The following is a 95016-nucleotide window of genomic DNA, read 5'->3' as shown; positions in this document are numbered from 1 at the left end:
GCGACCTCACTTTGCCTTAAAATACAAAACGCCCAATGAGGTTCATCAGGCGTTTTATAGTTGAAATCAGTGTCAACTTATTTCAGGACTAGACAACCCATTTTAATGGCAAGACCTTCATGGCTAGACCCACTGGCAACCATGGCCATTGCGGCACATAAGCCTTAACCGGCTGTTTTTCAATCGCCTTAACCAGCGCCTGACAACCCGTTTTTTCGTCAACTTCAAAAGGTAGCTTTTTTGCCCCTTCATTGAGCTCGGTCCGAATATAACCCGGAAAAATCGTGGATACCTTGATCGGTGTATTGATCAACTCTGCCCGAATGCCCTCTGCCAGATGGGCAACCGCTGCTTTACTTGCAGCATAGGTCGACAAATGTTTGGGTAAGCCACGTACAGCACTCATGGAGGAAATCACCACCAGATGCCCTGAATTTTGCGCACGAAAAATTTCGACTGCCGCTTCACACTGCGCTAATGCAGAAATAAAATTGGTTTCAGCCGTGGCACGGTTAATCTCAAAATTTCCTTTACCAATGCGTCGTCCATCGCCCACACCGGCATTCACAATAATCCGATCAATCATCCCAAAATCCTGCTGGAATGCCTTAAATACGGTAAACACATCGTCATAATGGGTCACGTCTAGCGTTTTCACTTCGACCCTGACCGTATACTGCTGCTGAATTTCCTGTTGTAATGCCTGTAATTTCTCTAAACGACGGGCACACAGCGCCAGATTATAGCCTTTGGCTGCAAATTCCCGTGCCATCCCTGCACCGAGTCCGGAGCTTGCACCTGTAATTAAAATCGTTTTGCTCATGCGATACTTCCTTTTATATCCATGTCAGTAAATCGGAACCTGCTGCCTTGATAAAATGATGTTCATTTAAACTCAGTAATTGTGGTTCACTGCCGACCAGACGCAAGGTGGTCAAACTACTATTGGCGATGGCCCAATTGAGTGCAAAGGTATGCTTGGCGTCTAGGCCCAGAATTTTACCTGCCACCACCGAAATCACCCCACCTGAGGTAAACACAATGGCATAGCGTGGTTGACTTTGTGCCAGCTGGACACATAAATTTTGCAGTGCCTGCTCAACCCGATCTTTAAAATGTTGCCAAGTTTCCTCATATTCATGATCGAACTCGGCACTAATCCAGCGATCAATTGCGCCATCAAAAATCTTTGCCAGATAAGCTCGGGGATTACTTTCCTGTGCCACGTCCTGCTTCAATAATTCCGGCTGCAAAAAGCGTGGTTCATATTGGGCAAAGACTTGTTGATGATTAAATTCATTCCAGACGCTGTCTGTCAGTATTTCTGTTTCTGGAAAACACTGTGCCAATGCAAGCGTTGCTGTTTCCTGATGGCGTACCATACTGCCTGCAACCACCACAGGCTGCTGTTTTAAAATCTGTTTGAAAAACTGACCCAGTAGCACGGCTTGCTGTTCACCGGTACTAGACAATTTGTCATAACTTTCTGCACCAAAAGAGGCTTGTCCATGACGAACAAAATAAATCGTGGTCATTGTTTTAATATGTCCTGCAATTTTGCCGAAAATTCCTGAATCAGTGTATTGGCTTCACTATCCTGTTGAGCAATCAATTGTAAAGCTCGAATATGCAAGGCATGAATCACGATCCAGAAATCTTTAAAGGCGGGATTATCGGTTTGTTGATGATAATAGCGATAATAAATTTGCTGGGCGATGCCTGCCAGACGAAATAATCCAAATACCTCATAAAAAGACCAGTTTTCAGGCTGTAATCCTGTTTTACCCAGATAGTAGTCCACCACTTGCTGACGAGTAAGCATGCCTTTTAAATTGGTGGGCTGGCGACGTGTAGACTTCATCAAGGCATCATCATCTTGCTGTACCCAATAGGCCAAGGCACTCCCCAGATCCATTAAAGGATCGCCGAGTGTTGCCATTTCCCAGTCCAGTACACCAATCACTTTGGTTGGCTGTGCCGGATCAAGTACGATATTGTCAAAACGCCAGTCATTGTGAATTACACAGGTGCTAGAATCAGCCGGAATATTATCCAGCAGCCATTGCCGCACAAAAGCAAAGTCGGGCACATTCGATGTATGCGCTTTGGCATAGCGATTGTCCCAGCCTTCAACCTGACGACGACAATAGCCCTCACCCTTGCCAAGTTTTTCCAGCGCAGTGCCCTGATATGGCACCTGATGTAATTCAATTAGTTTATCCAACAGATTGATACACAATTCATGCACCTGCGCTTCGTCAAATTGTAACGCCTTAGGTAGATTGGCACGAGGAATAATCCCCTCTATACGTTTCATCACATAGAAATCGCAACCAATCACACTCTCATCCTGACACAATGCTACCATCTCCGGCAGCACTGGATAAAATGGGGTGAGTTCTTTTTGCACGGTATATTCCCTTACCATATCATGTGCCGATTTGGCTTTGGTACCTTTGGGAGGGCGACGTAAAATTAAATCGACATTGTCATATTGCAGCCGATAAGTCCAGTTTGATGCACCACCGGAATATTGTGTGACCTGTGCCGTTCCCTGTAATTGTACACCTTGTTGTGTTAACCATGCTTCAACAGCCTGAATATCCAGTTCTTCGCCTTTGCGGACTTGACCGCCAATATCAATCACTGACATATGAATTCCCTTCTTATTGTCCAGATGGCTTTTTGCGGCCATAGCCACGTTTTTTCAATTCCAGTTTGGCAATCATGCTCTTATGTACTTCATCAGGACCATCCGCCAGACGTAAGCTACGTGCCTGATTAAAAAAAGCAGTTAAAGGTGTATCACGGGATACACCTGCACCGCCATGAATCTGGATTGCCATATCCACCACCTGTTGCAATACATTCGGTGCCACCACTTTAATCGCAGAAATTTCTGTCAAGGCCGCCATATTGCCGACAGTATCCATTTTGTAGGCGGCATACAAGGTCAATAATCTGGCCTGATCAATCGCTACTCTCGCATCCGCCACTCGTTCCAAGTTACCACCTAATTTCAGAATTTCTTTGCCAAATGCATGACGCGACATACCACGGTCAATCATCAATTCCAGTGCTTTTTCTGCCGCACCGATACAGCGCATACAATGATGAATCCGTCCCGGTCCCAAACGTCCCTGTGCAATTTCAAAGCCCTGACCTGCACCACCAATAAAATTACTGATAGGCACACGTACATTGTCAAAATTCATCTGTCCATGCCCATGCGGGGCATCATAGTCGCCAAATACAGGCAACATACGTTCAATCGTTACCCCTATGCTCTCCACAGGTACCAACACCATCGAATGCTGATGATGACGATCTTTACTTGGATCAGGTGTATGTGCCATAAAAATAATGATTTTGGCATTCGGATCACCTAAACCTGACGACCACCATTTGCGGCCATTCAAAACAATTTCATCCCCTTCTACCACTGCGGTGGCCTGCATATTGGTCGCATCACTAGAAGCAACTTCAGGTTCAGTCATGCCAAACACGGAACGGATGTTACCTTCCAGCAAAGGCACCAGCCATTGCTGTTTTTGAGCGTCTGTACCATAGCGCCATAGGACTTCCATATTGCCACTATCAGGCGCATTACAGTTAAATACAGTCGGTGCAATCAAGCTACGACCTGTTAATTCAGCAATATGTGCATATTCCTGTACCGACAATCCGGCACCCAATACCAGATCAGGCAAAAACATATTCCATAATCCGGCAGCTTTGGCTTTGGCTTTTAATTGTTCAAGTTGTGTCGGCCATGACCATTTGGTCCAGTCGCCATCAACATTTAATTGATGAACGTCCTGCCAGAATTGAGTTTCAACCGGTTCGATTTCCTGCTGTATAAATGCTTTGGTACGTACAATAAAATCCTGTGCACGTTCGGATAAGCTAAACATAAAATATCCTTTTTATCTGATTTTTACTTTACAACAGCATAGTGCAAAAATTAATATGAATGAAATGATTTTAATCTATAGCCAATCATGAACAATATTCATAATTCTATGTCTAAAAACAGCAATCTTGACCTACCCCAGTTTTATCGTATAGATGCCAATCTATATCCTTTATTTATTGCAATTTTTGAACAACAAAGCATTTCCAAAGCGGCCCATCTGTTATGTATCAGCCAGTCAGCCGTAAGTCATGCCTTACAGCGTTTAAGGCTACAGTTGCACGATGATCTATTTATTCGTACAGGCAATAAAATGTTGCCCACAGCTTTTGCACAGCAGATCTATCTCCCCATTAAACAGGCACTGATCAGTCTGCAAAATATTAGCCTGCAACAACAGTCATTTGATCCAAAAACCTTACAACAATTAAAAATTGCTGTACATGATGAAATCGAACCCTTGATCTTCCCCAAACTGATTGCACATTTCCAGAAATTCAATCCAGAAATTCAGTTCTTGAGCTCAAAACTGGATCGTAAAAATATGCGCGCCGATCTTGCCTCACAACAAATTGATTTTGTCATTGATCTGGCGCAGCATAACGATGAAAAATTGCAATTTCAGTGTCTGGTTGAAGATTTTTTTGTGGTGTGTACCGCACAACAACAGATGAATAAAGAGATTTATTTGTCGGCGCCGCATATTGGTGTATCTTCACGCCGCACCGGACAACTGATTGAAGATATTTATCTCCATCGCCAACAACAGATTCAACAAAAACAGTCAAGACAGATTTTTTTACGTTGCCAGCACTATGCCACCGCCTTACAAGTGCTCACCCAACATCCGACTGCGATTTTGACCATACCACAAAGCATTTTAAAACATCTTCATTATGATCAGGACTTACATATTTTTGAATTGCCCATTGAACTGCCGCATATTCGTATGGGCATGTTCTGGCATCAGGATTTACAGGATAATCCCCGCCACAATTTTTTAAGACAGGAGATTTTAAAAATCTTCTGTCAATCTTTGAAAGAAATGATTTAAAGCCCCATGACAATAAATCATCTCATATATTTAACCACCATACTGCTGTTTCAGATACAGCGTAATTGCTTCTGATTCAAACATTTTTACGCCAGTATTGGGATCTTCCAGATAAGGTAACTGGATTTTGCCGCCCAAACGTTGCATGGCCTTTTCCCTTTTTCCACCTTTTAACGGCACATATTTGCCCGGTTTTAAGCGTAAACTGGCAAGTCCCTGATCTTGCCAGCGTTCTTTGGGCAGATTATGCAGAATATAAGGGAGTTCCAGTTCGGTTAGTTTTGCTCGTACCACACGGCAATAAGGACTGGCTTCAAAACCCCATAATTCCAGTAATTTTTCCGGCACTGCATGCTTCTTATTATGGCCATTGGCGACAATGCCATATAAGCCGCTAATCAATACACCAACACCAGCCACCACAGGAAGTTTGGAATAGTTCAGGTAAGCCAGCGGGACTTTGCCATCTGCACTATAGTATTTGAATAAATACGCAATAATTGCTTCTGACTGGTACAGCCGATCTCCGGTATTTTCATCAATCAGAAATGGAAATTGCAACTTACCACCGAGTTCTTTTACCAAAGGACGAAAACGGGTGCCGTTTTTGGGACAGGGATAAATTTCCACATCCAGATTTAAAAAGGTCAATACTTCCCTGACTCGACGGCAATATGGGCATCCTTCAAACTCATAGAGTTTTAAGGCTTTTTCCGGTTGCTTGGGAAATGGCGTTCCCATAATGCCCCGCCCCATTTCTGTCACGCTTGATGCCAGTGCCTGTATAATCTGTACCTGATGTGCAATTTTTCGCATAATGATTCCTACAGCTTAATCAAAGTTATAATTGCACCAGAGCTTCTTTTGCAACCACAATACCATTATTATCTGCATAAATATAATCGTCCTGTGCAATTTCCACACCACCAAAATATAAAGTAACGCCGGTTTCACCAATCCCTTTACGCGTACTTTTTTGTGGAATAGCTGCCAGTGCATGAACCCCTAGATCCAGTTCGGCAATGGCATCAACATCACGCACACAACCATAAATAATCACACCATTCCAGTGATTTTTGACCGCAGATTCGGCAATTAAATCACCCATTAATGCACAGCGAATGGATGCACCGCCATCTACCACCAGAACGTTACCTGTGCCATCAGTCGCCAATAATTCCTTAACCCGGGAATTATCCTCAAAACACTTTACCGTAATCACCTGACCGCCAAAAGTTTTACGTGCGCCATAGCTTTTAAAGCTTTTCCCATCAATTGAAGGTGATACTACCTGTAAATCCTTAGCTTCATTATCATCCAACAGATCACACGTAACGAATGCCACACTCATTTTGATTACTCCATGATTGCTCAATTATTTTATGTCAATGTTTTAACCTTTCTTTGCTCGCTTGTACAGTTTTTTACATCGCCTTTCGACCAATGATGCGATTTTCATTAGGGCTTATTGATAAAAAAATAAGTTAAAAAGCATATAAATATGGCTTAAATTATTTTCAGGCTTTCTTTTTTAATAAATTTAAATGATAATTACTTTTATTTATTTTGCTACTTGATATGAAATCTTTTGGTATTTTCATGAGTTTTCTGGGATGCATCAGCCTGTATCTTTGCCATTCCAATCAAACCTTATTAAAGCAGCATCTGGCTACATGGATGCGATATATCGGCGCATTTATTCTTATTTTTGCTTTGCTGATTCTACTCTATGCTTTACCAAAACACGTTGCAGTTTTCGTTTGGATGGCAATCATCACAGTCATGTGGTGTTTACTACCTTTTATTGCACTTTTTAAACGGTACACTCCACATGAAATCAAAAAATAATCAAAAGATACAACCTGATTGGTGGAGTAAAACATTTGCCGGATTATTCCTTGGACTGGCTTTCGGTATTGCCATGGGGAGTCTGGTTTCATTATTAACCTTGGGACACTTCGAGCGTTCACTGGTACCACAATTTGGTATGTGGACCATTCCGTGGGTGTGGATGGCATTATTTTTTCTGGCTTATTTATTTCCCAAAGGCTGGCAGGCAGTTGTCACCTATAGCATCGCCAATCTAATTGCCTATGCCTGCGTCTTCTGGCTACGAGGTTAAATCATGAAAATACGTGCCGATTTAATCAAAATTGCCAAGAATCTTCATACATGGGTTGGTATTAGCGCAGGCATTTTTCTATTTATTTGCTTCTTTGCTGCCGGTTTGACCATGTTTCAACACGATCTAAGCAAATGGGCCGCACCACCACAACAACAACTGCCAGCAATTGAAACTAACCAATACAATCAGCTGGTGGAAAAAGTCCAGCAGCAATATCCGGAAACCCTCAAGGGCTTTACATTAAGTTTTCACGCTAAAGAAGGCTTTAATGCACCGATGTTTTGGGATGCACCGCATGAAGAGGCAGAACAAGATCATCATTTTGACAGCGCCCAAACCACTATACTGGCATCACTAGATAAGCAAGGTAATTTAATCGTTCAACAGGAAAATATTTCCAAAATTGGCTGGTTAATTGAGCAACTCCATGAAACCGCCGGGATTCCGGGCATGCTCGGACACCATACACTGGGTGTTTATGTCATGGGTGTTGTGGCTGTTTTATATTTTCTGGCGATGATGTCGGGTCTGATTGTACTGTTACCAACACTAGTAAAAGACTATTTTGCGATCCGTCCCGGTAAAAACAAAAAACGCTTCTGGCTGGATACCCATAATGTAATCGGGATTACCAGTCTACCTTTTCATATTATTATTGCCATTTCGGTGATTGTTTTTGCATTTCATGATTTATTTTATGGTGCATTGGGACAACTGGCTTTTAAAGACAAACCATTGTTTGAACGTCCTGCCCCCATGGTGCTTGCCGAAACACAGCCTAAACTTAATGTCGAAAATATTTATCATCGGTTACAGCAGTCCGCACCTGATTATCGGGTTGATGGCATACGTGTGAATAATCTGGATACGCCGGAAAAAGCCAGTGGATTTGCAGCCTTATATAGCCCGAACCAAATGTTACGGGGTGATAATTTCGATTATATGAGCTTTAATCCTTATCAGACCGAAGCCTTTAAAACCAATACACTGGATACACAAAGCTCAGTGGCTGAAAAAGTGATTAAATCCATGTTTAGCCTACATTTTGGCAACTTTGGCGGAGATATCACGCGCTGGATTTATCTACTTTTTGGCATTGGTGGTGCCTATTTATTCTATTCCGGCAATATTTTATGGGTGGAAACCCGTCTGAAAAAACAAAAAACCGCAAGTATGCCCATTCCGCAACAACGTAACGACGTTAAATTCATGGCCAATCTTACCATTGGCGCATGTCTGGGTTGTGTTCTGGGTATCTTTGGCAGTTTGTCTGCCATCCGCTGGTTTTATGTGATCAGCCCAAACCCTGATAATATCAACCTGTTGATGATGTATAGTTATTACGCAATTTTCATCATCAGTATTGTCTATGCCTTTGTGACTGGTGCGGCCAAAGCGCTACCACATTTATTACTGGCAATCGCCATCATTTTGTTCACGATCCCAGTCACCAGCTTGATTGCATGGGTATGGCCGGATTTAGGGTTATGGTATGCAAAAGGCTCTCTGCTGTGGATTGATCTTTTTGCGCTCATCTTTGCCGTGTGTTTCCTGCGCTTTTATCAACAAGCCAATGCCAGAAGAAAAATTGCGCCTGTGGGCTCAATCTGGGCAATCAAGCACCCGGTTAATCCAGAAGCATGATCCAGCATTAAAGTATCAAGCATTAAAACATCAAGTCTGAATCATTCAGGCTTGATGCGCTCATACATTCATCCACTCATCTTAAAATACGATATTGATTCGCCAATCTTATTGATCGTTACTTGAATCGCAAAACATAACATCAAAGTCGTCTATTAATTAAAGCAGCAAATGATGGATTAAAATCAGGCGGATCAATAAAATTGCAATGGAAGTATGAATAAATTGCAAGTATAATACTGCGCTATTAGTCGAGGGATGCTGCGACAATATGATCGATACATGCCTGTATCAGAATCAATTTGCCAGGCTCGACTTTTCGGTTATCTATTCAAATAACCAACAACGGCATCCGCGAACAGAACGATCATCAATATTTTCAGGAGATCCTAATGAACGCGGTTAATGCTTCATTCACAGATTATAAAGTTGCCGACATTTCCCTTGCCGATTACGGTCGTAAAGAAATCAAACTTGCCGAAGCAGAAATGCCGGCCTTAATCGGTTTGCGTAAGCGCTATGCTGCTGCAAAACCACTAGCAGGCGCAAAAATTCTTGGCTGTATCCACATGACCATTCAAACTGCGGTGTTAATTGAGACACTGGTTGAATTGGGTGCAGAAGTACGCTGGACATCATGTAATATTTTTTCGACTCAGGATCATGCAGCCGCAGCGATTGCAGCAAGCGGTATTCCAGTATTTGCATGGAAAGGCGAAACCGAAGAAGAATACAACTGGTGTCTGGAACAACAAATCAATGTGAATGGTACCCCTTGGGATGCCAATATGATTCTGGATGATGGCGGTGACTTAACTGCTCTCGTTCACGACAAATATCCAGAACTATTAAACCATATTCACGGGATTACCGAAGAAACTACGACTGGTGTTGCCCGTTTACATGACATGTGGAAAGACGGTTCGCTTAAAGTCCCTGCCATCAATGTCAATGACTCCGTGACCAAATCCAAAAATGACAATAAATATGGTTGCCGTCACTCCCTGAACGATGCCATTAAACGTGGTACAGACATGTTGTTGTCTGGTCGTCGTGCGCTGGTGATTGGCTATGGTGATGTGGGTAAAGGTTCTGCACAATCTTTACGTCAGGAAGGCATGATTGTACGTGTTACCGAAGTCGATCCAATCTGTGCTATGCAAGCCTGCATGGATGGTTACGAAGTAGTTTCACCATACAAAAATGGTGTACAAACGGGTAAAAAAGAAGACATTAATTTAGAACTTTTACACAATACCGATTTGATTGTCACTACCACAGGTAACTATCACGTTTGCGATTCAGTGATGCTAGATAGCTTAAAATCTGGTGCAGTAGTATGTAACATTGGTCACTTTGATACAGAAATTGATACCAATTACTTACGTGGTTACAAATGGGTTGAAGTTAAACCTCAAGTGCATCAGGTCTATCGTTCAGAAAACGAAAATGACTATTTAATTCTGCTTTCCGAAGGTCGTCTGGTTAATCTGGGTAATGCCACCGGTCACCCTTCACGTGTAATGGACGGTTCTTTTGCCAATCAGGTGCTAGGCCAAATGCATCTGTTTGCAGAAAAATTTGCTGACCTGCCTGCTGAAGAAAAGACCAAACATATTCGTGTCGAGCTTTTACCGAAAAAACTGGATGAAGAAGTTGCCGCAGCCATGGTTGTAGGTTTTGGTGGAGTACTGACCCAATTAACACAGGTTCAGGCAGATTATCTAGGTGTACCGGTTGAAGGTCCATATAAATCTGACGCTTATAAATACTAATTTTTGATTGAAATCTCCCCTAACCCCTCTTTATAAAAGAGGGGAATTTTGCGAAATCAATACCTTATATGAGACGCAATACTCCTCCCTTCTTAAAGGGAGGTTGGGAGGGATTTATAAAGGCTTTAACATGAGCAAACACATTCCGATTTCATTCGAGTTTTTTCCACCGAAAACTGATGTAGGTGCCGAAAAACTTAAAGTTGTACACCAACAATTACAATTACTGCAACCAGAATTTTTTTCGATTACCTATGGTGCAGGTGGTTCAACACGTGAACGCACGTTGGCAGCGATTGAAGAATTTAATGGCAAAGGTGCGCCCGTAGCACCACACCTATCCTGTATTGGTGATGACAAGGCCCGTATTGCCGAACTGCTGGATTTATATAAATCTCAAGGGATCAATCGTATCGTTGCCTTACGTGGTGACTTACCTTCCGGTCAAGTGGGCTTAGGTGAATTGCCTTATGCGCAGGATCTGGTGCGTTTTATCCGTGAACATGCTGGTGATCACTTTCAGATTGAAGTTGCAGCCTATCCGGAAATGCATCCACAGGCAGACAGTTTTGATCAGGATATTCAGCGCTTTATTGAAAAAGTACAAGCAGGTGCCAATGCAGCGATCACACAGTTCTTTTTTAATCCAGATGCTTACTTCTACTTTATTGATCGTCTGCAAAAAGCAGGCATCACGATTCCGGTAGCACCGGGTATCATGCCAATTACCAATGCCAGCAATTTGATCCGTTTTGCAGATGGTACAGGTGCAGAAATTCCACGCTGGATTCGCAAACAACTGGCTACCTACGGGGACGATAGTAAAAGTATTCAGGCCTTTGGCCATGAGGTTGTGCTTAAACTGTGTGAGCGTTTAATTGCCGGTGGCGCACCAAGTTTGCATTTTTATTCCATGAATCATACCGAACCAACCCGACAACTCGTGGTTGATTTAGGTCTGGCTTAAATTCTCGGGAACTAGTCCATGAACCGCTTCTATATCGATACTGAACTGCAAACAGGCACAACCGCCGCCTTGTCAGAAGCGGTTTTTCATCACTGGTGCCGGGTATTACGAGCACAAATTGATGATCAAGCCACCTTATTTAATGGAAAAGGCGGCGAATATCAAGTTCATCTTGTCGAAATTAATAAGAAAAATGCCTTTGTATCAGTTGATGTATTTCATCCGCAGGATCATACACCAGCTTTTCAGGTCACCCTTGGACAGGTGATGAGTAAAGGCGACCGCATGGATTACGCCATTCAAAAAGCCACCGAACTTGGCGTTCATGCAATCCAGCTTCTCACCAGTGAACGCTGCGAAATGCGCCTTAAATACGAGCGTGACCAAAAGAAAATCGAACACTGGCAAGGTATTGCCATTGCTGCGTGTGAGCAATGTGGTATGAATCGTATTCCAAAAATTCTTGCACCTCTCTCTGTACAGGACTGGGTTAACCAGAATCAGGCTGATCTAAAACTGGTCATGGCATTGAGTCAGGAAAAAATCCAGTTACCCCAACCCTTACCTGCACAAATTGCCGTATTGGTTGGACCGGAAGGTGGCTTGAGTCAAAGTGAAATTGATTTTGCCCATCAACAGGGTTTTGCCTCGTGGACCATTGGTGATCGCGTATTACGTACCGAAACTGCACCAGTGGTTGCTTTGAGTATTTTTAATTCAATTTAAATATACAATAATACAAATAGTATAAGAAACACGCATAATGCGCTTGCTTTTCCAACTTCTGCAATGTATTTTAAATATAATAAAAGTAGCATGATCTAAACAAAATAAATGGATTAGGTCAATGATTTTTAGTTGGGTAGCGCTTAATATTAAACACAAATAAATTGTGTACTTTCCTACAAAGGAAAAACTATGTTGAATATGGATACTCAAAATAGTCGTTACCTGAAAAGACTTAAGGGTTTACAACTTGATGAGTCAATTAAAAATTTTAGGACACAATTATTTTTTCTCAGTTTCTTCTTAATTATTATCTTCACACTCTATTCATTTAACATATATTATTTTAAATATTTCTTTATCATTTGGGTTATTATCGCAACAATATTGCTAATTATTGGCCTCATTATCAACCAAATCATTATTTTAGAACGAAGTATATCCAATAAAACCAAAACATCATTTTTATACTTTGCCACACTATTAAGTGGTATATTTATCGCATTAGGCATGCAGCTTTTAAATATTCATCTAAGTGATCAAATTAATGCAGAAAAAATGCTATTTATTGGATTGATTATCTTATGTCATATTACAATACAAATTACTGCCCTATTTTTTCTAACCTATCATTATAAATTATTTTTAGTATTTATTATTCCCACCCTATTACCAATATTACAAATTCACTTTATTGATATTGCATCGGAAAACAAAATTTTATATCTCATTTGTATATATGCCTATGCTATTGTCATTCTCTATCTGGGTTATGTTATTTCACGATCACGTATCATCTTGATGAAAAGCAAAATTTCAAATGAAGCCTTAGAACAGGAGAGTTTAAGGAAACAACAACTCATCAATCACCTCTCACTTGAACTTGAAGAAGAAAAAAACCGTTCGGAACTCATTAAACAGGAACTTCAACGGAATAACAGCCTACTCGAGGAAAAAGTACAGGAACGAACATTTGATATTGAAAGAATGAATGCGCGACTGGAACGATCTCATCAAAACCTGGAAATGGTTCACGAAACCGCAGGGATTGCATCATGGGACTGGGATATTCGTAATCGGCTCATTGATACCAGTAACTTCTTAAAAATATTTGGATACAGCATTAAAAATATGGATTATTATATCCATCATTTAAGTAATTTTATTCATTGTGATGATATTGAACATGTTAAACATGAAATGCGTCATCATTTACGTGGTTTTACATCGCGTTATGAAGCCGTTTATCGCCTGTATCATAAAACTGAACAGTGGATCTGGGTGCATGATATGGGCCGGGTTGTTCAGCGCGATCCCAAAACCAATAAACCCATTCGTATGGTGGGTATTCGGCGCAATATTAATAATGAAAAAAAAGCAGAAGAACGATTAAAACTTTCTGCAAGTGTATTTAAAAAAGCGGCACAGGGGATTTTTATATTAGATGAAAAATTAAATTATGTTGATGTTAACCCTTATTATCTTACATTAATCAACCTTAAAGAAAAACAGTTGCTTGGTCGTCATGTTTTTGATATCACTCAGAGTAATAAACCAGAACTTCAGAAAACCCATTTATCAATCTTAAGGCAATTAATGAGCAAAGGTGAATTTGAAGGTGAGATTATTGAAGAATTAAGTGATGGTAAAGAATTACCTTTATGGATACATATTAATGCAATCTATAATACACAAAATAAGATTCGTCAATATATTGGCATTGTGACTGATTTAACCGAACGCAAAAACTCAGAAAAACGCCTATCCTATTTACAAACTTACGATACCCTGACCGATTTACCCAACCGTTATTATTTTAATAATCAATTGCATAGTTATTTAACCAATAGTTTAAAACAATTAACCCAATGTGCCATTATTCGCATCAATCTGGATCGTTTTCGTTATTATAATGAGTTATTGAATCATCATGGTGGAGATGAATTATTACGTCAGGTTGCCAATCGTCTACGTCAAGCCAATGCCGAAGCCGTGGTGGTTGCCAGACTGAATGCCGATGATTTTTCGGTGATTCTGGAGTGTGGACAAAATACAAATCAGATCACCTTGCATTGTGAGAAACTGATTGCTGCGTTTGAAGAACCGTTTAAAATTAATCATCAGGAATTGATCATGACCATTTCAATCGGGGTGGCAATTTTCCCCGAACATGGTCGTCAGATGGATAGTTTAAACAACCATGCCGAACTTGCCCTACTTGAAGCAAAACGCATTGGCGGAAATACCATCCGGATTTATCATAATGAAAAACGCTTGTCTTCGGCCTCTAGGGTCAATCTGGAAAATGAATTACGCCGTGCCATTCAGCAAAATGAATTAACTGTTTATTACCAGCCAAAATTCAACGCAAAAACCAAAACGATTGATAGTTTTGAAGCACTGGTACGTTGGAATCATCCCGAACATGGCATTATTCCCCCTGCCCAATTTATTCCGCTGGCCGAAGAAACCAGCCTAATCTCCACTATTGGTAAAATTGTGCTGGATATGTCCTGTGCCCAGATTAAAAAATGGTCAGATTTGGGCTTTAAAAATATCAGTGTATCGGTCAATATCGTCGCGCAGCAAATTCAACGTGGAAACTTTATTGAAGAAATTGATTGTACACTTAAAAAATATGGCATTTCTTCACGCCAATTAGAGTTGGAAATTACCGAAACGTCTATTATGGAAAATACGGATGATGTGAAACACTTTATGCATCAGCTTAGACAGCGAGAAATCAAAGTATCATTAGACGATTTTGGCACAGGTTATTCTTCTTTGGCCTATTTGGCTCAATTTTCATTTGATATCATCAAGATTGACCGCAGTTTTGTCTCAAAAATTGGTACGGCTAATCAAGATGCCATTGTCCGGGCCATCATTGCCATGACCAAAACCATGGATAAAAAAGCGGTTGCTGAAGGTGTTGAAACACAAGCACAATATGACTTTTTAATGCGAGAAAGCTGTGATTTTCTACAAGGTTATTTAATCGGTAAGCCCTTGCCCCCACAGCAGGCAACTGATTTTTTAACCAATTACAAAAACTGCCCGTTTCTCATCACAGATGTCATGTAATTTCGCCCCTTAAAATAAACACTTGGTACTATTGTATATGCCTATAAAATGCTATAGTAGCTCACCAAAAATTTTATTGATCTTGCTTAATTTATAGTATTTAAGTGCTTAACGTAATAGAGAGTAAAATGGACGATCAATCTTTAAAGCAACAGGCTTTGTATTACCACGAATTTCCGCGCCCAGGTAAAATCAGCGTCACTCCTAGTAAACAACTCGTTAACCAACATGATTTAGCACTTGCCTATTCTCCTGGTGTTGCTGTTCCTTGTCTTGAAATAGAACGTGATCCTACTTTGGCAGCAAAATATACTGCCCGTGGAAATCTTGTTGCTGTTGTGAGTAACGGTACTGCGGTACTGGGTCTGGGTAATATTGGACCACTTGCTTCAAAACCTGTCATGGAAGGTAAAGGCGTATTATTTAAAAAATTCGCTGGTGTTGATGTTTTCGATATTGAAATTGCAGAAAACGATCCAGATAAAATTGTGGATATTGTGGCTGCACTTGAACCTACATTTGGCGGCATCAACTTAGAAGATATCAAAGCGCCAGAATGTTTTTATATTGAGAAAAAACTGCGTGAACGCATGAATATTCCGGTATTCCATGATGATCAACATGGTACCAGTATTATTGTTGGTTCTGCATTGCTCAATGCCCTGCAAATCGTAAATAAAAAAATTGATGAAATTAAAATTGTCGCATCTGGTGCAGGTGCCGCAGCATTATCCTGTTTAGATTTGTTATGTGCTCTGGGTGCAAAAAAAGAAAATATTATCGTTGCCGATTCACGTGGTCTGATCACCACATCGCGTGAAGGTCTGGACGAATCCAAAAAACGCTATATGCAGGATATTCCGGAATCCAAACTGCATGAAGTCATTCCAGGTGCAGATATGTTCCTCGGCCTATCTGCTGCTGGTATTCTGACCAAAGAAATGGTCAAGGATATGGCAAAAGATCCGATTATTTTTGCGCTCGCCAATCCGGATCCGGAAATTTTACCAGAACATGCACATGAAGTTCGTCCGGATGCCATCATGGCGACAGGTCGTTCTGACTATCCAAATCAGGTTAATAACGCACTGTGCTTCCCTTATATCTTCCGTGGTGCGCTGGACGTTGGTGCAACCACCATTAATGAAGACATGAAAATTGCCTGTGTACATGCCATTGCGCGTATGGCGCATGTAGAAGCAGATGCTGCAACCTATGGCGAAAAATCTGCATCGTTTGGTCGTGATTATTTAATCCCTCGTCCACTTGATCAACGCCTGATTCTGGAAATTGCCCCTGCTGTTGCACAAGCCGCAATGGATTCTGGTGTCGCAACCCGTCCAATTGAAGACTTTTCTGTCTATCGTCAACGCTTATCCGAATTTGTCTACAATTCTGCATTTATCATGAAACCGATTTTTGCACAGGCCAAAAGCGATCCAAAACGAATCGCCTATGCCGAAGGTGAAGATCAGCGTGTCCTACGTGCGGCACAAATTGCAGTTGATGACGGTGTTGCCAAACCGATTCTGGTCGGCCGTACCGCAATCATTGAAAATAATATCAAAAAACTGGGCTTACGTTTACAAGATGGCGTAAACATCGAGATTATCGATCAGGAAAAAAATCCGTTCTATGAAGAATTCTGGAAGGATTATTATCAAGCCAATCAACGTAACGGTATTACGGTAGAATACGCGCAACGTGAAACACGTCGCCGTTCAACTTTAATTGCTGCTATGCTGGTTAAGTTTGGTAAAGCTGATGGGATGCTGTGTGGCACATATTCTAGCTATGATATTCATCTAGATTTTGTACGTAATGTGATTGGACTTAAGCAAGGTCGTAGCAACTTCTTTACCTTAAATGCGTTGATGCTTGAAGACCGCAATGTCTTTATTGCAGATACCTATGTCAATACCAACCCAACTGCGGAACAACTGGCAGAAATGACCATTCTAGCGGCCGAAGAAGTGCGTCGTTTTGGTATTACACCACGTATTGCACTCTTGTCTCACTCCAGTTTTGGTAGTGATGCACATGATCCAAGTGCACAAAAAATGCGTGAAGTGTATCGTATCTTGTCTGAGATTGCGCCTGAGCTTGAAGTGGAAGGTGAAATGCATGCTGATGCAGCACTTGATGAAAATATTCGTCATTTTGCATTCCCGAATTCACGCTTTAAAGGTTCTGCCAACTTATTGATCATGCCGAATCTGGATGCTGCCAATATTTCATTTAACTTATTGAAATCAACTTCTGGTAATAATGTTACCATTGGGCCAATTCTATTAGGTGCAGCAAAACCTGTACATATTCTGACGCCAACTGCGACGACACGTCGTGTCATCAACATGACCGCATTGACCGTTGCAGAAATTCAACAAGCAGAACAGCAATAACTTGTATTGCTCATTTATAGGTTTGAACAACAGTTTTAACTTGTAAATTTTTAAAAAGCCTCTATCGTATTCATAACGATAGAGGTTTTTTTCATGCAAATTTACTTGGTAGGTGGCGCAGTACGTGACCATTTATTACAGCGTCCGATCATCGAAAGAGATTATGTGGTGGTAGGTGCAACGCCACAACAATTAATACAGCAAGGTTTTCAACCTGTGGGTAAGGATTTTCCGGTCTTTTTACATCCGGAAAGTAAAGATGAATATGCACTTGCCCGTACCGAACGAAAAAATGGTCATGGTTATGGTGGCTTTGATTTTTACACTTCTCCAGAAATTACACTAGAACAAGACCTTTATCGTCGGGATCTCACCATCAATGCCATGGCAATGAATGAAGCTGGTGATATTTTTGACCCCTATCATGGGCAACAGGATCTGGATCAGCGTATCTTGCGCCATGTCTCCGATGCATTTATTGAAGATCCATTACGCGTATTGCGCGTGGCACGTTTTACCGCACGTTACCATACCTACGGATTTAAAATTGCCGATGAAACCTTGGCATTAATGCAGCATATCGCCCAATCGGGTGAACTGGAACATTTAACTGCCGAGCGGGTCTGGAAAGAAACCGTACGAGCCTTGGCAGAAGAGCATGCTGATGTTTATTTTCAGGTATTAAAAGATTGTGGTGCCCTAAAAATTCTTTTCCCTGAAATTGATGCCCTGTTTGGTGTACCGCAACGTCCCGAGTATCATCCCGAAATCGATTGTGGTATTCATACCTTAATGTCGTTACAGCAAGCTTGCCAAAATCAATTTAGCACCATTGTGTGTTTTGCAGTGCTATGCCACGACCTCGGCAAGGCACTCACCCCTGCTGATGTTTTACCTCGGCATATCATGCACGAAAAACGAGGTATTGAACCGGTCAAGGCACTCTGCCAACGCCTTAAAGTACCCACCGAATATCAACAATTGGCCTTAAAAGTCTGCGAGTTTCATTTACTATGCCATCAACTGTTTACATTAAAGGCCAGCACCATCTGGAAATTACTAAAAAATCTTGATGTCTTACGCAAACCGGAATTTGTGGTCTGGTTTAGTCAGGCTTGTTTATGTGATGCCCGTGGCCGCTTAAATTTTGAAGATAAAGCCTATCCACAGGCAGATGTATTGCAAGAATTAGCCAAGCAGATTCGTGAATTAAAAATCGACATTCCCGCCGATTTAAAAGGTGCAGACATTGGCGAGCATCTTACCGAACAGCGCATGATCTTTATTCGCAGTTTTATGGAAAATCATTCCTAATCTAGGAGTATGAACTGGATATTATTCATAATGGAGATATGAGAATTATAGTATATCGCAAGGTTATCTAAAGAATATAAAGCATGAATAATTAAATTTTATTATTTATCTTTATTTTCTTAAATATTTGACTAAATTAATTAATATTGGGGTCAGTACCAAGGCAATTAATATTGCAGAAATTATATTAACGACCAAATGCCCATACTGATATAACTCTAACCCAAAAATTAACCTTACACCTACTACAAAAAACACAATAAAAATCATGATCAACCAGTAATCAAAATTTATTTTTAAATTTATAATTTCATGTTTTGGCATTCTAAAAATACATAGAATGATAAAAATAAAACCAACCATTGTACTCATATGCTGCACAATTTTAAAAATAAAAATATGATGATTAAATAAACTTATTTTTTCATTTAAGATAGGAAATATATTTAAAAAATATCCTGTATTATGACTAAAATTATCCCATAGGATATGAGAAATTATACCGATTAATAATGAATAAATTACAATTATCCAATTATTTTTAAAATAACTATTCCAGTCATATCCTTCATAATTAATAAATCTTGACTTTAAAAATAAAGGAAGATTATGAATTAAGCTATCCCGAACAAGATAATGAAAAATAAAAACAACAAGCAATCCAAGTGGTAAATCAAAATTAAAAATACCAATTAAATTATGACTATAGTCACTTCTAATTCTCATCCTTAAAAAATATTCGAAATCAGGAATTAAGCTGCCTATAATGAGTCCTGTTAATGAAAATTTTCTGGAAAATTTTGCAAGTGGTAAAACAATTGCAGGATGAGCAAAAGTAAATGGCATAATTTATATCCATACGTCAATCTCAACTTTAATTCATTATTAACTGATTAATAAATAATTTAAAATTGTTAATTTTACACAAATATTGCTCGCCTCACCGCCTTTGGCGGCTCGGCGAGGGAGGGACTTTGGGGGCGTACGCCCCCAAAGTCCCTTGCAATTTTGATTGCCGTAGGCAACCAAAATTGCAAAAACATAAGATTATTAGCGTTTTAGTGAAAAATGATATTCTTAGATAAGTTGAGATTGGCGTATCGATGTATAAATATAAAAAACTTAATCTAAACAATAAACAACAATGCCAATCTCACCTGTTCATAACTTAAACGGGTGGCTTCCACCAATGGTCTCAATTTGATGCTGCCATCATCATTCATGTCTTCGGCATTATTGCGCTTTTGCAATTTTTTATAGGCTGTGCGAATCGGCTCTAAATCTTCTTCATCAGGTTTAATCCGCTCTATATTTAAATTTTGTTCCCGCGATAAACGTGCCAAATGATTAATAATTGTGGATTTTGTCAATTTTCGTTCGGCAGCAATATCTTCAATCTCATAATCCGCTTCAAATAACGCTTTGGTTTCCTCAAGCGTATTGGTGCTATAACTTTCTTTTATTTTTTTACCGATTTTTTTCTCATTCCGTTCGATCTCAAGCAAATTCAGCGTTCCACCACAACGACGAATAAAGGCATCATGCTGCTTACTCAAATCCATCTCGGCAAAATGCTGTTCTGCTTCAGAGGACAATTCCTGAAAACGGCTATCGGCTTTCATGGCAAGCCGATCCAGTTCCAGTGCCTGAGGATTAAAATCAACCAGTTTTAAACCTTCCAGAGATTTTAACCGCGACAATGCCACATAGCCCTGACCCTTTTCAAAAGTATTGGCCAGATTAATTTCCGCACTTTCAAGCGTCATGCCCTGACTTTTGTGAATGGTAATCGCCCATGCTAGACGAAGCGGAATCTGGGTCAAACTCGCCAATACCTGTCCCTGTTCATTTTCAATTGACCAGGTTTCAGGTTCAACCACAATGGTCGAACCATCTTTCATCAGCACCTGCGGCAAAATACCTTGTTCTTCGTCCTCTACAAATCCCTTAATTTCTCCAATACTACCATTCACATAACCCATGTCAAAATTATTTTTGACAAACATGACTTTGGCGCCTTTTTTTAACTCAAGCTGCTGCGGCGCACGCACCGAAGACTTAAGGGTTTCAATCAGTTTTTCATTACCATCAACAATCGCATCAAAACGTTTTAATTTGCCTTCAATCTGTCCCAAATGTTGGTAGTTCAAGTTATCTACATCCATATTATGGGTATAAAGACGGGTGACAATTTCATTTTGATGTGGTTGATGCTTGGTTTGAAGCAACTGCTGGATATGTTGCTCGGAAATATCCTGCCGACGAATCGCATTGAGAATTTGATCCAAGACGCTGTCTGATTGACGGTGCTGTTCTGTCAGGTAACAGACTCGAAATTTGGCGTCAACCCAAGCTTCCGACATAAAAGCAAATTTATCCCGGTTTAATTCACCATTTCGTCCAACAGGTGGCAACTGGAAAAAATCACCCGACGCAATAACCTGAATTCCACCAAATGGCTGATCTGAATCCTTAAAAAATTTTAACACCTGATTGACCAGATTCAACTGCTTGGCATGTAACATCGAGATTTCATCAATCACCAGTACCTGCGTTTTTTCGATATGTTCACGTAAATATTTACGTTCGTACATACGCTTTAATTCAGATTCGGTTAAAGTGTCTTTAATGCCAATCCCGGCCCAGGTATGGATGGTCATGCCATTCATATGTGTCGCAGCAATCCCGGTCGATGCTGTCACGGCAACAGTGACTTTTCTGGCCTTTAAATATTGAATATATTGATTTAAGGTATACGTCTTCCCCGCACCTGCCGATCCGGTTAAAAATATATTTTCACCAGCTTTTAATAATTTCAGGGCAGTTTCTTGTTTCATAAATACAATCGTATGGCTTAAATTCAGGCCTAAGTTTAGCGGAAAAACCTGATGCAATAAAATATTCTTTTATTTCGCCTCGATTTGCGGACTGAACCTAAGTCTTTTAGATCGAATACAATGATGTAAAGCCGTTTCACAATAAATCATTACAAATGGTAGGTGTTTTGTAGGTGGCGAAAAATTATAGATTTTCTCATACTTCGGTTAGATCGATAGGCAAAGTATACAGAAGGTCGAACTCATATTTTTAATATTATTTAACCAAATGTTTGAAATTATAAAAGTTATATCAAACCTGATGATTTAAAAACTTAATTCCCGCTCCCAACTTTGGGGATATTGTTCACTAGCAATATCCCTTTTTTTTATTTGTGCTATTTTCAACAGCTTTATAAAATTCTTCCTTGCTTAAAAAACACGATGCTATTGTTGTTGAAATTCTTCATCTTTACACATACTTATCAATCCAGTTACTGATAGCGTTTAAATAAGCGATGAACAGGATGATCCTGTGGCATGAGTTCAATTAACCGCTCAACCGCATCCAGCGCATCCGGGAAATAAGCAATATGCTTAAGTAACAAATCTTTTTCTTCAATTTTAAAAATTGCTTCGCTTAATCGCGATTCAATACAATCCCGCCAAGCTGTTAAAAAAGGACTTTCCGTTTTGGATAAAAAAACACCTTTATAGAACTGCAAGGCTGATTGTACATAATCGGCATCCAGTGCTGTTTCCAATTCTAGAAAATCGGCATGAACATCAAGCAGTAAACGATAGGGACGCGATCCCAGCATGCCACCCAAAAGCTCACGTAACTGCGACATTTCCGCTTTTAAAGTCCCTAGACTAACCTTTCTTTCGCCATATAACGCATGATGCAATTGATCCAGCGTCATGCCCTGTTTGCATAAGGTCAAAATGGTCACGATTTCGATTTGTCTTGGTGTTAGTGCGATGGCACGTCCCTGATATTGTACTTGTGGGGCACCAAAACATTTGAGTTTAAGTTGAGCCTGCTGCACTAGTTCCAAGGCGCTCTGAATAATCCCTGCACATCGTTCTGCGGCCAGCACACCCAAGCTATTATGATTTTTCCATTTGGTAGATAAGTCGACCACACCGACAATCTGTTTCGTATTGTCATAAATCGGTGCGGCATAACATACCCAGTCATGGATGGAGCTCATGTAATGCTCATTAGAAAAAACACAACTCGATTGACGCGTTCTTAACGAAAGGGCCAATGCATTGGTCCCAACAAAATCTTCACGCCACTGCCCCCCTTTGACAAAGTGGACTCTTTCGGCGGCATGTCGCATGTGACAGCTTGCACCTACCCAGCGGATTAACGAGGTGGTATCGGCAACCGCAATTACCATTGAAGAACTATCTGCGACATGCCTTAAATCATCAGCACAAAAATTCATGGCACGATCAAGTACAGATTCAAATTGTGTATTTTTTGTAATCGGAGCAGCCATCCGGTCTTCAGGAATTTTAGCTTCTTTGGAGCGCTGCCAAGAGCTGGCAATCGATTGTCCCAAACAGGCACTTTCAGCAGCATTAATAACAGCCTTGTTTTTTAACCGATCAACTTCTCTACGCTGTTGATTTACTTCGTTATTTAGTAGCATTGTAACATCCTTATTCAAAGTAAAGGAATTCCAACCTTTTGCCAACCTTATATTGCTATGCTATTTCAACAATACTACATTGTATCTGCGCCATCAGCGATATGTTAAGTATATATGTATCATGTCGTGGATACATTTAACAATGTTACTTAGACAAAAGGATGTCAATATGCGCTATGCAGACCCAAATACTGAAGGATCAAAAATTCAGTTTAAAGTACAGTATGAAAACTTTATTGGCGGTAAATGGATTGCGCCAGTTAAAGGACAATACTTTGATAATGTTTCTCCGGTCAATGGCGAGATATTTACAAAAGCACCTCGTTCAACTGTAGAAGACATCGAACTTGCCTTGGATGCTGCACATGCAGCAAAAGAAAAATGGGGCAATGCTTCTCCAACCGAACGCTCCAATGTTTTATTAAAAATTGCTGATCGTTTGGAAGAAAATTTAGAAACACTGGCAGTTGCAGAAACCTGGGATAATGGTAAACCTGTTCGTGAAACACTGGCAGCAGACATTCCTCTTGCCATTGACCATTTCCGTTATTTTGCCGGTTGTATTCGTGCACAGGAAGGCGGAATCTCTGAAATTGATCACGATACCATTGCTTACCATTTTCACGAGCCCTTAGGTGTCGTTGGACAAATTATTCCATGGAATTTCCCGATCCTGATGGCAGCATGGAAAATTGCACCAGCACTGGCGGCAGGTAACTGTATCGTCCTTAAACCAGCAGAACAAACGCCTGTCAGTATTCTGGTATTGGCTGAACTTATTCAAGATATTTTACCAGCCGGTATTCTGAACATCGTCAACGGTTTTGGTGCAGAAGTGGGTCGTCCACTGGCAACCAGCCCACGTATTTCCAAAATTGCATTTACCGGTTCAACTCAGGTTGGTCAGTTGATCATGCAATATGCAACTGAAAACATTATCCCTGTAACCCTTGAGCTGGGTGGTAAATCACCAAATATCTTCTTTGAAGATATTCTTGATCGTGAAGATGATTATTTGGAAAAAGCACTTGAAGGCTTCTCCATGTTTGCCTTGAATCAGGGTGAAATTTGTACCTGTCCTTCCCGTGCACTGGTACAAGAAAGCATTGCAGATCAATTCCTAGAAAAAGCGGTTGAACGTGTAAAACGCATTAAAACCGGTCATCCACTTGATACAACAACCATGATTGGTGCACAGGCATCACAAGAACAGCAAAATAAAATCCTTGGCTGTATTGCAACAGGTCGTGAAGAAGGCGCACAGGTATTAACCGGTGGTGAGGCACGTCATGATGTAGGTCAAGGTTTCTATATTGAGCCAACGATCTTTAAAGGCGACAACAGCATGAAGATTTTCCAGGAAGAGATTTTTGGACCCGTGCTATCAGTTACGACCTTTAAAGATTTTGATGAAGCCATCAAAATTGCCAATGATACGATTTATGGTCTAGGTGCAGGTGTATGGTCGCGTTCTGCCCATACTACTTATCGTGCCGGTCGTGCAATTCAGGCTGGTCGTGTCTGGACCAACTGTTATCACCTCTACCCTGCCCATGCTGCATTTGGTGGCTATAAAAAATCAGGTATTGGCCGTGAAAACCACAAGGATATGTTGAACCATTATCAACAAACCAAAAACTTATTGGTGAGCTATTCTGAAAAACCAATGGGCTTTTTCTAAGCACCTCCTATTTATCCCTTCTCTCCCACCCAGATCTTCGGATCTGGGTTTTTTATGCATCTACTTTTTTTTACTCTTCAAATCAGATACGATTTAATTCTTAGCACGCTCTAACATTCGTTATTAAATTTAGGGTCTGTTGACATTTCGTCTATGATTGCGAAAGCAAGTATCCAGAGCAAAGTTCAAAAGTTGTTAAGGCTTTAGCTTTATAGCGTTTGATTTGGGATACGTTAACTCTGGATGCCGGATCAAGTCCAGCATGACACAAATGTAGCTTACATTTTGAATTTTGCTATAATTATCATTAAATCAGCTATCGGCATTTTCCTACTGGCCTTATTCTATAGATCACTTCCAATCCATCAGGTGTATTATGAATTTTCTTGATTTAGCACAATCCCGTTATACCAGCAAAGCTTACGATGCAAATAAAAAAATTCCAGAAGAAACATTAACACAACTGCTTGAGATTCTACGTTTAACGCCGTCATCGATTAATATTCAGCCATGGCAATTTATTGTGGCACAAAGTCAGGGGGCTAAAGAAAAAATTGCCGAAGCCATGCCCGATACCTTTGCTTATAATATTCCGAAAGTTCTAAATGCTTCCGAAGTCATTATTTTTACTGTTCGATCTGATATTGATCAGAACCATCTGGATAAAATTCTGAATGCCGAAGACGAGGCCGGACGCTTTAGAACGCCTGAATCAAAAGAAACTCAAAGAACAACGCGTCAGGGTTATATTAATCTTTATAAACAGCAGAATAAGATCAATGGCTGGGTTGAAAACCAGACGCATATTGCATTGGGTAATGCCCTGTTTGCGGCCAAGGCAGCAAATATTGATGCGACCCCAATTGGCGGTTTCAATCATGAAATTCTGGATCGGGTATTTGACTTTCAGGCACAGGGTTTACGCAGCGTGGTTCTACTTGCACTGGGCTATCATAGTGACACCGATTTCAACGCCGATTTGCCCAAAGGACGTTTAAAAACAGAAGATGTGATTAAAATTATTTAAGTCATCCCCATGGAAAAATATCCATTCGCATAAACATTAGTCACTTTTTTAAACAGTTAACAGCAATGCGAGACTGTTTGAATCCGCATCTCTCTGTTATGCTTAGATTCAAACGCTTTGTTGCATATTTCAGGATTTCGATTACATGACTGTTCGCATTGGTACGCCACTACAATCATCTGCTACACGAGTATTATTTCTAGGCGCTGGAGAACTGGGCAAGGAAGTTGTGATTTCTTTACAACGTCTGGGTGTCGAAGTCATTGCCGCAGACCGTTATGATCATGCGCCTGCCATGCAGGTTGCGCATCATAGTTATACGCTAGATATGAGTAATGCTGAAGCATTAAAAAAACTCATCGATGACGTTCAACCGCATTTAATCGTTCCTGAAATTGAAGCCATTGCAACAGAAGTATTACTGGAAATTGAGGCGAAAAATATCGCTACAGTAATTCCTTCGGCCAAAGCGGTTAACCTCACCATGAATCGTGAGGGCATTCGCCGTCTTGCCGCCGAAGAACTTGGTTTACCTACATCAACCTACCGTTTTGCCGATAGTCTGGAAAGTTTCCGCGCTGCCTGTGATGACATTGCTTACCCGAACTTTGTCAAACCAGTCATGTCATCTTCTGGTAAAGGGCAATCCCGTGTCACCAGTTTTGAGGAAGTGGATGCAGCATGGAATTATGCCATGCAAGGCGGACGGGTGAATCAGGGTAAAGTCATTGTCGAATCACAAATTGATTTTGATTTTGAAATCACCCTACTGACAGTAAGAGCAAAAAATCCTGAAACGGGCGCCATCGAAACCCACTTTTGTGATCCAATCGGACACCGTCAGGACTCTGGCGATTATGTTGAAAGCTGGCAACCACAATTAATGACAGATGCAGCACTGGCAGAATCGAAACGTATTGCCGATAAAGTCACTACAGCATTGGGCGGTTGTGGTATTTTTGGTGTGGAATTATTTATCAATGGTGATCAGGTCTGGTTTAGTGAAGTTTCACCACGCCCACATGATACGGGTCTGGTAACCTTAGCCAGTCAATTCCAGAGCGAGTTTGAATTACATGCCCGTGCCATTCTTGGCTTACCAGTCAACACCACCCGACATAGTGTAGCAGCAAGTGCGGTAATCTATGCCGGTCAGGATGCGACCAATCTAACCTATACCAATCTGGACAAAGCACTGGCTTATGCTGAGAGTGATTTACGCCTGTTTGGCAAACCGGAAGGCTTTCGCCGTCGTCGTATGGGGGTTGCCACTGCACGGGCTGAAACCACAGATCAGGCCCGTGAACATGCAGTGACTACGGCCCAGCTCGTGCTTGTAGAGAAATTCACAGACTAATCACCAAATCAGCCCAAATTGTCTTGGGCTTTTTTATGTAGAGAAATGATGCGTATGCCCAAGCTTGCCCCGCTTTCCAATTTCGTCACTTTAGGACAGGATCTTAAAGGCATTAATGACTGGCGTAGCCTGATTGAAGAGCAACTCGATGCAGCCTTTAATTCGGGCACCTCCATTCGTGACATTGTCACCGAACGTTCCAATCAGATTGATCTGGTCTTACGTTTTTTATGGAAAAATGCCGGACTGGAACAGACAGATCTTGGTCTTTTTGCCGTAGGCGGCTATGGCCGTCGCGAAATGTTGCCTTATTCTGATGTCGATGTCCTGATTCTTTCAGAAGATGAGATTGATCCGGAAGCAGAAGAAAAAATCAAAACCTTTGTTTCTTCCCTATGGGATGTTGGCAATTTTAAACCGGGCATCAGTGTGCGCACCTTAAAATCGTGTTTTGAGCAAGCCAAAGCAGATCTCACCATTGCGACCTCACTGATTGAATCACGATTGCTGATTGGCAAAGAATGCCTAAGCAAATGGCCGCGACGTATCGTATCCGAAGGCTGGTCAGACAAAACTTTTTTTGATGCAAAGATGCAGGAACAACGGCATCGTCATGAACAACATAATAATACCGAAAGCAATCTGGAACCCGATATCAAAAATGCACCCGGTGGCTTACGGGATATGAATCAGATTGGCTGGATTGCCAAACGACATTTTCGCGTGCAACGAATTTATGATCTGGTACATCTGGGTTTTATCAGTGAATTTGAACTGGGTTTATTAGAAGAAGCTGAAATCTTCCTATGGGAAATTCGTCATTATTTGCATCGTATTAGAAAACGTGATGAAAATCGTCTGTTATTTGATTATCAACGTGAAATCGCAGCAAAAATGGGCTATGTACGTCAGGAAGGTCAACATCCGAATCACGCCATTGAACAATTTATGAAGCGTTATTATCGTACTGCCCAAACGGTTTCCACGCTGAATGAATTATTGCTCAATTATTTTAATGAAGCGGTGATTACCCCACGTTTGCCGGATTATGAACGTAAAATTATCGATCTGAACCAGAATTTTAAACTGGTTGATGACAAGCTTGCCGTCACCCATCACAAAGTATTTTCAGAAAGTCCAAGTGCCATTCTGGAAGTCTTTTATTTGATGGCAAACCGTACTGATATTCAAGGCATTCGTGCCAGAACCTTACGTCTATTGATTCTGGCTGCCAAAAAAATTGATCAGAACTTTCGGGATAATCCGATTCATCAAGCCTTATTTATGGCCATTATCCGCTCGCCATATCGTCTATACGAAACTTTAGTCGCAATGAAACGCTATGGTGTACTGGGACATTATATTCCTGCCTTTGGTCAAATCATGGGCCTGATGCAATACGATCTTTTCCATATTTACACCGTAGATGCCCATACCTTATTGCTGATTCGCAATTTAAACCGCTTTGCCGAACCCGAGTTTAGCAAGCAATATCCTATGGTCAGCAGCGTGTTCCAACGTTTGAACCGTAAAGATATTATTTATCTGGCAGCATTATTTCACGATATTGCCAAAGGTCGTGGTGGCGATCATAGTGAACTGGGTGCAGAAGATGCCATCGAGTTTTGCCGTCAGCATGGTTTAACCGAACGTGAAGGAAAAATGGTGGCTTGGCTCACCCGTAACCATCTGATCATGTCACTCACTGCCCAGAAGAAAGATATTTCCGATCCGGATGTGGTACAGGGTTTTGCCGAACAGATGGGCGATATGGAGCATTTGGATTATTTATACTGCCTTACTGTTGCCGATATCAACGCCACCAACCCAACCTTGTGGACCAACTGGAAAGCCTCACTGTTACGCCAGCTCTATTCACAGGCACGGGAAATTATTCGTGCTGGTATTGACCGCCCTGTCGATCATCAAATGTTGATCGAAGATACCAAATTTGCGGCGATTGATATTCTGGCTGATGAGTTCCCGACCACGGAAATTGAAGAAGTCTGGCAGGAATTGGGCGATGACTATTTCCTCAAAGAAAGTGCCGATGAAATCGTCTGGCATACCAGTGCAATTCTGCGACATGGTGACAATCCTGATCCACTGGTATTGATCCGTGAACATCGTAAAGCGGTACAATTGTTTATCTACACCCGTGACACACCAAACCTGTTTGCCACCACGGTTGCTGTACTCGATCGCATGAATCTGGATGTGCAGGACGCCCGTATTATCACAGCGGCCACCAACTTTTCACTGGATACCTATGTAATTCATGATCGCCTTGGCAGCATTATGTCTGATCCGGAACGGTTACATCAAGTTACCAGTGCGCTGGTAAAAGCATTGTGCCATGCCGATCAATATCCAGGAGTGATGCAACGTATTATTCCACGGCAACTTCGCCATTTTGAAGTCGAAAATACCGTGGATATCCGACTGAATCATGCCCTAAACCAGAATATGGTGGAAATTTCCACACTTGACCAACCCGGTTTACTGGCGCGTGTCGGCGGCTTATTTATGATGCAGGGACTGGATATTCATTCTGCCAGAATTGCTACGCTGGGTGAAAAAGCAGAAGATATTTTCTTTGTCACCAAACAGGACGGTATACCGCTAGATGAAGAAGAATCCAAAGATTTTGCCGAGAAATTAAAACTGGCATTAGATGAAGCATCGAATCGGGTCACGATTCAACACTGATGATGACCCTATACTGATGAATGTATTTTTAACCAACATATTTTTTGACTAGAGTGTTTGCAATGAATCCAGATTTGGCGTTACTCCATCCTTATCCTTTTGAAAAACTCAATGCATTGTTTGCCGATGTCGTGCCAGCAAACTTGCCATTGATTCCCCTTTCAATCGGGGAGCCAAAGCACCCTGCACCTGAATTTGTAAAAACAGTCATCAGTGAAAATTTTAACCATCTTTCCACCTATCCCAATAGTAAAGGCCTGCCGGAATTGCGCCAAAGCATTGCCAACTGGTTAAAACAGCGTTTTCAGCTCAACAGCATTGATGCAGAAACTCAGATTTTACCGGTCAGTGGTACCCGTGAAGCTATTTTTTCCTTTGTACAGGCATCGATTGATCGCAGTCAAACCCCTTATGTAGTGATGCCCAATCCTTTTTATCAGATTTATGAAGGTGCTGCACTACTTGTAGGTGCCAAACCCTATTTCGTCAACTGTACGATTGCCAATGATTACAAAGGCGATTTTGATCAAGTGCCTAGTGAAGTCTGGCAAAATACCGCCATTTTGTTTGTCTGCACGCCGGGTAATCCAACCGGCGCGGTGTTATCCAAAGACGATTTTAAAAAGCTGATTCAATTGTCAGATCAATATGGTTTTATTATTGCATCTGATGAATGCTATTCCGAACTGTGGTTTGATCAGGCACCCGTGGGCTTGCTTGAAGTCTGTGCAGAAATTGGCCGTGATGATTATAAAAACTGTATCGTTTTTCACTCTCTGTCCAAGCGTTCCAATTTACCTGGCATGCGTTCCGGCTTTGTCGCAGGTGATGCCGCTTTACTGGTACCCTATCTTAAATATCGTACTTATCACGGTGCCGCTATGCCGGTACAGCATCAACTTGCCTCCATTGCAGCTTGGAATGATGAAACGCATGTTGAAGAAAACCGTAAAGCCTATCGGAAAAAATTTGATTTATTCCAGCAGGAATTAGGCAATTTACTGCTGCTTAAAAAACCCGATGCCGGTTTTTATTACTGGTTACAAGTCGATGATGATGAAGCCTTTGCCAGAAAATTATTAAGTGAAGCCAATATCAAAGTGTTACCAGGTCGCTATCTTTCCCGCACTACAGACCAAGGGAATCCGGGTGAGAATCATGTGCGTATGGCATTGGTCGCAAGCATTGAACAATGCGAAGAAGTCATCAAGCGCTTAAAACAGATTCTTTGATGTTTTTTGTGTATAAGAAAATATTTAAACGCATTGCTTGTTAGGAAGTAATGCTTTTTTAAATCATTATTATCGTGCATTTGCTCAGTCGTTCAAATATACATCTTGGACATACAATTGGAGCAAAAATATATTCTAATGACACCGCAATTTGCAGGCATTTCAAAAAAAGAACTTGGTTCCTTCGTAACTGTACTTGATCAACATCGGCAAATCATTATCAATGCATTAGATTTTTTAATTAGCAGCATATAATTATAAAAAAAAACCGCATCACGAATGATACGGCGCGCTAAACTGGATATTATTATTTTTGAGCTTATGCAGTGGCTTTTTTAGCTTCTAATTCCGCACGTACTGTTTTTGCCATTTTCACCATCTCGGTCAATGCTGCACAAGTTTCATCCCAGTTACGGGTTTTTAAACCACAGTCTGGATTCACCCAAAGACGTTCGGCAGGAATGGTTTTTAAGGCGCCATCAATCACTACACGCATATTATCTGCACTTGGCGTACGTGGACTATGAATATCATATACACCCGGTCCAATCGCATTTGGATAACCCTGTTGATGGAACACTTCAAGTAACTGTAAACCAGAACGTGATGTTTCAATGGTGATCACATCGGCATCCATCGCAGTGATTTGCGGCAAACAATCTTTAAAATCTGAATAGCACATATGGGTATGAATCTGTGTATCCACCTTGGCACTGCTTGAGCAATGTTTAAATGATTTCACCGTCCAGTCCCAATAATCGGCACGATCTGCGGTACGCAGCGGCAAAGCTTCACGGAATGCGGCTTCATCAATTTGGATAATTTCCACACCTGCATCCTGCAAATCGGATACTTCCTGACGAATCGCTTCTGCCAACTGCAAGCACACTTCACGACGGCTACGATGTGCTGGTGGAAATGACCAGTTCAGAATGGTCACAGGACCTGTCAACATGCCTTTTACGATTTTGTCGGTTAAGGAATTGGCATAAGTAATCCATTTTACCGTCATTGCATGTGGACGCGTGATGTCAGCAACTATGATCGGTGGACGGACACAACGTGAACCATAGGATTGTACCCAGCCAAATTTAGACAACCAGAAACCATCTAATAAACCTGCAAAGTATTCCACCATGTCGGTACGTTCTGCTTCGCCATGCACAAACACATCGATACCAAGCTGTTCTTGTTGCTCAATGGCATAGGCGATTTCTTTTTTCATTGCTGCTTCATAGTCAGCATCAGATAAATTGCCTTTATTCCACGCCGCACGCGCTGCACGAATTTCCGCAGTTTGTGGGAATGAACCGATGGTTGTGGTTGGCAATAATGGCAAATTAAATTTTGCCTGTTGTGCTGCATAACGCTCGGTAAATGGTTCCTGACGTGCCTGCCCTTGTAAGTCAAATGCTGCCTGTAAAGCAAAGTTTAATGCTGGATTTTCGCTAATATTGCCATTAGCCAATGCCACTAATTCATCCAGCTTTTGACGGGCAAATGCCAACTTACCCTCAATTTCCGCAGGCACTTGTTCAGAACGTAAATCCACAGGTACATGAAGTAATGAGCTACCTGTAGACAACCATAAACGATCACCTAAAGATTTTTCCGCTGTGACAACGATGTCATTCAGTTGTACCAAATCACTTGCCCAGACACTACGACCATTGATTAAACCTAATGACAGGATTTTATGCGCAGGTAACTGGTCAATGACTTTTTTCCAGAAAAATTCGCCTGCTTTTTCACGAGTAATGTCAATGTGTAAGCCTGCAACGGGTAAATTCACTGCAAGATTTAAATTTTCACCCAACGTTTCAAAATAGGTACTGATGATCAACTTTAAACCATCACGACGTTGTAATAAATTATAGGTACGTTCAAATGCAGCTTGCCATTCTGGCGCAAGATCAAGCACCAAAATGGGTTCATCGACCTGTACATACTCCACACCACGGGCTTTTAAATCATCAAATAATTTGGCATAAATAGGGACCAAAGCATCTATAAATTTTAATGTGGCATGATTTGCAATATAGCCTGCTGCCGCTTCTGTATGCTCAGAACCACAACCACAGGCTGTTGCTGCTGCTTTTTCTGCTTTGCCATCGACAATACGGGATAAATACAGGAATGTCAGTAAACCAGGAACAACTACTTTTAAAGGCTGATTAAATGCTTTGGCACGATCAACCTGTGCCAATAGATCAGAAAAGTCAGCATGAAATTCCTGATTTAAAGTGAATTCCGGCACTAAATAATGATAGTTGGTGTCAAACCATTTGGTCATTTCCAATGCAGCCACATCGCTACAATCTGGCGCACGACCACGAGCCAAATAGAACTGTTGATCGACCTGATTCAATTTTGCACTTTCTGCAAAACGTGCTGGAATCACGCCCAAACGTACAGCTTGCGTCAGAATCGCATCATAAAAAACAAAATCACCGACAGTCAGTAATGCAAGCCCTGCATCCACTTGTGCTTGCCAATTTGCAGCTTCGACTGCTTGTGCTTGTTCCAGAAACTCCGCTTGTGTACTTTCACCTTTCCAATATGCTTCTTCAGCAAACTTCAGTTCACGTTTCACACCGATACGGGGATAACCCAAAATATGTGTTTGAATACCCATCAGATCTGCCTCAATATTAAAATTAATAAAATTCATTTGATGGGACAATAATCAAATAAAATTCATTTTGAAGCAAACTCATTATTTTCATGTTATATTGAATTATATTCACAAAATTATTGATTTCTATGCTGGAACTCCGCCATCTCAGAACCTTGCAAGCTTTACGTGAACATGGTTCACTGGTTTCTGCCGCAGCAGATTTAAACCTGACGCCTTCTGCCATCTCTCATCAACTCAAAGAACTAGAACACTGGTATGATGTGGAAATTGTCAATCGGCGGAGTCGTCCCTTACAGTTTTCCAATGTCGGTCTGCGTTTACTCAAGCTGGCTGATGATATTCTGCCGCAAGTTCAATTGGCCCAATCCGATATTGTGAGATTGGTACATGGTCAAACTGGACGAATTATTTTTTCTTCGGAATGTCATAGCTGTTTTGACTGGCTGATGCCGCTGCTCAATCAATATCGCCAGCAATATCCTGATGTCGATTTGGATTTCGCTTCTGGTTTTGAAATGAACCCGCATGAATTATTACAAAATTCCGAGTTTGACCTCCTGATCACTGCCGATCCAATCGCACTCAAAGGCATTGAATACTTTCCTATTTTTCAATATGAATCCCGTCTGGTCTTATCCAACACACATGCACTGGTACGAGATGAACAGCTCACCATTGAAAAACTGGCAGCAGAAACGCTAATTACCTATCCCGTGGATAAACATCGTCTGGACATCATGGCGCATGTGTTTATTCCTGCAAATATCCAACCAAAACAGATTCGCACCACAGAATTGACACAAATGCTGATTCAATTGGTCGCTAGTGGTCGGGGAATTTCGGCTTTACCGGATTGGGTGGTGTATGAATATGAACAAAAGGGCTGGGTCACCAGTCGTCGTTTAGACTGTATCTCTCCTGAAGGTTTACGCAGAACTTTATATGCGGGTTTTAGAACAGAAGATAAAGACAAAGATTATTTTCACGGTTTCTTGAAACAATTACAGAAATTTTCCAATAAGAGACAAAGTTATTATGCGGATTAAATAGATAGATCAAAAGCAGGGAATTTTCCTGCTAGTCTTCTGATTATACGATGGTTTCTTATCTTTAAAAGAATAAATTAATTCGAGTTTCTCATTTGTGTTTATTTCAGGTTTTAAGAGAGATATTTTCTTATCTCTCCAACCATCAAAAAAACACAAATATTTTTTCATTACTCATCCCGAGTAAGCACTTCAAATAATTCTATTTCAAAGCTTAAATCCGAGTTGGCTGGAATCATTTGACCAATTTGGCGTTCGCCATAGGCAAGATGTGCAGGTACAATAAGTTTTCGTTTACCTCCGACTTTCATGCCGATAATCCCCTGATCCCAGCCTTTGATTACCCGACCTGTACCAATGACGCACTGGAATAATTGACCACGGTCATGGGAGGAATCAAATTTTGTTCCATCATTTAACCAGCCGGTATAATGGGTTTTAATCAAGGCACCTTTGACTGCGGTTTTCCCCTCACCTACGATTAAGTCTATGATTTCCAATTGTTCTGGCATGATGGTACACCCTTAATTTTGATGCGCACATGATAAACTGTTTCTGGCTGACAAGAAAAGTAAAGATTGCGCCTTGATTTTGCTTTTTTAATCACCATATTAATAATCAAGGATTAGTCGACAAAAATCATGCCCAATGATCAATTTTGAGGTAATCTGTTCTCCAGGCAGATTATCGTATTTGCAGTCCATGTTCCCCTTTTGGACTGCATTTTTTTATTTTTGGGAAAGTCATTGATGAATCTTAATCAGGAACTTTTACTGGTATTCAAAACCGCGATAGAAACCGGATCATTTTCTGCCACCGCGCGAAAACTGGGTAAGGCCCCCTCAGCTGTGAGTATGGCGATTTCCCAACTCGAAGATGAATTGGCATTAAGTCTGTTTGATCGCTCCAAACGCGAACCACAACCAACACCGGCTGCTTTAAGTCTTTATCAATCCACCTTACAAACGCTCGCCGTGATGCAACAATGGCAGAACCACGCCCTGCAACTTGCCGATCATGTTGAACCAGTCTTGAGTATTGCCTTTGCCACGGAACTAGAAAGCCTAATCTGGACCAATATATTTCGGCAACTTAGTGAATATTACCCTTTATTAAAATTAGAGATTTTAACCTTACCGCAACAGGAAGCACTGGAATCGGTATTGTCGGGTCGAGTCAATTTTGCCATTTTACTGGAACGTCAAAGCCTAAATGGGATTGAACAATTTATTGAAATTGGTAAAGAAAATATGGTGGCTGTGGTTGCGCCTAATCACCCCTTATACCATCAAAAAGCCAGTTATGATGATTTATTACAGCATCGCCAGATCGTGTTTAATAGCCGTGAAAATCAATCCACCTCAGTTTTGCAATTGTCTTATCATAGTTGGCAAACAGATAATCAATATTTTGCTGTGGATATTATTCATGCTGGTCTTGCCTGGGGCTTTTTACCGCAATCCTATATTGAAGATCATTTAAAAAATCAAACGCTGGCACTCATTGACGTAGAAGATTTCTGTCCAAGTATTACCTTATGTATCGATCTGGTCTGGAGTCGGGAAAGACCCTTGGGTAAAGCTGCACAGCACTTTATCGAGCTGGTCAAACAATCAAGACATAAAGCATAAAAAAGACCTCAAATTTGAAGTCTTTTTTAGATACGCTGAATAAAATAACCGTGACTTATTTAGGTGCTTTAAAGCTGTCTCTTAAATCTAGAATACGGTTAAATACTGGTTTTTCATATAAATGATCATAACGATCTGCAACAAAATAACCTTCCCGTTCAAACTGGAAACGCTGCTCTTTTTCTGCCAGAGCCAATGCTGGTTCAACCACAGCCTGCACCACTTTAAGAGAATCTGGATTTAAATTTTCCAGAAAATCTTCACCCTGTTCCGGATCAGCTGCACTAAATAAACGCTCATAAATACGCACTTCGGCAGGAATACCTTTGGAAGCAGAGACCCAGTGAATTACACCTTTGACTTTACGGCCTTCCGGATTTTTACCTAGTGTGTCCGGATCAATTGAGCATTTCAATTCGATCACTTCGCCATTGGCATCTTTAATCACTTCATCACATTTAATCACATAGGCATGACGTAAACGTACTTCCCCCTGTGGAATCAACCGTTTAAAGCCTTTTGGTGGAACTTCTTCAAAATCCTTACGATCAATATAGATTTCCTTGGTCAAAGGAATAATTCGTTCTCCCATATCCACATTTGGATGACGAGCATGGCTTAAGTCCAGTTCTTCAGGCAAGTTGGTTAAGGTGACTTTTAATGGATTTAACACGGCCATACCACGGGCAGCAGTATTTTCCAGTGATTGACGAATACAAAATTCCAGCATCGCCACATCGACAATACCATCCGTTTTGGATACGCCAACACGTTTACAGAAATCTTTTAAGCCTTCTGCGGTAAAACCACGACGGCGCATACCGACCACAGTTGGCATACGCGGATCATCCCAGCCATTAACAAAACCACCTTCAACCAGACGACGTAATTTCCGTTTTGAAGTAATGGTGTAGTCAATATTTAAACGGGAAGACTCATACTGACGTGGCACAGCCTGTGAGTGAACTTTTTCAATCACCCAGTCATAGAATGGACGATGATCCTGAAACTCCAATGTACACAAGGAATGTGTCACCCCTTCAATGGCATCGGATAACGGATGAGCATAATCATACATCGGATAAATTTTCCAAGTATCCCCTGTTTGATGATGATCGGAATGCAACACACGATATAAAATCGGATCACGCATATGGACATTTGCGCTGGCCATATCAATTTTGGCACGCAATACCGCTTCGCCTTCGCCCAATTCACCATTACGCATTTGCTCGAATCGTGCCAGATTCTCATCTACACTGGCATCACGATACGGTGAATTTTTACCTGCCTCATTGAAATTACCACGGTTGATACGAATTTCTTCCGGTGTTTGTAAATCGACATAGGCATCGCCCTGTTGTATCAATTGCAATGCCCATTGATACAACTGTTCAAAATAGCTAGATGCATAACGCGGCTGATCCTGCCACTGAAATCCCAACCATTTGACATCATTGGCAATACCATCAACATATTCCTGCTCTTCGGCATCCGGATTGGTATCATCAAAACGTAAATTACAATAACCGTTATATTCTTCTGCAATTCCAAAATTCAGACAAATGGCTTTGACATGGCCAATATGTAAATAACCATTTGGCTCAGGTGGAAAACGTGTTACCACATGTTGTGTACGACCACTGTCCAGATCATCGGTAATCACCTGACGGATGAAATCTAAACCCGGCTGTTGCTGTACTTGCTGTTCGCTTGCAACATCAGAATTTGTTGAAGGAATATTCGGCACATGAGTTACAGCATCTTTTGAGTTCATAGTCATACATCACTAAAATAGGTTAAAGTTAAACAACAAAGTACAAATTTTCGGGAATCTTGCTCAAAATAGCAATTTTCTATATGGAAAATTTGTTTTTTTACTTGCCATGCAGTTTACAGTTTGCTTATCCTTCTCTCAACTAAAAACACATGGCTTTTTACAGTCCATGATCAGGAGATGTATCAATGAGTTTTCCTCAAGTTGAATTAAACACCAATAAAGGTCGTATTGTACTAGAGTTAAACAGTGAAAAAGCACCTAAAACTGTAGAGAACTTTTTACAATATGTTCGTGACGGTTTCTATGATGGTGTAATCTTTCACCGTGTGATTGATGGTTTTATGATCCAAGGCGGTGGCATGGACGAAAACTTCAAGGAAAAAGCAACCCGCGATTCAATTGAAAATGAAGCAGATAACGGTTTAACTAATGACGAAGGCACCGTGGCAATGGCGCGTACGCAAGCGCCACATTCTGCATCTACACAATTTTTTATCAATGTGAAAAGTAATAGCTTTTTAAATCATACCGGTAAAACCGCACAAGGTTGGGGCTATGCTGTATTTGGTAAAGTGGTTGAAGGCTTGGATGTGGTGAATACCATCAAAAACGTACGCACTGGCAGCCGTGGCTATCATCAGGACGTTCCGTTGGAAAATGTTGTGATTGAATCTGCAAAAATTATTGCCGAATAATCAATCTTCATTCCCTCCTTCTTCAACATAAGGAGGGAAGCTGATGCTTATGCAACAATTATTTATCTCGGATTTACACCTCTCAGAAGATCACCCCCGACTGGTTCACGGGTTTTTATCATTACTGCAACATTACCAACAGCAACCCACTGCACTCTATATTCTAGGTGACTGGTTTAATGCTTGGTTATCTGATGGCAATCCGGGAGAATGGTTATTGCCGATTGTCAAACAACTCAGAGCCTTTACCGCAACCGGAAACAAGGTTTATTTTCTGTGTGGCAATCGTGATTTTGTTCTGGGACAGCGATTTCTGGACCGTTTTGGCGGGCAACTGTTAACTGAACCTTATGTTTATCAATGGCAAGGTTTAAACATCCGTCTGGAACATGGGGATGCCTTATGTACTGATGATGTGGCCTACCAACGCTTTAAAAAAATTATTCGTAATCCATTGTTACTTGGTAGCTTAAAATTATTACCGTTTTATTTAAAAAAACGCTTAGGCGATTTTTTCCGTAAAAAAAGTCAGGCTCGACAAACAACTCAGCATTATCAACCCATTGATGTCAATGAGGCAGAAGTATTACAACAAATTCAAGGAATCAATCTACTGATTCATGGACATACCCACCGCCCTGCAATTCATGAGATTTCACCGACACAACAGCGTATCGTATTGGGTGACTGGCGTGAAAATGATGGGCAAACACAGCATGGTTGTGCTAAAGTTTTGTTATTGCGCTCCGCAACCGATATAGAATTTTTTGACTGGCAATTTTAAATGTCCCAACTTCACGTTAACCAGCTTGTCGATGCCCGGCAACAGCCCTGTCCGATGCCAATTTTAATGCTAAAACGCGCATTAAAAACACTACCATCAGGTCAAATTATTCTGGTTAAAAGTACCGACCCTCATAGTCAGCAGGATCTGGTACATTTTTGTCAGGTACAGCAACTTAAATTACTGAAAACTGAAATTAAAACTGATGAATTTCATTATTATATTGAAAATTAACCAAAGCATCTTCTGTGATGGATAAAGCGATTGCCAAGCGCCTAAACTCACTTTAAAATTATTTAATTACATATTTAAACGCATTCTCACTTACATATTATTGGGCTTCTCTTTAAGATAAAGCTTTGGGAATTCCATACCCTATCAAGGAGTTTACATGACTACTGACAGTAGCAACCAATTGATGCCCCTGTCGTTGTCTGCGCCAGGTGTAAATCTCGGTGCCTATATCAGTACGGTGAATCAAATTCCGATTCTAACCGCAGAGCAAGAAAAAGAACTTGCCGAACGCTATTATTATGATCAGGATCTTGATGCTGCCAAAATGCTGGTAATGTCACATTTACGTTTTGTGGTTCATATCGCACGCAGTTACGCAGGTTATGGCTTACCACAGGGGGATCTGATTCAGGAAGGCAATTTAGGCCTGATGAAAGCAGTAAAACGCTTTGACCCGACCATGGGTGTACGTCTGGTTTCCTTTGCAGTCCATTGGATTAAAGCCGAAATTCACGAATATGTGATTCGTAACTGGCGTATTGTTAAAGTTGCCACCACCAAAGCACAACGCAAACTGTTTTTTAATCTACGCAGTCTAAAAAAATCCAGTAAAAAACTGACACTGGAAGAAGCACAGGCAATTGCCAATGATCTAAACGTGACCCCGGAACAAGTTCTGGAAATGGAAGGTCGCCTTACTGCCTATGATGCTGCCTTTGAAGCACAAAATGATGATGACGATGACAGTCATTACACTGCTCCCGCATTATATCTGGAAGATAACCGCTACGATCCTGCCCGCCTAATTGAAGAGGAAGACTGGGAAGATCAAAATACCCATGCTTTACATGAAGCCATGGAACAACTGGACGACCGTTCACGTAATATTCTGCAACGTCGCTGGTTGGATGATAATAAATCCACTTTACATGAACTTGCAGCAGAATATAATGTATCCGCAGAGCGTATCCGTCAGCTCGAAAAAAATGCGATGGAAAAAATCAAAGTTGCCATGTCTGCCGGTTAAAAATCAGGTTACACTTATAGGCATCTTTTTAGGTGCCTTTTTATTTATATAGGAGCAAGCACGAGATGTGGCTAGGTATCGCTGCAATTAATTTAGCACTTGCTGTTATGCTTGGCGCATTCGGAGCACATGGTTTAAAAAAAATTGCCTCTCCTGAGCAATTGGTCTGGTGGCAAACGGCCACAGACTATTTCTTTTATCATGCGCTGGGACTGCTTGCTTTAGGCATTATCGCCAGAACACTGCCCCAGCTGGCCATTAAAGCCCCTTTCTGGCTAATTCAAATTGGCATTGTCTTGTTTTGTGGTTCACTCTACATCATGGCGCTCGGTTTACCACGAGGCTTAGGCGCAATCACGCCAATTGGCGGCTTATTCATGATTCTGGGCTGGATAACTTTAGCCTGGCAAGCATTTAAAACTGCACACTAGATACGATATGACCATCTCCATTATTTTAAATGGCGAAAGCCAACAAACAACCCACCTTGACCTGTTAGCATTAGTGCAGGACCTTCACTTGGAAGGTAAACGGTTTGCGGTTGAATTGAATGAACAAATCATTCCCAAAAGTCGTTTGGCCGAAACACCGATTGCGCCAAATGACCATATAGAAATCATCCATGCAGTGGGTGGCGGTTAAATATGGAGGTTATAGCTAAAAATATTATGCAAGATTCAAGCTTTAAAATAGGACAACGTGAATTTACCTCACGCCTATTGGTTGGAACAGGTAAATATAAGGACTTGCAAGAAACTGGTGCTGCTATACAGACCAGCGGTGCGGAAATTGTCACCGTTGCCATTCGACGAGTAAATATTGGACAAGATCCAAATCAGCCCAATCTGCTTTCGGTTATTCCACCAGAAAAATATACCATTTTACCCAATACTGCCGGCTGTTTTGATGCCAAAAGTGCAATTCGTACCTGTCAACTGGCACGTGAATTACTTGATGGGCACAATCTGGTGAAACTTGAAGTGCTGGGTAATCAGGAATCACTCTATCCAAATGTGGTGGAAACCTTAAAAGCTGCACAGGTTCTGATTGATGACGGTTTTGATGTCATGGTCTATACCTCTGATGATCCTATTGTGGCACAGGAACTTGAATCGATGGGCTGCGTAGCCATCATGCCTTTAGGCAGCCTAATTGGTTCCGGTCTGGGTATTTTAAATCCGCACACACTATCCCTGATTATCGAAAATGCCAAAGTCCCTGTTTTAGTCGATGCCGGTGTGGGTACAGCAAGTGATGCCGCCATTGCCATGGAACTGGGCTGTGATGGTGTGTTAATGAATACCGCGATTGCACAGGCACAACATCCCGTGCTAATGGCCAGTGCCATGAAAAAAGCCATTGAGGCGGGTCGTGAAGCTTATCTTGCTGGTCGTATGCCACGCAAACATCTGGCACATGCCAGCTCGCCAGAAACAGGATATTTCTTTAAGTAATATTCTTTCTTGCTTTGTTCTGCCCTATTGATGATATATGTCATGGATAGGGTTTTCACTTTTCTGATCTAACTTTTTCTATAAAATCTACAAAGATTATCGCAAGCTGTATATTGTTATATTTATTTGATGCGTCAGGCTTATTGCGTAAAATTTGCCTGACGACTTTCAAAACCGATATAAATTTAGCTAATCAAACCTTCATCACGCATCGCAATTTGTACAGATTGGCGTTGTGACACAACATCTCGCAGGTCATTAATTTCTTTAAACTTGGACAGATCATGCCCAATACCTTGGGACCAGTTTGTCAGTACAAAAAGATATGCATCTGCTGGACCAAAATTGTCATCGACCAAATAATCCGTATCAACTTCTGCCAAATAATCTTCTATATATTGCAACAAGCGGTCAATTTCCGCATAGGCACGTTTTTTACCTTCTTCATCGAGTGGCTGACTAAAAAAGACTGCATAAGCATCATGTAATTCTGAATTTAAATAGCCTAGCCATTCCAGTACCTTGGCACGTCCCAAGCCTGATGGTGGGATAAGATCCTGTTTTGGATCGTGCTGTGCCAAAAATGGTAATATCGCAACATTTTCGGTAAGCATCAACCCAGGATTAATTTCTAGTGCAGGGACATAACCTTTGGGATTAATCGTATAATAATCCTGCCCTTTTTCTGTCGTATGTGTTTTAAGATCAACACGTTCCAGATCAAAATCAACATTGATTTCATTTAAAATAATATGTGATGCAAGTGAACATGCACCCGGCGCATAATACAGCTTCATTGTGTTTCCCTGTTATGAACTCTTAATAGTTTTAATATGTTATTGAGAAACTTGCAAGTATTAAAAGGTTTTATCTTGCGACAACTTATGTATCAAATCATATTATCAATAACAAAAAAGCGAGCCGAAGCTCGCTTTTATCAATGGATCAATTAACTAAAGATTAGAAGCGGAAGCTTACACCAACTTTAGCAACTGGAGCCCATTTGTATTTGTCATCATTACGGATTTTATCTTCTTCAGCTCGTACAGCTGAATCTAAATCATTTGTACTTGTATAGTTACCAGTGGCAGCCAATTCTACATCAGGGTTACCTGTGTAATAAGCGCCTACTTCACCAAATACGCCCCAACGGTTAGTAATCGCTGGAGAAAAACCTAAACCTAGATATGGTGCAAATCCGTCGTAATGTAAATTACCTGCAATTTTAACATCGCCATTAGCAACGAAGCCTTGATTATTAACTTCGAAAGCACGACCATTTGAAATACGACGATCTAAATCATAAGAGTTATCTAAATAACCTACACCCGCTGCAACATAGAACCAGTTCGCAAATGGACGAATTTCTGCATTTAAATATGCAGTTTTATTGTCCATGTCTAGGTCATATTTAGAACCATTGACTTTAATGTCATCAGACCAAGAAATATCACCACCGTTATAACCAGCAGTAATCGCTGTATAAGGGTTTACACTCCAGCTTAATGCACCACCGTAACCAGTTGTACCCACTTCGGCACGAACAGATGCTGGTTTAAAAGTAGAGAAAGATGCAATACCTTCTTCAGTGATGACTTGTTCGTCTGCCATTGCAAAAGTTGCAGAACTTGCCAAGGCAGCTACAGCTAAAACACGTAACATTTTCATTTTATACTCCTCAAGATACCCAAACGACATTGTTGTTTGAATTATGAGTAATTTTACGTGAAAAACTGACTAAATGGACTGTTTTTTTGTTTCCACTTTGTAATCTTTTGATACATTTTATATAAGATATTGATTCTATAATTCTTTATTTCAAAAAATTACAAAGCACTGTGCAAGTTTAATCAATCGTGTAGAATATTGCAAAATTTTATTTTCGGAACAAGACTATGTCCCAACTGGCTCAAATCATCGAACAAGCCTTTGAAGATCGCGCTCAATTGTCGAGTACAAATTGTCCTCAGGACATTCGTAATGCTGTAGAAGAGGCATTAGCTGGATTAGATAATGGCTCATTACGCGTTGCAGAAAAACAGGATGGCGAATGGGTTGTTAACCAATGGTTAAAAAAAGCTGTTTTATTGTCATTTAAACTGAATGATAACAAAATTATAGAATCTTGCGATTTACGTTTCTTTGACAAAGTAGATACAAAATTTACAGGCTGGACTGAACAACAATTTAAAGACTCGGGCATCCGTGTTGTGCCTCCTGCTGTTGCTCGTAAAGGCAGCTATATTGCAAAAAATGTCGTATTAATGCCATCTTATGTCAATATCGGTGCATATGTTGATGAAAGCACTATGGTAGATACTTGGGCCACAGTTGGTTCATGTGCACAAATTGGTAAAAACGTACATTTATCCGGTGGTGTTGGTATTGGTGGCGTATTAGAACCTTTACAGGCAGGTCCAACCATTATCGAAGATAACTGTTTCATTGGCGCGCGTTCTGAAATCGTTGAAGGCGTCATTGTAGAAGAAGGTTCTGTGATTTCAATGGGTGTTTATATCGGTCAATCAACCCGTATTTATGACCGTGAAACTGGCGAAATTTATTATGGTCGTGTACCAGCTGGTTCTGTGGTTGTACCGGGAAGCTTGCCCTCAAAAGATGGTAAATATAGCTTGTATGCTGCAATCATTGTAAAACGTGTAGATGCACAGACCCGTGCTAAAACCAGTTTAAATGATTTATTACGTGCCGATTAAGTCATAAAGCGGTATTGACCAAAATAAAAAAGAAGCCCTCACATAAAATGTAGAGGGCTTTTTTATTTAATTTAAGGTAAAATCATCGACCTTCTATTTCTGCTTGATATTTTATTTGTGTCTATGCGCAACCAGTTTATTCCTGTTACCGATCCTGCCGCAGGTCTAAAAATTACCGAAATCTTTTATTCTCTGCAAGGCGAAGCAAATGAAGCCGGCAGTCCGACGGTTTTTGTTCGATTAACTGGATGTCCTTTACGCTGCAATTATTGTGATACCACCTATTCTTTTGAAGGCGGCAAACGCATTACACTTGCAGACATTTATCAGCAAATCGCTTCTTATCAAGCAAAATTTGTCTGCGTTACAGGCGGTGAACCCCTAGCACAACCCAATTGCCTTATTCTATTAAAAACTTTATGTGATGAAGGTTATCATGTTTCTCTGGAAACCAGCGGTGCGCTGGATATTTCCCGGGTTGATACACGTGTGTCCCGTATTGTCGACGTAAAAACCCCTTCTAGTGGCGAAGAACAGCGCAACCTGATTGAAAACTATCAGCATCTTACATGCCATGATCAAATCAAATTCGTCATTAGCGATCAAGAAGATTATTTATGGGCAAAAGATTTTCTTGCAGAGCACCAATTGGCCGAAAAAGTGGGTACAGTATGGTTTTCTCCGGCTTTTGCCATTGAAGGTGATGTTAGATTACCTGCGTTTGCCCGCCAACTTGCCGGATGGATTTTACAAGACCACCTCCCTGTTAAATTTCAACTGCAATTACATAAATTACTTTGGCAGGATGAAAAAGGTCGTTAGATCGATTTTTATCCTACACATATCAAGTTCGCACATCTTTAAGATGTGACTGTGATAAAATTCAAGCGCTGCAATTTTTGATATAGGTTTGTTCCATGCGCCCTAAAGCTGTTGTTTTATTATCAGGTGGTTTAGATTCCAGTACGTGTCTGGCATGGGCCGCTGCACAGTATGATTGTTATGCGATTAGCTTTATGTATGGTCAACGCTCGACCAGTGAACTCAAAGCGGCGCAAACCTTGGCACAACAATTTGCGCTTGAGCATCGTATTATCAATATCGATCTAGGTAATATCGGCGGATCTGCCCTTACCGATCACAATCTGGATGTGCCGGAACAATTAGAAGATGGTATTCCGATTACCTATGTCCCTGCACGCAATACTATCTTTTTATCTTATGCGCTGGCACTGGCCGAAGTCAAAGAGGCCGAAGCCATTGTCATTGGCGTGAATGCAGTAGATTATTCCGGTTATCCCGATTGTCGTCCCGAATATATCGATGCCTTTACCAAAATGGCAAATTTAGCAACAAAAGCCGGCATCGAAGGTCATCCCATTAAAATTGAAACACCTCTGTTACATTTATCCAAAGCGAATATCATACAGCTCGGATTAAAACATGGGTTAGACTACTCCCAAACCGTATCGTGTTATCAAGCCGACGATCAGGGCCGGGCTTGTGGGAAATGTGATAGCTGCCGATTACGTCATCAAGGCTTTGTCGAAGCAAATGTTACTGATCCAACACGTTATATCATGTGATTTTTAGGAACTGACAAAATATTATGAATATCAAATTACTTACCGCAACTCTTATTGCCTGTTCTACCCTGTTCGGTTCAGCTGCTTTTGCAGCAGATGCCAAAAGTTCACAAGCAGAATTTGAAGCATTAAAAGCTGAATATCAAAAAAGTCTGGAAACTGCGGCCAAAAGCTCGGATATTCGTGGTGGATTAGTGAAAGCCTGTAGCGTTAAATATAAAACAGCCGTTAGCAGTAAAGCATTGACACAAGCTGATGTAAATAAGCTTTGCTCATGTAGCGTCACCGCTGAAGGACAAGTCACTACAGCAGAAACTTGGGAATTACAAAGTGCAGCCAATGCAAAAAACAAAACCAAATTTGAACAACTGCAAGTTTCTTTGATGAAAAAGCAGGGTGATAGTATCAAAAAATGTGTAGGTACAGCATTGGATCAAAAATTAACTAAATTAACTCAGCAAGCACAAGCTGCTGCGAAAAATTAACTTTTACAAGGATAAAAATAATGGATACACAACAAGATATTCGCTTACCTGACTTTAATTTGTCTTCAACTCAGGGCGATATCAATCTGAGTCAACTCAATCAGAATTGGCTTGTCCTTTATTTTTATCCAAAAGATTCAACGCCGGGCTGCACCACACAAGCCAATGAATTTACGCAGTTTAATGATGAATTTAAAGCATTGAATATCCAAGTTGTGGGCATATCGCGTGACTCCCTCAAAAGTCATGAACGTTTTATCGAAAAACAAGGCATTAATTTCACTTTAATCAGTGATCCAGATGAAAAACTCTGTCAACATTTTGATGTGATTAAAGAGAAAAATATGTATGGGAAAAAAGTAATGGGCATAGAACGCTCTACTTTTATTTTCCATCAAGGCAAATTGGTCAAAAGTTTCCGTAAAGTCAAAGCTGCTGGTCATGCCGAAATCGTTTTGGCAGAAATTAAAAAATTACAACCACAAGAAGCCTAGGCTTCTTGTTGATTCACAACGGACAAATCCCGCTTTAAATAATATTGTTGTAGCTTCGGATACCATTCGCTATTTTTAAATTGTTGTAAGAATTGCTGTACATTATCAGGAAAATGTTCACGATCAATCTCCCCTCGATAATATTTCTCCCGTAACGGTGTAGCAGATAAAGCATTTTTTAGATTATCCAGTTCCACCAATTCCCATTCTGGAAATAATCTCAAATAATACGAGCTTTCATCCTTAAAATGACCAATTAAGCCGACTTTGTGCCCCTCTCCTGTCACCGCTGTCACCCCGTCTGTCACTGCCTTTACCCATTTTTTATCATTATATAAGTCAATAATCGGAACAAAGAATAAATGCCGTTGCTGATCAACATTAAAATTCCCCAGAATCATCTGTTCACGTTCCGCAATGGAAAATGGATTTTTAATGGTACGTTCGTTTTGTGCAGAACCTAAAACCAGAATAACGTTTTTACTCATGTCAAATGCAATATCAATCACTTCCTTATGTGCAAAGTGAAAAGGCTGAAAACGCCCAATAAACACGAGATAATCAAACTTTTTTTGTATGCCTAACATAAGCTCTTCCATTTGTGTGAACTGTACAGTTTTCTCAAACTTTGCTAAAACTATACTCACCTTAAACCCATGATATTTCCTCTTGGATAGAAAAAATGAGCTTAGATTGTTTAAATACTCAAATTCCCCATCTTCATGCGCAATTACAAAATGGAATTTTAACCTTAGCAATTGATCGCCCTGAAGCCAAAAATGCAATATATGGTGAATTATACCTTGCAATCGAGCAGGCATTATATCAGGCTGATGCTGCAAACGAAGTAACAAGTGTCATTTTACGTGGTGCTAATGCAGATTTTAGTGCCGGAAATGATATGCAGGACTTTGCCAAAAACATCAACAATACTCAAGCTGCTACCAGCGATACGCTTCATCCCTCATTTTTACTGTTACAAGCCGCAGCCAAATTTTCCAAACCACTGATTATTGCGGTAAAAGGCGTTGCAATTGGTATTGGCGCAACTTTACTTTTACATGCCGACTTTGTCTATGCTGATGAAAAGAGTATTTTCCAGTTTCCGTTTACCAGTCTAGGCTTATCCCCTGAAGGCTGTTCAAGCAAATTATTACAGCAACAGGCAGGTTATTTACTGGCAGCAGATCTATTACTTTCCGCCCGTAAATTTGATGCACAAACAGCCTTACAAGCCCGATTAATTTCACAGATTAGTGAAGATGCCTATCTACAAGCAGAACAAACAGCACAACATCTGGCACAGCTTCCATTAGCATCGCTTAAACAGGCGAAAGCATTAATGAAAGCCAATCTTGATGAGATTGTAGAATGGATTGATCATGAAGCCAGAATCTTTATGCAGCGGGTACAGTCCCCTGAAATGCTAGAAGCACTGACTGCATTTAAACAAAAACGTAAACCTGATTTTTCCCAATTCAATTAACATTGAAACAATTAAATGTCGATTATTTGAATAAATTCAAAAGCAGGCTCTTCATAAGGATGACTATGTTGAAGAGCTTGTTTTACAGCAAGCGCACTGTGTTCATTCACAATCGTTTCTACCCGCCATTCTTCCACGCATTCCAGTTTTCCGACTTCACCAATAAATGGTGTTGCCTGATTAATCGGCTTGAATTGTCCAATTCCTTTTACTTGCCATGCACATTCGCGATAATCTCCGATACCACCTGCACCCGCTTGAAAGATCGCAGTTTTAGTGGTTTCAAGATGTGATTCCGGTACATAGTAAATCAGTTTTAGCATCAGATCCTAACCCCTGCGTCTAAACAGCAACAATTAAAATTCCTTGTATGCCATCAATTCCTGTATGTCAAAATCAAAATATCCAGAATCTTGAACAATCATTAGCATCGCTTCGGCAATATAATCGGCAGCAACATCATCAATGGCACATTCCCTTTCTTCAAATAAAGGCTTTAAGCGATTGATCTTTTGTACAGCCTCATTGGCAAAGCTATAAATATCTTCTGGCTTCGTCGTTTTCTGCACACGCAACGAGAAATCAATCAACACTGTTTTGATTTGATCCACTAAATCATCAGCATAATAATCATCTTCATACATCGGTAGCAATAGATTATCATTCATGTATTTTTCGCCTAAACATTTTGGTCATCATCATTTGTCACTCACTCGATTTTCTAATTGAGTAGGTCTTTGTTCATTTAGACGGTTTGTATTGCTTGCCACATTTTAATCGCATCTGCTGTGGCTTTGACATTGTGCGTGCGGACAATTGATGCACCTTGCTGAATTGAGAACAAATGTCCTGCAACACTCGCAATATCACGATCCATCGGTGCTGCACCATCTAATACCTCACCGATAAAGCGTTTACGCGACAGAGCCGATAGAATCGGATAGCCTAATACATTGAGCTGCCATAATTCGCGCAATAATGTTAAATTTTGACTGGCATTTTTGGCAAAACCAAAGCCGGGATCAATGATAATATTTTTGGCTTGAATACCCACTGCCAATGCTTGTTCAATTTTGTGCAGTAGTTCATGCTTTACTTCCAAAGTCACATGATCATAATTTGCCAGATTATTCATAGTATCTGGTTCGCCACGCATATGCATCAACACCACAGGAATATCCAGTTCTGCCGCAGTCTCTAAAGCCTGTGGACGTTTTAATGCCCGGACATCATTCCAGATATGTGCGCCAGCTTGTACTGCTGCTTTCATCACCTCCGGCTGACTGGTATCAATCGACAAAACCATATCATGTTTCGCCAATTCCTCAACCACAGGCACTACGCGCTGTAATTCCTCCTCAATAGATACCACAGCCGCATGTGGACGAGTTGACTCACCACCAATATCAATAATGCTGGCTCCATCTTCAATCATGCGCAAGGCATATTCTATGGCCTGATTTTTATTATAATACAATCCACCATCACTAAAAGAATCCGGCGTGACATTCAGAATACCCATAATATGAGGTACGGATAAATCCAATTGTTGTTTTCCACAATTTAAAACTTTTGATGGCAATGGGATTAAATGCATGATTGGTAAAAATCCTAGCTGATACAATGCTATTGTACTCATTTTTGTATTTACAAGCGTACAATTTATAAAACTTATTGAATGGCCATTTATAATGATTTATCAACGTTATTTTATCGCCTTTCTATGTATTACCTCTATTTGGGTCGCAATTGATGTTTTAAATCACTATTTACCTTTTCACCAAATATCAATTTTGTAGGCCTATCTTTTTATCTAGCAATCGGATTTATTGTTATTTATTTACACTCCGAAGTTTTCAAATTTACAAAATAAAACCACCCGAAGGTGGTTTCTACAATCTTAAGCTTTAGGCAAAGATGGCAATGGTGGTGGAGTCGTTGGATCAGTTGAAATACTGACCTCAGCCAAAGGCACCGGATTATCTGAGACATAAACTTTTGGTGGCTGTGGATCACGACCTTCCATGATGTCACGGATTTGATCACGATCAATGGTTTCCCATTCCATCAAAGCTTTTACCATCGCATGGGCAACCTCTTTATGCGACTCAATGATGTCACGAGCAACTTTATATTGCTCATCCAGAATACGTCGAATTTCGCTATCCACTTGCTGCTGGGTTGCTTCAGAAATCGTACGATTACCGACATTACCAAAGAAACCTTGTGTGTTCTCATCTTCATAGACCATCACGCCCAATTTATCCGACATACCGTATTTGGTAACCATTGCACGCGCCATTTTGGTTGCGCGTTCAAAATCGTTGGAAGCACCGGTTGACTGCTGATTAATAAAAACTTCTTCAGCAATACGACCACCAAATAAAATCGAAATTTCATTGAGCATTTTGTTCTTATAATTGCTGATTGCATCCTGTTCTGGCAACTGCCAAGTGACACCCAGTGCCCAGCCACGCGGCATAATAGTAACCTTATGCACAGGATCTGTACCAGGAAGAATTTCCGCAACAATCGCATGTCCGGATTCATGATAAGCCGTCGCACGACGCTCTTCATCACGGATTACCATGGATTTACGTTCTGGTCCCATATAAATCTTGTCTTTTGCATCTTCAAAGTCATGCATATCGACGGTATTTTTATTACGGCGAGCTGCAAACAATGCTGCTTCATTAACAAGGTTGGCAAGTTGCGCACCAGAAAAACCTGGTGTACCTCGTGCCAGAACAGGAACATCAACCCCTGTCACAGACGGTAATTTTTTCAGGTGAACATTCAGGATCTGTTCACGACCTTTAATGTCAGGAAGACCCACCATCACTTGACGGTCAAAACGTCCCGGACGCAATAAAGCTTTATCCAATACATCGGCCCGGTTGGTCGCAGCAATAACGATAATTCCTTCATTCCCTTCAAAACCATCCATTTCTACCAGCATTTGGTTCAAGGTCTGTTCACGTTCATCATGACCACCGCCTGTACCGGAACCACGATGACGACCTACCGCATCAATCTCATCAATAAAGATGATACAAGGTGCGTGGCGTTTTGCCTGTTCGAACATGTCACGTACACGAGATGCACCCACACCGACAAACATTTCGACAAAGTCCGAACCTGAAATACTGAAGAATGGAACTTTTGCTTCACCAGCAATGGCTTTTGCCAATAAAGTTTTACCTGTACCAGGAGGCCCTACCATCAATACGCCTTTAGGAATAGAAGCACCAAGACGTTTAAATTTTGTAGGATCTTTTAGGAAATCAACAATTTCTACCACTTCCTGTTTGGCTTCATCACATCCTGCAACATCGGCAAATGTCACTTTAATTTGATCTTCAGGTAACATTTTGGCTTTAGACTTACCAAAACTCATTGGTCCGCCTTTACCGCCAGCACCGCCACCCATGTTCCGCATAAAAAACATAAATAGAAGAATAATCAGCAATACCGGAAAACTGGCAATTAACAATTGCATCAATAAGCCTTGACGATGTGGTGCAGTGCCTTGAACCTCTACACCGTTTTGCAACAGGTTTGGTACAAATTGTGGATCAAAAACATCAGGACGAATCGTTTCAAACTCAGTGCCATTCGCTTTGGTACCAGTTATACGTTCGCCATCAATTGTGACCTGTTTGATCTGTTTCGCTTCAACAGCCGTCACGAATTGAGAGTAATTTAAGGTATCAGTCTTATTTTGGCCGCTGAAATTACTAAAGACTAGTATCAGAACACCGATGATAATCAGCCACAGTACGGCATTCTTGAAGATATCGCTCAAAGCATTATTCCCATATTTATTAAACTGAGTAGATGTGATTTCAAACTGAAAACTCTACCTAACCAAAATGCTAAACACAAATTCTATCAGCTTTACAGTTCATTCGCATGTCTATAAATAGACAATTTGCTACTGAGCTTGTAACGCTTTTTTCCGTCCCTGTCCAATCAAAAAAACCTCTTTTGATCTAGCACGAGAAGCCTCGGGTTTTGCAGTTTTCAGAACATCAAAACCGTCCACCATCTGTTTACGAAACTCATCAAATCCAGTTCCCTGAAACACTTTCACCACCATTTGTCCATGTGGGCCCAGCACTTTTTGTGCAAAATCCAGTGCCAGCTCACATAAATAAATTTGTCGTGGTTGATCGACAGCCCTATTACCTGATGTATTGGGTGCCATATCGGAAATTACAAGGTCTACCTTGCGTCCATTTAAAATATTTAACAATTTTTCGAAAACTTCATGCTCACGGAAATCACCCTGTAAAAAAGTGACATCGGGTAAAGCATCCATTTCCAGAATGTCTGATGCAATCACTAGCCCTTTATTTCCGACCAGCTTTCCTGCAATCTGCGACCAACTGCCTGGCGCAGCGCCTAAGTCAACGACTGTCATGCCGGGCTTGATCAGCTTATATTTTTCCTGAATTTCTAATAACTTATATGCAGCTCTAGCACGATAACCTTCTTTTTGCGCTTTCTTTACAAAAGGGTCATCTAAATGCTCTCGCATCCAGGCTCGACTACTTTTGGATAATTTTTGATTGGTAATTTTGGTTGCCATGATAGTTCATTGAAGAAATCGATAAAACATTGAACATTGTACGTGAAAAAAAATCCAATTGCAGTAAGTGATTGTCGCTTTAAAGCCTAAATTCTTTAAAAGAAAACCTTAATATAAAATAAAATCATCTGATTGATTAGTTTTATCATAAAAAAAAGATTAGAATAAAGCGTTTTTATAAGTGGTTTGCAATAAATGTCTGCATTAAAAATTCAAGAACGTAAGCGTTTACGTCAAATTGGTCACTCTTTACAACCTGTAGTCATGATTGGCAACCATGGTTTGACAGATAATGTCATTGAAGAAACCCTACGCGCATTAAATGACCATGAGCTTATCAAAGTGAAAATTGGCGGAGAAGATCGTGAGTTACGTAATCAACTCATTGCCGAATTAATTGAGCGTACTCAAGCACAAAGTGTTCAACAAATTGGTAAAATTGTACTGCTTTACAAAAAAGCACCGCAACAAAATCAAAAATTATCCAATCTTGTGCGCTACGCACATTTAATCAATTCCTGATGGGTTGATTATGGCAACTTTCGATTTAGTTTCTTTTGAACCAACCCATAATATACAGGTGATTGGCGCAATAGAAACACCGGGTACAGGAATTATACAGGTTGGGTTCTGGGTCAATGATCCCAATCAGTCGATTATCTGGGATGATAAAGTCGCAGGTTTTCCTCGTCGGGACTATCTGTGGGAAAAAACCTGTTTTGAGCTTTTTATCGGCGTGAAAGATCAGGATATCTATCGAGAAATCAACCTTTCATCTTCAAATGCTTGGCAAGCCTATCAATTTGAGGAATATCGTTATCCTGAAAACATGCCGCCTCAAACCACCAATGATATTGAACTGGTTGATCTGCAACGTACCAAATTCGGTATGACAGCAACACTCGATATCAACCCTTTCTTATATCAACAGCAACTCAAAAGCCGGGATATTTTTTTAGGGATGTCGGCTGTCATTCTCACTGCAAAGCAACAGCATTTGTTTGCCATGCAACATAGTGGCCGCCAAGCAGATTTTCATAATAAAAGAGATTGGCTACATCAACTTTAAAAGACATAAAAAAAGAACATGCCAATCTAAATTTGCCTGTTCTTTTTCTTAACCTTTTTATCTCTAGATCAGGATTCGGTTTGATCACTCTTTTCTTTTGGTTGTGACAGATTAATTTTATTTAATGCTTCCACGGTATGCTGTTTTGAGCGTTTAAAAATTTCTGCCAATTGTTCCTTATGTTTTGCAGAAATATCACTTATTTCCTGTTTAATTTCTTTGGATACCTGATTTACATCTTCGATCACGGTCGAAAACTCTTCTTTCACCACATCTTTAAGTTCCAGCAAATCTGCTTGTGAAAGTGGAAACTGCGCCTTGATCGATTCAATTCTATTCAGAAATTCCTGTTTTAATTCGATAATTTGGGTCTGAACAAGTTGAGCAAAGTCCTGTTTTTTCACTTGTTCCTCTTGTTCGGAAATTTCTACTTGCTGTGCTTCTGCTGCCTGCAATGCAGGCTCTGGTGTTACGGTTGTTTTAGTCACAGGTTCTTGCGGTTTTGGTGTATGTTCTGTCATGATAAAGCCCTTCAATCAATGAATTTTAATTGATCATTATTTAACTATTTTTTTAATCAAACAGTGATAAGAATTGTCTGACAATTTATGTTTAAGAAAACTTTCCGATGAATAGCAGTAAAATACTTTTGGTGTAAAAAACCATACAGTTTCTATTGTTTTATAGAGGTAGTCGAATATCACGTCAATCTCAACTTTAATTCACTATTAACTGATTAACAAGTAATCTAAAATTGTTAATTTTACACAAATATTGCTCGCCTCACCGCCTTTGGCGGCTCGGCGGGGGGCTTGTGGGGGCGTACGCCCCCAACTCCCCTCACAATTTTGGTTGCCGTAGGCAACCAAAATTGCAAAAACATAAGGTTATTAATATCTCAGTGAGAAATGATATTCTTAAATAAGTTGAGATTGGCGTTCGAATATCGTAAATAATGTTTAAATTATGTGCAATATCAAATACTACCTATATAAATAGGACTCTTTATTTTTAAGCAGCTTAAATCCTAAAACGCAAATAGCGATCAACCACTTCTACACTTTATCTGATTATTTTATGCTGTATTTTCATAAACCATATTCCACCAAGTTTTAGCGATTTTTAAATAGACTTTTCACTACTTCATGCGTACAATACGTTTTTAAGTTACAAGCGAGTAGACCAAAGGTGGACGTACACACGTTTCCTTCTTTTTTTTAGTCTTCTCGCTTTTTTACAGCTTAAAATTCAGGAGCTTTGGTTTGAGCACCCCCGCCATTTTAGCCCTTGCTGATGGAACGATCTTTAAAGGAACGTCTATCGGTGCAATGGGATTCACCACTGGTGAAGTCGTTTTTAATACTGCCATGACAGGCTATCAAGAAATTTTAACTGATCCAAGTTATGCACAACAACTTGTGACATTGACTTATCCACATATTGGCAACACGGGTTGCAATGAAGAAGATACTGAGTCTGGGCGTATTCATAAAGTCTGGGCAAATGGTCTGATTATTCGTGACTTACCACTTTTACACAGCAATTTCCGTGCAACACAATCTTTAGGTGACTATTTAAAACAACATAATGTGGTTGCCATTGCCGATATCGATACACGCAAATTAACCCGTATTCTACGTGATAAAGGTGCACAAAACGGCTGTATTCTGGCTGGCGAAAATATTTCTGAAGAAGAAGCGATTGCTAAAGCACGTGCATTCGGTGGCTTAAATGGTCTTGACCTTGCCAAAGAATGCTGTGATGCGGAAGGCTTCGAATGGACAGAAGGTTCATGGCAATTAGGTCAGGGTTTTAGCAAGCCTGAGCTTAAATACCATGTAGTAGCGTACGACTATGGTGTCAAAACCAACATCTTGCGTATGCTTGCAGATCGTGGCTGTAAATTAACTGTGGTACCGGCTCAAACACCAATCGAAAAAGTTCTGGCACTCAATCCAGATGGCGTATTCCTGTCCAATGGTCCAGGCGATCCGGCAGCATGTGATTATGCCATTGCAGCGGTAAAAACGTTAATTGAAACGACTACCCTGCCTGTATTTGGTATTTGTCTGGGTCATCAGATTCTGGCTCTTGCTTCGGGTGCAAAAACCCTTAAGATGGGTCACGGTCATCATGGTGCCAACCATCCGGTTCAAAACATCGAAGATGGTAGAGTGATGATCACATCACAAAACCATGGTTTTGCCGTTGATGAAAGCACCTTGCCTGTGACATTAAAAGTCACGCATCGTTCCTTATTTGACGGGACAAATCAGGGCATTCATCGTACCGACAAACCTGCTTTTAGCTTTCAGGGTCATCCCGAAGCCAGCCCAGGTCCGCACGATTGTGCCCCATTGTTCGATCATTTTATCGAACTGATTGAAGCAGCAAAACAGTAATTCAAGAGCGAGTAAATCATGCCTAAACGTACGGATATTAAAAGCATCTTAATTATTGGTGCTGGTCCAATTGTGATTGGTCAAGCCTGTGAGTTTGACTATTCTGGCGCACAAGCCTGTAAAGCCCTTCGTGAAGAAGGCTATCGTGTCATTCTGGTCAACTCTAATCCAGCAACCATCATGACCGATCCTGCCATGGCCGATGCAACCTATATTGAGCCAATCACTTGGCAAACTGTTGCACAGATCATTGAAAAAGAACGTCCCGATGCAGTTTTGCCAACCATGGGTGGACAAACTGCACTTAACTGTGCGCTTGCCCTTGATGAACATGGTATATTGGCACAATATGGCGTGGAATTGATTGGCGCAAGTAAAGATGCCATTGAAAAAGCCGAAGACCGTAAATTATTCGATCAGGCGATGCGTAAAATCGGACTGGAATGTCCACAAGCCGATGTTGCCGAAAGCATGGAACATGCATTACAAATTCAGGCTCGTTTTGGTTTTCCGGTGATTATCCGCCCATCCTTTACCATGGGTGGTTCCGGTGGCGGTATTGCATATAACAAAGAAGAATTTATCGAAATTTGTGAACGTGGTTTCGATCTTTCTCCAACCAAACAGTTATTGATCGATGAATCATTGATTGGCTGGAAAGAATACGAAATGGAAGTTGTCCGTGACAAAAAAGACAACTGTATCATCGTCTGTGCCATTGAAAACTTTGATCCAATGGGTGTCCATACCGGTGACTCGATTACTGTTGCGCCAGCTCAAACCCTGACTGATAAAGAATATCAAATTATGCGTAATGCATCGATTGCTGTATTGCGTGAGATCGGTGTGGAAACTGGTGGTTCCAACGTACAATTCGGGATCAACCCGCAAGATGGGCGTATGGTGGTAATCGAGATGAACCCTCGTGTTTCTCGTTCCTCTGCCCTTGCCTCTAAAGCTACTGGTTTTCCGATTGCTAAAGTTGCGGCAAAACTTGCTGTAGGTTATACCCTTGATGAATTAAAAAATGACATCACAGGTGGTATTACACCGGCGTCATTTGAACCGTCTATCGACTACGTGGTCACCAAAATTCCTCGCTTTAACTTTGAGAAATTCCCACAAGCCGAACCTGTGCTCACCACACAGATGAAATCTGTCGGTGAAGTCATGGCCATTGGCCGTAATTTCCAAGAATCGGTACAAAAAGCCTTACGCGGTCTGGAAGTTGGCGTGAGTGGTTTTGATGAAAAAATTACCGATGATGTTGAAAATATCAAAGATAAAATCAAGGTTGAACTAAAAGTTCCTGGTCCGGAACGGATCTGGTACGTTGCTGATGCATTCCGTCATGGCTTTAGTCTGGACGATGTATTTGAAGCCACCAAAATTGACCGCTGGTTCCTGATTCAGATTGAAGATATTGTCAAAACCGAAGCAGAAATCAAGACATTAGGCTTTGGCGATCTTACTGCCGAGAATATTCGCAGTTTTAAACGCAAAGGTTTGTCTGATCTTCGTATTGCAGATTTAATGGGCATTTCACAAAAGCAGTTCCGCAAACAACGCTGGAATCTGGGTGTTTATCCTGTCTACAAACGTGTCGATACCTGTGCAGCAGAATTTGCTTCTAGCACAGCCTATATGTATTCGACTTATGATGAAGAATGTGAAGCCAATCCATCAAATCGTGAAAAAATCATGGTGATTGGTGGCGGACCAAACCGTATTGGTCAGGGTATCGAATTCGATTACTGTTGTGTGCATGCTGCATTAGCGATGCGTGATGATGGTTATGAAACCATCATGGTCAACTGTAACCCAGAAACAGTATCAACCGATTACGATACCTCAGATCGTTTGTATTTTGAACCAATTACGCTGGAAGATGTACTGGAAATCGTCCGTACCGAAAAACCAAAAGGCATCATCGTGCAATATGGTGGTCAAACACCATTGAAACTGGCACGTGCCTTAGAGGAAGCCGGTGCACCAATTATCGGGACTTCTCCTGATGCGATTGACCGTGCCGAAGATCGTGAACGCTTCCAGCAAATGATTCAAAAACTCGGCCTACGTCAGCCAAGTAACAGTATTGTAAAATCTGCTGAAGAAGGCATCGCCGAAGCAGCAAAAGTGGGCTTCCCACTGGTTGTACGTCCTTCCTATGTTCTGGGTGGTCGTGCAATGGAAATCGTCTATAACGATGAAGAATTGAAACGTTATTTGCGTGAAGCAGTACAGGCTTCAAATGAAGCACCTGTATTGCTGGATCATTTCCTTGATGATGCAACCGAAGTCGATGTCGATTGTGTTTCTGACGGCAAAGATGTGGTGATTGGCGGTATTATGCAGCATATCGAACAGGCAGGGATTCACTCTGGTGACTCGGCATGTTCTATTCCGCCTTACTCATTGTCTGCCGAGATTCAGGATGAAATGCGTCGCCAAACTGTTGCCATGGCAAAAGAATTGGGCGTGGTTGGTCTTATGAATGTCCAGTTTGCTGTTAAAGGCAATGATGTGTATATTCTGGAAGTCAATCCTCGTGCATCACGTACGGTACCGTTCGTATCGAAATGTATTGGTGAATCGCTGGCTAAGGTTGCTGCACGCTGTATGGCGGGTCAATCTCTGGCTTCACAAGGCTTTACTACAGAAATTATCCCAACCTACTACTCGGTAAAAGAAGCCGTCTTCCCATTTGCCAAGTTCCCGGGTGTAGATCCGGTACTTGGGCCAGAAATGAAGTCAACTGGTGAAGTTATGGGTGTGGGCAAAACGTTTGGTGAGGCTTTCTACAAAGCAGTACTGGGTTCCAATGATCGCTTACCTGGCAAGCCAACTGAAGGCGAAACCAAATATGTGTTCTTATCAGTCCGTGATTCGGATAAGCCGCATGTTGCACGAATTGCCAAACAACTGGTCGAACATGGCTTCAAACTGGTTGCAACAGGTGGTACGTATGATGTGATTAATGAGGCTGGCATCGCCTGTGAACGTGTGAATAAAGTCACAGAAGGTCGCCCTCATATCGTTGACCGCTTGAAAAATGGCGAGATACACCTCATTATTAATACCACTGAAGGTAAACAAGCACAGCAAGACTCGTTCTCGATTCGCCGCTCTGCATTACAAGGCAAAGTGTATTACACCACAACATTAAATGGTGCTGATGCAGTCTGCCAAGCATTAGGAATCAAATTACCAATGGATGTATATCGTTTACAGGATTTACAAACAGTAGATTAATCATATTCGACACTTCCGTCACCTTTACGGAGGTGGCGGAAGTTTTTTTTTGGTACTTAAGAAACTTGCTGGCCCCATTATTTGTAATATCCAGCAAGTTTTATATGTATTATTTATCATAACTCTCTGGAAGTGAGGGAAAATTATGCAACGCTACCCAATGACGCCCGAAGGCAAAATAGCTTTGGAAAAAGAATTACAGCAATTAAAAACTGTAGACCGTCCACGTATTATTCAAGCGATTGCAGAAGCACGTGAACATGGTGATCTAAAAGAAAATGCCGAATACCATGCAGCACGTGAGCAACAAGGCTTCTGTGAAGGTCGTATTCAAGATATCGAAGGAAAACTTGGCGCTGCCCAAGTGATCGATGTCAAAGACCTTGAACAAAATGGCCGAGTAGTCTTTGGTGTAACAGTTACTATCGAAAATCTGGATACCGAAGAACAAAAAACCTATAAAATTGTAGGTGATGACGAAGCAGACTTTAGAATTAATAAAATTTCTGTAAACTCGCCCATTGCCCGTGGTCTACTGGGTAAAAACGAAGGTGATGATGCAAAAATTACTACACCGCAAGGCGAAGTTGAATACGAAGTTGTTAAAGTTGAATATCTGTAAAAAATTTAGCCCCTCAATATGAGGGGTTAAATTTTTTATAGCATCTGTTTTTTTAAATCAAGCTTATTTTTTATCACATCTAAATAGTCTAGCTGAAATATTATTGCTGAAACGGTATCACCACTTTTTTGCTTTTCTGTACTTGCTTATGGCTTTCCGGCTCGAATGCAGACCAATCATATTCTAAAAAATTTAGTGTCCATTGATAATATTTTTGCCCAATGTCCTTAAACTCAATCTGTAAAATGCCCCACTCTTCATCATGGCAATGTGGCGATGTCTTATATTCTTGTTCGCTAAAACAAGCTCGGATCATACGAGAATACGAAAATGGAATGTCTTTTAATGCCACTTGATATTTGCCTTGGGCTTCAATCTTGACAAAGTCAGCGTTATTCTCATGCGCTCCGCCACCAGAATAACCGGTAAAATATTGATTTAATATTGCAATCGCCATCTCTGTTTTATTCAATGGATAAAGTGCCGGATAAATTGATAAACCTTCAGATGCCATATCATAATCGTGGATAGGTGCCTGATTCGAATGCTGATAATCCTTAAAATTCCAATGATCTAGTACTTTATATTGTCCATCAGATTTCTGTAGTTTGATCATTTGCGGTGTATTATCAATCAGATAATAGACTACCCGATCGTTTTTTAATTGCCACAAAGCAAGTGCATCATCACGACACGTTATCTGAATAGAGAGGCAAATATTTTGTAGCGCCTGTTGCGTCATTTTGACAGCAATGAATGGCAAAGCTGTCACTTTTTGCTGCTGTGCAGCCACTGTAATTTGCACAGTACCTATCGAAGACAACACCAAGATCATCGAAATAATTTTTATCTTTGATAAATTTTTTTGCATTTTAGGGCTTGTTGAGATTTGATCTTTGCAATGAAAAATGAGAAAAATTATGGCTTAGACAAGGCAACCCAGTGCAGACAATATGTATATATTGGCAAGCTGGTTAACGCAGTATAAGTCTAATTTAGCCATTTTTCATGCAAAAATAGAATATAAAACGTCTTATTTCTAGCTTAAATTAAATATGTGATTAATTCTCAACAGGCCCTGATCACCATTCAAAATATTTTAACTCTACCTTATCATTTTTAAAGCTAACACCTTCCCCCAGCAACATTAATTTTTGAATATTTTCTCCTTTTGCATTGACAGTCGTGGTTCGGATTTGCCCTTGGGCATTGATCACTCTATGCCATGGTATCTGACTGTCATCATCCAGTTGTTGTAACACTTTGGCCACCATACGCGCATGTTTGGGCAGACCTGCCAAGCGTGCTACCTGACCATAGCTCGCAACCCGCCCATAAGGAATCAGATCAACTACGGCAAGAATCTGCCGGGCAAGTTCAATACGCTGCAAAATTTAATATCCTGATATATGCTGAAGGATTGAGAAAATTTTAATAAAAAAAGCGTACTTTTTTGTACGCTTTTTTTAAATCAATTCGTCATTATAGGCGATTATTTCTTCTTTAAAGCTTCTTGACACTCCGGGCTATCGCAGTAACCATATAAATTTAAAGAATGACCAGTCAAGGTAAAACCGTGTTGTTCCGCAATGGTATGTTGTTCTGCTTCAATGGTATTATTCGTAAATTCAACGACTTTATTACAGCTTTGACATACTAGATGATCATGATGATCTTCTTGCATAATTTCAAATACAGAATGATTATTATCAAAATGATGGCGCTGAATAATCCCTGCGGCTTCAAACTGTGTCAAAACACGATAAACCGTTGCCAAACCAACATCTTCACCTTGTTCTAGCAGGGTTTTATAAATATCTTCCGCACTTAAATGGTGTTGCTTTGAATTTTCCAATAATTCTAAAATCTTAATACGTGGTAAAGTGACTTTAAGGCCCGCTTTACGTAAATCTTGATTTGTAATCGCCATGTAAATAAATCTCTCAACAAAATTAAGTAGTCATATGCAAGCACAATGAGATAAAGTATGATCTAACTTTTAACTCTGCGCATTAAAAATCTGTGGGATAGTGTAGCAAAATGCAAAAATTTATGTTGTCCATGTTCTTAACCATTCTCGTTTCTGGCTGTGTCTATAAAATAGATATTCCTCAGGGAACTCCTCTTATTCATTCACAAGCCGCCCAAGTCAAAGTTGGTATGACACCACAACAGGTTCGCTTTTTACTCGGTAGCCCAACGGTGAGTGATCCTTTAAATCCTTTACGTTGGGACTATATTTACAATTATATCCCTGGTACATATGCTAAAAAAGCAAAAATACCTGAGTCAAAAGGTCAACATTTAAAGATATACTTTAACCAATCTGGCGTCGTTTCGCAAATAGAAGGTTTAGAAACTATTCCAGAAAGTCAACCAGGTCTCCCAGGTTCTAAAGAAGCAATCTTAACTGCACCACCGCTTTAACCAAAATAGATGATTTTTTAAGCTTTTAAAATCTCACCGCTAAAACCAGTCATTTGAAATGACTGGTTTTTTTAACTGTTTTAAATATCATGATTCTGACAAAATAAGGCATCCGAAGATACCTTATTTTGTACCACAATCATTTGTGATCCTAATCTTCGTCTTTCGAAGTATTATCAAGGTCAGGTGCTGCGTTATTAAGATCTGCAACCTCGTCCCCTATTTCATCGGCAACTTCACTTACCAACTCTTCCTCATCATCAATCGATAAGTCCTGTAATGCGGCCAACCCGACCAGAACTTCATCTTCAGCCAGACGAATCAGGCGTACACCCTGTGCATTACGTCCAGTTGTGGCAATTTCCACAGCACGCGTACGTACCATGGTGCCTCCATCAGAAATCAACAATAATTCTTTATACTCATCAATTGCGACGGCGCCTACCAGTTCACCATTACGCTCACTGGTCTTAATCGCAATCACACCTTTACCACCGCGTTTTTTGGTTGGGAAATCGCCTACAGGTGTACGTTTACCATAACCATTGGCACAGGCACATAAAACTTCACCGGTTTCAGGCACAACCACCAAGGAAACGATACGACTGCTGCTATTGCTCTCGCTATCCTCTGAGTCATCCTGATCATCATTCAGTTCGGTATCTTCATCAATCAGTGCACTGCCTGCAAAGTTAACCCGCATACCACGGACACCTTTGGCGATACGGCCCATTGAACGCACATCGGTTTCGGCAAAACGAATCGCTTTACCTTCATTGCTAAACAACATGATTTGCTGCAAACCATCGGTAATGGCAACACCAATCAAGGTATCATCATCACTCAATTCAATCGCACGTAAACCATTGGCGCGAATATTACTAAATTGTTCCAGATCAACACGTTTTACCGTACCGGAAGCCGTCGCCATAAAAATATATTGATTTTCAGCAAACTCTTTTAATGGCAAGATTGCCGTAATGCTTTCGTTGGCTTCCAGTGGTAATAAATTAACCATTGGACGCCCTTTGGCACCACGCGAAGCAATCGGCACTTCAAATGTTCTCAAGCGGTACACTTTACCGCGCGTGGTAAAGAACAATACCGTTGCATGATTTGATGTTACCAGCAAATGCTGAATATAATCATCATCTTTCATGCTGGTTGCAGATTTACCACGACCGCCACGGCGTTGTGCTTCATAATCTGAAAGTGGTTGTGTCTTGGCATAGCCGGTTTGCGAAACAGTCAATACCACCTGTTCTTCCGGAATTAAATCTTCACGGCAGAAATCCACACCCGATTCAATAATTTCGGTACGACGTGCATCACCATACTGTTGCAATACCGCAGCAAGCTCTTCACGAATAACATTCATCAATAAATTAAAATCGTTCAAAATCGCTGTTAATTCGGCAATTTGACCCAAAATTTCGCTGTATTCTGCATGCAGTTTATCCTGTTCCAGACCGGTTAAACGGTGCAAACGCAATTCCAGAATTGCACTGACCTGCGCCGGAGACAAACGATAGTTTTCGCCATTTAAGCCAAATGGATGCTCGGGATCTTCACCCTCAATTTCATCTGGACGAACCGATACCGAACCGGCTTTTTCCAGTAATGCAATGACCCCACCTGACTGCCACTGGCTTGCCAGTAATCGCTCACGTGCCTCACCTGGATTGGCAGAGGTTTTAATGGTTTCAATAATCTCATCGATATTGGCTAAGGCAACCGTTAAACCTTCCAGAATGTGTCCACGTTCACGTGCTTTACGCAACTCAAACATGGTACGCCGAGTCACAACTTCCTGACGATGGCGGACAAATGCAGCAATAATATCTTTCAAATTCATTAACTTGGGCTGACCATTGTCCAGGCACACCATATTAATGCTGAAAGAATTTTGTAATTGTGTATTTAAAAATAGATTGTTAACCAGAATTTCTGCATTTTCACCACGTTTTAAATCAATGGCAATCCGCATCCCGTCCTTATCGGATTCATCACGTATTTCACTGATGCCTTCCAGTTTTTTCTCTTTAACCAGTTCGGCAATACGTTCGATGACTCTGGCTTTGTTAACCTGATATGGAATCTCGGTAAATACAATGGTGCTACGATCAGATTTCTCATTGGTTTCAATATGATATTTACCACGGATATGCAAACGACCTTTACCGGTACGATAAGCATCATAAATCCCTGATTTACCATAGATGATTCCACCAGTCGGAAAATCCGGACCAGTCACATGCGTCATCAAGCCTTCGATGGAAATATTGGGATTATCCACATAAGCAAGACAGGCATGAATCGCTTCTGTGATGTTATGAGGTGCCATATTGGTTGCCATACCAACAGCAATCCCCGCAGCACCATTGATCAGCAGATTGGGAATACGAGTGGGTAGAACATCTGGAATGCGTTCTGAACCATCATAGTTATCGACCCAGTCAACCGTATCTTTTTCTAAATCGGCAAGCAACTCATGTGTGAGTTTAGTCATTCGGATTTCGGTATAACGCATCGCTGCGGCACTATCACCATCAACCGAACCGAAATTACCCTGACCATCGACCAGTAAATAACGTAAACTAAAATCCTGTGCCATACGAACAATCGTTTCATAGACTGCGCTATCACCATGCGGATGATATTTACCGATGACATCACCTACCACACGTGCCGATTTTTTATAGGCTTTGTTATAGTCGTTACCCAATTCGTGCATCGCAAACAGTACACGACGGTGTACTGGTTTCAAGCCATCACGTACATCAGGTAAAGCACGTGACACAATGACGCTCATTGCATAATCAAGATAAGAATTCTTTAACTCATCTTCAATCGCAATCGGTCGGATTTCCGATACGCTCATGCAAACTCCTTATTTACAGATAGAATGTTCCATCTGTTTTTATGTCTTCAATCCTGCAAAAATTTAGCTCAAAAACCTGAACCAAAAAATAAAAATACAGCCCCGAATTATAGCATAAAAGACCCATTAACTGGGAGTTTAAGTATCTAACAATAGTATTTTTTTATGGTAAAAAATTAATTAAAATGAATAAGTTAAAAACAGAGTTTTAAGTTTCTAAATCTATCTGAAAAATCCTTACGATTTGGTTAAAATACACGCTGTATAAAAATACTCCTTTCAGAATATTCTTTGATCTTGATTGAAAAATAATTACTGTTCAAATATGGACATTGCATGGCTATTTTTCATCTTTATCAATAGCAGCATATGCACAAGATTACTTTATTACCCGATATTGCGCAGGAACCCACCGGTAGCCTATTACATTTTCACCAATATGCCCAATGCCCGGAAAAGCAATATGTGCCGCACCAATCCACCATTTATTCCGATATGCCTGTTCAAAAATATTCTTACGTGCCAATACTGCACGATCAGAATCTGTATCCGGTTTATATATCGCATCAGGATAAGGAAATTGAACCGCAGCATAATGCACAATATCACCTAGACCTAGAAACTTCTGTCCATTTTTCCCATCAACCAAATAAGATGAATGCCCTTCGGTATGCCCCGGAGTAGCCAAAAGTTGAACATTGGGTACATTAAAAGAAGTTTTAGTAAATACCACCAACTGCCCCGCTTGTTGGTAAGGTTTTAATGCATCTCGAGTCATTTTAAATAATGGCTTAAAAAAATGGCTGGCTTCTGCTTCGTTATACGCTGATGTCCAATATTCAGCATCTTCCTTAGCTAAATAAACTTTGGCATTCGGATAAGCCATTTTTCCATCTACAGTAATGCCACAAAGATGATCAGGATGTGCATGTGTGATTAAAATTGTATCAATTTGCTCTGGTTGTATGCCAGCATGCTTTAAATTCTCTAGCACATGCCCGAGCGTTGGACCAAAACATTTTGCTGTACCAGCATCTATTAAAATATTTTGTGTAGGTGTTTGTACAAGAAATGCTGAAAAGTCCGTCACAATCTGATTTTGATCATCTATAGGAACAAAATTTTCTGCAAAAAGTTGATCGGCCTGTTCACTGGATATACGCAACAAATCACTACGTGGCAACCCAAATTCGCCATCAAATAACGCAGTGACTTTCAAATTCCCAATATTTTGCACAAAATAACCATCGACTTGTTGAACTGCTCTGACTTGTTGAGCTGGTATAATGGGCTGAGCAGATGCAATATTTGCACTGAGCAAAGCTGCCAATGCCAAAAACTTAAAATGATTCATGTAGATTTTACCCATTGATTGCCTGATGTATATTCACTTTAATCAGTTCGAGCAGATAAAATCGCTCAATTCAATGTACAAACTGCTCAAGTTTGAGTTAATTCATGGACAGAACTTGTGGATCAAAACCGTATCTTTGATAAAACCGATGTTTAAACACAGCAACCGAGTGATATCCAGATTTTGTTGCGATACTTTTCAAAGGCAGGTTCTTTGAATATAAAAGGCTTAATGCATAAGCCAATCTGGCATGGGTAATAGTTTCTCTTAGAGTTGTGCCTTCTGCACTTAATTTTCTTCGTAAGGTCGCACCACTTAAAGCCATTTGCATTTCTATATCTCGTGATTGCCAGTCCCGTTGCGGTTCGTTCATCACCCATTGATAAATTGTTTTGGAAAGATTTGGAGCTGGAATCACCAAAATATCTGCATGTCCAGACTGACATAATTTAAGCAAAATACCCACAATGCACAATCTTGCCTGCACCAGATCATGATTAAATAATGCTGCCTGCCATGTGGACAGTTCCAAGGCAAAATCCCGAATCGAAAATTTAAAAATGTCATTACTTTTATCTGTAATCGGTTTTGCCCAGATCATCTGGGTCGCCTGAATCACCTCCTCGCAAACAGGCACAAGTATTGTAAGATATTCACCTGTATGTTGATCTGGAATATTCACTGCATCAATAATTGCATCAGCTTTCATAATCAAGATGTCACCAGCAAGCAATGACATTTTTAGATCCTGCATATTGACTTTCTTTTCACCAGATACAATGATGCCCAAATGCAGTTGGTTGACCTGAACGCTGGACAGACCATGTTGATTTTTAGCACGAATACATAAGTAATCCCGTGCGACATCTGCCTTGGCTAATGCCGCTAATGACGAATATAAATCGCTGATTTCATGCTGCATATTCATAAAATATTTCCAATAAAAAAACGCTCTTTGGATAGCCAAAGAACGTCTTCAATACGTGTTACAGCGTAGGAGTTTAAATTACAGTTTAGACACCAATTCTGGCACAACTGTATTTAAATCGCCAACTAACCAGTAGTCCGCAACACTATTAATCGGTGCTTCTTCATCCTTGTTGATCGCAACGATCACTTTAGAATCTTTCATACCTGCCAAGTGCTGAATTGCACCGGAAATACCCACTGCAACATACAGATCAGGCGCAACGATTTTACCTGTTTGCCCCACCTGAAAATCGTTTGGTACAAAGCCGGCATCTACCGCAGCACGTGATGCACCTTGAGCAGCACCCAGTTTATCTGCCAATGGATCAAGCACTGTATGGTAATTTTCACCTGAACCCACACCACGACCACCAGACACAACAATACGTGCAGCTGCCAGTTCTGGACGATCCAGTTTCACGATTTCTTCATTGATAAAGGTAGAAATACCCGCATCTTTGACTTCGCCTACTGTTTCAACTGTAGCAGAACCACCTTCCGCTGCGACTGGATCAAATGCAGTGGTACGTACTGTACCGACAATAATGGTTTCATCAGATTGAACAGTCGCAATCGCATTACCTGCATAAATTGGACGTTTAAAGGTATTGGCATTTTCAACAGCGATAATGTCGGTAATTTGACTGACATCAAGCAATGCAGCAACACGCGGCAAAATATTTTTGCCCGTTGTGGTTGATGCAGCCAGTACATATTTATAACCACCTTTGGCAATATCAGCAACCAAGCTAGCCACGTTTTCAGCCAATTGATGTGCATATGCAGCATTATCAGCAAGTAATACTTTGCTTACACCAGCAACTTTTGCTGCCTGTTCTGCAACTGCCTGTGCAGCTTCACCTGCCACCAATACAGTAATATCACCACCGATTTTTTGAGCTGCCGCTACAACATTTAAGGTTGCGCCATTTAATGTTTTATTGTCGTGCTCAGCGAGAACTAAAATACTCATGATTATTATCCTTATCTTAGATGACTTTCGCTTCGTTTTTAAGTTTGTCGATTAATTCATCAACAGACTTCACTTGTACACCGGCTTTACGTTCCGCAGGTGCTTCAACTTTAACTGTTTTCAGCTTGGTGCCTGTTGCAACGCCATAATCTGCCGGAGTTTTTGCTTCAAGTGGTTTTTTACGCGCTTTCATGATGTTAGGCAATGCAGCATAACGTGGTTCATTTAAACGTAAATCGGTAGTGATAATCGCTGGAAGTGATAATTCGACAGTTTGTAAACCACCATCAATTTCACGTGTCACCTGAACTTTGCCACCATCAACTTTAACTTCTGATGCAAAAGTACCCTGACCTACACCGAGTAAAGCACCCAACATTTGGCCCACTTGGTTCGAGTCATCATCAATCGCTTGTTTACCAAGCAGGATAAGTTCCGGTTTTTCTTGTTCTACAACGCCTTTTAAAATTTTGGCAACTTCCAAAGCACCGATTTCATCACTCGTTTCAACCAAAATACCGCGGTCTGCACCCAATGCCATCGCAGAACGGATTTGCTCCTCTGCTTTTTTCTCACCAATTGAAACCACAACAATTTCTGAAACGACGCCTTTTTCCTTTAAGCGTACTGCTTCTTCAACAGCAATTTCACAAAATGGGTTAATTGACATTTTAACGTTGGTTAAATCAACCCCAGTATTATCCGCTTTCACACGTACTTTAACGTTGGCATCCACCACACGTTTTACAGCGACAAGAGCCTTCATGTAATTCCTCGGCTGTTTTTACAAATGAATATGGAAGAGTTTATACAACTCTTATGCTTAAAATTATAGTGCACTATCTTGCATTGCATTGGGCATTTCGGTCAAGTCAGATTCGTGAACTTGATGTAAAAAGACGTAAATAAAAATCTTTATCAAGATCAAGCCATCTGATTTAACAGTTTATTTTATTACTTTATAGCACTATTGTTTATGAAAATATCAGATGATGCTTATCAGACTTTTTCACATGAAAATGCATTTGTTATCACTCAATCGCTCAATATCAAAAAAATAGGGTTAATTAAAATAACTATTTAATTTTTAAAAATATTTATATGAACATACTTTTAAAAAATATGAGTCTTATACATACTCATATTACAATACCAAAACAACTGATGACTACCTTTCAATCAGTCAAAATCAGTTAAAAATAGCTAAGGTGAAACCGACTCATCGATATCCAGCAATACAGTTCAACGCTCACAATGGCAATGACTAATCGGTCACCTAGTACTTTTTAAAATACTACTTTTTCGCCCGAGGATGGGCCTGATCGTAAATTTTGGCTAAATGGTCAAAATCCAGATGGGTATAGACTTGCGTCGTGGTTAAATTACTATGACCCAGCATTTCCTGTACAGTTCGCAATTCGCCACTATTAGATAATAAATGACTGGCAAAACAATGTCGTAATAAATGTGGATGCAGATCGGCACTTAATCCCGCCCGTTTGGCCTGTTGTTTAATCCGATTCTGAACTTGTCGGTCAGAAATTTTTTGTCCGGCACGTGAAATAAAAATAAAATCGTGATCCAGTATTTTAGTGATACGCAAGCTTAACCAGTGATGCAAAGCCTGTTCTGCTTTTTGTCCAAAGGGAATAATCCGTGTTTTATTGCCCTTACCTTTTACTCTTACCAAGTGTTGTGACCAATCGATATCTGACAGTTTTAGATTGACCAGTTCATTTAAACGTAATCCACTGGAATACAGGAGTTCCAGCATGGCTTTATCCCGTGCCCACAACCATTGATCATTTTCCGATTGTGGTGCCGCCTGATCCAGTAATTGATTGAGTGTTTCGGGCGATAACATCCCCGGTAAAGGTCGAGGTTGGCGTTTGATATTAAAATCTTTAAAGTTGGCATCAACCTGTGTACCATGTTGCTGTAACCACTGCATAAATTGACGAATTGCAGATAGAGCCCGTTGCACACTCTGGTTCGACCATTGTTTCTGTTCGATGCAATAGCCCATATACTGTCGTAAATCACTGATTTGTAATTGCTGTGGTTGTAAATTTTGTTGTTCACAGTAGCTTAAAAATGCCACCAGATCTCGATGATAGGCGGCAATGGTATGTTGTGAATGTTGTTGTATGGCAAGTTGATCGAGCCAGTCCGGGAGAGCATTGTGTAAAACTGGATTGATGGTCTGATTCATTTAAGTTCCTATGTGACCTTTCTTTATTCTAAACCTAAATCCCCACGGTAAAACTATTTCATTTGTATCTTTCATCTATTTGCTTAGATGTATGGAGTATGCGTAAAATAAATACCTGTTTTTTATTTTCATCAATTAAAATAATTGCCCGATAAGGGGTATCCAAAATCAATTTCTCACGCGTATTGAATATTCTAGTTTGGTACGATAAGGCAAAAAAATATAAATTTTCCAATTGCTCAGTAACTTTTACACACATTTCTTCGGCTAACTGTTCACCCCATCTTTCTATACCATATGCCAGAATTTCAATTAAATCTTGTTCGGCTTCTGGTGAATATAGAACCATATAATTCATTTTTGCCGACTTGCAACCAATTCACGTGCTTTGTCTAATGCGGTCAAATGAACTGTTTGCATCGATTTTGCTTGAGTGGCATCTTTTTCGATGCTAGCAATTGCCTGTAAAATTTTTGCTTTTTCCCAATCCGCATAATCGTCTTCCCCAGTGTAAAACAGTTGCTCTAAGTGTGTACCTTGTATATCTTTTAAGGAAACAAATACACCCACTGGACGATTATTTTTGGTCACTAAAACAGGCTCACGTTGCATGGTATCCAATAATTCACCAAAACGTAATTTTGCATCTTTTGCACTGATAACCTGCATGATACACTCCATTAAAAAGTAGTCACTTTAACTACTACAAAGCAATACACAAGTCTTTTTAATTTAATTTCGTAAAAAATCTGTCTTATACTAAACATTAAAATTAAGTTATCAGGGCTTATACAATAAACCCCTACAAAATCAGTTGTATGAGATTGTACGGGCGTATTGCATACGCCCAATTATTTATGAATAATGGTATTTATTGTATTCGCAGGTGGGCTTTTAAATTTTAATCATTATCCCTGAAAATACTTTAAATCAAAGCGCCCGTCATAGACTTTCGCTGTCGGACCGGTCATCCACACCACATCGCCTTCCTGCCATGCAATATTTAACATACCACCTGCCAGTTCAATATTGACATTATTGTCCAGTAAACCACGACGAATGCCACTGACAACCGCAGCACATGCCCCTGTACCACATGCCAGTGTTTCACCTACCCCACGTTCATAAACACGCAAACGTGCCTGATTGCGTGAAATCACCTGTAAAAATCCTGCATTAACCCGTTCAGGAAAACGTACATGGGATTCCACCTGTGGTCCAATTACTGCAACATTGGCTTTAAGCACATCATCCACCAAAATCACGGCATGTGGATTGCCCATATTGACCACGTCAACTTTAATTTCCAGATCTTTTAACTGTAACGGATAAAGTGCTTGTACGTCATCAGCAACAAAAGGAATTTGTTCGGGTGAGAATTTTGGTTCACCCATATTGACCCGCACCCAGCCATTCGCGCCAAGTTCAGGCTCCACGATGCCCGATTTGGTCTGTACCCGGATTTTGGTTTTATACGTCAGTTGATGCTCGTAGACAAAACGGGCAAAACAACGCACCCCATTGCCACATTGTTCTACTTCGGAACCATCGGCATTAAAAATTCTGTACTTAAAATCAACCGTCGGATCTTCAGGTGGTTCAATCATCAATAGCTGATCAAAACCAATCCCGAAATGGCGATCTGCCATGCGCTGAATCGTCAGACTATCTAAATAAGCACGTTGACGAACCAGATCAATCACCACAAAGTCATTGCCCAGACCATGCATTTTGGTAAATTCCAATAGCATTTCAATTTACTCCTGCGGTAATAACTGCTCGTTGGCCCAAAGCGATTCAATGGTTTCACGCTTACGAATCAGATAGGCCTGATCACCATCGACCATGACTTCTGCTGCACGGCCACGTGAATTGTAATTTGAACTCATCACAAAACCATATGCCCCGGCACCAAGAACTGCAAGGGTGTCATTTTCCTTAATCGCAAGATCACGATCTTTACCGAGGAAATCTCCGGTTTCACAAATGGCACCAACCACATCCCAAGTTTTGACTTCGGTATTTTTACGTGGCGTCACCGAAACAATATCCATCCAGGCTTCATATAAAGACGGACGGATTAGATCATTCATTGCAGCGTCAACAATAGCAAAGTTACGATGCGAAGTCGGTTTGAGCAAATCCACTTTGGTCAATAACACCCCAGCATTGGCACTGATACTGCGACCAGGTTCCATATAGACTTTTAAACCCAGTTTTTCCAGTTGCGGACGCATGGCATTGGCATACTCTGCAACAGTTGGTGGTATTTCATCTTTATAGGTAACGCCTAGACCACCGCCAATATCGATATGTTTTAAGGTGATCCCCAACTGTTTAAGTTGTTCAATCATCACTTGTACCCGTTCAAGCGCATCAACAAATGGCTTGGTTTCGGTCAATTGCGAACCGATATGACAGTCAATTCCGATAATGTCCAGATTCGGCAAACTTGCAGCATATTGATAGGTATCAAATACACTGTCACTTGGAATACCAAATTTATTTTCTTTTAAACCTGTTGAAATATAAGGATGGGTTTTGGCATCAACATCCGGATTGACCCGCAAGGAAATCGGTGCTTTTTTATTTAAACCTGCCGCAACTTTTTGAATACGATCCAGTTCTGCATGAGATTCCACATTAAAACATGCAATACCAACGATCAGCGCTTTGGCGATATCGGCTTCGGATTTGCCCAAACCGGAAAATACAATTTTCGATGGATCACCACCTGCTGCAAGCACGCGTGCCAGTTCGCCACCGGTCACAATATCAAAACCGGCTCCCAGTTTTGCCAATACATTCAGCACAGCAATATTAGAGTTGGATTTCACAGCAAAACAAATCTGATGATCAATAAATGCAAAAGCTTCATCCATATCCAGATAATGCTTGCAAAAAGCAGCTTTGGAATACACGTACAAAGGTGTAGAAAATTGCTGAGCTAAATCTTCAAGGGAACAATTTTCAGCGTGTAAAACGCCTTGTTGACGTGTAAAACTCATTGGTGACTACCTAAATCCTGATCTGAGGGCTGTGACGATGATTGTGTTTCCTGAACGGTCTGTTTGTCTTTTTTGTAAAGCAAATATTCCGAGCGCTTGTCATAATTTGGATCGGAAGGCAGCATCAATGCGCCAGATTGACCACAAGCAACAAGGCCACATAGAGAAGAAAGACATAAACCGATAAGACACAAAGTACGCATAATCAAAATGCTCATTATTGATTATTGCTGAGTATAGCTTGATTTACAAAGTGACCAAAGCATTTCATGTGCTTAAAGTATCTTGAGGTATAAAAAAACGCCAGTATCAACTGACGTTTTGTATTGACCGTGATTAACCGACCTATTTTCCTTTAAGATATTTCGGCTTATAGAAAACATAATAGCCAATTGCCAGAATCACCAACCACAATGGACTGACTTTTAAGGCTTTAAAGGTATCTGCTTCCAATGACAGGATATACACGGTACCAATAAAGAAAATGATCACAGCCCAACAGGTAAATACTCCACCCGGAAGTTTGAAGGTTGATGCTGCATGTAGCTCAGGACGTTGCTTTCTATAATTGATATAGCTCCACATAATCATGATCCAGACACAGATAAACAGAATCGTAGACAATGTTGTTGCCAACGTAAATGCTTCAACAGTATTTGGCACAAAGTATTGTAATGCCGCACCAGCCAGTAAACATACGGTTGAAAAATACAGCGCATTAGCAGGAACCGCAGATTTGGATAATTTCCCAAAGTCCTGAGGTGCCTGATGATCTTTTGCCAGACCAAATAGCATACGACTGGTAGAAAAGACGCCACTATTCATCGAAGACATCACCGAAGACAATACCACTAGATTCATGATAATCGCTGCTGCGGCAATACCTGCTTGTGTAAATAGATTTACAAATGGGCTAACTTTAGGGTCAATTTGATTCCATGGTGTAACCGACATCACTACAAATAATGCCAATACATAGAAAATAATGATACGAATTGGAATGGAGTTGACGGCTTTAGGTAAATTGCGTTCCGGATCACGCGTTTCTGCTGCGGTGGTGCCGACTAGCTCAACACCAACAAAGGCAAAAATCGCAATCTGGAATCCGGCTAAAAACCCATCAAAGCCAGTCGGGAAAAACCCACCATTGGACCATAGATTGCTAAATTGAGCGACTGTTCCAGCATCGGTGGTAAATCCGGTGAAGATCATCCAGAAACCCACGAGAATCAAGACGATAATTGCCGTAATTTTGACCATGGCAAACCAGAATTCCATTTCACCAAACAGCCGTACAGTGACCAAATTGAGCCCCATGATAAACAGAATCGCTGCGATACTGATCAGTGCCCCTTCGGTCGGACTAAACTCCTGACCTCCGTTAAAAAATTGCAAGTAATAAATAATCGCAGATAAATCGGCAATCCCGATGGTGATCCAGCATAGCCAATAGGTCCACCCGACAAAATAACCTGCCCATGGACCAATCAAATCGGTAGAGAAATCGATAAAGGATTTATATTGCAAATTGGAAAGTAATAATTCTCCCAGTGCCCGCATGACCAAAAACACCATCAATCCAATAATCATATAGATAAACAGAATCGAAGGACCAGCCAGACTAATGGTTTTACCGGAACCCATAAACAAACCCGTTCCAATTGCCCCGCCAATTGCAATCAATTGCAAATGTCGATTGGATAAACTCCGTTGCAAACTTTCTGGATCCCCTTGCGGTAAATCATGTGGATATGACATTTTTTGAATACACCTATATTTATCTTTCCTGCTAAAAATATTCCAATTCATATATAGAAAAAAGTACTAACTGAATTATTTTTCATTTTTTTTATATTTTTTAAGTTTTTGCACGAATTACAGGCATTTTATTTACCTGCACCAAAATATTTTTAACTAGGTGTATTGTATTAGTGCAGTAATCCATTCATAAATACGACATAATTTGTCGCAATAATCATTATAAAACGCCTACCCTGCCTTTACTTTTACAATACAAGTCACTACATTGTTTTTCATCAAAGTATTTTTAGCATCGAATCCAAGATCATCCTTATGAGTAAAGCCAAGACTGTTTATCGTTGTGAACATTGTGGAACAGACCATCCCAAATGGGTAGGACAGTGTCCCGATTGTGGAGAATGGAACAGTTTGGTCGAAGCGCGTTTAGAAAATGTCACCCCTCACCGGGCAAAATCCGGCATCAAAACCGGCGGTTATGCTGGTCAAACCAGTCAAATTACTACACTGGATCAAATTCAGCTGAGCCGTGAATCACGTACCTCTACTGGTATTAGTGAGTTTGACCGAGTGCTTGGTGGCGGGCTGGTCATGGGATCGGTGGTATTAATTGGCGGTGATCCCGGTATCGGTAAATCCACTATTCTGCTTCAAACAGCGACTTATATGGCAAGCCAGCAACCTGCGCTTTATATCACGGGTGAAGAATCATTGTCTCAGGTGGCAATGCGAGCCAAACGTCTGGATTTACCTCTAAATGCCCTGAAAGTTATGGCTGAAACCTGTGTTGAGCGCATTTGTGAAGTACTGGCACATGAACGTCCACAAATGGCTGTACTAGACTCAATTCAAACACTTTTTACCGAAACCATTCAATCTGCGCCCGGAGGCGTTTCCCAGATTAGGGAATCTGCTGCTATCCTGACTCGCTTTGCCAAACACACCGGTACATCACTATTTATCGTCGGTCATGTTACCAAAGAAGGTGCACTTGCCGGCCCTCGTGTACTGGAACATATGGTGGATTGTGTTTTATATTTCGAGGGACAGTCCGATTCTCGTTATCGCATGATTCGAGCAGTTAAAAACCGTTTTGGTGCAGTGAATGAACTTGGCGTATTTGGTATGACCGACAAAGGATTAAAAGAAGTTGCCAATCCTTCAGCCATTTTTTTAAGCCGTTATGATGAAGCCATTCCCGGATCTGTGGTGATGATTAGTCGTGAAGGTACCCGTCCCTTACTGGTGGAAGTTCAGGCACTGGTCGATGATGCACATGGACAACCACGTCGGGTCGCATTGGGGCTAGAGCAAAACCGTTTATCCATGTTGCTGGCTGTGATGCATCGACATGGTGGTGTACAAACTGTGGGGCAAGATGTTTATGTCAATATTGTCGGTGGCTTAAAAATTACCGAAACAGGTTCCGATCTAGCTGTATTATTGGCCTGTGCATCAAGTTTAAGAGGCAAAGCACTTCCACAGCATCTTGCAGTTTTTGGTGAAGTAGGACTTTCTGGTGAGATCCGCCCTGTTCCCAATGGTCAGGAGCGTTTAAAAGAAGCCCATAAACATGGTTTTAAAACCATTATCTTACCACGCGCCAATGCACCACAAAATCCCATTAAAGGCTTAAACGTCATTCCCGTGGCTCGGCTACATGAAGCACTACAGGCAGCCATGGATATCTGTGATGAATAAGCAATTTACTCTAGTATATTAAATTTTAGGTTACCCAAATCTTTATTTATTTCATAGATCGGCAGCTTGGTAGAAAAGTATTTTGCAAATCATGCCTTTAACTGAAATCATGTAAGCAATTTATTAAATTTTCTAACAAAAATCACAAACTTAGCCTTGAAATTTGATATAAAACCCGCATTATTGAGGGTAAGAAGTTTTATTGATCATAGGAATATTAAAGCAATGCAAAATAAAGCACGCGGTGCTGTTGTCGCATTAATGATGGCAAGTTTATTGGCTGCGCCCCTTGCAGAAGCCAAACGTGCAGGCGGTGGCAAAAGCATGGGAATGTCACGGAGTCAAAGCTCTAGCCAAAGTTATAACCAAAACCAGAATGCTCAGTATCGCAATCAAGCACCTGCTACAGCCCAACAACAGCCGCAGCGTAGTGGTTCAAATGTTGGTGGTATGGTAGCGGCCGGTGTTGCGGGTGCAGCATTAGGTGCGGTTGCTGCAAATGCAATGGCTGATGATGGCCAAAAAGCCAATCCGAATGAACAGGCATCTAACTGGCAAAATGGTGAACAGGCTGCTCAAGAGAAAAAAAGTGGTTTTAGCTGGTTCTGGTTGATTATTCTTGCTGCTGGCGCTTTCTTCCTGTTTCGTAAATTTTCTGCGAAAAAACAGTTAGCTGCTGCGGGTAACCCTTATGCACCCAATAATAGTGCAAGCACACGCAATCAAACCTCATCACCATTTGGTACAACCCCTCCGGCTGGAAATACCAATATTTTTGGTCAACCTGTGAAGGGTGGCCAAGCACCGGTACAAGCACCTTTTGGCGGTGCAACAACCAGTAGTGGCAACCAATTGCCTGATGGTAGCGAACCGGCAACCTTTCTACGCTTCGCACGTCAACGCTTTAACCATATTCAAGCGATGAACAACGCCACCAACATTGAAGAAATTCGTAAATATTTCACCCCTGACATGTATCAGGCGATTTATTCGGATGTTGCCAATAATACCGATGTTGCAGAATTTAGTAATCTAACTGCAAACGTGATTGATCAAAGTACTGAAAATGGTCAATATGTGGTCAGTGTGCGTTTTACTGGAACAGTAAGTGAAGATTTAAATGCCTTACCACAACCCTTCACAGAAATCTGGCATTTTGTAAAACCAGCTGGTAGCTCTGATGAATGGTTAGTTGCAGGCATTCAGCAAGTTTAATATCTAAAAATCAAAAAATGGCAACTTTAACAGTTGCCATTTTTATCTAAGCATCTAACACTTCAACCCTTAATAAAAGCTCACCATTATTGAGTTCACTATTCGATTGTAAATTACCTGCTTTATAATAAAGCATTTCATGATTAAATTTAAATCTTAATAACAGTGTTACATTACCATTTTCTTTCTTCTCTTCAATAATATTTATTAATTCTGTATAATATAAATCTGTATAATATGAACTATTTGAATAGAATCTCTCTGCATTATCTGCAAAAAGATCACCATATGGAACTTTAACGTTTAATAAAAATTTATTATCCGGATTCAGTGTATCCACATCAACTGGACCTAAAACTTTGTATTTCCCCAAGGTATTCTCATATAAAGATCGCTTAGTAGGCAGAACAATACGAAAAACAATTCCTGTTGATCTACTTTCAAATTGTATTTCAATGTAATTCCGATTTTGTTTTGCATCATCTGCCAATCCACTAATCAACTCATAACACGGTATATTAAACGAATTCTTATCAAGAATTTGTCCAGCAATATATGGTGTACTTTGTATATTTCCTATATTTTGACTATCAGTATTATTTTCTCCTTTTGAATTTGCACTAGAATCATTAGACCGTTCGCCATTATCTGATCCACCACATCCACTCACCATCATCATGGCATTAAAAACTGCAATATAAATTAACGACTTTTTCATATCCACCTCATTTTTAAATTTTTATCTGAGTTATTAAAAAGTCCCACCAAACTAAATTTGATGGGACTCCAAACGATTATTGGCTAAACCCCAAAACCTCTTGCCATGTTTTGGTTCCATTGGCAATTTCCTTTTCACTAACTTTGACCGAATATAATAAGGTTTTCTTATCGGTATTTGCGGTAATCGTTGTCACTGCTTGATTGTTTAGATCTTCAATTTGCATCACACCGCTGTAAGGATAGCTACTTATTGCTTCGTCATCGGCATCGATCTGTACAAAAAACGGCTGAGTGTTGGTTATGTTGACTTTATAATCGCCGACTGAACTATTGGTTGCAGTCAAAGTTCCTGTCGTGGTTAAAGCAAGTTCTGAACCGCTTTTTTGGTCATAAATGAGCTTATAATTTTCCAGTTTATAAGTCACATCAATGAAAGCAGATCCATTTTTCTCAGTTGCTTTTATTTCCAAGCTATCAATTAAATCTTGTTCAGTTGAGCCACTCGAAAATTTTACAGTGCCATTCACCGTTTTTGACTCGCCGCTGTCAGAGTCCCGCAAGATCAAATCCTGATAAGTAAAATTACCATCTGTAACAGTGACTTTTCCACTGGCTGTTAAATCCTTATATTGATTTAAGCCAGTTGCTGTTTTAAATAATCCTTCACAGTTGGTAAAAGTAATCACACCAGCTGTTTTTACATAGCTGCCAGACGAGCATTTTTCATCAGCTTCGGCCTCATCGGTACCAAAAACCAATGTATCTATGACACCGCCTAGCAGGCTTTCTTTTAAGACGATTGCACCTGATTCTTCTGAAACCTCCAGAATTTTTTGTCTCTGTGTTTCAGTTAAGGTATCTGTAGTCTGATTACCCTCGTTATTTTGCTCGCTGGAATTGCCACCTGTATTGCTATTTTGGCTATTATTCTCACTACTTTCATCACTACTGCCACACCCTGTCATGACCAGTAGTGCTCCCAAAAAAGCGGTATAAATTAAAGACTTTTTCATTTTGTCCTTCCTCCCAAATGATTTTTTCAATCAAGAACATATGAAGCTTAGTATTAATTTTGTTATTCCAATATTCCCAAATGGGAACATAGCTGCAAAATTTTATTAAATATGCTCAAATTCAAGTGTTACATTCATCAGTAATTGCATCAGTTCTGTCTGAGAGTTACATTTTGTTTTTGCAAAAATATTTTTGATATAGATACGAACTGATCCATAAGTGATATTCATTTGCTCTGCAATCTGCTCCAGACTCAGACCATGAATAAATAACTCACAAACATCCAGTTCACGTTTTGCCAGTTTATATTTCTGGATCAGATAATCTCTTGCCAGATATTGGGGTTGATTGGTTGATGTGACAAAAATAATAGCTTTCCTTTGTTGAAGCTTCGCAGCTCCAGAAAAGGGTAAAATACTCAGCATTAGAGAATCATTTTCTTTATCATCATATAATGACAGTATTCCACCTGCATCGTAATCAAGGCTATTGTCTTTAAATAAAGCACTACTAATTAACTGATTTAATCTTTCCTGAAATTTTTTAAGCGTTTTTAAATTATTATTTTTATCAAGATCCAATACAGAACATCGTTCAAATATTTTCTTAACAATGGTATTGGCATAATATAGTTGATAATCCTGATTCACCAGGATTACACCTATTTTAAAATGATCCAGCACATGATAAATATCTTGCTTATCTTCCTGTAGGATTATCATCTGCCGATAAATCTGTAATGCACGACGAATATGTACACCCAAACGTTTTAATATCTTTCCATCCTGTTCACTATATTCTTCTAAATATGGTGCTCTGTGAACGGCAAATACAGCCCAGCTATAGACACTACGCTCCAATAAAACCGCAGCAACATGGCTTACATTGGTTGGTTTGGCACATTTTTCATAAAAAATAAATTCGTCAGTTCCTACTGGCATGGAAGCATAAGGCGCGAATGTGTTTAGTACTGTATCACCTAATGCTTTTTCTGCCCAATATGGCGCATGTAAACGCAGATCCAATACTTTAACCTGTTCATCCTGATACGCCGCCATACTTTCAGGCGGGATATTATGGGTAAAGACAAAATCATAATGCGGACTAAGCTGATCAGTTGCAGTAAAAATCGCGGTGGTACTGCCTGTAAAATCAACAATTTCTGTCAACACTTCCTGCCATAATGATGGATTTAATGCAGCATCATAAATCATGCCAATTACTTTATTTTCTTGTTCAGTCAGCATCGTCCATATCCCCATATTAAGACTTACATAAAATTATGCTAACCAAGTTATCTAGAATACACATGTCCCCAAATGAGGACATTTCTAACTTTATTTTTTTAAATCCACTACAACAACATACCCATCAATAGTTTCATCAATTCTGTTTGTGAAGCACAATGTGTTTTTAAAAAAATACGTTTAAAATATGTTCTGACCGTACTTAATGTTGTATCTGTTGCTTCGGCAATATCTTGAAGTTTATAACCATTTACAAACAACTGACAAACCCCTATCTCTCGTTTGCTGAGTTGATAGCTAGATTTCAATTCTTGTTCGAGTAAGCGAACTTCCAATTTTGTATTGGTATCATAAAATTTAAGCATGACTAAAGGACGAATACCAAAAAAGGATTGCTCTTTTTCAGAAGCCAGTAAATTAATGATCAGGGAAATTGTTGTACTCGGAATAGAAAATACGAGCTCTTTATATTGTTGTAATTGTCCCTGTTTATATCTAAATGCTGCTTCGATCTCATAAAGAATGTTAGAAAACTGTATTTGAGACTGCTCAGGCAAACACAATTGTTGCTCCTGAATCTGTATCGCCTGTGTATTATCCAAGAATTGCTGCATCGTTTGATTATAATGCACTACATTTCCCGATAAGTTTAATAACATAATGGGTTGGGTCAATTTGTCAATTAAATGATAGCCCACAATACTATGCGTAGAGAATTCATAAAGATGACGTTGTGCCATCACCACACGTTTTAAATGTGGCATTAACCGATTTAGAAAATCCAGTTCTTGCTGATTTAACGGCTGTCGTTCACTTGAAGTCGTGATACTCCAAAATACACACAGTTTTTCATCCCAGATTAACTCATGCGTTGCCACATAACGCAAACCATGAGGCAATAAAATCTTCTGATATAAATCGGAATGTTGTACAAATTCTTCTGTCACATGATGATGACATTGATACCAGCCTTTTCGCTCGGGATCTAAAAATTTTCCCCATCGTGGATCGGCTTCTGTTGGGTAGCGTAGATAATCCAATTCGGCTGTTGCATAGATTTCTAAGGGTAAAGGACCAATACCGTTACTAAAAGATAAGACCTGATAAGAAAAATCGATTGCCTGAATATGGACATAGGACACATCGAGAATCTGTATGATTTTTTTTGTAAATTCTTGCCATGCATTAGGGTTGACAGGAATTTGATAAATCAGCTCAATTAATTCTATATCGTCATTATCTAGCAATTCTGCCATTTTATCTTTACATTCAAGTACATTTGTTTACATTATAACAACAAATAACTGAATTCAAGTTTTTTCAACCATTTATCCGATATATTTTAAGTTCAGGACAGTTTATAATTTCGAGATTATTTATGGATCATATTTTATGTCAAACAACTCCAGATCGCTGTCACCGGAATTATCAGAAAAACTGCATGATTTAAAGAAAGTCAGACTATCAACATTATCTGATAAAGTCATTCAACGTGGTGGTAAAACCCAGCGTCAGGAGAGTTTTAAACATGCGTTGGTTGAACTCAATCAGAGTTTTGAAGATTATCTTTCACAGGCGATCACCTTACGATTTCAGCTTCATCCGGGTCAAGCCAAAAAGGTACGCTTTAAAAAAGATCGTATTCGTATTTTAAAACAACATGATATTGATTATTTACAGATTGATGGCGCAGAAACTGCACAGGTTCTACTACTCATTACACAAAGTATTATATTCGAAGATGCAGTGGTGACACCTGATCTAAATGATGTTTTTCCATTCTGGAAAGAAGGTTATCCGATGGTACAGTTTGATAATGCTTACACAATTTTGGCAGAAGATATCCAATTGCATTTTGAAGCGTTGATTGATGCTTTATTAAAACACTAAAAGGCAAGACAAAACAAACGAATTTCATTCAAAACGGGCGAATGCCATTCGCCCCTACTTTATATGTTAGGCTCGATCTGCCGGAAAGGTGATGACCTGCTCTAGTTTCAATCGGTTCATGGCAATCATCAATAAACGATCCAATCCTAATGCAATCCCGGAACAGGCTGGCATATGTGGTAAAGCAGCCAATAAATGTTCGTCAATTGGCATCTGTTCAATCCCCTGCTGCTGACGTGCCTGATTATCTTTAATAAAGCGTTGTCTTAACACTTCGGCATCAACCAGTTCATCATAGGCATTGGCCAGTTCAAGACCTTCAATATAGACTTCAAAACGTGCGGCAACAGCTTCGCCATCCGCATCAATACGGACTTTAGCAAGGGAAGCCATTTCAGGTGGAAAATCAGTTAAAAATATTGGTGTATCAAACCCGAGACTTGGCTCCACAAAATGTGAAAACAGCAAATCCATATATGCCAAACGATCTTCACCCAAATCAATATTCAAACCGACCCGATCAGCACATGTTTTTAAATCTTTTAGGCTGGCTTGTAACGGATTAATTTCCAGCCTGTCCTGAAAGGCATGTTTATAGCTGAGAATCATTGGGCGTACCGTATCAAAACGATCCTGCAAGCATATGTTTAATAGATCAGTGGTTTCAAACATCAAGTCTTTTAAGGAAAAATCCGGACGGTACCATTCCAACATGGAAAATTCGCTATTATGTTTGCGACCATGTTCATCATCACGAAAAACTTTGCAAATCTGATAAATCGCCCCACTACCACTGGCCAACAACCGTTTCATGGCAAATTCAGGTGAGGTCTGTAAATAATGGGTCTGTAACTGTCCGTTAACGTGGCGCTGTGCCGCAACCGAAGCAAGATGAACATCGGTTATAGCAGCACCTGATAAAATCGGTGTCTCAACTTCTAGCACGTCCCGTTCGGCAAAAAACTGGCGAATACGTGCATACATCTTTGCACGGGCTTTTAGCGCTTCCAGATCACAAGTCGGTTGGCTAGTTTGCTTAAAATCCATCATCCATTAAGCCCCAAAAGCCGACCATTCACGTCGTAAAGGATAGGTTTTGCGTAAAAGATCAAAGGCTTTTTGATCTACAAAACCATTGTTTAAACAGGCGCGAACATTGGCATCATCCTGACGAATATCGTATAGGGATTGTAGATGTTGCATTAAAATATTTTTAAAATCCTGACCTTGAAAAATCTGCGGACAAGCCTCTAACTGATTCTCAAAGCGTTTATGCGCATCAAAGCCAAAGGTCTGGCAAAAGGCCTGATAAATCATTTGTGTGCCTCTTGCCTTGCCTTCTAAGCTATAACCGGCAATATGCGGCGTTGCCAAACTTAATAAACTTAATAATTTTTCTGAAATCATTGGCTCATGTTCGAACACATCCAATACCACTTGTCGCCCGGTCTGTTCTATATCTGCAATCAAGGCATCTTCGGCAATCACAGGTCCTCTGGCACTATTGATTAAGATTGTATCTGGGGGTAATTGTTGCAATGTCTGTGCATCAAATAAATGTTGTGTGGCATGTTCGCCGGTCTTGGTTAATGGCACATGAATGGAAATGGCATGACTGGTTTGTAATAAGGTCTGAAAATCAACTTGTTCTATCTGCTGATGCTGCGTAAATGGATCGGAACCGATCACACGCCAGCCAATGTGTTGCGCCAAAGCTGCCAGACGTGTCCCGACATTACCCAAACCAACAATACCCAGACAAAATGACTGCCCTGCTTCAATCAATTCAGGTTTAAGCGTTAATAAAGCTGTCACCACATATTCTGCAACTGCTTGGGCGTTACAGCCTGGCGCATTGGCCCAGTGAATCTGACGCTGATCCAATTCTGCGATATCCAGATGATCAGTACCAATAGTAGCACTACCCACAAATTGAATCGGTGTATCATGAATCAACGTGGCATTTACCTGCGTCACAGAACGTACCAGCAAGGCATCACAATCTACCAAATCCTGCTGCTGTAAAGTACGCCCAGCATGTTGCCGAATGGTGCCAAAATCAGCAAAAAAATAGTCTGTAAATGCCAGATTTTCATCAGCAACGATATTCATAAACCTACCTTTAAAGATTTTGGTGAGTAGCGCAAAGCCAGCAACCAGATTTAAAACGCCTAGATTAACGTGAGATGTGATATTTGGCAAAAGATTGTAAATCTATTCGGTAAATCAACATAAAATATTTGATTCAAAGGTCAAGCTGTGTCGCTTCAATCAGGCAACCGTCTATAAAAATCATGCGCAATTGTCTAAGATCATAAAAAAATGTAGAGCAAAAAATATGGAACAACTTAATCCAAGTGACTTAAAAGCAATATTACATTCCAAACGCGCCAATCTTTACTATCTTGAACATTGTCGGGTCATGCAAAAAGATGGTCGGGTGCTGTACTTAACCGAAGCAAAAAATGAAAATCAATACTGGAATATCCCGATTGCCAATACCACAGTGATTTTACTCGGTACAGGAACCTCGATTACACAAGCTGCGATGCGTATGTTGTGTAGTGCCGGTGTTTTAGTCGGATTTTGCGGTGGCGGTGGGACACCATTATTTAACGGTGCAGAAGTTGAATGGTTAACACCGCAAAGTGAATATCGCCCAACCGAATATGTACAAGGCTGGATGAGTTTTTGGTTTGATGATGGCAAACGACTGGAAGTTGCCAAACAATTTCAACTGGCTCGAATTGAGTTTATCCGTAAAGTCTGGGCAAAAGATCAGGATTTAAAAAATGAAGGTTTTTATCTGGATGATCAGGATATACAACAGGCCTTAAATGGTTTTGAAAAGAAAATTCCACTGCAAAATAAAGTTGGTGATTTACTCCTTACTGAAGCGCAGACCACCAAGCAACTTTATAAAATTGCGGCGACACGCTGTAAATTGAGTTTTGAACGAAATCCTGAACAAGGTGATCTGGCCAATGACTTCTTGAATCATGGAAATTATCTCGCATACGGTTTAGCTGCAACCACGCTTTGGGTATTAGGTATTCCTCACGGTTTTGCTGTTATGCATGGTAAAACCCGACGGGGTGCATTGGTATTTGATGTTGCTGATCTAGTCAAAGACGCAGTAATCCTACCCTATGCATTTATCTGTGCAAAAGAAGGTATGTCCGAGCAAGAGTTCCGCCAACAAGTGCTGCAAAAATTTATCGAACATCGTTGTTTGGATTGGATGTTTGATCAAGTTAAAACTCAAAGCTCAATTAATAATTAAAGATAAATCTATTATGGTTTGATAAATTTACTCTTTAATGATATGTTTGATCTTATCAATTTTTAGGAGAAGTTTTCATGCGTAATAAAAGTATCACTTTTTTAATTTTATTTTCTATTGTTTGTCCAATTAATGTACCAGTGTCCGTTAATTCAGAACTAAACTTTAATATCGTACTAAAAGAGTAATTATGGATATAATATGTTCTGCTTACTACTGTATAAGTAGCTTAGAAAATAATAGATTTATCTTTGATAAGTCAGTTCCTCTGTCGCACAGACAGCTTAGAAAGTTGCAATTACTTGATTGCAACTTTCTTCCCCTATATAAAAACTATAATGAGAGTAGTAAATCATGATCGTCACATTCATCTCCCAATGCGAGAAAAAAGCCCTGCCCCGTACTCGTCGTGTACTGGATGCCTTTGCAGATCGAATTGGTGATAACACTTGGCAAACCGTAATTACTGAAGATGGCTTATTGGCAGTAAAACGGTTGTTACGTAAAACTGTTACGAAAAATACTGCTGTTTCATGTCACTGGATACGTAGCCGTCGTCGCAGCGAACTCATGTGGATTGTTGGTAATCGCAATAAATTTAATTGTGAAGGGATTGTGCCTGTTAACTCAACTCAGAAAAAACTTTCGCAAAATAAATGGGAAAACGATTGGCACTATTTGCCTTTAATTAAAGCTTTGGTGGCTATGTCTGCCCTTTTACATGACTGGGGCAAAGCCAGTGTTTTATTTCAACAGAAATTAAACGATAACTCCAAAAAAGGCGATCCTCTACGACATGAATGGATTTCATGTTTATTGCTGCATGCCTTAGTTCAACATTCGGGTGATACTAAAAACGACCAGACTTGGTTGAATTTACTTATTCAACAAAATTGGGAAGAAGATGCTTTAAAGGCGACGATTACAAAAGGATTAGACCAAACTCATGCCCTAGATCAACTTCCACCAATTGCTCGATTAGTTGCATGGCTGATTGTTTCACATCATCGCCTACCAGATTTAAAAAATGAAGATGAAAGGAAACATTATAGTGATGAAGAAAAATCTGAACTATCAAGTTTACTAAAAATTATTTCTGCACAATGGGGCTATCAAAATAAGCAAGATGAAACAGATTATCAAAAAAGATTAAAAAAATGTTTCGAGTTTCAACAAGGGTTACTAAGTCAATCGAGCGAATGGAAAAAACAAACGACGAAATGGGCAAATCGCTTACTACAAGAAACAGATAATGCTTATCAAACATTACAAGATGGCAGTTGGCGAATCGTTTTGCATCATGCACGCTTATGTTTAATGTTAGGAGACCACTATTATTCCTCTTGTGATGCCGATTTAAAATGGAAAACATCATTAACATTAATTGCCAACACAGATTCAAAAACCAGACAACCGAAACAAAAACTGGATGAGCATCTTGTTCGGGTTAGTGATAATGCTTTAAAAGTGTCACAATCATTGAGTCGTTTAGCCGAAGAAATGCAGTCTGCTTACGATTTACAAAAGTTGAAGAAAAAAAGTCCTCAAGGATTTGAATGGCAAGATCAAGCCGTCAAAGCAATTCAGCAATTCGATACTAAGAATGAAAATTCGAAAAACCAAGGTTGGTTTATTGTCAATATGGCTAGTACAGGTAAAGGAAAAACCATTGCCAATGCCAAGATTATGCAAACCTTATCCGAAGGAGGAAATTCCCTCCGATATATCCTTGCACTTGGCTTAAGAACACTTACCTTACAAACCGGTGATTCGTATACTCATGATATTGGTTTATCTAAGGATGAACTAGCCGTTTTGATTGGCTCTAAAGCCTTACAAGAATTACATCATCAAAAAACTAACCATAAAGAAGATGAAGACGGTAATATCGAAGAACTTGGCTCAGAATCATTAGAAGAATTACTAGACAATGAATTAATCTATGAAGACATGCCACAAGCAGAGTTTATGGATGCACTTTTTCCGACAAACCCTTCAATGAAAAGCAAGTCAGAAAAGAATAAAGCATTCTTATATAAACCTGTTTTAGCTTGTACCATTGATCACATCATGGCAGCAACAGAAACCAAGCGTGGTGGAAAATATATTCTGCCAAGTTTACGCCTATCATCTTCTGATTTGGTTATTGATGAAGTGGATGATTTTAATGGTCAGGATTTAATTGCAATTGCTCGTTTGATTCATTTAACAGGCATGTTGGGACGAAAAGTCATGATTTCATCAGCCACTATCCCCCCCGCATTGGCAGAAGGTTTTTTTAATGCTTATCAACATGGTTGGCAACTGTATTGTGCATTTAAGAAAATTAAAAATAATGATGTCATCAGTATGTGGGTGGATGAGTTTAAAACAAAAGTTCAGACTGTTCATTTATCTCGTCATGAAGAAATTATTAAGCAATATCAAAATTTTCATTATAGCTTTGTACAAGTACGTTCAGATTATCTACAAAAACAGATTGTTAAGCATAAGGCCTATATCGTAGATTGCGAGGATTTGGTGATAGAAAAAACCAAAGATAAATTGGATCAAAGTATCCAAAATCAATATTTTGAACGAATTAAACGAGAAGCGGAAAACCTACATCAAGCACATCATACGATTGATCTAAAAACAGGTAAAAAAGTTTCGTTTGGCGTAATTCGTATTGCCAATATTCCACCTTGCGTTGCGCTCACCCAATATTTACTTAATGCTGAATGGTCAGACAATATCGCGCCTCGTATCATGGCATATCACAGTCGACAAGTGTTGTTGCTACGCAGTGAGCAAGAACGTCATTTAGATGACGTCCTAAAACGCAAAGAAAAGCAAGGTGAGCAAGCAAAAGCTTTTTCTAACCTAATAATTCGTCAGCATTTAGACCATACAGATTGTGAAAATGTTATTTTTATTCTAGTGGCAACACCTGTGGAGGAAGTCGGACGAGATCATGATTTTGATTGGGCGATTATAGAACCATCTTCTTATCGTTCGATTATTCAACTCGCTGGACGAGTTTTACGTCATCGTAAAATAGAACAAAATATTGAACAACCGAATATTGCGCTAATGCAATATAACATAAGGGCATTACGCAAAGCTAAAGTTGCCTTTGAAAAACCGGGTTTTGAACAAAATAACCGTTTTAGACTAGATACAAAGGATTTAAAGCAACTCTTAGACATTACAAATATTGGAAATGGTATTAATGCAATTCCACGTATTCAAACAAATCAACCTTTAGAGTTTAAGAAAAAATTGGCTGACCTTGAACATGCAGTGACCGCCTATCAATTAACCTCTTATGATAATCATGGCGCTAAATTTCTTAGTGCTTGGCTGAATGAAACATGGTATTTGACAGCTTTGCCACAACGTTTTAATCCATTTCGGCAAAGCTCACCTAACATTCAACTTTTTAGAGTTTTTAAAAATCGTAAGCTTACGATGTGTATCAAAGATGATTTTGGTAAGTATCTTGATCGAACAAGTTGGTACAGCATTAAAAATGTTGAATTAAATAGGTTAGAAACTGAGCGACTTTGGCTAAATCGTAATTATTACGACATTCTATGTCGTTTAGCTATTGCACGAAATCCTGATATAGATGATATTGATCAAGAGGTTGAAAAATTATCAAAACAATATGGGGAAATCATGTTGCCAGAATATCTTGAGGGCAAAAACTTAATATATTCGGATCAATTTGGTCTAATAGTTTTGGATAAAGAATAATCGAGGAAATTCAGTATGACAGAAAATATAAAGATATTTTTAAATGATCGTAAAGTCCTATGGCTCAAAGATCGTTTAAAAAAAGCAAAAGATGATTATGAGATTGCTGATTTACAACAGCAAGCAGCAAGCAAATTTAGTCTGGCAGAATGGTTACCTGATGCTGCCAACCGAGTTAAACAACTTTCTATGGTAAGTCATCCGAGTAAATTTAGTCATCCTAGTGCTAAAACATCAAGCATTATTGCCAATAGTAAAAAAAGTGGTGATGGTTATTTACGTAGTGGTAATGTGGATTATCCATTGGATGTTTTTGGTAATGCTGCGGCAATGGACGTATTTAAATTTTTAAGTATCCAATTATCAAATGGCAAAACCCTTTTGGATAATCTAGAACAAAATGATGAAAAATTAAAAAAATTTCTTAATACTCCAACTGCAAATTTTGAAAATTTACGTTCTGATTTTCTAAAAATCAAAGCTGCTGATACAACATCAAGAACAGATCACTTAATTAAGCAAGTTTATTTTCCAATTAAAAATAAAGACTACCATTTATTGTCTATTTTAACACCTTCCGGATTAATCACAGAATTAAAACAGCGTATTGATCATCTACGTTTCTCAGAACAGACTAAACAAGCCAAAGAGTATCGTAAAAAAAATGAATTAGATGATGTTGGTTATGCTGATATTTATGATTTAACCGTAACCGCTTTTGGTGGAACACAACCACAAAATGTGAGTGTACTAAATAGCCAAAATGCTGGACGTGCTTATTTGTTATCAAGCTGCCCACCAAAACTAGAAAAGCGTTCTATTCATTTACCTAAAACAGATTTTTTTATACAGTGTCTATATCGTAATAATTTTCAAGAAAGTTTTACTCAATTGCATAGATTTATGCAGATTGAACTAAATAATAATGATATTCGTGAAACTATTCGCAATATTATTCACTTTATAATTGATCGCATTTTATTAGAAGCTTTTAAAATTCGTAAGCATTATGAAGAAGGCTGGTCTAATCAAGACTATTATGAAACTTTGCCTAAATTACAACGTATTTGGTTGGACGATGCTTATCAAAATGAACGAGATAATGAATGGCGTAATGAACTCGCAAAAGTCATTGCAAGTTGGATTTTAAAAAGTTATGAAAAAGTGATTCAAAATGCCTTTAAACTAGGTGATGAGGAGCTTTTACACATCAAAACTGTAGTAAATGAAGCTGTGAAAAAAGATAAGGAGTTTTTTTAATGCGTCGTTTTATTTTAATTCCTCATCTTAAAATCCATAATGCCAATGCTATGAGCAGCCCCTTTACCATTGGTTTTCCTGCGATGACAGCTTGGCTAGGTGCCGTCCATGCTTTGCAACGTAAGCTACAAGCACTAAATTTTGCTGACATTACTTTAGATAAAATTGCTGTAAGTTGCCATGAGTTCAATTTGCAAACCTACAAAGGTCATGGTGATTTTGTGTCTTCGATTGTTGGCACAGCAAATCCGTTGGATAAAGATGGTAATCGCCCTGCTTTTATTGAGGAAGCACGATGTCATTTAGAAGTTTCACTTTTAATTGAATATAAAAATATCAGTCCAGAGCAGATTGAACAACTTTTACAGACAGTCAAACAACTTGTATTAACAATGAAATTTGCTAGTGGTGATGTACTTTCACTAAAAAACTGCCAAATTCTAAGTTTTGATGAAGATGAGGATGAAGATCAAGAACTTAGAAAAATTTCTAATAAACTCATGCTAGGTCATGTTCTTATTGAGCGTCGTGATTTAGTCAAGCATGCAATTGAAAATGAGCAAAAAGATGCCTTAGATGCTGTGTTAGATTATTTAAAAGTAACGCATAACTCAGCACTTGATGAACATGGCAAAGTAGCGTGGTCAAGTAGCCGTAAAGAAAAAGGTTGGCTTGTACCAATTGCTGTTGGTTTTCAAGGAATTTCTGAACTTGGACAAGCCACAAACCAAAGAGATGCAAATACACCACACCGTTTTACTGAAGCCGTAATCACACTTGGTGAGTTTGTCATGCCCTACCGTATTGAAAATATTGATCAACTGTTATGGCAATATTATGTTGATCTTGATAACAATCTCTACCTTTGCCAAAACCAATCTATCTAATTATATATTAAGGAGTTTTAATCATGGCTAAAAAAGAAAATACAATTGCGAGTGTTTTAGCATTTGAAAAAAAATTAGTACCTTCAGATGGTTATTTCTATGGAACTAATTGGGATAATCGCACAGAACAAAGTGCATTAAAACTTATTCCAAAGTCTGTTCGAGGAACAATCTCCAATCGTCTAAAACCTGCGGTTGCTGGAGACCCAACAAAATTAAATGCAGAAGTTGAGAAAGCAAATTTACAAACCGTAGATGCTTGTGCTTTAGGTGAAAATCAAGATACGTTAAAAGTTTCTTTTACATTAAAAGTATTAGGTGGTATCGAAAATCCATCTGCATGTAATAACGAAACATTTTTACAATCCTACAATCAAATTGCTAAAAATTATATCTCTACATACGGCTTTACTGAACTGGCAAAACGTTACGCATTAAATATTGCCAATGCTCGTTTCTTATGGCGTAACAGAGTCGGTGCTGAAAAAGTGGAAGTCATTGTGACATTGACAGGTGAAGAAAAACCGCTTACATTCGATGCCAAGCAATATAAACTCAATGATTTTAGTGATTTTAGTGATAATATTCAATTGCTTACAGATAAAATAGCACAAGCACTTAAAGGTGAATTACCCTATTTATTGATTAACATTGAAGCTTATGCTCTTGTTGGCAATGGACAAGAAGTTTATCCAAGTGAAGAACTTGTACTAGATAAAGGCAAAGGTGAAAAAAGCAAAATTCTTTATCACGTCAATGATGTTGCTGCAATGCACTCACAAAAGATCGGTAATGCTTTACGTACAATTGATACTTGGTATCCAGAGTTTGATAATAAGCAAATGGCTATAGCCATTGAACCGTATGGAGCTGTAACGAATTTGGGTAAAGCCTATCGCACACCTAAAGACAAAAAAGATTTCTTTAGTTTATTTGATAAATATGCATTAGGTGAAAGTTTAGAAAATCCTGAACAAGAACATTATGTGATGGCTGTTC

The 95016-nt window shown here is 40.0% G+C and carries 87 protein-coding genes (1 of these 87 running past the window's edge); 45 read left to right on the top strand and 42 right to left on the bottom strand.

Translation table 11 applies throughout. The features are described 5' to 3' along the window. Window positions 1-88: 88 nt before the first annotated feature. Genes CRO21_RS04410 through CRO21_RS04395 form a run of 4 tightly spaced genes read right to left on the bottom strand, consistent with a single transcriptional unit; the run spans window position 89 to window position 3914 of the window. On the bottom strand, window positions 89-823 hold the full coding sequence (locus tag CRO21_RS04410; RefSeq protein ID WP_097078084.1) for an SDR family oxidoreductase: 735 nt from the start codon (window positions 821-823) through the stop codon (window positions 89-91). A 13-nt stretch (window positions 824-836) separates the two neighbouring features. Further along, the gene (locus CRO21_RS04405) at window positions 837-1535 is read right to left on the bottom strand and encodes a histidine phosphatase family protein (protein WP_097078083.1); all 699 of its coding nucleotides are present in this window, start codon (window positions 1533-1535) and stop codon (window positions 837-839) included. Next, entirely contained in the window at window positions 1532-2653 is a 1122-nt protein-coding gene (locus CRO21_RS04400; RefSeq protein ID WP_097078082.1) for a phosphotransferase family protein, read from the bottom strand. Before CRO21_RS04400 ends, CRO21_RS04405 begins: the two co-directional genes overlap by 4 nt. Window positions 2654-2666: 13 nt before the next feature. Further along, the gene (locus CRO21_RS04395; protein WP_097078081.1) at window positions 2667-3914 is read right to left on the bottom strand and encodes an acyl-CoA dehydrogenase family protein; all 1248 of its coding nucleotides are present in this window, start codon (window positions 3912-3914) and stop codon (window positions 2667-2669) included. Window positions 3915-4001: 87 nt separating this feature from the next. On the opposite strand from CRO21_RS04395, the gene CRO21_RS04390 reads away from it, so the two are divergent. Beyond that, complete coding sequence (locus CRO21_RS04390; protein ID WP_097078080.1) at window positions 4002-4967, top strand: LysR family transcriptional regulator; 966 nt, start codon at window positions 4002-4004, stop codon at window positions 4965-4967. A 30-nt stretch (window positions 4968-4997) separates the two neighbouring features. On the opposite strand, the gene CRO21_RS04385 is transcribed toward CRO21_RS04390, so the two are convergent. Further along, the gene (locus CRO21_RS04385; RefSeq protein WP_097078079.1) at window positions 4998-5783 is read right to left on the bottom strand and encodes a glutathione S-transferase N-terminal domain-containing protein; all 786 of its coding nucleotides are present in this window, start codon (window positions 5781-5783) and stop codon (window positions 4998-5000) included. 25 nt (window positions 5784-5808) lie between these two features. Further along, window positions 5809-6318, bottom strand: a complete 510-nt coding sequence (gene rraA, locus CRO21_RS04380) for a ribonuclease E activity regulator RraA (RefSeq protein ID WP_097078078.1) — start codon at window positions 6316-6318, stop codon at window positions 5809-5811. A gap of 248 nt (window positions 6319-6566) precedes the next feature. Between rraA and CRO21_RS04375 the strand changes: the two genes are divergently transcribed. From CRO21_RS04375 to CRO21_RS04335, 9 genes are all read left to right on the top strand, one after another. Then, window positions 6567-6815, top strand: coding sequence for a hypothetical protein (locus tag CRO21_RS04375; protein WP_141398109.1), 249 nt, complete (start codon window positions 6567-6569; stop codon window positions 6813-6815). Then, window positions 6799-7089, top strand: coding sequence for a hypothetical protein (locus CRO21_RS04370; protein ID WP_087618750.1), 291 nt, complete (start codon window positions 6799-6801; stop codon window positions 7087-7089). Before CRO21_RS04375 ends, CRO21_RS04370 begins: the two co-directional genes overlap by 17 nt. Before the next feature lie 3 nt (window positions 7090-7092). Further along, window positions 7093-8736 (top strand): PepSY-associated TM helix domain-containing protein, encoded by a 1644-nt coding sequence (locus CRO21_RS04365; protein WP_097078076.1) that lies wholly within the window; start codon window positions 7093-7095, stop codon window positions 8734-8736. Window positions 8737-9128: 392 nt separating this feature from the next. Then, a complete protein-coding gene (ahcY, locus tag CRO21_RS04360; RefSeq protein ID WP_097078075.1) occupies window positions 9129-10511 on the top strand; it encodes an adenosylhomocysteinase in 1383 nt (460 codons plus the stop codon). Window positions 10512-10641: 130 nt separating this feature from the next. Next, on the top strand, window positions 10642-11478 hold the full coding sequence (gene metF / locus CRO21_RS04355; RefSeq protein WP_097078074.1) for a methylenetetrahydrofolate reductase [NAD(P)H]: 837 nt from the start codon (window positions 10642-10644) through the stop codon (window positions 11476-11478). 18 nt (window positions 11479-11496) lie between these two features. Further along, window positions 11497-12204, top strand: a complete 708-nt coding sequence (locus CRO21_RS04350; protein ID WP_097078073.1) for a 16S rRNA (uracil(1498)-N(3))-methyltransferase — start codon at window positions 11497-11499, stop codon at window positions 12202-12204. 510 nt (window positions 12205-12714) lie between these two features. Then, the gene (locus tag CRO21_RS04345; RefSeq protein ID WP_171293977.1) at window positions 12715-15288 is read left to right on the top strand and encodes a sensor domain-containing protein; all 2574 of its coding nucleotides are present in this window, start codon (window positions 12715-12717) and stop codon (window positions 15286-15288) included. 128 nt (window positions 15289-15416) lie between these two features. Continuing rightward, window positions 15417-17690: an NADP-dependent malic enzyme gene (locus tag CRO21_RS04340; protein ID WP_097078071.1), complete on the top strand. Its 2274-nt coding sequence runs from the start codon at window positions 15417-15419 to the stop codon at window positions 17688-17690. Between the two features lie 93 nt (window positions 17691-17783). Further along, a complete protein-coding gene (locus tag CRO21_RS04335) occupies window positions 17784-19004 on the top strand; it encodes a multifunctional CCA addition/repair protein (protein WP_097078070.1) in 1221 nt (406 codons plus the stop codon). A 111-nt stretch (window positions 19005-19115) separates the two neighbouring features. Here the strand turns inward: CRO21_RS04335 and CRO21_RS04330 are convergent, their stop codons facing one another. From CRO21_RS04330 to CRO21_RS04320, 3 genes are all read right to left on the bottom strand, one after another. Next, window positions 19116-19850: a DUF4184 family protein gene (locus tag CRO21_RS04330; RefSeq protein ID WP_097078069.1), complete on the bottom strand. Its 735-nt coding sequence runs from the start codon at window positions 19848-19850 to the stop codon at window positions 19116-19118. A gap of 281 nt (window positions 19851-20131) precedes the next feature. Continuing rightward, window positions 20132-21841, bottom strand: coding sequence for an AAA family ATPase (locus CRO21_RS04325; RefSeq protein ID WP_097078142.1), 1710 nt, complete (start codon window positions 21839-21841; stop codon window positions 20132-20134). A 473-nt stretch (window positions 21842-22314) separates the two neighbouring features. Continuing rightward, entirely contained in the window at window positions 22315-23481 is a 1167-nt protein-coding gene (locus CRO21_RS04320) for a sigma-54-dependent transcriptional regulator family protein (RefSeq protein WP_097078068.1), read from the bottom strand. 169 nt (window positions 23482-23650) lie between these two features. Here CRO21_RS04320 and exaC point away from each other — a divergent pair, with 169 nt between their 5' ends. The 6 genes from exaC (at window position 23651) to CRO21_RS17875 (ending at window position 31742) form a co-directional block, all read left to right on the top strand. Beyond that, entirely contained in the window at window positions 23651-25162 is a 1512-nt protein-coding gene (gene exaC / locus CRO21_RS04315; RefSeq protein ID WP_097078067.1) for an acetaldehyde dehydrogenase ExaC, read from the top strand. 376 nt (window positions 25163-25538) lie between these two features. Beyond that, window positions 25539-26189 (top strand): oxygen-insensitive NAD(P)H nitroreductase, encoded by a 651-nt coding sequence (gene nfsB, locus CRO21_RS04310; RefSeq protein WP_097078066.1) that lies wholly within the window; start codon window positions 25539-25541, stop codon window positions 26187-26189. Window positions 26190-26334: 145 nt separating this feature from the next. Further along, entirely contained in the window at window positions 26335-27546 is a 1212-nt protein-coding gene (purT, locus tag CRO21_RS04305; RefSeq protein ID WP_097078065.1) for a formate-dependent phosphoribosylglycinamide formyltransferase, read from the top strand. 54 nt (window positions 27547-27600) lie between these two features. Further along, the gene (gene glnD / locus CRO21_RS04300) at window positions 27601-30255 is read left to right on the top strand and encodes a [protein-PII] uridylyltransferase (protein WP_097078141.1); all 2655 of its coding nucleotides are present in this window, start codon (window positions 27601-27603) and stop codon (window positions 30253-30255) included. Window positions 30256-30317: 62 nt separating this feature from the next. Next, on the top strand, window positions 30318-31487 hold the full coding sequence (dapC, locus tag CRO21_RS04295; RefSeq protein ID WP_097078064.1) for a succinyldiaminopimelate transaminase: 1170 nt from the start codon (window positions 30318-30320) through the stop codon (window positions 31485-31487). A 105-nt stretch (window positions 31488-31592) separates the two neighbouring features. Beyond that, window positions 31593-31742: a CcdB family protein gene (locus tag CRO21_RS17875; protein WP_409449479.1), complete on the top strand. Its 150-nt coding sequence runs from the start codon at window positions 31593-31595 to the stop codon at window positions 31740-31742. 64 nt (window positions 31743-31806) lie between these two features. Here the strand turns inward: CRO21_RS17875 and metE are convergent, their stop codons facing one another. After that, window positions 31807-34122, bottom strand: coding sequence for a 5-methyltetrahydropteroyltriglutamate--homocysteine S-methyltransferase (metE, locus tag CRO21_RS04285; protein ID WP_097078140.1), 2316 nt, complete (start codon window positions 34120-34122; stop codon window positions 31807-31809). Between the two features lie 128 nt (window positions 34123-34250). Here metE and CRO21_RS04280 point away from each other — a divergent pair, with 128 nt between their 5' ends. Further along, on the top strand, window positions 34251-35171 hold the full coding sequence (locus CRO21_RS04280) for a LysR family transcriptional regulator (protein WP_097078062.1): 921 nt from the start codon (window positions 34251-34253) through the stop codon (window positions 35169-35171). Window positions 35172-35341: 170 nt separating this feature from the next. Here the strand turns inward: CRO21_RS04280 and CRO21_RS04275 are convergent, their stop codons facing one another. Next, window positions 35342-35683, bottom strand: a complete 342-nt coding sequence (locus CRO21_RS04275) for an FKBP-type peptidyl-prolyl cis-trans isomerase (protein ID WP_097078061.1) — start codon at window positions 35681-35683, stop codon at window positions 35342-35344. A 237-nt stretch (window positions 35684-35920) separates the two neighbouring features. Here CRO21_RS04275 and CRO21_RS04270 point away from each other — a divergent pair, with 237 nt between their 5' ends. Next, complete coding sequence (locus CRO21_RS04270; protein WP_097078060.1) at window positions 35921-36802, top strand: LysR family transcriptional regulator; 882 nt, start codon at window positions 35921-35923, stop codon at window positions 36800-36802. Between the two features lie 55 nt (window positions 36803-36857). Here the strand turns inward: CRO21_RS04270 and CRO21_RS04265 are convergent, their stop codons facing one another. Further along, complete coding sequence (locus tag CRO21_RS04265; protein ID WP_097078059.1) at window positions 36858-38579, bottom strand: glutamine--tRNA ligase/YqeY domain fusion protein; 1722 nt, start codon at window positions 38577-38579, stop codon at window positions 36858-36860. A gap of 188 nt (window positions 38580-38767) precedes the next feature. Here CRO21_RS04265 and CRO21_RS04260 point away from each other — a divergent pair, with 188 nt between their 5' ends. From CRO21_RS04260 to CRO21_RS04230, 7 genes are all read left to right on the top strand, one after another. Further along, on the top strand, window positions 38768-39277 hold the full coding sequence (locus tag CRO21_RS04260; RefSeq protein WP_097078058.1) for a peptidylprolyl isomerase: 510 nt from the start codon (window positions 38768-38770) through the stop codon (window positions 39275-39277). A gap of 49 nt (window positions 39278-39326) precedes the next feature. Continuing rightward, on the top strand, window positions 39327-40061 hold the full coding sequence (locus tag CRO21_RS04255; RefSeq protein WP_097078139.1) for a UDP-2,3-diacylglucosamine diphosphatase: 735 nt from the start codon (window positions 39327-39329) through the stop codon (window positions 40059-40061). Beyond that, entirely contained in the window at window positions 40062-40295 is a 234-nt protein-coding gene (locus tag CRO21_RS04250; RefSeq protein WP_097078057.1) for a sulfurtransferase TusA family protein, read from the top strand. It begins immediately after the preceding gene. A 157-nt stretch (window positions 40296-40452) separates the two neighbouring features. Then, complete coding sequence (rpoH, locus tag CRO21_RS04245) at window positions 40453-41322, top strand: RNA polymerase sigma factor RpoH (RefSeq protein ID WP_087618777.1); 870 nt, start codon at window positions 40453-40455, stop codon at window positions 41320-41322. Window positions 41323-41387: 65 nt separating this feature from the next. Beyond that, window positions 41388-41753, top strand: coding sequence for a DUF423 domain-containing protein (locus CRO21_RS04240; protein WP_097078056.1), 366 nt, complete (start codon window positions 41388-41390; stop codon window positions 41751-41753). A 13-nt stretch (window positions 41754-41766) separates the two neighbouring features. Further along, entirely contained in the window at window positions 41767-41964 is a 198-nt protein-coding gene (thiS, locus tag CRO21_RS04235) for a sulfur carrier protein ThiS (protein ID WP_097078138.1), read from the top strand. Window positions 41965-41990: 26 nt separating this feature from the next. Beyond that, window positions 41991-42776: a thiazole synthase gene (locus CRO21_RS04230; RefSeq protein WP_097078137.1), complete on the top strand. Its 786-nt coding sequence runs from the start codon at window positions 41991-41993 to the stop codon at window positions 42774-42776. Between the two features lie 185 nt (window positions 42777-42961). Here the strand turns inward: CRO21_RS04230 and CRO21_RS04225 are convergent, their stop codons facing one another. Both CRO21_RS04225 and carO read right to left on the bottom strand, forming a co-directional pair. Continuing rightward, window positions 42962-43573 (bottom strand): glutathione binding-like protein, encoded by a 612-nt coding sequence (locus CRO21_RS04225; protein ID WP_097078055.1) that lies wholly within the window; start codon window positions 43571-43573, stop codon window positions 42962-42964. Between the two features lie 163 nt (window positions 43574-43736). Then, window positions 43737-44444 (bottom strand): ornithine uptake porin CarO, encoded by a 708-nt coding sequence (gene carO / locus CRO21_RS04220; RefSeq protein ID WP_097078054.1) that lies wholly within the window; start codon window positions 44442-44444, stop codon window positions 43737-43739. Between the two features lie 227 nt (window positions 44445-44671). Here carO and dapD point away from each other — a divergent pair, with 227 nt between their 5' ends. The 5 genes from dapD (at window position 44672) to CRO21_RS04195 (ending at window position 48058) form a co-directional block, all read left to right on the top strand. Then, window positions 44672-45493 carry a 2,3,4,5-tetrahydropyridine-2,6-dicarboxylate N-succinyltransferase gene (gene dapD / locus CRO21_RS04215; RefSeq protein ID WP_097078053.1) on the top strand — a complete coding sequence of 274 codons (822 nt, stop codon included), beginning with the start codon at window positions 44672-44674 and terminating at the stop codon, window positions 45491-45493. Between the two features lie 123 nt (window positions 45494-45616). Next, window positions 45617-46315, top strand: coding sequence for a 7-carboxy-7-deazaguanine synthase QueE (gene queE, locus CRO21_RS04210; protein WP_097078052.1), 699 nt, complete (start codon window positions 45617-45619; stop codon window positions 46313-46315). A 95-nt stretch (window positions 46316-46410) separates the two neighbouring features. Beyond that, window positions 46411-47079: a 7-cyano-7-deazaguanine synthase QueC gene (gene queC / locus CRO21_RS04205; protein ID WP_097078051.1), complete on the top strand. Its 669-nt coding sequence runs from the start codon at window positions 46411-46413 to the stop codon at window positions 47077-47079. A 23-nt stretch (window positions 47080-47102) separates the two neighbouring features. Next, complete coding sequence (locus CRO21_RS04200; protein ID WP_097078050.1) at window positions 47103-47564, top strand: hypothetical protein; 462 nt, start codon at window positions 47103-47105, stop codon at window positions 47562-47564. A gap of 20 nt (window positions 47565-47584) precedes the next feature. After that, window positions 47585-48058 (top strand): peroxiredoxin, encoded by a 474-nt coding sequence (locus tag CRO21_RS04195; protein WP_097078049.1) that lies wholly within the window; start codon window positions 47585-47587, stop codon window positions 48056-48058. Here the strand turns inward: CRO21_RS04195 and CRO21_RS04190 are convergent. After that, complete coding sequence (locus CRO21_RS04190) at window positions 48055-48645, bottom strand: nicotinate-nicotinamide nucleotide adenylyltransferase (protein ID WP_228150350.1); 591 nt, start codon at window positions 48643-48645, stop codon at window positions 48055-48057. The genes CRO21_RS04195 and CRO21_RS04190 overlap by 4 nt on opposite strands. A 95-nt stretch (window positions 48646-48740) precedes the next feature. Between CRO21_RS04190 and CRO21_RS04185 the strand changes: the two genes are divergently transcribed. Then, window positions 48741-49544 carry an enoyl-CoA hydratase-related protein gene (locus CRO21_RS04185; RefSeq protein WP_097078047.1) on the top strand — a complete coding sequence of 268 codons (804 nt, stop codon included), beginning with the start codon at window positions 48741-48743 and terminating at the stop codon, window positions 49542-49544. An 11-nt stretch (window positions 49545-49555) separates the two neighbouring features. On the opposite strand, the gene CRO21_RS04180 is transcribed toward CRO21_RS04185, so the two are convergent. From CRO21_RS04180 to rlmE, 5 genes are all read right to left on the bottom strand, one after another. Continuing rightward, complete coding sequence (locus CRO21_RS04180) at window positions 49556-49867, bottom strand: YqfO family protein (protein ID WP_097078046.1); 312 nt, start codon at window positions 49865-49867, stop codon at window positions 49556-49558. Between the two features lie 33 nt (window positions 49868-49900). Then, entirely contained in the window at window positions 49901-50212 is a 312-nt protein-coding gene (locus tag CRO21_RS04175) for a DUF5713 family protein (RefSeq protein WP_097078045.1), read from the bottom strand. Window positions 50213-50289: 77 nt separating this feature from the next. After that, window positions 50290-51141 (bottom strand): dihydropteroate synthase, encoded by an 852-nt coding sequence (folP, locus tag CRO21_RS04170; RefSeq protein ID WP_097078044.1) that lies wholly within the window; start codon window positions 51139-51141, stop codon window positions 50290-50292. 303 nt (window positions 51142-51444) lie between these two features. Beyond that, on the bottom strand, window positions 51445-53349 hold the full coding sequence (ftsH, locus tag CRO21_RS04165) for an ATP-dependent zinc metalloprotease FtsH (RefSeq protein WP_097078043.1): 1905 nt from the start codon (window positions 53347-53349) through the stop codon (window positions 51445-51447). Between the two features lie 129 nt (window positions 53350-53478). Beyond that, a complete protein-coding gene (rlmE, locus tag CRO21_RS04160; protein WP_097078042.1) occupies window positions 53479-54135 on the bottom strand; it encodes a 23S rRNA (uridine(2552)-2'-O)-methyltransferase RlmE in 657 nt (218 codons plus the stop codon). 195 nt (window positions 54136-54330) lie between these two features. Between rlmE and CRO21_RS04155 the strand changes: the two genes are divergently transcribed. Further along, window positions 54331-54657, top strand: coding sequence for a YhbY family RNA-binding protein (locus CRO21_RS04155; RefSeq protein WP_097078041.1), 327 nt, complete (start codon window positions 54331-54333; stop codon window positions 54655-54657). Window positions 54658-54667: 10 nt separating this feature from the next. Further along, window positions 54668-55204: a DOMON-like domain-containing protein gene (locus tag CRO21_RS04150; RefSeq protein ID WP_097078040.1), complete on the top strand. Its 537-nt coding sequence runs from the start codon at window positions 54668-54670 to the stop codon at window positions 55202-55204. 68 nt (window positions 55205-55272) lie between these two features. Here CRO21_RS04150 and CRO21_RS04145 read toward each other — a convergent pair whose 3' ends face one another. Beyond that, complete coding sequence (locus CRO21_RS04145; RefSeq protein ID WP_097078039.1) at window positions 55273-55725, bottom strand: hypothetical protein; 453 nt, start codon at window positions 55723-55725, stop codon at window positions 55273-55275. A 741-nt stretch (window positions 55726-56466) separates the two neighbouring features. On the opposite strand from CRO21_RS04145, the gene carA reads away from it, so the two are divergent. From carA to greA, 3 genes are all read left to right on the top strand, one after another. After that, complete coding sequence (carA, locus tag CRO21_RS04140; protein ID WP_097078038.1) at window positions 56467-57606, top strand: glutamine-hydrolyzing carbamoyl-phosphate synthase small subunit; 1140 nt, start codon at window positions 56467-56469, stop codon at window positions 57604-57606. Between the two features lie 18 nt (window positions 57607-57624). Continuing rightward, window positions 57625-60858 (top strand): carbamoyl-phosphate synthase large subunit, encoded by a 3234-nt coding sequence (gene carB, locus CRO21_RS04135; protein WP_097078037.1) that lies wholly within the window; start codon window positions 57625-57627, stop codon window positions 60856-60858. 145 nt (window positions 60859-61003) lie between these two features. Continuing rightward, window positions 61004-61480 carry a transcription elongation factor GreA gene (gene greA / locus CRO21_RS04130; RefSeq protein WP_097078036.1) on the top strand — a complete coding sequence of 159 codons (477 nt, stop codon included), beginning with the start codon at window positions 61004-61006 and terminating at the stop codon, window positions 61478-61480. A 100-nt stretch (window positions 61481-61580) separates the two neighbouring features. Here greA and CRO21_RS04125 read toward each other — a convergent pair whose 3' ends face one another. The 3 genes from CRO21_RS04125 to fur all read right to left on the bottom strand — a co-directional run bounded on the left by CRO21_RS04125 (window position 61581) and on the right by fur (window position 63410). Beyond that, window positions 61581-62306, bottom strand: a complete 726-nt coding sequence (locus tag CRO21_RS04125) for a hypothetical protein (RefSeq protein WP_378234906.1) — start codon at window positions 62304-62306, stop codon at window positions 61581-61583. Window positions 62307-62562: 256 nt separating this feature from the next. After that, window positions 62563-62871, bottom strand: a complete 309-nt coding sequence (locus CRO21_RS04120; RefSeq protein ID WP_097078035.1) for an MGMT family protein — start codon at window positions 62869-62871, stop codon at window positions 62563-62565. 101 nt (window positions 62872-62972) lie between these two features. Then, window positions 62973-63410: a ferric iron uptake transcriptional regulator gene (fur, locus tag CRO21_RS04115; RefSeq protein WP_097078034.1), complete on the bottom strand. Its 438-nt coding sequence runs from the start codon at window positions 63408-63410 to the stop codon at window positions 62973-62975. 110 nt (window positions 63411-63520) lie between these two features. Here fur and CRO21_RS04110 point away from each other — a divergent pair, with 110 nt between their 5' ends. Next, complete coding sequence (locus CRO21_RS04110; protein ID WP_097078033.1) at window positions 63521-63907, top strand: outer membrane protein assembly factor BamE; 387 nt, start codon at window positions 63521-63523, stop codon at window positions 63905-63907. A gap of 151 nt (window positions 63908-64058) precedes the next feature. Here the strand turns inward: CRO21_RS04110 and gyrA are convergent, their stop codons facing one another. From gyrA to CRO21_RS04050, 12 genes are all read right to left on the bottom strand, one after another. Beyond that, entirely contained in the window at window positions 64059-66788 is a 2730-nt protein-coding gene (gyrA, locus tag CRO21_RS04105) for a DNA gyrase subunit A (RefSeq protein ID WP_097078032.1), read from the bottom strand. A 379-nt stretch (window positions 66789-67167) separates the two neighbouring features. Continuing rightward, window positions 67168-68142 carry an MBL fold metallo-hydrolase gene (locus tag CRO21_RS04100; protein WP_097078031.1) on the bottom strand — a complete coding sequence of 325 codons (975 nt, stop codon included), beginning with the start codon at window positions 68140-68142 and terminating at the stop codon, window positions 67168-67170. Between the two features lie 97 nt (window positions 68143-68239). After that, window positions 68240-69070: a helix-turn-helix domain-containing protein gene (locus CRO21_RS04095; protein ID WP_097078030.1), complete on the bottom strand. Its 831-nt coding sequence runs from the start codon at window positions 69068-69070 to the stop codon at window positions 68240-68242. 78 nt (window positions 69071-69148) lie between these two features. Then, window positions 69149-70084 carry an FAD-binding protein gene (locus CRO21_RS04090; RefSeq protein WP_097078029.1) on the bottom strand — a complete coding sequence of 312 codons (936 nt, stop codon included), beginning with the start codon at window positions 70082-70084 and terminating at the stop codon, window positions 69149-69151. Between the two features lie 16 nt (window positions 70085-70100). After that, a complete protein-coding gene (locus CRO21_RS04085; RefSeq protein WP_097078028.1) occupies window positions 70101-70850 on the bottom strand; it encodes an electron transfer flavoprotein subunit beta/FixA family protein in 750 nt (249 codons plus the stop codon). 528 nt (window positions 70851-71378) lie between these two features. Then, on the bottom strand, window positions 71379-72296 hold the full coding sequence (gene xerA / locus CRO21_RS04080; protein ID WP_097078027.1) for a site-specific tyrosine recombinase/integron integrase: 918 nt from the start codon (window positions 72294-72296) through the stop codon (window positions 71379-71381). A 58-nt stretch (window positions 72297-72354) separates the two neighbouring features. Further along, window positions 72355-72654 carry a type II toxin-antitoxin system RelE/ParE family toxin gene (locus CRO21_RS04075; RefSeq protein ID WP_097078026.1) on the bottom strand — a complete coding sequence of 100 codons (300 nt, stop codon included), beginning with the start codon at window positions 72652-72654 and terminating at the stop codon, window positions 72355-72357. Next, window positions 72651-72965, bottom strand: a complete 315-nt coding sequence (locus tag CRO21_RS04070; RefSeq protein WP_097078025.1) for a type II toxin-antitoxin system Phd/YefM family antitoxin — start codon at window positions 72963-72965, stop codon at window positions 72651-72653. Before CRO21_RS04070 ends, CRO21_RS04075 begins: the two co-directional genes overlap by 4 nt. A gap of 239 nt (window positions 72966-73204) precedes the next feature. Beyond that, window positions 73205-74047, bottom strand: coding sequence for a diaminopimelate epimerase (gene dapF, locus CRO21_RS04065; RefSeq protein ID WP_097078024.1), 843 nt, complete (start codon window positions 74045-74047; stop codon window positions 73205-73207). 6 nt (window positions 74048-74053) lie between these two features. Then, on the bottom strand, window positions 74054-75304 hold the full coding sequence (gene lysA, locus CRO21_RS04060) for a diaminopimelate decarboxylase (RefSeq protein WP_097078023.1): 1251 nt from the start codon (window positions 75302-75304) through the stop codon (window positions 74054-74056). Then, window positions 75301-75507, bottom strand: a complete 207-nt coding sequence (locus CRO21_RS04055; RefSeq protein ID WP_378234907.1) for a hypothetical protein — start codon at window positions 75505-75507, stop codon at window positions 75301-75303. Before CRO21_RS04055 ends, lysA begins: the two co-directional genes overlap by 4 nt. A 142-nt stretch (window positions 75508-75649) precedes the next feature. Beyond that, window positions 75650-77062 (bottom strand): amino acid permease, encoded by a 1413-nt coding sequence (locus CRO21_RS04050; RefSeq protein ID WP_097078022.1) that lies wholly within the window; start codon window positions 77060-77062, stop codon window positions 75650-75652. Between the two features lie 315 nt (window positions 77063-77377). Between CRO21_RS04050 and radA the strand changes: the two genes are divergently transcribed. Beyond that, a complete protein-coding gene (gene radA, locus CRO21_RS04045) occupies window positions 77378-78763 on the top strand; it encodes a DNA repair protein RadA (RefSeq protein ID WP_097078021.1) in 1386 nt (461 codons plus the stop codon). Between the two features lie 225 nt (window positions 78764-78988). Beyond that, window positions 78989-79978 carry a Tim44 domain-containing protein gene (locus tag CRO21_RS04040; protein WP_097078020.1) on the top strand — a complete coding sequence of 330 codons (990 nt, stop codon included), beginning with the start codon at window positions 78989-78991 and terminating at the stop codon, window positions 79976-79978. Window positions 79979-80024: 46 nt separating this feature from the next. Here the strand turns inward: CRO21_RS04040 and CRO21_RS04035 are convergent, their stop codons facing one another. From CRO21_RS04035 to CRO21_RS04020, 4 genes are all read right to left on the bottom strand, one after another. Further along, complete coding sequence (locus CRO21_RS04035; protein ID WP_097078019.1) at window positions 80025-80696, bottom strand: hypothetical protein; 672 nt, start codon at window positions 80694-80696, stop codon at window positions 80025-80027. Window positions 80697-80772: 76 nt separating this feature from the next. Then, window positions 80773-81711 carry a hypothetical protein gene (locus CRO21_RS04030; protein ID WP_097078018.1) on the bottom strand — a complete coding sequence of 313 codons (939 nt, stop codon included), beginning with the start codon at window positions 81709-81711 and terminating at the stop codon, window positions 80773-80775. A 105-nt stretch (window positions 81712-81816) separates the two neighbouring features. After that, window positions 81817-82959 carry a helix-turn-helix transcriptional regulator gene (locus CRO21_RS04025; protein WP_097078017.1) on the bottom strand — a complete coding sequence of 381 codons (1143 nt, stop codon included), beginning with the start codon at window positions 82957-82959 and terminating at the stop codon, window positions 81817-81819. Window positions 82960-83066: 107 nt separating this feature from the next. Beyond that, the gene (locus CRO21_RS04020; protein ID WP_097078016.1) at window positions 83067-84215 is read right to left on the bottom strand and encodes a helix-turn-helix transcriptional regulator; all 1149 of its coding nucleotides are present in this window, start codon (window positions 84213-84215) and stop codon (window positions 83067-83069) included. Between the two features lie 136 nt (window positions 84216-84351). Here CRO21_RS04020 and CRO21_RS04015 point away from each other — a divergent pair, with 136 nt between their 5' ends. Continuing rightward, window positions 84352-84849, top strand: coding sequence for a hypothetical protein (locus CRO21_RS04015; RefSeq protein WP_097078015.1), 498 nt, complete (start codon window positions 84352-84354; stop codon window positions 84847-84849). A gap of 66 nt (window positions 84850-84915) precedes the next feature. Here the strand turns inward: CRO21_RS04015 and epmA are convergent, their stop codons facing one another. Then, on the bottom strand, window positions 84916-85896 hold the full coding sequence (gene epmA / locus CRO21_RS04010) for an EF-P lysine aminoacylase EpmA (RefSeq protein ID WP_097078134.1): 981 nt from the start codon (window positions 85894-85896) through the stop codon (window positions 84916-84918). Window positions 85897-85902: 6 nt separating this feature from the next. After that, the gene (locus CRO21_RS04005) at window positions 85903-86961 is read right to left on the bottom strand and encodes a 4-phosphoerythronate dehydrogenase (protein WP_097078014.1); all 1059 of its coding nucleotides are present in this window, start codon (window positions 86959-86961) and stop codon (window positions 85903-85905) included. 226 nt (window positions 86962-87187) lie between these two features. On the opposite strand from CRO21_RS04005, the gene cas1f reads away from it, so the two are divergent. The 5 genes from cas1f to csy3 all read left to right on the top strand — a co-directional run. Next, complete coding sequence (gene cas1f, locus CRO21_RS04000) at window positions 87188-88132, top strand: type I-F CRISPR-associated endonuclease Cas1f (RefSeq protein WP_097078013.1); 945 nt, start codon at window positions 87188-87190, stop codon at window positions 88130-88132. A gap of 354 nt (window positions 88133-88486) precedes the next feature. After that, complete coding sequence (cas3f, locus tag CRO21_RS03995) at window positions 88487-91870, top strand: type I-F CRISPR-associated helicase Cas3f (RefSeq protein WP_097078012.1); 3384 nt, start codon at window positions 88487-88489, stop codon at window positions 91868-91870. A 15-nt stretch (window positions 91871-91885) separates the two neighbouring features. Continuing rightward, window positions 91886-93130 (top strand): type I-F CRISPR-associated protein Csy1, encoded by a 1245-nt coding sequence (gene csy1 / locus CRO21_RS03990; RefSeq protein ID WP_097078011.1) that lies wholly within the window; start codon window positions 91886-91888, stop codon window positions 93128-93130. Next, a complete protein-coding gene (gene csy2 / locus CRO21_RS03985) occupies window positions 93130-94017 on the top strand; it encodes a type I-F CRISPR-associated protein Csy2 (RefSeq protein ID WP_097078010.1) in 888 nt (295 codons plus the stop codon). Before csy1 ends, csy2 begins: the two co-directional genes overlap by 1 nt. Before the next feature lie 23 nt (window positions 94018-94040). Continuing rightward, on the top strand, window positions 94041-95016 hold the 5' portion of the coding sequence (gene csy3 / locus CRO21_RS03980) for a type I-F CRISPR-associated protein Csy3 (RefSeq protein ID WP_097078009.1). 41 nt of this gene lie beyond the right edge of the window; 976 of the gene's 1017 nt are visible here — the first part of the coding sequence; its start codon is at window positions 94041-94043; the stop codon falls past the right edge of the window.

It is taken from the genome of Acinetobacter puyangensis (assembly GCF_900096995.1).
Taxonomy (GTDB): Bacteria; Pseudomonadota; Gammaproteobacteria; order Pseudomonadales; family Moraxellaceae; genus Acinetobacter; species Acinetobacter puyangensis.
This window is presented reverse-complemented; position numbering and strand designations above follow the sequence as displayed.

Bases quoted from the DNA above. Each gene is read 5' to 3' on its own strand.
- CRO21_RS04410 (WP_097078084.1), bottom strand. From the start codon at position 823: ATGAGCAAAACGATTTTAATTACAGGTGCAAGCTCCGGACTCGGTGCA.
- CRO21_RS04405 (WP_097078083.1), bottom strand. From the start codon at position 1,535: ATGACCACGATTTATTTTGTTCGTCATGGACAAGCCTCTTTTGGTGCA.
- CRO21_RS04400 (WP_097078082.1), bottom strand. From the start codon at position 2,653: ATGTCAGTGATTGATATTGGCGGTCAAGTCCGCAAAGGCGAAGAACTG.
- CRO21_RS04395 (WP_097078081.1), bottom strand. From the start codon at position 3,914: ATGTTTAGCTTATCCGAACGTGCACAGGATTTTATTGTACGTACCAAA.
- CRO21_RS04390 (WP_097078080.1), top strand. From the start codon at position 4,002: ATGAACAATATTCATAATTCTATGTCTAAAAACAGCAATCTTGACCTA.
- CRO21_RS04385 (WP_097078079.1), bottom strand. From the start codon at position 5,783: ATGCGAAAAATTGCACATCAGGTACAGATTATACAGGCACTGGCATCA.
- rraA (WP_097078078.1), bottom strand. From the start codon at position 6,318: ATGAGTGTGGCATTCGTTACGTGTGATCTGTTGGATGATAATGAAGCT.
- CRO21_RS04375 (WP_141398109.1), top strand. From the start codon at position 6,567: ATGAGTTTTCTGGGATGCATCAGCCTGTATCTTTGCCATTCCAATCAA.
- CRO21_RS04370 (WP_087618750.1), top strand. From the start codon at position 6,799: ATGAAATCAAAAAATAATCAAAAGATACAACCTGATTGGTGGAGTAAA.
- CRO21_RS04365 (WP_097078076.1), top strand. From the start codon at position 7,093: ATGAAAATACGTGCCGATTTAATCAAAATTGCCAAGAATCTTCATACA.
- ahcY (WP_097078075.1), top strand. From the start codon at position 9,129: ATGAACGCGGTTAATGCTTCATTCACAGATTATAAAGTTGCCGACATT.
- metF (WP_097078074.1), top strand. From the start codon at position 10,642: ATGAGCAAACACATTCCGATTTCATTCGAGTTTTTTCCACCGAAAACT.
- CRO21_RS04350 (WP_097078073.1), top strand. From the start codon at position 11,497: ATGAACCGCTTCTATATCGATACTGAACTGCAAACAGGCACAACCGCC.
- CRO21_RS04345 (WP_171293977.1), top strand. From the start codon at position 12,715: ATGCAGCTTTTAAATATTCATCTAAGTGATCAAATTAATGCAGAAAAA.
- CRO21_RS04340 (WP_097078071.1), top strand. From the start codon at position 15,417: ATGGACGATCAATCTTTAAAGCAACAGGCTTTGTATTACCACGAATTT.
- CRO21_RS04335 (WP_097078070.1), top strand. From the start codon at position 17,784: ATGCAAATTTACTTGGTAGGTGGCGCAGTACGTGACCATTTATTACAG.
- CRO21_RS04330 (WP_097078069.1), bottom strand. From the start codon at position 19,850: ATGCCATTTACTTTTGCTCATCCTGCAATTGTTTTACCACTTGCAAAA.
- CRO21_RS04325 (WP_097078142.1), bottom strand. From the start codon at position 21,841: ATGAAACAAGAAACTGCCCTGAAATTATTAAAAGCTGGTGAAAATATA.
- CRO21_RS04320 (WP_097078068.1), bottom strand. From the start codon at position 23,481: ATGCTACTAAATAACGAAGTAAATCAACAGCGTAGAGAAGTTGATCGG.
- exaC (WP_097078067.1), top strand. From the start codon at position 23,651: ATGCGCTATGCAGACCCAAATACTGAAGGATCAAAAATTCAGTTTAAA.
- nfsB (WP_097078066.1), top strand. From the start codon at position 25,539: ATGAATTTTCTTGATTTAGCACAATCCCGTTATACCAGCAAAGCTTAC.
- purT (WP_097078065.1), top strand. From the start codon at position 26,335: ATGACTGTTCGCATTGGTACGCCACTACAATCATCTGCTACACGAGTA.
- glnD (WP_097078141.1), top strand. From the start codon at position 27,601: ATGCCCAAGCTTGCCCCGCTTTCCAATTTCGTCACTTTAGGACAGGAT.
- dapC (WP_097078064.1), top strand. From the start codon at position 30,318: ATGAATCCAGATTTGGCGTTACTCCATCCTTATCCTTTTGAAAAACTC.
- metE (WP_097078140.1), bottom strand. From the start codon at position 34,122: ATGGGTATTCAAACACATATTTTGGGTTATCCCCGTATCGGTGTGAAA.
- CRO21_RS04280 (WP_097078062.1), top strand. From the start codon at position 34,251: ATGCTGGAACTCCGCCATCTCAGAACCTTGCAAGCTTTACGTGAACAT.
- CRO21_RS04275 (WP_097078061.1), bottom strand. From the start codon at position 35,683: ATGCCAGAACAATTGGAAATCATAGACTTAATCGTAGGTGAGGGGAAA.
- CRO21_RS04270 (WP_097078060.1), top strand. From the start codon at position 35,921: ATGAATCTTAATCAGGAACTTTTACTGGTATTCAAAACCGCGATAGAA.
- CRO21_RS04265 (WP_097078059.1), bottom strand. From the start codon at position 38,579: ATGAACTCAAAAGATGCTGTAACTCATGTGCCGAATATTCCTTCAACA.
- CRO21_RS04260 (WP_097078058.1), top strand. From the start codon at position 38,768: ATGAGTTTTCCTCAAGTTGAATTAAACACCAATAAAGGTCGTATTGTA.
- CRO21_RS04255 (WP_097078139.1), top strand. From the start codon at position 39,327: ATGCAACAATTATTTATCTCGGATTTACACCTCTCAGAAGATCACCCC.
- CRO21_RS04250 (WP_097078057.1), top strand. From the start codon at position 40,062: ATGTCCCAACTTCACGTTAACCAGCTTGTCGATGCCCGGCAACAGCCC.
- rpoH (WP_087618777.1), top strand. From the start codon at position 40,453: ATGACTACTGACAGTAGCAACCAATTGATGCCCCTGTCGTTGTCTGCG.
- CRO21_RS04240 (WP_097078056.1), top strand. From the start codon at position 41,388: ATGTGGCTAGGTATCGCTGCAATTAATTTAGCACTTGCTGTTATGCTT.
- CRO21_RS04230 (WP_097078137.1), top strand. From the start codon at position 41,991: ATGCAAGATTCAAGCTTTAAAATAGGACAACGTGAATTTACCTCACGC.
- CRO21_RS04225 (WP_097078055.1), bottom strand. From the start codon at position 43,573: ATGAAGCTGTATTATGCGCCGGGTGCATGTTCACTTGCATCACATATT.
- carO (WP_097078054.1), bottom strand. From the start codon at position 44,444: ATGAAAATGTTACGTGTTTTAGCTGTAGCTGCCTTGGCAAGTTCTGCA.
- dapD (WP_097078053.1), top strand. From the start codon at position 44,672: ATGTCCCAACTGGCTCAAATCATCGAACAAGCCTTTGAAGATCGCGCT.
- queE (WP_097078052.1), top strand. From the start codon at position 45,617: ATGCGCAACCAGTTTATTCCTGTTACCGATCCTGCCGCAGGTCTAAAA.
- queC (WP_097078051.1), top strand. From the start codon at position 46,411: ATGCGCCCTAAAGCTGTTGTTTTATTATCAGGTGGTTTAGATTCCAGT.
- CRO21_RS04200 (WP_097078050.1), top strand. From the start codon at position 47,103: ATGAATATCAAATTACTTACCGCAACTCTTATTGCCTGTTCTACCCTG.
- CRO21_RS04195 (WP_097078049.1), top strand. From the start codon at position 47,585: ATGGATACACAACAAGATATTCGCTTACCTGACTTTAATTTGTCTTCA.
- CRO21_RS04190 (WP_228150350.1), bottom strand. From the start codon at position 48,645: ATGTTAGGCATACAAAAAAAGTTTGATTATCTCGTGTTTATTGGGCGT.
- CRO21_RS04185 (WP_097078047.1), top strand. From the start codon at position 48,741: ATGAGCTTAGATTGTTTAAATACTCAAATTCCCCATCTTCATGCGCAA.
- CRO21_RS04180 (WP_097078046.1), bottom strand. From the start codon at position 49,867: ATGCTAAAACTGATTTACTATGTACCGGAATCACATCTTGAAACCACT.
- CRO21_RS04175 (WP_097078045.1), bottom strand. From the start codon at position 50,212: ATGAATGATAATCTATTGCTACCGATGTATGAAGATGATTATTATGCT.
- folP (WP_097078044.1), bottom strand. From the start codon at position 51,141: ATGCATTTAATCCCATTGCCATCAAAAGTTTTAAATTGTGGAAAACAA.
- rlmE (WP_097078042.1), bottom strand. From the start codon at position 54,135: ATGGCAACCAAAATTACCAATCAAAAATTATCCAAAAGTAGTCGAGCC.
- CRO21_RS04155 (WP_097078041.1), top strand. From the start codon at position 54,331: ATGTCTGCATTAAAAATTCAAGAACGTAAGCGTTTACGTCAAATTGGT.
- CRO21_RS04150 (WP_097078040.1), top strand. From the start codon at position 54,668: ATGGCAACTTTCGATTTAGTTTCTTTTGAACCAACCCATAATATACAG.
- CRO21_RS04145 (WP_097078039.1), bottom strand. From the start codon at position 55,725: ATGACAGAACATACACCAAAACCGCAAGAACCTGTGACTAAAACAACC.
- carB (WP_097078037.1), top strand. From the start codon at position 57,625: ATGCCTAAACGTACGGATATTAAAAGCATCTTAATTATTGGTGCTGGT.
- greA (WP_097078036.1), top strand. From the start codon at position 61,004: ATGCAACGCTACCCAATGACGCCCGAAGGCAAAATAGCTTTGGAAAAA.
- fur (WP_097078034.1), bottom strand. From the start codon at position 63,410: ATGGCGATTACAAATCAAGATTTACGTAAAGCGGGCCTTAAAGTCACT.
- CRO21_RS04110 (WP_097078033.1), top strand. From the start codon at position 63,521: ATGCAAAAATTTATGTTGTCCATGTTCTTAACCATTCTCGTTTCTGGC.
- gyrA (WP_097078032.1), bottom strand. From the start codon at position 66,788: ATGAGCGTATCGGAAATCCGACCGATTGCGATTGAAGATGAGTTAAAG.
- CRO21_RS04100 (WP_097078031.1), bottom strand. From the start codon at position 68,142: ATGAATCATTTTAAGTTTTTGGCATTGGCAGCTTTGCTCAGTGCAAAT.
- CRO21_RS04095 (WP_097078030.1), bottom strand. From the start codon at position 69,070: ATGAATATGCAGCATGAAATCAGCGATTTATATTCGTCATTAGCGGCA.
- CRO21_RS04090 (WP_097078029.1), bottom strand. From the start codon at position 70,084: ATGAGTATTTTAGTTCTCGCTGAGCACGACAATAAAACATTAAATGGC.
- CRO21_RS04085 (WP_097078028.1), bottom strand. From the start codon at position 70,850: ATGAAGGCTCTTGTCGCTGTAAAACGTGTGGTGGATGCCAACGTTAAA.
- xerA (WP_097078027.1), bottom strand. From the start codon at position 72,296: ATGAATCAGACCATCAATCCAGTTTTACACAATGCTCTCCCGGACTGG.
- CRO21_RS04075 (WP_097078026.1), bottom strand. From the start codon at position 72,654: ATGAATTATATGGTTCTATATTCACCAGAAGCCGAACAAGATTTAATT.
- CRO21_RS04070 (WP_097078025.1), bottom strand. From the start codon at position 72,965: ATGCAGGTTATCAGTGCAAAAGATGCAAAATTACGTTTTGGTGAATTA.
- dapF (WP_097078024.1), bottom strand. From the start codon at position 74,047: ATGCTATTGGAATTTACCAAAATGCATGGTCTGGGCAATGACTTTGTG.
- lysA (WP_097078023.1), bottom strand. From the start codon at position 75,304: ATGAGTTTTACACGTCAACAAGGCGTTTTACACGCTGAAAATTGTTCC.
- CRO21_RS04055 (WP_378234907.1), bottom strand. From the start codon at position 75,507: ATGCGTACTTTGTGTCTTATCGGTTTATGTCTTTCTTCTCTATGTGGC.
- CRO21_RS04050 (WP_097078022.1), bottom strand. From the start codon at position 77,062: ATGTCATATCCACATGATTTACCGCAAGGGGATCCAGAAAGTTTGCAA.
- radA (WP_097078021.1), top strand. From the start codon at position 77,378: ATGAGTAAAGCCAAGACTGTTTATCGTTGTGAACATTGTGGAACAGAC.
- CRO21_RS04040 (WP_097078020.1), top strand. From the start codon at position 78,989: ATGCAAAATAAAGCACGCGGTGCTGTTGTCGCATTAATGATGGCAAGT.
- CRO21_RS04035 (WP_097078019.1), bottom strand. From the start codon at position 80,696: ATGAAAAAGTCGTTAATTTATATTGCAGTTTTTAATGCCATGATGATG.
- CRO21_RS04030 (WP_097078018.1), bottom strand. From the start codon at position 81,711: ATGAAAAAGTCTTTAATTTATACCGCTTTTTTGGGAGCACTACTGGTC.
- CRO21_RS04025 (WP_097078017.1), bottom strand. From the start codon at position 82,959: ATGCTGACTGAACAAGAAAATAAAGTAATTGGCATGATTTATGATGCT.
- CRO21_RS04020 (WP_097078016.1), bottom strand. From the start codon at position 84,215: ATGGCAGAATTGCTAGATAATGACGATATAGAATTAATTGAGCTGATT.
- CRO21_RS04015 (WP_097078015.1), top strand. From the start codon at position 84,352: ATGTCAAACAACTCCAGATCGCTGTCACCGGAATTATCAGAAAAACTG.
- epmA (WP_097078134.1), bottom strand. From the start codon at position 85,896: ATGGATTTTAAGCAAACTAGCCAACCGACTTGTGATCTGGAAGCGCTA.
- CRO21_RS04005 (WP_097078014.1), bottom strand. From the start codon at position 86,961: ATGAATATCGTTGCTGATGAAAATCTGGCATTTACAGACTATTTTTTT.
- cas1f (WP_097078013.1), top strand. From the start codon at position 87,188: ATGGAACAACTTAATCCAAGTGACTTAAAAGCAATATTACATTCCAAA.
- cas3f (WP_097078012.1), top strand. From the start codon at position 88,487: ATGATCGTCACATTCATCTCCCAATGCGAGAAAAAAGCCCTGCCCCGT.
- csy1 (WP_097078011.1), top strand. From the start codon at position 91,886: ATGACAGAAAATATAAAGATATTTTTAAATGATCGTAAAGTCCTATGG.
- csy2 (WP_097078010.1), top strand. From the start codon at position 93,130: ATGCGTCGTTTTATTTTAATTCCTCATCTTAAAATCCATAATGCCAAT.